The sequence below is a fragment of the Paraburkholderia solitsugae genome (assembly GCF_013177695.1).
Lineage (GTDB): Bacteria > Pseudomonadota > Gammaproteobacteria > Burkholderiales > Burkholderiaceae > Paraburkholderia > Paraburkholderia solitsugae.
This window is the reverse complement of record NZ_WOEY01000002.1, coordinates 1-106,059: the sequence shown is the minus strand read 5'-3', so window position 1 is coordinate 106,059 and position 106,059 is coordinate 1. Positions and strand designations below refer to the sequence as shown.

Here is a 106,059-nt window from a genome sequence, read left to right as displayed (position 1 = left end):
GTGCCTTGATGTCACCTTCAATGAGGACGCCAGCCAGATCCGGCTACGCAATGCCGCGCTGAATTTCTCCTTCCTGCGCCGGCTCGCCATCAACCTGTTCCGCGCCGATTCCAGCCGCGCACTCAGCCTGCCAAAGAAGCGTAAGGCCGCCGCCTGGAATCCCGACTACCTTGCACAGGTCTTGAATCTACAGAAAATTTGATGCTCCGGCCCTGCGCGCGAGAGTCCGATGGCATTGCGGGCAACGATGACAAAGCTCGGCCCTGGACTCATTGCACCGAGCAGCAGTGCGGCCAGGATTGTGACGATGGCTGTCGAGGCGGGCATTTTTGTGTCTCCGGAGGGGGCGATGCGGATCGCTGAAACATAGCATGAGGGAGCGAGGTTTTGTTTCTGGTCAGCGTTAATAACATCAGCAAGAAATGAATAGGGCAGTGCCGAACGCAAACAGAACAACAAAGAAAGCCCATCGTCGCAGGCCAACAGTCAGTTGCTGCAAGCAGCGGAAATTGGATGCTAGAATTGCCCTCCATACGCTGAAGCAGCCTCGGAGCACCGAGGCCGATCAAGGGCGAGACCCGAGCCGTTTGCCGACGAATTCCCCGAAATCCAAGATTTATTGGGCATGGTTTCCAGATGCGAGTTGTCACGCATTGGGAGCGGCATTGTGAGTTCGATTTGCACTCAACCCATCTGATTCATGCATAGGCTTCGCGTTGTTTAGCGAAGCCTTTGTTTTTCCAACGCGAGTATGATCAGCCGCGAACTTGGTACGTTATGAAAGAGCGAGAAGAACAACGGCTGTTCGACCTCGACGGGAATGCGCGTGAGCGCCTGATCGTGTGGATCCGCCGACGCATGGATGAATACGGCATTACGATGGAAGCACTCGCCGATGCGATCGAAGCCGACAAAGCCGCGACCCGGGCCGTGATGTATCGCGACGCCTACGGTAATACGTGGGACGGTCACGGCGATAAACCTGATTGGCTCGCGCGCGCGATCTACGCCGGACAGAATATCGATCACTTCCGTTGTTAAGCGTAGCCTCGGTTTACACTGCTAATCGTTTTCCTGCGTGGCTGCGCTACATCGCGTTATCGGCCTGGTGGTGCCAGCCTATCGGCGGGTCGTAACGTGCTCACTGAAAAGCAAACTGATCGAGTTGCGCCAATTGATTCGGTATCCAAACTGATGGCTGCCCGGGCGCAAAAACCAAAAAAAAGCCCGCGCAGGGCGGGCTGAACTACTCGGAGTTTCGCGATCTAGTCGCTAGACAGATCATCTCCAGTGTATGTGAAGGCTATATGAAAGTATGGAAAATCCGTATTACAGGTCGAAAAACACGGTTTCCTTGTCACCCTGCATATAGATATCGAACCGGTACACATTGGCCGTATTAGGCTCGCGACGCGCGATCAGTGTGCCACGCCGTTCCGCAGGAACCGCTGCCAGCACGGCATCCCGTTCATTCGCCTCGGCTTCGTCCTCGAAATAGATGCGCGTGAAGGTGTGCAGCAGCATGCCGCGCATTGTCAGGATCACATTCACATGCGGCGCTTCGTCCGGGCTTGCGCGGCCGGGTTTCACCGTTTCAACGACAAACCGTTGGTGTGGATCTGTCCCTGTACCGACGCGGGCGAAGCCATGGAAACCCGTCGTCTGGATTTCCTCGCGTGATTCCGGGTAGTGACCTTGCGCATCCACTTGCGACATTTCCAGCATTGCATCGCCGATCACCTTGCCGTCGCCGTCGAAGACCTGGCCGACGATCGTGATGTGCTCGCCGGCCGCTTCACGGTCGGCCAAAACCGGCGTAAACAGGCTTTTGAAGTCGAAATCATATTGCTGCGGGCACAGACCGTAGGCGAAGTAAGGTCCAACCGTTTGCGAAGGCGTTTGCTTGAGGGTCGTCATGGCTTAGCGCTCCATCGGGGTTTCGTTGCGGCCGCGCAGCACGATGTCGAAGTCGTAGCCGAGCGCATAGGCCTCCTGTGTCGTATCGAGCGAGAAGTTTGCAACCAGGCGGTCGCGCGCGTGCTCAGGCGTGCCCTGGAAAATCGGGTCGAACGCCAGCAGCGGGTCGCCGGGGAAATACATCTGCGTGACGAGGCGCGAGCCGAAATGGTCGCCGAACAGCGAGAAGTGAATATGGTTCGGACGCCACGCGTTCGGGTGATTGCCCCACGGGTAAGCACCCGGTTTGATCGTCAGAAAGCGATAGCGGCCTTCGTTGTCGGTCACGCAGCGGCCTGCGCCGAGGAAGTTCGGGTCGAGCGGCGCGTCGTGCTGATCGTTCTTGTGCACATAGCGGCCGGCTGCATTGGCTTGCCAGATCTCGACCAGCGTATTGCGCACCGGACGGCCGCCTTCGTCGAGCACACGGCCCGTCACGATGATGCGTTCGCCGAGCGGCTCGCCATTGCGTACCGCATTGCGCGTCAGATCGTGATCGAGCGCGCCGAGGTCTTCCGTGCCGTAGACCGGCACGCGCTGGTCACGCAGCTTTTCCTTTAACGGAATCAGCGGACGCGTCGGGCCGCGTTTGACCGATGAACCGTAGCCGGGATAGATGTAGGCAGGATGGGACGCGAAGTCGCGCGCGGTGAGAAAGGACTCGTCCATCAGTGTCTCCTTCGAGGAATTGTGGGATACAGCGTATGGAGCGACTTTATCTAACCTGGACGGTTATGCAAAATGACGTTTTCGCCCTTTTCGTATAACCTCTCGTTATGCAACGCAGCCTCGCGGACAGCCGCGTCAAATTCCGTCATCTCCAGTGCTTTCTGGCCGTCGCGCAGTTCGGCAGCGTGCAGCGGGCCGCCGAAAGCCTGTCCATTACGCAGCCCGCGGTCTCCAAGACGGTCGCTGAACTGGAAGCGATTCTCGGTGTGAAGCTGTTCGAGCGCGGCCGCCACGGCGCCGTGCCAACCCGCGAGGGGCAACTGTTCATGCCGCATGCGAGCGCCTGCGTCAGCGCGTTGCGACAGGGCGTCGATTTGCTGGCGCGCGCGGAAGGCGCCGCTGCGGCCACGCTGGAAATCGGCATTCTGCCGACCGTCGCGGCTGCGCTGGTCCCACCGGTGCTGAAGCTGTTCGCCGCGCTTTGGCCGCGCGTGATCGTGCGCCTTGCCACCGGCGCCAACCCCGAATTGCTCGAGCGCCTGAAGGCGGGCACGATCGAATTCGCGATCGGGCGTCTGGCGGACCCGGAAAGGATGGTCGGGCTCAGTTTCGAGCAGCTTTTCAGCGAGCCGATGATTGCTGTGGTCCGCACCGGGCATCCGTTGGCGCTGGGCGCCGGCTTGCCGGCCACGTCGCTGGAGGATTTTCTGGTGGTGCTGCCGCCGTTCGGCACGTTGATCCGGCAATCGGCTGAGAGCCTGCTGAGCGCGTGGGGCGTGCCGCCGTTGTCGGGATTTGTCGAAGTGCTGTCGGTGTCGACGGGGCGCGCGTTGACGCTCGAGAACGACGCGGTGTGGTTCGTGCCGTTGAGCGCGGTCGAATATGAACTGGCGCACGGGATGCTGGTGCGCTTGCCCTTGCCGTTCGCGGGCACCGGCGAGCCCGTGGGGCTGATCCGGCGCTCGGACACGCAGCCGTCGCCGGTGGGCCGGGCGTTCATCGATGCCGTGCGCGAGGTCGCGCAGCAGCGCATGGCGGCGGGCACGGGCAAGCCTGCGGCCAAACGCGTGTCGAAACGCAGCCGCGGCAGCACGCCCAGGATCTGAGGCATAGCGCGCAGCGGTGCAGGCGCCGCGAGAGACGCAGAAGGCGCACGCTGCCACCTGATTCGCCGCGTGTGAACCATCTAGTACAAAATGAAGGTTGCGAGCGCCCTGCTACCCGGTGTACAAACACGGTGCAAATGCCGTCGTGAACCGCATTGCTGCGGCACATCACACTTGCGATGTCACACTGTGGGTGGTTGACGGCGTGCACCGAATAGCAGAAACATCACGACCACTCAGAACAGCGTACGAAAGTCTGTACAAGGAGATTGCCATGCCCAGCGACTTGCCCACTCCAGACGTCGCGTTGCGCGCCGTGGCGGCACCTGAGCACAACCCGCTCGGCACCGCCGGCCTCGAATTCGTCGAGTTCGCCTCGCGTGAACCGAAGGCGCTCGGCGAGACCTTCACGAAGCTCGGCTTCAAGGCGATCGCGCGCCATATCAGCAAAGACGTCACGCTGTATCGCCAGGGCGAGATGCATTTCCTGATCAACGCCGAGCCGGATTCGTTTGCCGAGCGCTATGCCGAGGAATATGGCGCAGGCATCTGCGCGATCGGTATTCGCGTGGCCAACGCGCAGCGCGCCTTCGACCGTGCGATCGAACTCGGCGCATGGGCGTTCGAAGGCGAACGCCGCGGCGCGGACGAACTGCTGATTCCGGCGATCCAGGGCATTGGCGATTCGCACATCTATTTCGTCGACCGTTGGCGTGGCCGCGGTGGCCAGCGCGGCGGTCTCGGCGACATCTCGATCTTCGACATCGACTTCCGGCCGATCGAGATCGATACCGCACAAGCCGATTTGAGTCACGCCGGCACCGGCCTCGTCGCGGTCGATCATTTGACGCAAACGGTCGGCGAGGGCCGGATGCAGGAGTGGCTCGATTTCTATCGCGACCTGCTCAACTTCCGTGAGATTCACGAGTTGCATGCGAACTGGCATGTGTCGGCGGAATCGCGCGTGATGGTGTCGCCTTGCGGCGCGATCCGCGTGCCTTTGTATGAAGAAGGCACGCGCCGCACGAATCTGATGCATGAGTATCTGCCGGACCATCCGGGCGAAGGTGTGCAACACATCGCGCTGGCCACGGACGACATCTTCGCCTGCGTTGAGCAACTGCTGGCGAATGGCGTCGAATTCGTGGAGCCACCGCCGCGTTATTACGAGCAGCTCGATGCGCGCCTGCCGGGTCATGGGCTCGATGTCGAGCGGCTCAAGCGCACCCATGTTCTGGTGGATGGCGAGATCGGTGCCGACGGCGTGCCGTTGCTGTTCTTTCAGACTTTTGTGCGGCGCGGTGCCGGCGAGATCTTCTTTGAGATCGTGCAACGGCAGGGTCACCACGGTTTCGGCGAAGGCAATTTGAGTGCATTAGCGCAGGCACGCGAGCAAACCGGCGCTTAACGCTTAGCAGTTTTTACTGCATACCTCTGAATCAATCGGTATCGGGGTTGCTAGCCAGTTCAGGATTCACCGCGCTGTATGCGGCCGCTTCCCGCAGCAGCCACTCGCGAAAGCTCGTGAGCGGCTTGCCGTGACTCAACTCAGTCGGATAGACGAGGTAGTACGCTGAGTCGGCGACCGCGGGCGCGTCGAGCGGCATCACGAGTCCGAGCTGTTCGAGTTGCACGTCGACGAAAAATCGCGGCACTAGCGCGATGCCGAGACCGGCCGCGGCGGCGCTGATCAGCATCGTGTGGAGTTCGTAGCGGACCCCTTGCATCGTCCGGTTATCGTCGACACCGAGATTGGCGAACCACGACGCCCAGCCGTCCGGCCGGGTCGTGGAGTGCAGCAGGGGGTAGTCCAGCAGATCGGCTGCTGTCTCCACAGGCCGCGTCAGCAGACTCGCCGCACACACCGGCACGACTTCCTCGCTGAACAGAAAATCCGCCGACGTGCCCGGCCATGTCGGTTTGCCGTAGTGAATCGCGGCTTCGAAATGCGTATCGGCAAAGGGGAAGGTGCCGGTGCGCACGCCCATGTTGACCCGTACATCCGGATACTGCGTGTTGAATGCCGCCAGCCGCGGAATCAGCCATTGCGATGCGAAGGTCGGCAGCACGGCCAGTTCCAGATAGCCGCCGCCGCTGCCATGCGCAATGATCGACAGCGTGTCGCGGTCCAGTTGCTCCAGCGAGCGCCGCACCTGCGCGCTATAGACCTTGCCCGCCTTGGTCAGCACCACGCGCTGCTTCACGCGCACGAACAGCCGCACGCCGAGATTGCTCTCCAGCGTATTGATCTGCCGGGACACCGCGCTTTCGGTGAGGAAGAGCTCGCGCGCCGCATGCGTGAAGCTCTCGTGCCGCGCGGCCGCTTCGAAAGCGAGCAGCGCGCCCATGTTGGGGATCTTGAACTTTCGCATGTTGATTCCAAAAACGCATCAAGTGGCGATTTTATCTCGCTTTACGGATGGCCCGTGGATTTGAATAATCTCGTATCCAACGATGCTGTGCTTGCGTCCTGAAGCCAAGCCGGCAGGCCACCTTCAAACATACGAAAGCGTGCTCACCGCGCCCCGCCCGGAACCGATATGCGAAACATCAAGAATGCGAATGTCGAACAACTGCTGCTGAAACTGCTCGGCGCCGAGAAAACCGCGAGACTGTTCGCCACCCTGAACCATCCGCAGATCCTCAACGAATGGGAAGACGGCACCGTTACGCGCGCTGAACTGGCTGAGGCGCTGAATATGGCGCTGTTCGAAGACCTGCTGGCACGCTCGGCGAATGGCCGCCAGTACACTGAGGAGACGATCGCCGCTGGCGGCAGCGTCTACTTCGACCACGGCGCATTGCGCACTGTGCGCTGGGCAGAGAGTGGTGCACTGCCGCCGGGCGAAGCGGCGTTCGCGCGTATCCTGCGTCCGCTCGGCTTTAGCATCAACGGCCGCTATCCGCTCGACCGTCTCGGCATGACCGGCCGCGCCTGGGCGCACGAGGACGCCCCTGACGAGATCGCACAGTTCTTCGTCAGCGAATTGCATCCCGAGCGTTTTTCGACGGAATTCCAGCAGGCGGTGACGAACGTGATTGGCGCCTCGCGCGATCCGCTGACGCCGCAAGCCGCCGGCCAGTTGTGGGAGCTCGAACGCGAAGGCGTGCTGCCGCTTGAGGCGGCTCATGCGTTGCTGCCGGTGATCGTCGGCGCGTTCGCGCGTCAGCACGAGACGCCACGCGAAGCCGATTACGAAGTATTGTTGAAGGAGTCGGCGGAAATGGCGTGGATCGCGACCGAGGGTAACGCCTTCAATCACGCCACGCATCGCGTCGCGGACGTGTTCTGGCTCTCCGATGACGAAAAGGCGAAGGGTCGTCCGATGAAGCCGGAAGTCGAGCGTTCGCGTTCGGGCCGCGTGTTTCAGACCGCGTACCGTGCGGACATCGTGCGGCGCGAATTCCGCGCGGCTGACGGCAGCATCGTGACGCGCGACGTGCCAGGTTCGTTCTACGAGTTCATCACGCGCAAGCGGACCTTCGATCAGGACGCGCGCCGCTGGGAAACGGACCTGCGTTTCGACGCGGGCAACGCACAGGGCATCTTCAAGATGACCGCGAGTCAGGCTGCGTGATGCGCCGTTCAGGCCGTAGCGCAAGCGTTGGACATGAGACGTGAGGGCCGCAGTGGGAACGTCATTGGATGAAGAGCAGGGCGCGGGCGTGAATGCTTCGTTGAGCGACGCGGCTTATGGCGCGTTGAATGGCACGTTGAAAGAACCACGCGTTGCCAAGCCCTTTCAAGGGACCGCTGCCGTCATGCAGGCGCTCGAAATCGACTTGCGCCGCAACGTGCGTGGCGAAGTGCGTTTCGATCAGGGCTCGAAAGCGCTGTATGCCGCGGATGCGTCGAACTATCGGCAAGTTCCGCTCGCCGTTGTGGTGCCGGCGGACGTGGACGATCTGCTGGAAACGCTTGCTGCCTGTCGCCGCAATGACGTGCCCTTTCTTCCGCGCGGCGGCGGCACCTCGCAGAACGGCCAATGCGTGAACGTCGCGGTAGTGGCTGACGCGAGCAAGTATGTGAACCGCGTCGTGTCGGTCGATCCTGTAGCGTGTGTCGCGCTCGTCGAACCGGGCGTAGTCTGCGATACCTTGCGCGACGCCGCAGAAGAGCACGGCCTCACGTTCGCCCCCGATCCCGCGACGCACAGCCGTTGCACGCTCGGCGGCATGATCGCCAACAACTCGTGCGGCGCGCATTCGGTGATGGCCGGCAAGACGGTCGAAAACGTCGAGGCGCTGGAAATCGCGACCTTCGACGGCGCGCGTTTCTGGGTCGGTCCCACCGCGGACGACGAACTCGAGCGCATCATCACAGCAGGCGGCCGCCAGGGCGAAATCTATGCCGCGCTCAAGCGGCTACGCGACACCTACGCCGATCAGATCCGCGCGAAATTCCCGCAAATCAAGCGGCGCGTATCGGGCTTCAACCTCGATCAACTGTTGCCGGAATACGGCTTTAACGTAGCGCGTGCGCTGGTCGGCACCGAGGGCACATGCGCGGTGACCCTGCAGGCGAAAGTGCGGCTCGTGAAGAGTCCGGCGAAACGCGTGATCGTCGTGGTCGGTTTCACGGATATCTACACCGCCGCGGATGCCGTGCCACATTTTATGCGCTGCGGGCCGATCGCGATCGAAGGACTTGACCGCGCGATCATCCGCGGCTTGCAGGCGCGCGGTTTGAAGAAGGACGAGATCGCGTTGCTGCCGGAAGGCGACGCGTGGGTCGTGCTCGAATTCGGCGCGGATACGCAAGACGATGCTGTGCGCCAGGCGCAAACCGCTGCGGCGTATTTTTCGTCGGGCGAAGCCGGACCGAACGTGTCGGCGATGCTCGTCGAGGATCGCGCGTTGCAGGCGAAGGTGTGGTCGATTCGCGAGACGGGGGCGTCGGCAGTGGCGTTGTCGGTGGAGGCGGGCACGCCGGATCCGGTCGTCGGCTGGGAAGATGCGGCGGTTGATCCGTTGCGTCTCGGCGATTATCTGCGTGCGTTTCAGGCTTTGGTGGATCGTTACGGCTACGAGACGAGCCTCTACGGCCATTTCGGCGATGGCTGCGTGCACGCGCGCATTACCTTCGATCTGCGCAGCGCCGAAGGCGTCGCGACGTGGCGCAAGTTTCTGCGCGAAGCAGCGGAGCTGGTGGTCGAATTCGGTGGCTCGCTCTCGGGTGAGCACGGCGACGGTCAGGCCAAGGCGGAGTTCCTGCCGATCATGTATGGCCCCGAACTGATGCAGGCGATGGAGCAGTTCAAGGCGATCTGGGATCCGGCCAATCGCTTGAATCCAGGCAAGGTCGTGCATGCGTATCGCGCCGACGAAAACCTGCGCATGGGACCGGCCTACAAACGGGTGACCTTGCAAACAAAGCTCACCTTCGCGAGCCAGGAAGGCGACGGCTTTCAGCGCGAGATCGAGCGATGCATCGGCATGGGCAAGTGCCGCTCGCTCGAAGGCGGCACGATGTGTCCGAGCTATCGCGCGACGCGTGAAGAGAAGTACTCGACGCGTGGCCGCGCGCATCTGTTCTGGGAAATGCTGCAAGGCGACGTGATTGTCGATGGCTGGCAAAGCCGCGAAGTGAAAGAGGCGCTCGATACCTGCCTCGCGTGCAAGGGCTGCAAATCCGATTGCCCGACGCATACGGATATGGCTTCATACAAGGCTGAATTTATTTCGCATTACTATGAGACGAATCGTCGGCCGCGTCAGGCGTTGTTTATGGGGCGGATTGGCGAGTGGGCGCCGTGGGCGGCAAGGTTTCCGAGGCTGACGAACTTTATGACGTCGGCGCCTGGGTTGGCCCAGGTCGGCAAGTGGGTCGCTGGGGTGGCGCAGGCACGTGCGTTGCCGAAGTTTGCTGAAGAGACGTATCGGCAGATTGCGCGGCGCTCGCTCAAGGATGAGGGAGGCGCTCGTGCGCCTGGTGAGGTCAAGAAGGTCATCTTGTGGGTCGATACCTTCAACGATCACTTCACGCCCGAGATCGCGCAGGCCGCTACCGATGTGTTGAAGCAAATAGGGTGGCACGTCGTGCTGCCAAAGAACCGCTTGTGTTGTGGACGCCCGCTGTATGACTTTGGTTTGCTCGACCGTGCGCGCGCGTTGCTGACCACGATTCTCGATGACCTCGGGGACGATATCGCTGCGGGTGTGCCGTTGGTGGGTCTTGAGCCCGGTTGCTTATCGGTGTTCAAGGATGAGTTGCTGAAGCAGCTTCCCGGTCATGCTTTGGCGAAAAAGCTGTCGGCGCAAACTTTTCTGTTCTCCGATTTCGTCGCGCGTCAGCCGTTCGATTGGCCAACGCTTGCAGCAGACGTGATCGTGCATGGACATTGTCACCAGAAGGCGCTGTTCGGTATGCAAGGCGATACTGCGCTGCTGAACAAACTCGGGGTGAAATGGAAACTGCTCGATACGGGATGCTGTGGGATGGCGGGATCGTTCGGCTTTAACGACGCGCATCACGCGCTCTCGGAGAAGATCGGCGAGGACACGCTGTTTCCGGCTGTGCGTGCCGCTGCAGCGGCCAACGCGGAAACGATTGTGCTGACCAACGGCTTCAGTTGCCGTGAGCAGATCGAACAGGGGACTGGGCAACACGCAATGCACATTGCACAACTGGCGCAGCGGGCGTTGGCGGCGCGTCGTTAAGGTGGGGTGGCGGCTGTGTCGTTGGCAATGGCGGTGCCATCCGCCCCGGTTTCGCTTTTGGCGTTTAGATGCGCTGTGGCGCGGTTCTGAACTGCACCCCGAAGGTGGACACCCGTCCATGCTTTTGGGGCGCAGTTTATTCAGGCGCCTCGGCTATTTTTTCGCCGGTTCTGCCGTGGCCGATGTCTGCGGGATGTCGGCGCTGGTCGCCATCCACAACACTTCGGCGTCTTCTTCGCTGGTGGAGACCGCGGCGTGACCGGTGCGGCTGTCGAAGTAAAGGCTGTCGCCGGCGTTCAGATGCGTCGGTGCGTACAACTCGGAATACAGGCACACGCTGCCGCTGATCACGTACAGGAATTCTTCGCCTTCGTGACGGCCCCAGTCGTCGAACGCGTCGAGCGTGTGCGCCGAGATGCGGATGCGGAACGGCAACATCGCTTTGTGCGCCAGATCCGTGGCGAGTAACTCCATCTGATAACCGCGATAGGCGTGGCGCTGGCCTTCATTTTTGCGGGTCAACGCGCGGCGGCCGCTGGCGCTGACTTTGGGTGTCGAGCCGAATAGCTCGCCGATTTCAATCTTCAGGCCGAGGACGATCTTCTGAAGGACGTCGAAAGTCGGGGACATCAGGCCGTTTTCGACTTTGGAGAGGGTCGAGCGGGAGACGCCGCAAAGCCGGCTCGCGGTTTCCAGCGTCAAGTCCTGCGCCTGACGGGCGGCGCGGACGCGGCGGCCGAGGTCGGTTGTCGATGGATCGGCGGGTTTGGTGAGGTGGGTGTCCATGGGGTCCAACAGCTTGAATGCGCGCCTTAGGAGGCGGGTCGTGTTTCCGATAATAACATTTGAGCCAGGCGAGGACTGTTGGCGACTCTGCGGATGACCCCTTCGCCGTTCGTGCGCCGCCAGGACGGAGATGGAACGGGGCGCTACCTGCCACACGGCGCTTCGCCGGTACTGGGTGGACGGCCAGATGGGACCCTTACGCGCTGGAGCGTGAACGGTTGGTTCGCCCAGCGCGTCGAAGGACTTTTCTCATCGGAAACGTCCGCCGTTGCGGTTACTTGTATTAGCCTGGACCCGGCCTTCCGTTACGCGGTCCGCTCTTGCAATACCCGTGCTACCGCTGCAATTGCACGCGCCACATCCTGCGCATTGGTTTGCCAGTTGCATACTGACACGCGCATACAACGCTTCCCTCGCCACGTCGTGTTGCTGAATAGCGCCTCGCCACTCGCCAGAACCGCACTGGTAATAGCGTCAGTCCATCGGCCGTGGTCGCTCTCCGTGGCTTCTGGACGGGGATCCAGAAAGCGAACCAGGCCCTGATTGATTTGTGGCGCCCACACCAACTCGGCGCCGGGAAGCGCGGCGATGCCAGTCACGAGGCGATGCGCTGCATCGCAACAGCCTTCGATCAAAGCGACGACGCCTTGACGGCCCAGTTGTCGCAGCGCGGCATAGGTTGCCACACCTCGCCCACGTCTCGACCAATCAGGATTCCAGTCCTTTTGTTCGCGGACCTGATCGTTGTGCGAGATGTAGCTTGCCTCGTAGGACATCGCGTTGCGATGCGCCTCAGGATGCGCGACGAAGGCAAAACCGCTGTCATACGGCACGTTCAGCCATTTGTGTCCATCGGTTGCCCACGAATCGGCATGCTCGACGCCGAGCAGCAGATGTTGATAACGTGCGCTGACGTTGGCCCACAGGCCGAAAGCACCGTCGACATGGACCCATGCGTTGTAGCGATGCGCGAGCGGGATCAAGTCGGCGAAACAGTCATACGCACCAATGTTGAGGTCGCCCGCCTGCAGCAAGACAATGGTGGGTGTGTCGGGGGCGTTCTTCAACGCCTGTTCAAGCATCGCCGCGTCCAGTTGGCCCGCCTGATTGGCCGGCAGTCCTGTCACCGCGCCTGTTCCCATCCCCAGCAAGCGCGCTGCTCGCGTGATGCTGCCGTGAAATTGATCGCTGCTCAGGATACGGATTGTCGGTGCGCCGAACAGGCCGTCTCGTTCAACCTGCCAACCTCGCCGCGCGAGCAATGCGTTTCGCGCTGCCGCCAGCGCAGTAACGTGCGCCATCTGACAACCGCTAGTCAACGCGAAGCTGGCGTGATCCGACAAACCAAGCAGATCTTTTAGCCAGTCTCCGCACGCCTCCTCAATAACCGCTACGGCGGGGCCGCATGCGTACGATGCCGCATTTTGATCCCAGGCGCTGGTCAACCAGTCCGCTGCCAGTGCCGCGGGCAACGATCCGCCTATGACCCAACCAAAAAATCGGCCGCCGGCACTCCCCATGATGCCGCCGGTCGTGTCATCGACCAGCTCATCAATCACCTGCTCGGCGGACATGCCCTCGCTGTTGAGCGGCTTCACCAGGCGCTCGCGCAACGTTTGCAGACTTGCGCCGGCTGCAACAGGGCTATGCGCCAGGTTTTCCAGATGCGCCAACGAGTGGTTCAGGGCGTGCTCAAGTGCAGGGCGAAAAGCGGATGTGTCGTTCATTTGCATTTCCAGAGTGATGAGACGTTCCGAGAACCCGCGTCGTTCCCAGCTTGTGCCACAGGCATCGGTGCGATTACCCGGCATGCGCGAGCGGTCATTCGACATAGGTACCGAGACCGTACACAAACGGACTGACGTCGCAGCATGCTGGGCACAATCCGACCGGAATGAAGCGGTTGCCCGGTAGAGCCTACATTGAATTTTTCACTTCGCTTCGCGGACTTTGAGCCTCGTCGGTAGCATCCTGATTCTATGGAAAATTACTGCGCGAATGGATGCCATCTTCCTGTTCTGCCGTCAGCGTTCTACGGACCCTGGATGGTAGAATAAATTCGCGCTTTGCCGATCCAACGACCTCGTCTGCTTTCGAGAAGTGACTCAGCGCAGGCGCGACTGTGAGCGGCTGCGACTCTGTCACAGCAATAGCAGACGGCCTTACAGTCCATCCAGTTAGCATAAGAGGAATCCGTGGATTGATGCGCAGCCCGTAACGGAACACGTTTGACCTGCCGCGACCTGCTGAGAACACGATGAGTGACACGATGCAACCGCCGTTTTCCGTTCTCTTCGTCGACGACGACGAGATGTCGCGCAACCACTTCGCACGCGCAATCCGTGAGGACTACTGTGTGCACGTGGCTCATAGCGCAGACGCGGCGATTGCGGTGTTGAACGAATACGGGCCGGAGATTGCCGTACTGGTGACTGATTTCCGCATGCCGGGGCGCGATGGCGATGATCTGTTGCGCCAGGTGGCGCAGGAGTATCCGCAAATCGTGCGCATACTTGTGACCGCCTATGCCGATAAGGACATGCTGTTGCAGACAGTCAATACCGGTGACATATTCCGTATTCTGGAAAAGCCGCTTCGGACGGAATCGGTGCGCGAGGTCCTGAAACTGGCGACCGCACGCTATACCGAGCGGGAAACGCGTCAACAACAATTGTTGGCGATGGATGAGACGCTTGCTTTCCTCGCTCACGAGCTCAATACGCCATTGGCAGCGATCTCGCTTTTTGCGCAAGCCGTCGAGTCCGACGTTGCTGAGCAATACGATCCGGAGCGCCAAAAGGAAATTGGTCACGCCGCAACGTCAATGCTTAACAATGCGCAGTATTGCCTGACGCTGATCTCGTCCTTCTGGGCGACGGTGCACAAAAGTGGCGGCCAGCAGTCTGCGTCGGGCAGTGGACTCCGCGAGGTCAAGGCGACGCGATTGATCGCTACCTTGCTCGATACCTATCCGTTTAAGGGTTCGCAGCGCGATTGGATACAGGTCGACGTGCAAGGGGATTTTGTTGTGCGCGCAATGCCCAATTGCGTGGCGCTCGTGCTCTCCTCGTTGTTGTCCAACGCTTTGCGTGCGCTTGACGGTTCAACCGCGCCTTCGTTGCGCCTCGAAGTGGCAGGTGGCCCCGAACCTGAGATCCGTGTTCGCGACAACGGGCCGGGGATTGCACCGGAGATAAAAGCGCGTTTGTTGCTCGATCCCGTTACGACTCACGCCGGGGCCGGCGGGCACGGTATGGGCATGATCTTTTGCAATCGCATCATGCAATCTTTTGGTGGGTGCCTCCGGATCGAATCCGCATTGGGTGCGGGCACCACAGTAACGATGGGTTTCCCCAGTTTAAGAAGTCGAATGCACACCGCTCACGATAAGGCGGCACCTGACGGTCAGATGGTTTGGAAATGAGATCGAGATTTTCTCATCGATCAGGAATGCGCCTGGCGTGAGCGAAGGGCGCTTTTCCAGTAACCATTTGAGTCTTGTCGACGAACCCGCATGACGCCCGTGGGCTATCAGTCATTCAGAACGTCCCGATGATCGCGACTTGCTTTGTCCGAAGCGAAATAGGTCTGCAGCGCGTCGGCTGAACGGCCGCCCAGCGTGCAAATTCGCGCAAGCCAGTCGGGTTCAGAAGGCCATTCGCCTTCAACTATCCGCGGATAAATCTGCCTCGCGAATTGATGCAGCGCTTTTGCTCCGATATTGCCACTGACGCCAAGAAGGAGGTGCAATTCTCCGTGCATCGATTCGAGGTCCAGGGCTGCCGCGCTGGTAGGGAGTCGCGCTACAAGCGAGCGAATCTGCTCAATGCCGTTGAGGAACGATTGGTCCAATAGATCAAGCGCCGCGAGTTCTTCGAGGTGTTTCTCGTCGAGCAGACCACCTTCCTCAATTGTCGAAACCTTGCCGATGGGTTTTACCGACGTTTGTGCTAGATCCGCCTTCGTTGGCGCATTCAAAGCACCACGTTGCTGGGAAAACTGTCTTGCAAGGCAGGCATAAAGAGAACCGACCTGCACAGGTTTTACCATGACCTCGTTCATGCCCGCATCCAGGCATGCCTGCACAGCGCCGATATCGGATTGGCTGGTCAAGGCAATGATCGGCACGTTGGCATACGAGTCGGTGCGAGCGCGAATTGATGTGGTTGTTTCCACGCCGCCCATTCCAGGCATATTCATATCGATGACGATGGCATCGACTGTATCGTCCTCCTGCAGTTGAGCCAGCACGGCCTGCCCATGTTCGGCTTCGACAACGTTCGCGCCGAATCGCTCCAGATAGGCTTTGGCAACCAGCCTGCTGTAGGTGTCGTCGTCCGCCACCAGGATCATTTTGCCGACGAACCCGTCGAATCTCTGGCTCAGATGGTGCCGAGTGCCGTTTTCGAGGAGCGTCTGGAGCGAGGTGATCAATTCCACCACGCTGGAGGACTTTCTGATAATTTCGTCCATGCCGGCTCTTCTGGCGAGGACGCGTACCACATTGCCGGGCTCTGCCGTGTAGGCGGCGATCAGAACATTCCAGTTCGGGTTTTCACGATCGGCGCGAATTTTCTCGGTGGTCGTGTAGCCATCCAGAATCGGCATATTGACGTCCATCAGTACGAGGTCGTAGAGAGACGACTGTCGGAGCATGGTCAACGCTATCTGCCCGTTTTCCGCCTCGCTCACGTGTGCGCCCGCCTTCAAAAGCGCGCGACGGGTTGCCGCCCGCTGACCGGCGTCGTCGTCGACGAGGAGGATGTGCTTCCCGTTGAAAATGGGAATGGCACGTTCAAAAATCGTATGCTCGTGATCGGCGACTTCGCTTTCTGATACGACTGGAAATTGCAGCGTGAATTGCGTGAATTTTCCAACTTCCGACCGGCAGCTAATGGTGCCGCCGAATGCGCGCATCGCGCGCTGGCAGTAGGCTAACCCGAGTCCCGTACCCGCCGCATCTCCTGCTGTACGGAACGGCTCGAACAGATGCGGCAGAATCTCAGGTGAAATGCCGGTGCCCGTGTCACGAACGATAACCGACTGCCGGTCGACCGTGAGTGTGAGCGTTGCTGAAGGATGCGTGACAATGTGATGGAGTGCGTTCTTGATCAGATTGAACAGGGTGAACAGATAGACGGTTTCGTCGACCTTGAACGTGAAATCTTCCAGCACAACGAGCCTGACCTTACTGCGCTCCTTTTTATCGCCGAAGCCATACTCGTCCAATGCTTTACGTGTGGTAACCGCCGCACTCAGATAGGTGAGGTAATCTGAGCGGATGGGTTTTGCACTGACCTCGTCCAGCGTCATCGCGATGATGCGCAGGCCTCGCTCAATGGATAATTGGCCGTGGGCGAGATGACGATACAGGACTGCCGCACTGTCGCGCGACAACGCCGGCGCTCGGTTGGCTTCTGCCGTCGCGGGCAGCGCCTCTTCCACGCGATCCAGAACGTGCTTCAGTTGGCTGAGGGGATTACGCATTTCATGGGCGATCGAACCCGCGAGCGCCTTTAATGCCCGGTTCTTTTCAACAAAGATGCGTCCTTTGCTGATTGCATGACTAAAGGCCATACTGCACAACACGACAACCGGCAGTAATGCGAGATCCGACTGATTGGCCGGGCTTAAAACGATCGCCACAGGCGAGGTGACCACCGCAGCCAGCGCGCCGGAAAATACGCCAATGCCTATGCAGGTCATCAGCAACAGCGGGTTATCGATGCACAGCGCCAGAATGAAGATCATCATGACTTCGGTCATCATCCACATCGTGGAGAATGAATTTCTGATCGCGAGGAACGTACAGACGAACGGCAATACGTAGATCAGGCAGCAATGCCAATAGATCAGCAGGTAGCGGTTAAACCGCTTCGGCCAATGGGCCTGAAAAATCAATGGAATGCAGACGGCCGCCGCACTCAATCGAAGGAAAAGGCTGTCGTACGGCTGTGGCAGGACGTAAGTCCAGACGACGTAGTAGATGGGGTGGCACAGGAGGCCGAGTGCGCCCCCCCATCGAATTGCGAACCGGCTTCGTTCCAGCAAATCCCGCATGCTCTCGCGCGGTATCACCATCTGGCCTCCAATGCCGTTCACGACCCTATCAGTTCATGCCTGCCACGATGTTGGGCATCCAGGGTGATTGCCGAACCGTTTTTACCGTGAAAAGGTCCGACCGAAAACCCGTACTTCTTCAGAAGGCCGTGAGTATATGAAACGGACCACACGGGCGGACTGCCGACGATGAAATCGGAAGCGATGCCTTCCTGCCAGGCTGCATAGCCTTCGGCGAAACAGGTATAGCAATCGCGGGTGGTCGGCAGTCTGAACGGGAACACGGTGTTGAGTCCGGCAGGACCACGCGCGAAGCATTCAATATATAGCGTATGAGCTCGTGATGCGAGTTCAGCCTCGACGCTTGCTGCGCGGGGATGAGAGTCGTCGATCCAGAACTGTGCCCGTTTGAGGTCAGAAGCGGTGAGGTAGGGAACACTGGTGCTGCTGGCCAGGATCGCACCATCGAACTTCGGCAGTGGAGTGTCCGGACTGAAGGTGTGCACCGACACCCGGGTGCGTCTCATCAGATCCGCTGCCATCAGTTCCCTGGCTTGTTCCGTGAGCAGGTTCACCTTGTCCGGCAAATCGATCAGAACAAGCTCTTTCGGCGCATCTTTGTAGAGCAGGTATTTAGCTACCGTCGTGCCGAGCCGTCCGGCTGCGCCAAATAGAGCGAGCTTCGTCCTGCCGAATTCGAGGTCAAGTTCATTGCAGCAGTGGATGGCCCAGTCTTTCAGCATCGAGGCGGTAGCCGCGTGGCCCGTCGTGATATGAGGTGGCTTGGTATGACGCGGCAGTGCGCCATAGTTGCAGGCGTAAGGGGTGGAGGCGCCCATCGCCACCATGTTCAATCCCGCCTGCCTTGCCAGTTCAAGGGCCGGGAAAAATTGCGTCTCCCGAAACCGCTTGATACCACGTGGGCTTCCGAGCCACAACTCAAGGGGAACCGGACACGCAATGTTGGCCCCTATGACTTGGGATCCCGAATAAATAGGCGATGCAATGAAAGGTTTGGTTTTCCAAAGCTCCTCTTCGAATGACGCGTTTCTGTGTTTCACATTGTGAAATGAAAATGAAAGCGTATCCCAATCCGTAGCGTGAAATAAAAAACCAATGCCGCCCTGATTTGTGGGCAGATTGTCCCGTATTTCTTCGGGGTGAATGGTGCGTTTTAGCGCCAAAGGCGCACTATTGGAGTGAAGACTAAGCGTGCCGTAACCGTCGCAATCGGTCGATATTTCCTTATGAAGAGACGTTCTCATTTGTTTTTTCCTTAGGTTGAACTTACGCCGAATGGCCAGCGCAGCGTCGCCAGTCAGGATTGACCGACGATTCTTCAACTCTAGAGATATCCGGTACTGTTTGTCCGTGTGTTCGTTCGCATGACGGAGGACGGCAGAGCTAGCACCGGCTGAGCAAATAAGCGGTAATCATCCCCACAAGCGCTCGCTTCAGGATTTGCGTTCCTGACGTGCCCCTGTGTGCGGCGTCATGAATGACGGCTGCAACGGCAGAGGAAAGGACTTGCGCAGCCGCAGCAACCGATTCGCGGCCACGGCGGTTCCTCGACGACGTGACTAGCGCCGTGTAGCGCCGGATTGATGTTATGGACTCCGATCTGCGGCTACAGCCAGCGCCAGATGCCCGCGGCCCAACCGGCGAGTGGCATATGAGCCCAAGTCGCTACGAGCCAGACGACAAGGCCGCCCAAAAGCGTGTGCAAGCCGAACCCGCCCAGCTGCGCACGGCCGGCGATGATCGCCGCGAACGGCAGGTAGCTCGTCTTCGACTCCCATTCGGGCCAGAGATCGGGCTGGAGTTGCTCCTTCTTCCGGTCCTGCAATGCGGCGCCGACGAGCGCGAGGAGGACGATAGCCGCTGAGAGTACGATGTTCTTGGCCACCGGGAACACCGCGATGTGGCATAACCCCCAAAGTGCGATTGACCACATCATCGGGTGGCGCGTCACCGCGAACACGCCGCGCGCCGTTTCCGGGAACGCGCTGGGCCGACCGCCGGTGGGAAGCGCCGGGTTGCGAATCAGAGAGCCCAGCAGGAGGATCGATGCGATCAGCATGACCACGGTCGCAACCGCCCAGAGCCCGTTTCCTACCGGCCATATTAGTGCCGTCACGGGTGCCTTTCGGTAGGCCACGATCAGCCAACCGAGTGTCAAGAACGCAACCAGCGAATAGACACCCTGGAACCCCGCTTCGCCAATTGCGCGGACCAAACGGCTGCGCAACGGATGGGACAAGAGAAAGTGACTGCCCACGAAGGCGACTGCCGCCGCCGCAACTGCGCTGGTGCTTCCCATTGGCCCGGCTCCTGAAGTTATATCGTTGGCTGACCGTATTACCCTCATTCGCAAAGAAGCGTCGCCGGACGGGTTCGGCGCTGCCGGCATGGACCATACTTCGGCGTCGAAGAGGGCTTCATCTGGACATGTCGTCATGGCAATGTAAGCCGCTATGGCGGGGCATTGCCCTTGTTCCATACTCCGTACCGAAGATTACTACTTCGTGTGCCGCAAAAGCCAAACGGCCGCTTTGGAGCGCTGTGGCATCGCGCAAAGACGCTGCGAACGCCACAACGTAGCCTTAGACGGACAGACGTGCCGCGTCGCCTCAACCGTTAAGAAATCTGCCGACTCGTCAAGCGGTCCCAACCAGTTGCTCGTGCGCGTGGGCATCCGTACGCTGTTCTGAATGTCAGATGTGCGCCTCATGTAGTAATGTAGTCGCCACATCACTATTGTGGTCGCACGAAACGGGACCAGAACTCGAGGCATAGAGATCCAATGAATCCATCAGAACGCATTGACCAACTGATCGCGGAAATCACGGACTGGCGTGGCAAAACGTTCGCCAGCATCCGCAAGAGCATTCTTGAGGCCGACCGGGAGATCATCGAGGAATGGAAGTGGATGGGAAGCCCGGTGTGGTCTCGCGACGGAATGATCGCGGTCGCCAACGCCCACAAAGGGAAGGTGAAGCTTACCTTTGCCCACGGGGCGCATCTCCCCGATCCTGACAAGCTGTTCAACGCGGGCCTCGAAGGCAACGCGAGGCGGGCGATCGATTTTTTCGAGGGCGACAAGATTAATGTGCGTGCTCTAAAAGATCTCGTCCGTGCTGCTATTGATTTCAATCTGAGCAAGTTGAAGAAGAATGCGCCTGCAAGTACTCGAGCCAAAGTACGCAAAAGTGAAGAGGCATGAAGCGACAGCTTTTTCTCGCGTGTGTCTGGCTCACCCGAGTCTGCCGCTTCTGAAAGCGCGGGTAGCTCACGCCCAACTCGAATGCTCACCTATGTGACGGTCTGGTGTCAGTTCGTCGTTGTGCGCATTGCCCGATATTCGCGCCGCACGATATCCATCAGTTCCTCGACCGACGTGCTGGCCGCCTCCCGCTGGTAAGTGACACGTCCGCGCTGCATCAGCATCACACGATCCGCGATGTCGAGCGTTTGGGCGTAGTTGTGCATGATCATGACGATAGACAGCCCCCCTTTGCTCTTGAGCCGAAGGATCAGGTCGATGATCAGTCCAGCCTCGCGGGCGCCCATCGCGGCGAGCGGTTCGTCAAGCAGCAGTATCCTTGCATTCGAATTGACCGCGCGAGCGACCGCGATAGCCTGTCGCTGTCCACCGGAAAGCTGTTCGACCGGCAGGTCGACCGAAGGCACGTGCACGCCAATTTCCTCAAGACACTCGGCGGCGCGCTCACGCATTGCGCGATTGTTCAACAGGCGAAATGGCCCTCGACGGATGATTTCCCGGTTCAGAAACATGTTGTGATAGATGCTCAGCGAATTGGCAAGCGCCAGATCCTGGTAGACGCATTCAATGCCGAGCGAGCGGGCGTGATCAACGGAGCGAAGCAGCGTTTCTTCGCCGCCGACAAATAGCTTGCCGCTGGTCTGCTGATGAAAGCCCGTCAGAATCTTGATCAGTGTCGATTTGCCCGCGCCATTGTCGCCAAGGACGCCAAGGATTTCGCCCTGTCTTAGCGTCAGCGACACACCATCGAGCGCGGTGACCGCGCCGAAACGTTTGACGATATCTTCGCCGCGCAGCGCCTCCAGCACCTCGGACATTACAACTCTCCCTTGCGCGCGAGACGAACCACGTGGATGTTGAAGATCATGGCCCCGAGGATCGCCGCGCCGAGAATCATGTTGAAGGTGAAGGCGTTGATGCCGATCAGCGTGAAGCCGTCGTTGAGAATGCCAAGCACCGCCGCTCCGATCAGCCCACCAATGATCGTGCCCGATCCACCGGCGAGCGGCGTGCCGCCAATCACGGCGGCGGCAACGGCAAGAAACATGATCTGGTTTCCGCCCGCTTGCGGATCGATCGACGTGATGCGAAAACCTTCCAGGATCCCGGTCAAGCCGGCAAGCACCGCGGCAAGAATGAAGTTGCCGAGCTTCAGGCGCCTGACCTGTATCCCCGCTTCGCTCGCGCCCAACGGATTCGCGCCCGACGCGATCGTATGCAAACCCCAGCGTGTATGACGAAGCAGCACGTGCATGACGGCGGCAATAGCAAGCGTCCAGATGATTTCGCTGTAACCCCATCCCCCCATGAACGCCGCTAGCGCGGAATCCTCCGGTGGCGAAACCGGCGTACCCCGCGAGATCGTCAGTGTGAGGCCGTTCACGAAGAACAAGGTACCGAGTGTCGTCACGAAGGATGGGATACGCAGATACACCGTCACCGCGCCGTTAATCAATCCGACGAGGCCCGCTGCAATAACGCCGATAAATATCGCGAGCCATGCAGGCAAGCCAGCTTCGATCGCGAAATACATGATGAAAGGCGCAAACGCGAAGACCATCCCGGCGGAAAGATCGATCTCCCCACCGATCATCAGCATGATTTCGCCAAAGGCAATGATCGCGACCGGGGCGATGAACTGCGAGAGATTCTGAAGACTCGCGCTGGTCAGCAGGAAGTCATGGTTGACCGACTCGAAGTAGATAGAGAGGATCAACGCAACCGCAAAGATGCGAATTTCACTGGAACGTCCGAGCGCGCCTGACCAGCGCCTCGGACGTATCGCGGGTTTTTGAACGTCCGTCACGGGAGACGTCACCCTTTGATCGCACCCGTGCGTGGCACGATCTGGGCTTTTGTGCTCTTACCTTCATAGCGTGTCGACGTGTTCAGGTACGGATCGACGGTGCCCTTGGTGACGAACTTCAAACCTGTGTTGACATTGGCCGGCCCCACGAGCCCACCGGAGGCGAGAAAGATGAAGGCCTCCACGACCGTATAAAAACCCTGCACGTACGGTTGCTGGTCGATCGTGAAGTCGAGGAAGCCCTCGTGAATCAGATCGACGGTGCGCGGCAACAGATCGAAGCCACCGCCGTGGACGCCTTTGGACGGCAGGTTGGATTCTTTCATGACCTCGGCGACGCCCTGGGTGCTGCCCGCGTCCACCGCAAACATGCCTTTGAGATCCTGATGGCCGAGATAGAAGGACTTGATCTTCGATAGCTCTTCGTTGACGGTCGCGCCGGTTGCGATGGTCTGCACGTCGATCTTCTTGCCCGATTTCTTGATGGCGGCGGCTGCACCGTCAAGCCGTGGCTGAATGTTGAGCTGGCCTGGCGTGGCGATAAAGAGCGCGACGAGGCCGCTGTCGATGAGGTTCGAGATTCGCTCGCCCATCTGATAGCCAGACAGATAGAGATCCTGACCGATATAGGCAAGGCGCGGATTCGCCGAACCTGCGGGCGCGTCGGCGTTATAGGCGAAGACGGGAATGCCGGCGTCGAGCGCGGCCTGGATCGGTTTGTCGAACGCCTTCGGGTCGACGATCGGTACGGCGATGGCGTCAGCTTTGCCGGCTATCGCCGCGTTGACTGCGTTCACCATTTCGCCGATATCGGCATTGGCCGAGCCGGTCCACTGGTAGTCCATCCCCAGCAAAGCGGTCGCATCCTGAATGCCGTATTGCGTCGGCACGAAGAACGGGTTCGTTGTGACGTGATTGACGAATACGATCTTCCACCGCTTGTGCGACGGGAACGAACCGCCTTCCGCCGCCTGGGCCGGCGTGATCATTCCACCTATACCGCCCATGAGCGCTAGTGCCGCAGAGAGGCCCGCGCCCTGCAACAATCCCCGACGCGTGCCTTGCACTTCGCCCTTTTCTTCCTTCTCTTGCGCCATTTCAATCTCCCGTCTCTCAATAGTTGAACACTTCACTGTCCATGACGGCGCAAGCAGGAAAAGCCCCGGCAAGAAAAGCACCGGAGCCGGGCATCACCTTTCATGAAACCCACGTGCACGCGCGTACGCATGACTACCCACCAGAAAATGCTATATCACGCCCTTTTACCTACTAATCGATGTATACCCTTAACTAGTCCGACTAATTAATTTTTTTGCGGTGCAGCGCGGCCTCCCGTATGCGCATCCGGCAGTGCAGGGCAACACGATGACGGGACAGGTCTGGCTCGTTGGCCGCGGGTCATGCATTGTCGATATGATCTGCACGATGTGCCGCTTTAATAGTATGACTATCGAGTTAGCGCCCGGAGGAAGCTGGACATGCGGAGCGGAAAGCGCCCGCTACGTTCTGCCAATGGGTCGGCTGAGCCGCCACGTTCGGATTAGGGTTGTGTCTGAAACTGGCTGCCGGCTTCCAGAACGCTCTCGGCGTCCGCGCGCGCATTGTCGAGCTGGACCAGACTGGCATGCCGCGCGCCCAGTGGGTCACGGCTCTGGATCGCAGTGAGAATCGCCTTGTGACGCGGTAACGAAAGCGCATGCGTGTCGGGATGACGACTCGTCAGCTTGATCGATTCCGACAGGGCAAGCGACAGCATGTTGCCAATATAGGCCAGCAGGTCGTTGTGAGAGGCCGCCATGATCGCGCGGTGAAACTCGAGGTCCGGATCCAGTAGCGCGCTTGCGGTTTCCGCACGTTCCATCTGCTCGTAAGCCGATGCAATGCGCGCAAGATCTTCGCTTGTCGCAGCCGTGGCGGCGAGGGCAGCCGCCGCGGGTTCGATAACGCGGCGCACGGTCAGGAGGGAACTGAAGAACTCGCCTTTCGGAACGCTGTTGATCGTCCAGTACAGGACGTCGGGGTCAAGCATATGCCAATCCGCGCGCGGCTTAACAACACTGCCGACACGCGGTTTCGACACGACCAGCCCTTTTGCCACCAGCACCCGGGTGGCCTCGCGCAGCACTGGGCGGCTAACGCCGTAGCGCTCGCACAGGACAGCCTCAGCTGGCAACCGCTGGCCCGGTTGTACCTTGCCGCCGACGATATCCATGCCGAGCTCCTGCACAATGCGGCCGTGCAGGCTCTTGCGCTGTTGCAGATGACGGTAGTCCATGGTCAGCGATCGTGGTCGTGTCCGGCTCAGTTTTGTGCCGACCGGTGCGGCGTTCTGGATGGCACTGACCTTGTCGTCGACACGGATAGCGGTTTGTTTCGTGGAGATACGTTGTCGATTTAAGCATAGCACGCGATATCTGGCGTGAGCCGGGCGCCGACGCCGATCTTGCTCGACGCTCCTACGGTGGTAACCCTAAACTACGCGCATACCGCCAGCCTTCCCGGAACTCATGGCCCCTCGCGAAGACCATCACGACCAGCCGTTTGCCTCGTCCCCTGCACCGGCCGGCGAAGACGCATTGCAAGACCCGGCTTTGCTGCGCCGCCTGCTACGCGCCAAGGACCGCATGGACGCCGCCTCGCAAGAGGCCTGGCCCGTCAAGCGCCTGGCTGAGGTCAGTGGCGTCTCCGAAGCGCACTTTGCGCGTTCCTTCAAGCGTGCCTTCGGCCTCCCACCGCATCGCTACCTGCTGACACGGCGCATCGAGCAGGCCACCACGCTGCTGCGCGACACCGAGCTCAGCATCACGGACATTGCCTTCGCCACCGGCTGGGAGAGCTTGGGCACCTTCGGGCGCACCTTCCACGACATCACAGGCCAAAGCCCCAGCGCCATGCGCCTCGAGGCAAAGGCCAACACGCCTCAACTCGACCGCGTGCCTGCCTGCGTCCTGAAGGCCGCGCAGCGCCCCGACCTCACCATCGCAGTTTTGGAGAAGCGCCGCCGCGTGGCCAAAGATACAGTCCCGCCATCAACCAAGGAGGAATCATGAACCAAGGTATTAATGTGGTGGGCCTGTACGTCGATAACCAGGACGAAGCGCTCACCTTCTACGTCGACAAGCTCGGATTCCGCGTCCACACAGACGTGCGCAACGGCCCCTACCGCTGGCTGACTGTCCAGCATCCGGATCAACCCTCGTTCCAGCTCGGCCTGTTCGCACCCGGCCCGCCCATCCACGACGAGGCCACCGCGCAAACCCTGCGCGCGATGGTCGCCAAGGGGGCCATGCCGCCCCTCGTCCTCCTGGTGGCCGACTGTCGCGCCAGCTACGCCCGGCTGAAAGCCAGCGGCGTGGAGTTCACCCAGGAGCCGGTCGATCGCTTCGGCAGCGTCGATGCCGGTTTCCGCGACCCCGCCGGCAACGGCTGGAAGATGATCCAGGCCCCGAAGAGCACGACATGAACACCGGCACCTGGATTCGTCAGTTTCATCGATGGGTATCCGTCGCCTTCACGCTGACGGTTATCGCCAACTTCGTCGCCATGGCCCATGGAAACGGCTGCCCGCCGCCCTGGATCACCTACGCGCCGCTGTTGCCGCTGGCCCTCCTGCTGTTCACGGGGCTTTACCTGTTTGCGCTGCCTTACTTCAGCCGCCACCGCACCCATCCAAGCCAATCGATAGCCAGGCGCGGCAGCGCATCACCCGATTCGGGTGTTTCCTGACTCAGGTAATGCGCCGCCGCGCTGTTTATCAGTGACAACCCTCTGGCTGCTCGCGCACGCGTTGCGATGCCAGTGTGGTTGAACACTGAGCCTGGTGATTGGGCCGGCGACGGCTGGCGATGGAGAAAACGGCATGCACCGACTCAGCTTGAATACCAAACTGTGGCTGCATTACTGATTACGTGGCTTGGCCTGCTGGGGCTCGGCGGTTCGGTCCGCAAATAGGTCTCACCGGTGAACACCTGCCAGTATGGGTTCTCCACCCATTGCCAGACGACCTCTTCGTCGGACAGATCGAACGCATGCTGCAAATACAGCAGCCCCGCAATCAGGCGCGGCGACGGCGTTAATGCGCCAGGTTCCTGAAAATCTCACAACACCATTTCCGCTTCAAAGCTCCGTCGCACGAGGCCATCCGGGTTATTCATGGCGGACTATTTAGTCTTACTAAAATATTTGATAAGACATATGAACTCACCGTTTGCAATTCGATCGGCAGCATGGATTCTGGATATGACGATATGACGATATGAAGAAAGAGTCAGATTCACACCATAGCGGTCTATAACTCTGTGACGCCATCGAGGTGAGGAAAGTCAGAACGCCCCTTTTTCATTGGCGAAGTATTTCCAAATGTTGGGTACACCTCACTTCTTTGATTTGGCGTGAAAGACAATGCAAGCACGTCGAAATGCTTTTGACGGTGACGCACTGAACCGGATCTATCAGCACGGCTTTAATGTGATGAAATGATCAATGAAACGAGGTTCGTTGATGCCGCCGCGCGAGTGCACGCAAGTTCACGCAGTCCTCCGTGCACACTTCATCGCGTCCGACGCTGTGTATTTACTTGTATTGAAACAGGCGTTCGACTTGGTGCATCAAAATGGCCAGCTCAAAAAATCAACCTATCTCCAACGCCGTGGATGGGGTGATTTTGCAAGCTTGCGCCCGCAAGCATATGCGTTCCGCGCCACCTAAGCCGCACAATCCTCTGATCATCGCAGCGCTCCTATCCCGCATCGTCGATACCGTCCGCACGCTTGAGCGTGCGGGCCTTCTCGTGCGCCGCCTCCAGGAAGCTTTGTAAAGGACAGACCACCATGTGCGGTATTGTTGGCGCGGCCGGGCAACGTGACATCGTTCCGATTCTGATCGAGGGACTGCGCCGCCTCGAGTATCGGGGCTACGATTCTTGCGGTGTTGCGGTGCTCGCGGACGGTGAGCCGCGCCGTGCCCGCAGCGTCGCCCGCGTGGCGGATCTCGATGAACAGGTGCGCCGTGCGCATCTCGACGGCGTAACGGGCATCGCCCATACGCGCTGGGCCACACACGGTGCGCCCGTTACGAACAACGCCCACCCGATCTTTTCGCGTGGCGCCGTGGCGCTAGTGCACAACGGCATCATCGAGAACTTTGTATTTCTGCGCGATATGTTGCGCGTTAAAGGTTATGAGTTCGTCACGCAGACGGATACGGAAGTCATTACGCACCTGATTCACAGCGTTTATCAGGGCGACCTCTTCGCGGCCGTGCGAAAAGCCGTGCGGCAGTTGCAGGGCGCATATGCGATTGCGGTGATGCACAAGGATCAGCCGCACACGGTCGTCGGTGCTCGCAGAGGATCGCCGCTCGTCGTCGGGCTCGGGAAGGGCGAAAATTTCCTCGCGTCGGACACGCTCGCGCTCGCCAACAGCACCGACCGCTTCATCTTTCTCGAAGACGGAGACGTGTGTGAGTTGACACTAGAACGCGTACGCATTGCCGATCACGATGGGCACGACGCCGGGCGCGAGGTGCGTACCGTCGTGGCGTGCGGTGGCGCGGTCGAGCTTGGGCCGTATCGGCATTTCATGCAGAAGGAGATCTTCGAGCAGCCGTGTGCGATTCGCGACACGATCGCGAAAGCCGATTCACTCGATTCACCGCTTTTCGACAAGGTGGCCGGCAAGGTCTTTTCGAAGATCGACAGTCTGCTGATTCTCGCGTGCGGTACAAGCTACCACTCGGGTCTGACCGCAAAGTACTGGTTCGAATCGATTGCGAAGATCCCGACGCAGGTCGAAATCGCAAGCGAATATCGCTACCGCGATTCGGTGCCGAATCCGAAGTCGCTTGTCGTCGTCATTTCGCAGTCAGGCGAAACCGCGGACACGCTCGCAGCGCTCAAGCATGCACAGTCGCTGGGCCACAAGCACACTCTCGCAATCTGCAACGTTGCGGCGAGCGCGATTGTGCGCCTCACCAAACTGGCGTTCCTCACCCAGGCGGGTAGGGAGATCGGCGTCGCTTCGACGAAGGCCTTCACGACGCAACTGGCGGCGCTTTTCCTGTTGGCCGCGACGCTCGGCAAGCTGCGCGGCTACGTGGATTCCGCGCTTGAGGCAACCTACGTTAGGCAGCTGCGGGACTTGCCGGCGGCGCTTAGCGCTGTGCTCGCACTGGAGCCGCAGATTATCGCGTGGGCTGGGGAGTTTGCCCGCAAGGAAAACGCGCTTTTTCTCGGACGCGGTCTGCACTATCCGATCGCGCTCGAAGGCGCGTTGAAGCTGAAGGAAATCTCATACATTCATGCCGAAGCGTATCCTGCCGGCGAACTGAAGCACGGACCGCTTGCGCTGGTGACCGGGGCCATGCCGGTTGTCACCGTTGCACCGAACGATAGGTTGCTCGAAAAGCTGAAGTCGAACATGCAGGAGGTGCGCGCGCGCGGCGGTGAGCTCTACGTGTTCGCGGACGCGGATACGCGCATCGTCAACGACGAAGGATTGCATGTTATCCGGATGCCGGAGAACTACGGTTTGCTCTCCCCGATTCTGCACGTCGTGCCGTTGCAGCTGCTCGCATACCACACGGCGTGTGTGCGGGGAACGGATGTCGATAAACCGCGAAATCTGGCCAAGTCCGTGACGGTTGAGTGAGCGGGTTGATTTAAAAGTTTGTCCACAAATTTCAAAAAAAGTGGGTAAAGCGGGTTGTCAGGCAGATTTCAGACTGGTCACGAGACCAGCCGGACTGGCCGGGCGACAAGCTGGTGGCACACGCGTCATGACGAACGCTCGCCACTCGATATATAGATAGCCGGGGATTCATTAAGTCTGCATAGCACGGCATAACCGAATCAGGAGGCAGCCATGCGTTCTCGACTAGATTCCTCGTACAAGTCCCCACTGCGTTCATTCGCAATGGCCATGACCGTCACGGTCGTTTTTCAAGGCGCCGTTGTGTCACTCGATGCAGTCGCACAAGGAAAGAGTCCCGGCCAAAGCGCCGCGATCAAGGCCCCTGCGCTGCCGAACGGCTCTGCGCAGGTCGCCGTGAAGCCAGGCATGTCCGGCGCAGAGTGGAAAAATGCCTATAAGGAAACCGGGCGGCCTCGCTTCGATCGGAAAACGGTGAAGCAAGTCGGCAACACTGTCGAACGCGATTAGGGAGAATCAATCATGAAAAAGTTCATTCTCGTTGCTGTCCTGCTCGCCGGATTGACGCAGTTCATGCTGCCTGCTCCCGCGCGCGCGCAGGCCACGACGGCTAGCACGCTGATCCTGTATGACAATCCGGCCAACGACCCTTATTCGAAGCTCGGGCTGATGTACGCCATCATGCTTCGCAACCTGCTGGGCCACTTCAATGCGACGGTTAAAATCGTGCCGGTGCAGAACTACACATCCGGGATGATCGCAAGCAACACGGCTACGTTCTACATTGGCGACTACTACAACAATCCGCTTCCGGCCGCGTTCATGAACGACGTGATGACGGCGACGAAAACCGTGGTCTGGTTCAAGTACAACTTGTGGCAAATCGCGTGGAATACCTCATACACGTTCAATCAAACCTTTGGTTTTAGTTTCCTCGGGCTTGCCGGTCTGAACGCGACGCCTTCGTCAAGCAACCCCAATCCCGGGTTCTACGACACGATCACGTACAAGAATATGCCGATGGTGAAGTACTACTCGTACGACGCATCGACAGGCGCCGTAAACGCGGATCCGGACGTCGGCCTGACGCAGGTGCTCGACTCGACCAAAGCGCAATCGCTGGTGACGGTGACGGATAGCCAGACGAAAGCGACGGCGCCCTATGTCATGAGATCGGGCAACTTCTGGTATTTCGCGGATCTTCCGTTTTCGTACATCGGCCCGACTGACCGATATCTGGTGATCTGCGACATGCTGCACGACATTCTCCAGACTAACGCGGCGACCAACCACCGCGCGCTGGTGCGATTCGAGGATCTCGACGCTTTCACGACGACGTCTTCGATGAAGACGCTGACGAATTATCTCTATTCGAAGAAAATCCCGTTCACGATGGCGACCATTCCGGTTTATACGGACCCGAATGGCTATTACAACGGCGGCGTTCCTGAAACCATTCACCTTGCACAGGCGACAGGGTTGAAGAGTGCCTTGAATTACGCCATCACCCACGGCGGATCCATCGTCATGCATGGCTATACCCATCAATACGATTCGACGCCGAATCTCCAGAACGCAGTCAGCGGCAATGACTACGAGTTCTGGTATGCCGTGCAAGATCGTCCGGTGGATGAAGACTCGGAGCCGTGGGCGGCCGGCAGGATGATAGAGGGGCTCGCCGAATTCACGTTGAACGGATATAAGGTGGCGGGTTGGGCGGCGCCGCAGTATCAAATGTCTCCGAACGCCGCGGCGGCGGCTGCACTTGAGTTCCCCACGTCGTTCCAAAGGGCGGTTTATTACACGGCTACGGATCCGCAGTTGGGTACAGGTGCTCCGAACCAGGATTTTTCTGCGGGGCAGTTTTTCCCGTACATCATCAACTCCGACTACTACGGCGAGCGGATCATCCCGGAAAACCTCGGATGCATTCAATACAACATCTGCACTATCGATCCGTTTTCCTGTGTGACGTACCCGTGGCAGCAGCTGGTCACGAACGCTCAATACGGTCTCGTTGTGCGTGACGGCTTTGCATCGTTCTTCTTCCATCCATACTGGCTCGAGTCTGGATTGAACGTGCCGGCGTACAGCGATTTTCAGAGTCTGATCACCGGTATCACCAACCTTGGCTATACCTGGGTGGACGGAACCACCGCCAAATGACGAAGGTGCGGTTGTGGATGGGTGCGATCCGCGCAGTTCAGGCGCGGATCGCACAGTAAGGCGAATCCCACAGACACTCGCGCCAGTGTCTCGCACTCTGAGGCAGCAGTTATCTGTTCTTGCGTACGGTAAAAGAATCATCTACGAGCGGACATTATTAGAGGAGGTTTCAGTCAGGCAGGAGAGGATATTCCGTAACAACGCCGGGGTTTGTTGAACACGCAACGAGGGCGTGCTGAGACTTATTCGGAATTCCCACTGTCTTACGATCCGGCATGAAATAGCCGCCAAACAATATGGGCCAAAGGAGACGCACCGGTAAGCGGCCGAAAAGGCTGTACCGGTGTACTAGAGCGACAATGCTACGAGGTTGAAATGAAAAAAATCTTGACTGTGTTCGGGACCAGGCCTGAAGCCATCAAAATGGCGCCGCTCGTGCACATACTCGCGGCCCAAAGTCACATCGAGGCGAAGGTCTGCGTTACCGCCCAGCATCGCGAAATGCTGGATCAGGTGCTGGATCTCTTCGATATCATCCCGGATTTCGATCTGAATCTCATGCGCCAGGGGCAAACCCTGAGCGACCTCACGTCCGGAATACTGCAGGGCGTCGGCACGGTGTATGACGATTGGAAACCTGACGTCGTGCTGGTTCACGGCGATACCACCACGACTCTCGGTGCGAGCCTCGCGGCATTCTATCGCTACATTCCGGTCGGGCACGTTGAAGCGGGGCTTCGAACGGGCAACGTCTGGTCACCGTGGCCGGAGGAGCTGAACCGCCGCGTGACGGACGCCGTGTCTTCGTGGCTCTTCGCGCCAACCGAGCAAGCCAGGCACAACCTGTTCAGCGAGGGCGCGCCAGCTGCGAGCGTGGTCCTGACCGGCAATACCGTGATAGACGCTTTGCTGAAAGTGAAGCGCAAACTCGACGACGATGAACTGCTTGCCAAACACATCGCGTCGAATTATCCGTTTCTTGATCCGTCGCGGCGACTGATTCTGGTGACGGGACACCGACGCGAAAGTTTCGGCGAGCCGTTCAGGAATTTTTGCGAAGCATTGTTGCAGATCGCGAAGATGCACGAGGACATACAGTTGGTCTACCCCGTACATCTGAATCCAAACGTTCGGGAACCGGTGCAGGCGGTCCTTGGCCAGCAACCCAACGTGCACCTTATCGAACCGCAGGACTATCTTCCCTTCGTGTTTCTGATGTCGCGGGCCTACCTGATCATCACCGATTCCGGAGGAATCCAGGAGGAAGCACCTGCGCTCGGCAAGCCTGTACTGGTGACCCGCGAGACAACGGAGCGCCCGGAAGCTGTGCAGGCAGGTACGGCACGGCTTGTCGGCACCAACACCGAGCGCATCGTATGTGAGGTGAACTGCCTGCTCGATGACCGCGCGCAATACGATGCAATGGCACACGCAACCAATCCGTATGGAGACGGACACGCGAGTGAAAAGATAGTTGATGCCCTATTGCAGGTTCCGGTTACAAGTTCGGCGGCCAATGTTTCAATTGCGCCGCCCGTAACGGTTCAGAACGCAGTGACATCGGCTCTTCATGCGCTGCGTATGGCATAGGTCCGTATGATCAATTTTTCAAATACTAAGTTAAATATCCTAAACAAATGGTGCGTATTCACTAGCGATGTGGGAGAGCGTACAGATTGGAAGAGACATTCGATGCAAGATCCGGACACGGGATCGCGCATGTGGGATTTGCGTTCTGCGTGACTGCCACGGACATCGGGCTGAATCGCAGGACATAAACGTCGACGGATCGTCACGTTGAACCGTGCGCGCTTCTCGTTGGGTCTTGATGGGGTATTAGGGGAGGGCAGGGGAATTTTTCCCTGCATCGAAACGGCACCGATCGCTCCGTGTCGATAAAAACTGGAATCGTTGGGGCAAAAAATGCTCGCAACATCTATTTGGCTTGCGTATCTGGACGGGTTGAACGCCGTTGCGTTATTGACTGCGGTCATCATCTTCGTCAGCACGCTCGACGATCTTGCTCTGGATGTCTATTACTGGGGATTCGAGATCGGGCGGATGTTGCGTGGTGAAAAGGCAGCTTCTGTCGATATAGAGATGTTGCGTTCTCTGGAGGAGCGCCATCTGGCCATCATGGTGCCTGCCTGGAAAGAATACGACGTGATTGCCAGGATGGTCGAAAATACGCTGGCGACCATGGAGTACAAGCGCTATGTGATTTTCGTCGGCACTTATCATAACGACCCGGAAACAACCGCGGAAGTCGAGCGCATGGTGCGGCGCTATCCTGGCCGAGTCACGCGTGCGACGGTGTTGAACGACGGACCGACATGCAAGGCCGACTGCCTGAACTGGATTCTCGCCGCCATCTTGCGCTTTGAAGAGACACATCGCATCAGCTTCGCAGGCGTGGTGATGCACGACTGCGAGGACGTGATTCATCCCATCGAACTGAAATACTTCAATTATGCAATCGCGGACAACGACCTTGTCCAGTTGCCCGTCCTGTCACTGCCGCGCAAGTGGAACGAGTTCGTTGCCGGCACCTATATGGACGATTTCAGCGAAATGCATCAGAAGGAGATCCCATCGCGTCAGCGTCTGACCGGCATTGTCCCGGGGGCGGGGGTTGCATCGTGTTACAGCCGTCGTGCAATCGAAGCTGTGATGGAGGAGCGCCATGGCCGTCCGTTCAACACAGACTCACTCACCGAAGACTACGATTTCAGTTTTCGGTTGAGGGCGTTGGGAATGAAGGAGACGTTCGCGCATTTTCCGATTTCGGAAACCGCGAGCGATTCCGCACCGAGCCACGCCGGCCGACGTACCAGGGCGTGCAAACTTCTGGCGACGCGCGAATATTTTCCGAGCACGTTTCGCACCGCTTATCGCCAGCGTGCCCGCTGGATTCTCGGCATTGCCTTCCAGGGCTGGCAGCAGTTGCATTGGAAAGGTGACTGGCGCGCGCGCTATATGTTTTTCCGCGATCGCAAGGGCATGGTGACGTCGGTATTTTCCGTGATCGCCTACGGCGTGCTGGTCAATTTCGTTTTTCTCGACGTACTTGAGAAGACCGGCTATGCCGTTCACGCCGACCTTCCGGTGAGCGTCCTGGGGCAGTCGTTTGTTCCGCTGTTGTCGATCAATGCTGCCATGCTCGTGGTCCGACTGGGCGAACGATACTATTTCGTCAGCAAACTCAACGGGCCCCTGCAGGGGCTGCTGTCGCTACCCAGGTTGCTAGTCAACAATCTGATCAATTTCTTCGCGGTCTGTCGTGCATGGCGTATCTTCGTCGGGCATCTCGCGACTGGCAAGCCGATTGCATGGGACAAAACCAGCCACACCTATCTGTCCAATGAGGAGTTGGGGAGGGCGCGGCGCAAGCTCGGCGAGATTCTCGTTGCATGGGGCGTGTTGACGGAGGCTGGGTTGCAGGCGTGTCTCGAGCGGCAGGTTAGCAGCGGCAGGCACCTTGGAGAACTGCTCATCGAGAGCGACGCGATTAGCGCGGAAACGCTTGCCGATGCGCTCGCGGAACAGGCCGAGCTGCCGCGCGTAAGCCTCGCCAATGTGGCCGTCGGCCATTTCGCGGATTCGCTCGCGTTCGAGTTGCAGTACACCTATCGGGCGGTTCCCTTTTCGACCTCGGAAGACGGAACCTTGAATGTGGCGATCGGAAGCCCGCTCACCGCGGACCAGCGGGAACTGATGCGGCGCGGCTCAAATGCGAATGTTGCCTACTTCATTGCAAGCGACGCCGAGATCGCCCAGGAACTGGCACGGCACGCGCGGTTTGTCGAGCTTGAACGTGCACGCGGCAGGGAGGGAGTTTTTTTACAACGCGTCCCGCCAGCAGGACACCCTGGGGGGGGCGTATGAAACACACAAAAAAAACACGCGCAGCGCGCTTGAGCTTGCGCATCCGGATGAGCGGGCTTGCGGCCCTCATGTCGATCGCGTTCCACGCGCAGGCGAACGGCCCCGAGACGCTTGTCCCGAGAGCCTACCGCCTTGCGGACGCCGCGTATAAGGCGATCGACGCAGGTGACTTGCCGCGCGCAGAGAACTTTGCGTCGCGTGCCTTCAAGGTGCAGCCTACGAGCCAGCAGCTCGGGTTGTTGCTGCTCGACGTCCTGATCCGGGAAGGAAAGATCGAGCAGGCCGACGCGCAGGCCGAGGCGTTGCTGCAGCGCTTCCCCAAGAGCGGTCGCGTGCTGGCTCAGCACGGCTTTCTCGCACAAAAGGAAGGGCGTTATGAGGTCGCGGTGCGGGACTTCAAGGCCGCTCTCGAGACCGGTGAATGGAATGCGGCGGAGCAGCGCAATCTGCGTCTTGCTCTCGCCGACAGCGCCCTCGCCGCGCACGATCCCGATGAGGCGAGCGAAGCATTGCTGCCGCTTCAGGACGACCCGGATACGGCAGTACAGATCCGGATCGCGCAACTGCGGCTGCGCAACGGTGACCGGGAGGGGGCGATTCATGCGGCCGAGCTTGCCCAAAGTCACGCATCAACGGATGAAGACAGGCAAAGCGCAGCCGAGCTGATTGCGCTCGCGCAGCAGCCGCCGCCGAGCGACGATAAGGCAATGAAAATGCTTCAGAAGGCTTATGACCTGTTGCGCGAAGGCAAGGACGACACGGCGCTCGAAGCATTTCGGCAAGGCTTTGCCGGCGGCGCTGGGAACGCGGGCAACCTGGCAGATGCCGGGTACGCCGCGAAGCGCATCGGGGAAAACTACCAAGCCATCGAATACTTCAAGCGCAGTCTTGATGCAGACGAAACCGAGGGTTCATTCGATGAGCAGCGCAAGTTCGGTTATCGCCGGGAAGTCGAGCAGTTGGAGCGCAGATGGGGCTTCGAGGTCAGTCTGCCATACCAGGGCGCCGCGTTTGGTCCGCAAGGCACGGTCAGCGTGCTGCAGCCTGGTATCGAAGCGTACTGGCAACCACCGAAGATCGGATACCAGAACGGGCGAATCTTTCAGCTCTTTGTTCGCGGCTATGGCACCGCCTACGATGGCTCGGGTAACGTGACGGGCGGGCCGACCGTGCAAGCATCCGTCGGCGCGCGTTACAAGCCCCTCGCGGACCAGAACGTGGTGTTCACCGCGGAGCGGTTGATCCGCGTCGGCAACCTTTCAGTGAACGACTGGCTGGCACGCATTGGCTATTCGTCAGAAGCCGGTACCGATCTGCGGGTGACCGAGCCGAGCTGGCGCAGCTGGCAAGCTTATGCGGAAGCAGCGTACTTTGTCAGCGAGGGCCGATATATCATCTATTCGGAACTGCGTTACGGACATACGTGGCGGCTGCCCGCGATAAACGACCACCTGACGGTCTATCCTCACCTCGCGCTCGCAGGCGATCACGACAACCGCCAGACGAATCAAACAGCGATTGGCATCGGGCCCGGCATTCAGTTTCGCTTCTGGTTTCGCGAGAGTCGATATAGCGCGCCTGCAAGCTGGGCCGACGTGACGGTGCAATACCGCCTTCCGCTGACCTCTGCGGCGCGCGCGCGCGGGCTGGTGGTGCGCGCGACGCTGTGGTTTTGAAATTACCCAACGGAGCGGCCTCGTCTTCGATGCAGCGGCCTGACGATCTGCGATGAAGGAAAAAAATTCATGCCGGGATCCAACGATGAAAGAGAGTTCGTTCCAGGCAACGCTGAAGATTCGCGAATGCTGCCGCCGTTGGGTTCGATCGATGCGAACGCGGTGTCACATGCCGGCCATGGCACGCCCGCTTTCGTGCTGTCGGGGCAAACTCATGGCGGCTGTGGGTGTTCCGCTCCTTGTAGCCGGATGCAGTTGTACGATGCCCGACGTTCACGTTGATGGAATCGTCTGGCAGACGGACAATGCGACGGCTCGTCCCGCCGGGAACTGGCAATTGCTGGGCGTGCACGACCTGCTGATCCAGTGGATCGTCGTCGACGATACTTCATTCATTGTCAACGCAGGGATGCCTGCCGTCGCACACCTTCCGGACATGGAGCGGATCAGCCGTGAGCCGTGGGCACGCAACGTCATCCTCGGGCTTGCCGGGTACCAGGATGAGAAGCGGGCGCGCGCCAATGTAGCGAGGCTTGCCGATGTCTCGGCGGCGGTTGCGCGTCTGCCCACCCCGCTGCACGTGACCGGCTATTACTTCCCCGTCGAGATCGATCCGACATGGCAGGATGCGCCGAAGCTCGCCGGGATTCTGCAACGGCTGCCGCACCCTCTTTGGGTCACGGTCTATGATCGATCCAATATTGGGGGAGACGCGCTGGCAGACTGGCTCGCCTCCTGGCTGCCGGCGGACGTGGGCGTGTTCTTCCAGGATGGTTGTGGCGTGTACGCACGCGAGGCCCATGTCGCGCGGACCTACCTGGATGCGCTTTCGTCTCGGCTGGGAAAACAACGTGTGCGCGTGATCGCCGAGGCTTTTCGACCGGCAGGACAGAACACCTTCCGCCCGGCAACTGCTGACGAATTGAGGGTGCAGTTGCAGGCCTACGACGGTTACTCAGCCTGGCTGTTCGACGGTCCTCACTACGTGTCTGACACGCTCGTTCGCGAACTGGCGCCAAACGCTTCGGCGCGGCAGGAGTCGAGTCATTGACTCTTCGAAGACCCGTCGTTGACGCGGAAAAAGGCAGGAGCGAGGGACGTCTGGACAGCTCCGGCCTGTCCGGCGCGGCTGCGCCGAACAGGCTTCTTCCATGTTGCGTCGTCGGACGGTCACCCGATGCCGGCACGGACATCGGGCTACCCTCACGCCTCAGGCGGGCGCTTTCAGGGGGATGATGGTCTGGCGCAGCAATTGCCAGTAAGTGCTGGTCGAGTACGGGATCATTTCCTCTGCGTAGTACCACCAGAAGAAGCCGCCGATAAACTTCGGATCGGCCATGCTGTCGACCATCGGGTAATACGTCTTGATCAGATTCTGCTGCACCGAGGCCGGCGCGGACGTGTCGGACGTGCCGATTTCGCCAAATCCAACTTTGGCGTTCGGGAAAATCGTCTCGAGTGCCGTGAAATCCGCGCTCCAGGACGGCGACAGCCCCGGGCAGTCCTGATACGGGTAGTAGCTGAAAAGGGCGTAGTCCGTGGCCTGCCGCACCGCGGCGGGAAGGAAGGATGTCGGCCAGGTCTTCCAATAATCCTGCGGCTTTTCCCAGCAATTGTTGCCCTTGCTGTCGTCGTTGTAGTAGAGCGTGACGGCCGTCTTGCCGCCGGCCGCTTTGACGATCGAGTTTGCCGCCGCGACCATCTGGCCAATTTGGGTCTCTTCCGAATTCACCACCGTGTTCGTGCCGTCCGGATTGTTACGCAGCCATTCGCCGTTGATTTCGTTCGCGATCTCCCACACATCGACCGTGTTCTTCAGCGTCGACACCAACTCCTGCGTCCTCGCCGTGTAGGTGGAAAGATCGGTCGGAAAGTAGTACGAATCCATTACTTCGCCCATCACATTTGCGACCGCGTGCAGGCGCAATAGAGGCGCGTAGTAATCCGCCGCCGACGTGCCCGGATCGAACACAACGCGAACGGTCGGACGATACGGCAGGTTGCTCAGTGATGTGACAATCGCGTCCAGCTTTGTCAGGTCGTCCAGCGTCACGCCATAGACGGGGGCCTTCAGGGGTTCGACCTGCGCTTGCGCAGGTTGGGACAGGGGCATCAGCATGGCATACGCAACACTCGCGGCAACAGCCGCACCCGATAGTGCCCTTGTTAGTCTTGCAATCACATCCACTCCTCGCTGAAGTCAAAAAAAGCGCGATTTTATCAGCAGAATGATGGGTAATTGTCAGACGATAAAGGCGAAGGTGCTCGTTTGCCGTTGACCGGTTAGCGTGGCGCCGCGCTCTGCCTCCCTATTCTCGAGTGCCTTTTGCGCCGCCAGTACGGCCTTGTAGACGGCGAGGCAGCGTGTGTACGGCTGCTCGCCCGCGAGCATGACATCCACGCGCCGGCTCGTTCTCGCGAGATGCGCTGCCTTACTTCAGCCGCCACCGCACCCATCCAAGCTAACCGATCGCCAGGCGCGGCAGCGCAGCACCCGATTCGGGTGTTTCCTGACTCAGGTAATCCGCCGCCGCGCCGTTAATCAGTGATAACCCTCTGGCTGCTCGCGCACGCGTTGCGATGCCAGTGTGGTTGAACACTGAGCCTGGCGATTGAGCCGGCGACGGCTGGCTATGGAGAAAACGGCGTGAACCGACTCAGCTTGAATACCAAACTGTGGCTTGCACTTTTGATTACATGGCTTGGCCTGCTGGGCCTCGGCGGCTGGGCGGCGTGGCAGTCGCGCACGACGATGCTGTCGGGGCGCAAGGCGGCGGTGCAAAACGTAGTTGAATGCGCGTACGGCATCGTGGCCGACTACGCGAAGCTCGTCGATCAGCACGAATTGACGCTCGATCAGGCGAAGCAACAGGCGATGGCGCGACTGTCGGTGATGCGCTATCCCGGCAATGGCTACATGATTATCACGACGGCGACACCGGTCGTCATCATGCATCCGACGCTCGCTGATCTGCGCAACAAGGACGTCACGCACTACGCGGATACCGACGGCAAGCTACTGTTCGTCGACATGGTCAAGCTCGCGCAGTCGCAAGGACAGGGCTTCGTCGACTATATGGCGAGATTGCCCGGCAAAAGTGAACACGTGCCGAAAATCAGCTTCGTCAAACGCTTCGACGCATGGGACTGGTATCTGATTTCGGGCGTCTACGTGAACGATATCAACGACGCGTTCCGCGCCGATCTGCTGCGTTATCTCATCACCATTCTCGTGACAGGGAGCTTCAGCACGATTGCGCTTGTGCTGATCATTCGCAACGTAAAACGCAGTCTCGGCGGCGAGCCGGCGTATGCTGCGCGCGTGGCGGAAACCATCGCGGACGGTGATCTATCGGGTGCGGTAGCACTCGGTAGCGACGATCAGCAAAGCATGCTGTTCGCGATGCAGCGCATGCAGAGCCGGTTGGCTGACACGATCCGGCGCATTCGCAGCGGCACTGAAACGATCACTGTCGCGGCAGAGCAGATCGCAGCGGGCAACCTCGATCTGTCGGCGCGTACCGAAGAGCAGGCGTCGTCGCTGGGCGAAACCGCAGCGAGCATGGAGCAGCTTACCGCGACCGTGAAGCAGAACGCCGACAACGCATTGCACGCGAACCAGATGGCGCGCAGCGCATCGAATCTCGCGGGCGAAGGCGGCGAGGTGGTCCAGCAGGTGGTGGCGAACATGCAGAACATCGCGGCCAGTTCGGCGCGCGTGGTCGACATCATCGCCGTGATTGAGAGCATTGCGTTTCAGACCAATATTCTCGCGTTGAACGCGGCCGTCGAAGCCGCGCGTGCTGGCGAAGAAGGGCGCGGCTTTGCCGTGGTGGCGGGCGAAGTGCGCAATCTTGCGCGCCGCAGCTCGGACGCGGCGAAGGAGATCAAGAGCCTGATCGAGGACTCGGTGGAACGCGTCGACGACGGCAAGGCGCTCGTCGAAAAAGCGGGCGGGACGATGAATTCGCTCGTCGACGCAGTGAAGCGCGTCACTGACATCATCAGCGAAATCTCGGCGGCCTCCGAGGAACAAAGCCGTGGCATCGAGCAGGTCAACGTCGCCATTGCGCAAATGGACGAGACCACGCAGCAAAACGCAGCGATGGTCGAAGAAGCGGCTGCCGCCGCGCAATCGATGCAGGAACAGGCGCAGATGCTGCGCGACGTCGTCAACGTGTTCCGGTTGCAAGGCGAGGCTGTCTGACGATGTGCCGGGTTGCGACGCGCTTCAAGCATTGAGCGCGTCGTCTTCGCCGCGATCCGCGAGCATCGCGGCCTCCATGTCAGATCGACTTCACTTCTCCGCCGTCCATCCGCAACGTCGAGCCCGTCATCCAGCGCGCCGCAGGCGACACGACGAACGCCATTAGCTCGGCAATCTCCTCCGGCGTGCCGTAACGCGCAATACCCGCTTCAACGGGAAACTTCGCCGTCGCCTCTTCGACGGACATGTTATGCAGCGGCGCCCAATGTTCCAGGTACGAGCGTCGCCGGTCGGTCATCACGGGTCCCGGCAGCACGCTGTTCACCTGCACGCCATCAGTGATGCCGCGATCAGAGAAGGCTTTCGCGAGCGCCACGATCGCTGCGTTGATCGTGCCCACCGCCGCGTAGGGCGCCTTGGGAAACAGCGCCGAATTCCCGGACATCAGCACGACTGATCCGGAGTTCTCCTTCAGCGACGGCCATGCCGCGATCGTCAATCGTCGCGCGCCGTGAAGTTTTAGCGCGAGACCACCGTCCCATTGCTCGTCGGTCATCTCGAGCACATCGATCTGCGGCACTGCGCCCGCAATGTTGAGCAATGCGTCGATCCGCCCGAACGTCGCGAGTGTCTGGTCGACGACTTGCCATGCAGCATCGGCTTCAGAGAGGTCGACGTCGATAACAAGCCACTCCGCGCCGGCCTTCTTCACTTCGATGGCGGTCTCCTCGAGGTTCGCGCGATTGCGCGCAACGAGCACGATCGAGTCAAAATCCCGCGCCAGTCTGATGGCGGTCGAACGACCGATACCCTGGCTTGCGCCCGTTACGATGGCGACTTTGCTGGACATGTTGCGTCTCCTGGTTGCGTGAATGAAGCGTGGTTCCGTGCTTCGAATGCCTCAGTGAGTGAAGAAGTCAGAAATGGCCACCGCGATTTCCGCAGCGTGCGTCTCTAGCGCAAAGTGTCCGGTATCGAAGAAGCGCACCACGGCGCCCGGGATATCGCGCTTGAAAGCCTCGGCACCCGCGGGCAAAAAGAAGGGATCGTTTTTCCCCCACACGGCGAGCAAGGGCGGCTGATGTGCGCGGAAGTACTGTTGGAACGCGGGGTACAACGCGACGTTGCTTCGGTAGTCGCGGAACAGGTCGAGTTGTATCTCGTCCGCACCCGGCCGGCTCAGATAGAAGTCGTCGAGCGAGTAGCCGTCTGGCGATACGGAAGCCGTGTCGGGCACGCCATGGGTGTACTGCCAGACCGTCGTCTCGTGCGTGAGCAGCGCGCGAAGCGCTTCCCGATTCGCGGGCGAAGCGTCTTGCCAATAGGCGCGAATCGGATTCCATCCGTCGCTCAATCCTTCTCCATAGGCGTTGCCGTTCTGCGAAATGATCGCGGTGATCCGCTCAGGATGGCGGATGGCAAGCCGGAAACCGGTTGGCGCACCGTAGTCGAATACGTAGACCGCAAAACGATCGAAACCGATCACCTTGGTGAAACGCTCGATGACGTTGGCAATGTTGTCGAACGTGTACGCAAAACCGTCCCGGCCGGGAATGTCGGACTGTCCGAATCCGGGCAGATCCGGCGCGACGATATGGAAACGGTCAGCGAGCTTTGGAATCAGGTCCCGAAACATATGGCTCGAGCTCGGAAAGCCGTGCAGAAGCAGCAGCTTTGGGGCACCCGGGCGGCCGGCTTCACGGTAGAACACTTTGAAGCCGTCGACATCGGCATGACGATAGAAAATGGAACTCATGATCTCCCTCCGCAGGGCGAATAGGGATAGACAGGTGACGAACGGCGCCTTGCGATGTTCGGCATCGCAGGTCGCACGCAACTTACGGATAAGGTTAGCGAGCGGAAACTGACTGAACCGCTTCGACGATGACATGGGTCACCGCGTCGGGAGCCGTCACGATCGGCGTGTGATCGGCCTCGTACGACCGCACGTGCGCATTCATGCGACCTGCCATGAAATTCTGGGTGCCCGGGTTGATCATCCGGTCCTGTTCAGCGATCAGGAACCAGCTCGGGCGGTCTTTCCACAGCGGGCGCCCGACCGCTTCGCTGATGCACGACACCGAGATGGGGCGCTGCACCGCAGTGAGCACCGCCAGCTCCTGCGGCGCCGCGTGCTGCGCAAACGCCTGCGCGAATCCCTCTTGCGGCAGCCATATCAACCCATGTCGATCCGGCGTGAGTTGCGGTGCCTGCGGATGTGTTTCGCCGCGGTAGAACACGTCGCTCACCGTTTCTCCTTCGTCGGGTGCCAGCGCGGCGACATAAACCAATGCCTCGATATTTCGGGACCGGGTCGACCCTATCACCGCGCCTGCATACGCGTGGCCAGCCAATACCACCGGACCTTCGATCCGTTCAAGTGCCCGGTCGAGCGCGGTGACGTCGTCACTCAAGGACGTGAGCGGCAGCGGAGCCGCAATGGCATTGACGCCTTGGTCTCTCAGACGATTGATCACCTTGCTCCAACTCGATCCGTCCGCCCATGCGCCGTGTACGAGCACGACGCTGACATTGCCAAACGACATGTTCCTCTCCTTTGAAGATAGTGGAAATCGCCTGTGACATACGGCTAACAGCGCCGCGATATGTAACCTGTTTGATGTTGTTTTAAAGGTTACTCATTTGGCGTGTAACTTGTCAAGAGCATTTTTAGTGGTTACGATGTGACCATCGTCATTGCACATTCATCACAAGAAAATGGACTACCGTCAGATTCCTGCGATATTCGTAGCCGATGCGCCGGGCCTCGATTTCCTGAACTCGGTTGCAACCCCCGTGGATGAAGAAGTCGACTGGATCAGCGATGGAGAGGGGTTCCTGGCCTGGTTGGAACAGGCTGGCATGGTGCCGCCCGCCGCGCTCGCGGCGCTGCGCTCGCAATCCACACGGGCTGAGCTCGATGCCGTTGCGGCGCAGGCTCGCGCGCTGCGCGAGTGGTTCAGGGAGTTTGTCCAGAAGCGGAAGGGGCGGCCGCTGACCGCCAGGAATTTGCGTGAGCTCGCACCCCTCAATCAGCTGCTCGAGCGGGACGATGGATATGGAGAAATCGTCGCCGATGTCACGGGCGGCGTGTCGCCCTTTGAGTTCCGCGCGAATCGACGGTGGAAGTCGGCGGAGTCATTGTTGATGCCCATCGCCGAGGCGTTGGCGAGACTGGTGTGTGACGAGGACTTCACGCACGTGAAGGCATGTGAAGGTCCCCGATGCACGTTGATGTTTGCCGATCACACACGGGGTCACGCGCGCCGATGGTGCAGCATGGCGATTTGCGGTAACCGCGCGAAGGTTGCGGCTCACCGGGCGCGGCTCAAGGAACAGGAAAACAGCTGAGGTGACGTCGGCAGGAATCCGGCATTGTGCTGGCATCTTTTTTGGAGGCGTGATATGGAGCACATCGAGGCGATTGCGTTCGATTTGTACGGCACCCTGTACGACGTCCATTCAGTGGTTGCCCGATGCGATGAGCAATTCCCGGGGCGCGGACGTGAAATCAGCACCATCTGGAGACAGAAGCAGCTCGAATACACGTGGCTGCGAAGCCTGATGAACCGTTATGTCACATTCGAGCAGGCGACCGAAGACGCATTGCGCTTTACTTGCCGGCACCTTCGGCTCGATCTCGATGGCGAAGGCTGCAGGTCGCTCTGCGACGCCTACCTGCGCCTGCAGCCGTTCCCCGAAGTGCCCGATGCGCTGCGTGAATTGCATCGGCGCGGACTGAAGCTCGCGGTACTGTCGAACGGTTCGCCGCATTCGATCGGCGCCGTGGTGGGGAACTCCGGGCTTCGCAGCGAATTCGACCATCTGCTTAGCGTCGACCCGGTCCGTGTGTACAAACCGGACGATCGCGCCTACATGCTTGCAGAGGAGGCCTTCGGGGTCACTCGAGCATCGATACTGTTCGTGTCGTCGAATGCATGGGATGCAACGGGGGCGCGCTATTTCGGTTTTCCGACATGCTGGATCAATCGTAGCGGCAGCGTCTTCGAAGAAATGGGTCAGACACCGGACTGGCAACTGGGAGGTCTTGACGAGTTGCTGTCGCTATTCGATGGGCGCGCTGCGGCGTCGAAGCAGCACTGATCTCAAGAAGATGGGGCCTTCCCAGGTTTCCCTCGGCTGGGCTTGATCCGCTCGAACGACGCAGCTTGCTCAGGCCGCCAGGCTATTCAAGCGACCCACGGCGGCCTGAGCAGTGCGGTCAATGCCCCGCGATTGTGACCGAGGCGGTCAACGCGTTAGGGTCGCGTGAAGACGCCCCCGCGATGAGCTGATACGCGCCGTTGTTAAGCTTCCAGACGTGGTTGGTGGCGTCCCACGTCGACAGCAGTTTCGGCGCAATTGATACGCTGACTTGCTGAGACTGCCCCGGTTGCAGTGCGACCTTTTGCCAGCCGACGAGGCGTTTGGGCGGTTCGCCCAGGCCGCTCGGCAGCGCGGCATAGACTTCGGCGATTTCCGAGCCTGCACGCGAGCCGGTGTTCCTGACGGTAAAGGTCACGGTCACATTGCCGCTGGCATCCGCCTGTGCGTTGAGTCCCGAGTAGGCATAGTTCGTATAGGACAAGCCGTACCCGAACGGAAACAACGGCGCGATCTGCTTGCCGTCGTACCAGCGATAACCCATCAATAACCCTTCGCTATAGGTGACGGTGGTATCGGTTGCCGAGATCGTTTGCTGTGGAAGGTCGGAGTCTTGTACCGGGAATGTGATCGGTAATTTGCCAGACGGGTTCACGTCACCGAATAGCAGATCGGCAATCGCCTGTCCGCCCTGGACGCCCGGATACCACGATTCGAGCACGCCGTGCACGTTGCCGAGCCAAGGCATCAGGACCGGGCTGCCGTTCTCGAGCACGACAATCACGCGCTTGGCTTGCGCCGCGACCGCGGTAATCAGCGCGTTCTGATCGTAGCTCTGGTTAAAGCTGTCGGTCGTGTTGCTTGGCAGGCTCAGGCTCGCCAGATCCGTACCCTCGCTTTCCCATTGCGTTGCAAAGATGATCGCCACGTCCGCCTTTGCGGCGGCAGTCGCCGCAGCCGTCGCGTTCGTGCCGTCAAGAAACGTCACGGTCGCATTGGGGGCCTTGGCCTCGATCGCAACCAGGGGGCAGACTTGTACCACGTCGCGCAGGTGCTCAGCAGAGGGGATGCCGACACGCAGCCGGATACCGCGTTGCCCGCGGCGGCCGGCACGGCGCCCGAACCGCCACCCGAGAGTACGCCGGCATCGGCATGACCGCCGATCACGACAATCGACGAGAGCCCCGCTGCGCTCAGCGGCAGCACAGGTTGCGTATCGCCGCTTGCCACGGCGTTCTTGAGCAACACCGACGATTGCTGCGCGACCTGCAGCGCAAGCGCGTTGCCCGCGCTCTGATCGACGGTTCCACCCGTTGTCGGCGGCGAATCGAACACGCCCCAGCGAATCATCGTGCGAAGCTTGCGCTGAACCATGTCGTTGAGTCGTGACATCGGCACGCTGCCGGCGCTGACGGCGTTCGCGAGCGCTGTGTTGAAGTACGACGTGATCGTAAAGCCAGGAATCGACGCGCCGCCGCCGATATCACCGGGCTCTTCTTCATCCAGACCGGCCAGTGCCGACGCGACCGTACTATGGGTTGCGGTCCAGTCGGACTGAACCACGCCTTTGAATCCCCACTCGTTCTTGAGAACCGAGGTCAGCAGATACGGGTTTTCGCATGCATATACGCCGTTCACGAGGTTGTACGAACACATCACGTTGCCTGGCGTACCTTGGGTGACGCCGAGTTCGAACGCCAGCAGTTCGGTCTCGCGCATCGTGCGTTCGTCGACGACCGAGTTGCTCGTCATCCGGTTCGTTTCCTGATCGTTCATCGCGTAGTGCTTGATGGTCGCAATGACCTTTTGCGCCTGTGTACCGATCGTGCGCGCGGCGCTCATCGTGCCGGTCAGGACGGGGTCTTCGCCCATGTACTCGAAGGTGCGGCCATCGCGCGGCTCGCGCGTGAGATTGACGCCGCCGCCAAGGCCTTCGCCATAGCCGAGTACGCGCAGCTCGGTGGCGATGCGGGCTCCATACGCATTGGCCAGCGTGGGGTCCCAGCTCGCAGCGAGCGCCACCGGTGCCGGCAGGGCGGTCGCATTCGAGTTGGCGACATTGACCCCGCCGGCCGAGTCGGCCATTGCAAGGCCTGGAATGCCGAGTCGCGAAATGCCAGGGATATAGCCGGCCCCGTTGACGCCGGCTGGATACGGACCGCCGAGTCCGGCGTTCGGTATGCCCACGCCGTGGACGAGCTGGATCTTTTCGGCCGTCGTCATCTGCGCGACGAGGGCGGCGGCTCGCGAATCGGCAATCGCATCGGGACCGGTCGGTGCGGGGTCGGAATTGATGTCGCTGCCATTGCCACAGGCAGTGACTACTAGCGCGACGCCGCACCGACCGGTCCCGATGCGGTTGCCGCAAAGGGAATCGCCAACTTCATTCTCATCATCTCGCTCCGTTTTGTCGTTCTGTGTGATGTGATTCATACTTCGCGTGACTGAAACGCGCCGTAAGAAATTCTAGGGATGCGCCCAGAACGCGCTTGACCGACGGGTGCAGCGATTGACCGATGGCGGCTCAGGAAAACCCGCAGACAGGGTTCAATCAAAGGAGGCAGTGTGGATTTGCGCCAGAAATCCGTATCAGGACGGCTCTATCGGCTGATGCTCGACGCAGCGGAGCGTCAGGGTCTCGATCGAGCAAAGATCATTCGCAATATCGGCATCGACGAAGCCGATATTGCTGCATCGGATGCGCGTGTCTCTGGCGACAAGCACGTCGTGATGCTCAAGCTGGCGGAAACCTGCATGTCGCGTGGCGCCCCACCCGAGGGTGATGTGTTGCTCTATCTATTGGCTTTTCCAGAGCTCGCGGGCGTCGTCTGCAATAGCCCGACGCTGCGCGATGCATTACGTAAATATGTCGCGTACCGCGATCTGATCGGCAATGTTGACTGGCTCGTCATGCACGAGCAAGGCGATGAAGTCGCGTTCGAGTATGTACTAGAGGGTGACGGACGAAGTGCCTCGAGCGCGCTGGGCAATTTCGCGCTGCTCGCGAGTGTCGCAAGGCTTTACGATGCGCGACTGCGTGTGCGTGAAGCAGGTATCACCGACGCACGGATGGGCGCGGCACTAGCGCTGGGCGACGCATTCGGCGGGAGGGTCCAACTCGATCAGACGCGGAATCGTATGGTGCTGCAGTCATCGGCACTGGATCGTGCGTTCGAGGTCTACAATGCGCCGCTCTCGAAGATCCACTTACATGCCGCGCATGACATGCTGCAGCGCATCCGCGAGCAGGGGCAGTTTTCCCCCACGGTCAAGCGGTGTCTGCGCGATGTGCTTCGCGAACATGCGGATGCGATCGAGTCGAAAAGCCTCCAGGCGCTCGTCTGTGAACGGCTCGCGCTGACGCGCTGGACGTTGCAACGAAAGCTGGCGGCCGAACGGAAAACGTTCAGCGAAGTGCTGACGCAGACGCGTATCGACGAAGCGAGGACACTGCTCGCACACACGCCGATGCCGATCAGCGAGATCAGCGAACGTGTCGGCTTCGCGTCGACGACCGCGTTCACACGATTCTTTACCCGCGCATGCGGTGCACCGCATGCGCGTTACCGGGGCAGGCACCGTGGCGCTGCGCTGCCGATGGCACGAATCGATGGCGACAGCGATGGCGCCTGAAGGCGCGGCGGTCCGAGTCGCGCTTTGGCGCACCATGCGTTGGCAGGTCGATGATGCGCCTCACGGGCTTGATCACCGCAAACGCACTACCGCCGCAACCTACCCCTTGAATTCCACCGAAACAAAAATCTTCTTACATGGCTCAACCACTTCCCACGTTCCCTTAAACCCCGCCGGAATCAGAAACCGATCCCCGGCCCGCACCGTCTTCGCGGTCCCATCCGCATCCCGAATCACGGACACGCCCTCAAGAATCTCGCAATACTCACTCTCGGTGAAGTTAACCGTCCATCGACCGCGAGCTCCCTCCCAAACCCCAGCCGCGAGCTGTCCACACGGACTGGAAAAGTGCGTGTGCACCGCTTGCAAAGGATCGCCGGCAAGCACGGCTTCCGCCTTCGGCATGTACTCAACACTTTCTTTGGCAGGCTGCGAGAAATCTACGATGTTCAAGATACTCATAATGGCTCGAATACAAACAGAGTTAAAAATCAAAGCTTCAAAAAGGACGTAGCGCACACACCCACTGCATGCGCTACGCTCGAAAGGACTCACCTGAAGCCACCCAACAACATTAAAACTAAACTACAAATCAACTCCCCGACTTCAACTGCGCCCACAGCCGGTTCTCAAGCCGCATGATCGGCGCGGGCTGCGGCCGCATCAACGTCATCTTGTTCAGCACAGCCTCAGGCGGATAAACATTCGCATCCTGCTCAATCGCCGGCATCACAAACTGCCGAGCCGCCCGATTCGCGGTCGGATAGAACACTTCGTTAGTAATCGCCGCACTCACCTTCGGATCTTCGATGTAGTTCATCCACTTCATCGCCGCTTCCGGATGCGGGGCATCTTTCGGAATCGCCATCACGTCCATCCAAAGCAGGCCAGCGTCCTTGATGTTCGAGAAACGCACTTCATACGAACGCTTCGCTTCCGCTGCGCGTCGTCGTGCGATCCCCACGTCGCCCGAATAGCCCAACGCCACGCAGATATCGTTGTTCGCCAGATCGTTGATATAGCCAGAAGAATTGAACTGCGTGATATACGGCCGCACTTTCTTCAACATTTCATAGGCGGCCTGGTAGTCGCCGGGATTGGTGCTGTTAGGGTCCTTGTGCATGTACTGAAGCGCGGCCGGGAAAACATCCGCGGCTGCATCGAGGAAAGACACGCCGCAGCTTTTCAGCTTCGAGAGATTCGCCGGGTCGAACACCAGCGACCAGCTATCGACAGGCGCATCCGCGCCCAGCGCTTTCGTCACGGCCTGAACGTTATAGCCGACACCATCCGTACCCCACGCCCAGGGCACGCCGTATTGATTGCCGGGGTCCGCATCGGCAATCAGCTTCATCAAACCCGGATCGAGATTAGCGAGGTTCGGCATTTTCGATTTGTCGATCTTCTGATACACACCGGCTTCGATCTGGCGCGCCATATAACTCGATGTGGGCACAACGATGTCATATCCGGAGCTGCCCGCAAGCAGTTTGGCCTGCAGCGTGTCGTCGCTATCGTAACTGTCGTATTTCACGGTGATGCCGGATTGCTTTTCGAAGCCCGAAATCGTGTCTTTGGCGATGTAGTCCGACCAGTTATAGACGTTGATCGTGGTGTCCGCTGCGCGTGCAGCGTTCATGGCGGTTAGCACAGTCAGCGAGCACAGCATCGTGCCGGTGAGCGAGAGAAGCTTGGCAGGACGGATTTTCATTCGACTATCTCCTTGACTTCTATCTTCAGTTTTCGCCGCAGCGCAGGCACAGATGCACGAGCGTGACGACCCGCACGTCCGTATGTCACGCACGAATGCGGACGTAAAAAGGACGCGACGCCGCCTGCCGCGGCGCAAGCGCACAGCAGAGCTAAATGGGACGTAGATGGGCGAGCGCTATAAGCCGGCCAACGCTAGCAAGACAACTTGCAAAGCGCGGACGGACAAACGCATTGCAGGCGTTCGACCGCTAAATAAGCGGCTCAACCACATGCAATACATGCTCGCAAAATGAGAGGGGGGCTAGGGCAGAAGCGACGCGATTTCGTCAGTTCGCACCCCAATGGCTGTGGGGGCTGCAATGACGTTGTGCCGACGGACGGAGCGCCGCGACAACACGGTATCGATGGACAGGGGGCGGGATGGCGAAGCGCAGTTGCTCCCCTGATGAGCGTTCGAACAGCCGGACAGGAAAGTTCTTTCCCGACCAGGCTGATATCTCACCAATGGACCACGGACTTTCACGATGGAACCCGAAGCGACGTTGAGTAGAAGTCCTCGCTGATGCAGACCGACCGCACTGCGAGAACCACCAAACTGCCGCCCTAGGATATATGAGCCATTATTTTCGTCAAAGGATTTTCTTACACGGTGCCGTCATTGGCTTGCATAGTGAAACGCATCAATGCGAGCGCATGCTTCAAGCATGGCTCGCATCCAATTGCGCAATGACAGACAGCAACAGCGTTTTTACTGACTGTTGTCCATCGGCATGGGTTGAGCAGGATTCGCGACCGGTGCGGTAGTGCCGGTTTGCGACGACCCGTTGGCCGAAGAACCGTAGCCAGTGGTGTCATGCTGTGCGGCTACGCGCGCTTCAGCGGCCTGAATGTCGGCGGGGTAGGTAGAGTCAGTTGCCACAGCGGGGTTGTAGCCAGCCTGCTCAATCTGGATCAGTTGCGCCCTCACCTCCGCGCGCGTCAACGGTTGTTCGGACTGTGCAAATGAAGCCACTGGGGCTGCGATGGCTATGACCAGTGCGACTGCTTTGATCAGTGATTTCATGATGCGTCCCTCCGGGAATGGTTTTATCCGGCGCCGCAACATGTGTTCGGCGACCTATGGAGGGATTCTAGGAAGCGGGTGGTCCAGGGCAAACCCCTAAACGGGTAATTCAGTCTTGCAGCAAACGATAAGTCGGCGTTATGTAATGCTCTTCGTAAGATATGACCGATTGTTTCAGACTCCAGAACGTACACCGACTCGATACGCCGTCACCTGCCGGTATGCGTTGCCGGGCCGCACGATAACCTGCTCCTGCTCACCCATATTGACCTGGTTCGGAAAGCCGCCCGCTTCGAGACACAGTCCGGCGTGCGGCGCGTAGGCGATGCCGCCGCGTCCCGTGTCGCCATTCAGCGAATTGCCCGTGTAGAACTGTAGGCCGTGCTGATCGGTCGAGACAGTGAGCTCGCGTCCGCTGCCGGGGTCGTACGCGCACGCCACCGGGCGCACCTGCGGCCCGCGTCCGGCCATCGTGGCATCCGGCGCGTCACGCAGCACGTAGCAGTGATCGAAGCCACCGGCCCTCGCAAGCTGCGCATGCGGCCAATCGAGCCGCGCGCCGATCGGCGCGCTCTGCCGGAAGTCGAACGCATTGCCCGCCACTTCGGCAAGCTCGCAAGGAATCATCGACGCATCGACTTCGAAGAACCGGTCAGCATCGATCGACAGCACATGTCCGCGAATGTCGCTATCCCGCCGACCCGTCAGGTTGAAGTAGGGATGGCTCGTCAGATTGAGCGGTGTCGCTGCGTCGGTGATCGCTTCATAGGCGATCGTCAACGTGCCGTCGTCCTGGAGCGTGTAGCGCACTTGCACCGTGACGTTGCCTGGAAAACCGGCGTCGCCTTCGGGTGATTCGAGACGCATGACCAACGCGCCGTTGTCTTCGCTCACATCCCACAGCGCGCGGTGAAAACCCTGCGTGCCGCCATGCAGTAAATTCTCGCCTTCGTTGCGATCGAGTGTGTACTCAATGCCGTCGAGCGTGAAGCGCGCATCGGCAATGCGGTTTGCCCACCGGCCGATCAATCCGCCCATGTAGGTGGTGGCCGCAACATACTCGGCGGGCGTGTCGTGGCCGAGCAGGATGTCGCCAAGACGACCCGTGCGGTCTGGCGCGTGCCACGAGACCAGTGTCGCGCCCAGGTCGCTGATGGCGACTTTCATGCCGTGCGCATTGCGCAGCGTGAAGAGCCGCACTGGATCGCCGCCGGGCAGGGTGCCCCATGGTTCAGAAGAAAGAGGTGCAATGCTGATCATGTCGTCGGTGGAGATAGAAGATGAAAGGCATGCTCAGCCCGGTGCTGCCGTCGAATTCACACGGTCCTGGTATTCGCGTGGTGTACAGCCGAGTTCACGGCGAAATACCGCGTACATGTATTGCAGCGACGTGAAGCCGCAACGGATCGCCACCTCGGCGCTCGACGCATCGCGCTTCGCAAGCAGCGCTTTTGCGACATCGAGTTTATGGCGCAGGATTTCCTGATGCACGGTGCATTGCCGTTCGCGCCGGAAGTACTCTTCGAGCGACGAACGCGACACGCCCACATAATCGGCAACCTGTTCGGTTCGAATGCCCTGGCACGCGTACTGGCGGATGAAGTGCCGCGCGCGCATCACATACGGACTCGCGAGCGGCTGGTGTTTCGTCGATTCGAGCACATTGATGCCAACGGGCGGCACGAGAATGCGCCGCCCCGGAAAGCGAGCACCGTGCAGCATCTGGTGCAGCAAGTGAGCGGCGGTGCGGCCCATCTCTTCGGTGCCCTGAATCACGGAGGAAAGCGGAATGCGGGTCAACGTCCGCGTGAGCGGATCGTTGTCGATACCGATGATCGCCACCTCTTCGGGTACTGGAATACCTGCAATCAAACAGGCCTGCAGCAGGTGCCGCGCGCGGGCGTCGGTGACGGCGATGATGCCGACAGGCTTCGGCAATTGGCTGAGCCACGCGGTGAGTTGCTCGGTTGCCTGATTCCACGATGGCGCGCTGGTCGACAGGCCGCGATAGATCTCTGTGCCGATCTGCTCGGCGCTATGGCCGTCCGCGCTGCGCAGGTGAGCGAATGCCAACTCACGTTGCTGCGCCCAGCGATTCTCTTGCGCCTGAGGAAGGCTATACAACGCGAAGTGTTCGAGACCTGCGCCGATCAGATGCGTGTAAGCAAGCGAAACGAGCTTGGCGTTGTCGGTCGCGATATAGGGTAAGTCCGGGGGGTAGTGCGCCGGGTCTTCGAACGATGAACCGACCGCCACCACCGGCAACGGACAATCGCGCAGCGCTTCGCCCACAGCGGGATCGTCGAAATCCGCGATGATGCCGTCGCCGTCGAAGCGCTCGATACCTGTCAACCGGCAGCGGAAATCTTCTTCGAGGAAGAGATCCCATGCCACGCGCGTCGACAGCAGGTAATTGCCGATGCCGGTGATGATCTCGCGGTCGTACACCTTGTTCGCGTTGAACAGCAGTGCGATCCGATGGGTCGTCTGTGGTGTTTGCGGGCGGGTCATGGCAGTGGGCGGCGCGCGGATCGTCGGGACTCGCGGCGCCTTCGTCTCCTGTTGAGTGCGCTTCGAAGGCCGCACCGTTTTTAAGCGTCTGGTTATTCTAGGCCGCGAAGATCGCGGCGGTGTGAAACAAACGCAGGGGCGGTAAGAAACATCAAGCGCGCTGCGCAATTTCGCAATTGCCGACGGTTCCTGCAAGCGTCAGCATGGCGTCACCTTGTCGACCGGCGCGGCGATGCCGCTCGGGTTGCAGTGCAGCATAAAACCGGAGACGCTGATGTCCTATTTCGAACACATTCCCGAGATCCGCTACGAAGGCCCGCAATCGGACAACCCGCTTGCGTATCGTCACTACGACAAGAGTAAACGAGTACTTGGCAAGACACTCGAAGAACATCTGCGCATTGCCGTGTGCTACTGGCATACGTTTGTCTGGCCTGGCGTCGATATCTTCGGGCAGGGGACGTTTCGGCGTCCCTGGCAGCAAGCTGGCGACGCCATGGAGCGGGCGCAGGAAAAGGCCGATTCGGCATTCGAGTTTTTCTCGAAGCTCGGCACACCGTACTACACGTTTCACGATACGGATGTCGCGCCGGAAGGCGACGGCCTGAAGTCCTATAGCGAGAACTTCACGCGCATCGCTGACTATCTGGGACGCAAGCAGCAGGACACGGGCATCAAACTGCTGTGGGGCACCGCCAACCTGTTCTCACATCCGCGTTACGCATCAGGCGCGGCGACCAGTCCCGATCCGGAGATTTTCGCGTTTGCTGCGACTCAGGTTCGTCACGCGCTCGACGCGACGCATCGGCTCGGCGGTGAGAATTATGTGTTGTGGGGCGGCCGCGAGGGCTACGATACGCTGCTCAATACCGACCTCGTGCGCGAACGTGATCAGATCGCCCGCTTCCTGCACATGGTGGTCGAGCACAAGCACAAGATCGGCTTCAAAGGCGCATTGCTGATCGAGCCGAAGCCCCAGGAGCCGACCAAGCATCAATACGACTACGACGTGGCGACCGTTCACGGCTTCCTGCTGCAACACGGGCTGGAGAAAGAGATTCGCGTGAACATCGAGGCCAATCACGCGACGCTTGCCGGCCACTCGTTTCATCACGAGATCGCCACCGCCTATGCGCTGGGTATTTTCGGCAGCGTCGACGCGAATCGCGGCGATCAACAAAACGGCTGGGATACGGACCAGTTTCCGAACAGCGTCGAAGAACTGACGCTGGCCTTCTACGAAATTCTCAAGCACGGCGGCTTCACGACGGGCGGCATGAACTTCGACGCGAAGGTACGGCGACAGAGTGTCGACGCGGAGGATCTGTTCTTCGGCCACATCGGTGCAATCGATAACCTGGCGCTCGCCGTTGAACGCGCCGCGACGCTGCTCGAAAACGACCGTCTCGAACAGTTCAAACGTCAGCGCTACGCGGGTTGGGAGTCGGAGTTCGGGCGCAAGATCCTGACGGGCGACTTTTCGCTCTCGACGCTGGCCACGGATGCGTTGACACGTGGCTTGAATCCGCAACATGCGAGCGGCCGGCAGGAGCAGTTGGAAAACGTTGTGAATCAGGCGATTTATAGCAGGCGCTAAAAGGCAGTCACGCAATAACGTCCAGTAATAACGCTCAGTAACGCCGAAACAGGGCACTCAGTAAGACATAAAAAGATCGCGCGGCCACGCTGACCGCGCGAATAGAAAAGCTTTGGCTTGTCGCTTGTCCGGTTCTGTGGCTCGCAGCACAGACCGTCCAATCCGGTATTCCGGCTATCAGAACAAGGAGTGAGACATGAAATTCGCAACGCGTCGTACCGTACTGAGTTCGCTGGTATGTGGAGCGGTGCTCGCCAGCCTGTCGCTTATGGCACCCCTCGCACATGCGAGCAAAGAGCATCCGGAAATTGGTTTCTGTATCGACGATCTGCGTGTCGAGCGCTGGTCGCGCGATCGTGACTATTTCGTTGCAGCCGCAGAAAAACTTGGTGCCAAAGTGTCGGTTCAATCCGCCGATGCGAGCGAAGAGCGTCAGATTTCGCAGATCGAAAACCTGATCTCGCGCGGCGTCGATGTGATCGTGATCGTGCCGTTCAATTCGAAGACGCTCGGCAATGTGGTCGCCGAAGCCAAGAAAGCGGGCATCAAGGTCGTCTCGTATGACCGTCTGATTCTCGACGCCGACGTGGATGCGTATATCTCGTTCGACAACGAAAAGGTCGGGGAACTGCAAGCGCAAGGTGTCTATAACGCACAACCGAAGGGCAACTACTTCCTGCTCGGTGGCGCACCGACCGACAACAACGCCAAGATGCTGCGCGAAGGCCAGCTCAAAGTGTTGAAGCCTGCGATAGACAAGGGCGATATCAAGATCGTCGGTCAGCAGTGGGTGCCGGAGTGGAGTGCCTCGACGGCGCTGCGCATCGTCGAAGACGCGCTCACGGCGAACAACAACAAGATCGACGCAATCGTCGCCTCGAACGACGGCACCGCGGGTGGCGCAATCCAGGCGCTCGCTGCGCAGCACATGGCGGGAAAAGTGCCGGTGTCGGGGCAAGACGCTGATCTGGCTGCGGTGAAACGCGTCATCGCTGGGACGCAGACGATGACCGTATATAAGCCGCTCAAGCTGATTGCAAGCGAAGCGGCGAAACTCTCCGTCGCGCTTGCAAGGGGCGAGAAGCCGGACTTTAACGCGCAGTACGACAACGGCAAGAAGAAGGTCGATACGGTGCTCCTGCAACCCACGTTGCTCACCAAGAGCAATGTCGATACGGTCGTCAAGGACGGCTTCTACACCCAGGCCCAGCTCGCGAGCCAATGAGCGTAACGTGAGCGCGGTTCAAGCCGGTGTGCCTGATATGCGTCAGGCACACCGGCGCCACCGCGCGCCTTGCAGCGAGGCATAGCGAATGAGCGAACCATTACTGACGATGCGCGGCATCGTCAAAGCGTTTTCCGGCGTCAAGGCGCTCGACGGCATCGACCTGACGGTGTCGCCGGGAGAGTGCGTGGGCTTGTGCGGTGAAAATGGCGCGGGCAAATCGACACTGATGAAAGTGCTGTCCGGCGTCTATCCCCATGGGACCTGGGATGGCGAAATCATCTGGGAAGGCGAACCGCTGAAGGCCGCGAGCATCCGCGACACCGAACGCGCCGGTATCATCATCATCCACCAGGAGTTGATGCTGGTACCGGAACTCTCGGTCGCGGAGAATATTTTTCTCGGCAACGAAATCACGCTGCCAGGCGGCCGGATGAATTACGCCGCGATGTATCAGCGCGCCGATGAACTGCTGCGCGAACTCGGCATAAGCGGCATCAACTCGGCGCAGCCGGTAATGAACTTCGGTGGCGGTCACCAGCAGCTAATCGAGATTGCGAAGGCGCTGAACAAGCGCGCGAAACTGTTGATCCTCGATGAACCATCGTCGTCGCTGACCGCTACGGAGATACACATTCTGCTGGATATCGTGCGCGATCTGAAGCGGCGTGGTGTCGCCTGCGTGTATATCTCGCACAAGCTCGATGAAGTCGCGGCCGTGTGCGACACGATCAGCGTGATCCGCGACGGCCGCCATGTCGCGACCGAGCCAATGCGCGCGCTCACCACCGATCGCATCATCTCCTTGATGGTGGGCCGGGAGATCAGGAACCTGTTTCCGCGTGAACCGCATCCAATCGGCGACGTGATCTTCGAAGCGCGCAACGTGACCTGTTTCGACGTCGCCAATCCGCGTCGCAAGCGGGTGAACGATGTATCGTTCGCGTTGCGACGCGGCGAGATTCTCGGCGTTGCCGGTTTGGTCGGCGCAGGGCGCACCGAGTTGATGCAGGCGATTTTCGGCGCGTATCCGGGTGCGAGCGAGGCGACCGTGGTCATGGAAGGCAAGCCATTGAAGATTCGTGCGCCTGTCGACGCGATTCGCGCCGGTATCGGTATGGTGCCGGAAGATCGCAAACGCCACGGCATCGTGCCGGGTCTGAGTGTCGGCCACAACATCACGCTTGCTGTGTTGCAACGCTTCGCTAAGGGCGGCCGGATCGATTCCGCCGCCGAACTCGACACGATCAACACGGAGATGAAGCGACTCTCAGTGCGTGCCGCGCATCCGATGTTGTCGATCGCGAGCTTGTCGGGCGGCAATCAGCAGAAGGCTGTGCTGACGCGCATGCTGTTGACCGATCCGAAAGTGCTGATTCTCGACGAACCGACCCGAGGTGTCGACGTCGGCGCGAAGTTCGAAATCTACCAACTGATTTTTCAGCTGGCACAGCGCGGCATGTCGATCGTGATGGTGTCGTCCGAATTGCCTGAAGTGCTTGGCATCAGCGATCGCGTGCTGGTGATCGGCGAAGGCGAATTGCGTGGCGATTTCGTCAACGACGGCCTCACGCAAGAGGACATTCTCAGCGCCGCAATCCGTCCTGTGCAGCGATCCACGAACCCAACCGCAGCGAGTGCCGCATGACTCCCGACGTCACTTCCCAACCCGCCGACGGCGCCGTACAGCGAGGCGCCTTCGGCGGCCCGCAGCGCATTCAGCAACTGTTCGCACGCTACAAGATTCTTGCGTTGCTGATCGCCGTCGCCGTGATCTGGATTTTCTTCTCCTTTCTGACGCACGGCGCGTTTGTGACGCCACGCAATCTGTCGAATCTGCTGCGGCAGATGTCGATTACCGGCATGCTCGCGTGCGGCATGGTGTTCGTGATCATCGCGGGCGAGATCGATCTGTCTGTCGGGTCGTTGCTCGGTTTGCTCGGCGGTGTCGCGGCGATTCTCGACGTCAACCGGCACTGGCCGATCGGCGTCACCGTGCCCGTGGTGATGCTGCTCGGTGTGCTCGTCGGCATGTTCAACGGTTGGTGGTCGACGTACCGGCGTGTACCTTCGTTTATTGTCGGCCTGGGTGGCATGCTGGCGTATCGCGGCATTCTGCTCGGTGTCACCGGCGGCTCGACGATTGCGCCGGTCTCCGATGGTTTTGTGTTTGTCGGTCAGGGGTATTTGCCGCGTCTTGCGGGCGATACGCTGGCCGTCGTGCTGTTTGTCGTGCTGGCCTTTCTGACCGTGCGACAACGAAGCAATCGCGAGCGCTACAAATTGCGAGTGGTGCCGATCTGGCAGGATGTTGCAAAGGTGGTCGGGGCGGGCGTGATTCTGGCCGCGTTTGTCGCCACGCTCGACCGTTATGGCGGGATTCCCGTGCCGGTTCTGCTGCTGCTCGCGCTGCTCGGTATTTTCACGTGGATCGCGACGCAGACCGTTTTCGGGCGGCGCATCTATGCGGTGGGTTCCAACCTGGAAGCGACGCGGCTGTCCGGTGTGAATACCAACCGCGTGAAGCTGGCCATCTTCGCGCTGATGGGACTGATGTGCGCGTTCGCCGGGATCGTCAATACAGCACGGCTCGCGGCCGGCTCACCGTCGGCGGGATCGATGGGCGAGCTCGACGCGATCGCCGCGTGCTTTATCGGCGGGACGTCGATGCGCGGCGGCTCCGGGACAGTCTACGGTGCGTTGATCGGCGCACTGGTGATGGCGAGCCTGGATAACGGCATGTCCATGCTCGACGTCGACGCGTACTGGCAGATGATCGTGAAGGGCAGCATTCTTGTGCTGGCTGTGTGGATCGATGTCGTGTCGGGATCGAACCGGCGGTGAGGCATCCGGCGGTGCGTCATGCAAATGCTGACGCACCGCCTGCTGAGCGATCAGACGCGCCCGTCAATCAGCAAGGCCCTGTTTTCAGTTCACGCCGAGTAACGACTTAGGCTCCATGAAGGCTTCCAACCCGAACGTGCCATATTCCCGCCCGATGCCCGATTGCTTGAAGCCACCGAACGGTGCGGCCGGCTCGTGTGCCAACGTGTTGATCAGTACACGCCCTGCGTCGATACGAGTGGCGACTGCGCGAGCCCGCACCGCATCGGCCGAGACGACGTAGGCTTGCAGCCCATAGCTTGTGTCATTGGCGATTGCGATCGCTTCCTCGGTATCGCGATACGCAATGATCGACAGCACCGGCCCAAAAATCTCCTCGCGGGCAATCGTCATGTCGTTGCTGACGCCGCTAAATACGGTCGGACGCACGAACCAGCCGCGCTCCAGTCCTTCCGGTCGGCCCTCGCCACCGGCAATCAATCGCGCGCCTTCGCCGATGCCGATGCCGATGTAGCGCTGCACGCGCTCCCACTGCTTGCGGCTGACCATCGGGCCGATTTGCGTAGCCGGATCGCGCGGATCACCGGCTTGCGTGCGGGCGACTTCAAAGCGCACCCGCTCTTCGAATTCCGTAAGGCGACTCTGCGGCACAAGAATCCGCGTACCGGCGATACATGCCTGACCGCTGTTCATGAACCCTGCCTGGAGCGCCAACGGCACCGCTTCCGCGAAATCGGCGTCGTCGAGTATGACCACCGGCGATTTGCCGCCCAACTCCAACGTGACGCGTTTCAATGTCTCCGCGCCGGTGCGCAGGATCGTCTTGCCGACAGCCGTCGATCCGGTGAATGAAATCTTCGCCACGTCCGGATGCGCGCTGATTTCCGCCCCCACCGTGTCGCCTCGGCCCGTGACGATATTGAACACGCCCGCGGGCAAGCCGGCTTCGTGCAGTGCCTCGGTGATGATGCGTGTCTGGATCGCGCTCATTTCACTCGGCTTGATGACGGCCGTGCAGCCCGCTGCAATCGCCGCAGCCAGCTTCCCGCAGATAAAGCCGCCATTGCTATTCCACGGTGTAATCAGTCCGGCGACGCCGAGCGGTTGCATGACGACGTCGGCCGTGCCGGCGCGTCGCGTGAACTCATAGGTCTGTAAGACCTTGATAACTTCCGCCAGCACGTCCGCTGGGTATTTCGCCATCCAGCGCGCGCGTGACGCCGGCGCACCGTATTCCTCGACGATTGCTTCGAGCAGGTCGTCTTCTCTCGCTTGAACCGCGGCGTGCATGCGATCGAGCAGCGCGATCCGCTCTTCCTTGCTGGTGCGGGAAAACGCCGGGAAGGCGCGTTTGGCGGCTGCGATCGCGCGGCGCGCGTCTTCCGCGTCGGCCAGACGCACCTTGCCGATCACCGTTTCCTTAGCCGGGTTGTGAAGATCGAACCACTCCTCGCCGTGCGGGGTGACGAACGCGCCGTCGATATAAACCTTGTCGATTTGCTGCATGAAAGCTCCTATCCAAGAAGTTGTTGCCTCAAAGATAGGCTCAATGGATTGAGCTGACTAGCCATATAATCGAGGATGATTCGTTGAGTAGGATGGGATAATGAAGACGCCCGGTTTGAGCGAACTGGAAGGCGTGCTCGCGGTGGCGCGCCATCGCAGCTTCCGCGCAGCGGCGACGGAACTTGGCGTGTCGACATCGGCGCTGAGCCATGCGATTGCGGCGTTGGAGGCGCGCATCGGCGTGCGGCTCTTTAATCGGACGACACGCAGCGTGTCGTTGTCCGAAGCGGGCGCGCAATTCGTCGACAGTGTGGCGCCGGCGTTGTCGACCATCCGCGTGGCCATCGAGCAGGCCGGCAGCTATCGCGACACGCCCGCTGGCACGCTGCGCATCAACACATCGACGGGCGCGGCGCGCCAGGTGATGCCCTTGCTGCTGGAATACCTACGACGTTATCCGGAGATGAAGTTGGATCTCGTCACCGAGGGGCGCGTGATCGACATCGTGGTGGAGGGCTTCGATGCCGGCATTCGGTTGGCTGAGATTGTTCCGCAGGACATGATCGCGGTGCCGTTCAACCGGCCGCAGCGTTTTGCAGTCGTTGGGAGTCCCGCCTATTTCGAGGAAAATCCGAAGCCGCGCACACCGGACGATCTGCGTGCACACCGTTGTATCCGGATGCGCATGCCGAGCGGGCGTATTTATCACTGGGAGTTCGAGCGACGCGGCGAGGCTTTCAGCGTGGATGTGCAGGGCATGCTGACGCTCGATGAGCCGTTGCTCATCATGGAGGCGGCCCGCGAGGGATTTGGACTGGCGTATATGACCGAATGGAACGTGGCGGCGGATCTGGAAGCGGGCACGCTGCAGCGTGTGCTGGAAGATTGGACGCCGGCGTTCGACGGGCTGTGTCTTTACTATCCTGGGCGACGTCATATACCTGCGGGACTGCGGGCGTTGATTGAGATGATTCGGGAGGGCGGATGAATTCGGGGGCGTTTAGCTGTATTTAGCACTCGGGCATATCGTGGCAACGACGTGGCTTTGACGGACAAGACTGCGTTCAAGCTTTACTCTCGATGCGCATGTCCGCCGCGACCGCCATATTGATCAATGCATCGAGCGAGAACAGATTGATCTTGCCGCGCATGAGGTCGGACACACACGGCTGAGTGACGCAGAAATGCCTGGCAGCATCTGCCTGGCTCATTCCGGCACGGATGCTATGGTCCTTGAGCGCCATCATCAAGGCCGATCGAAGCATCATGTTTTGTGCCTGTTCTGGGGTGTCTTCGATGGCGTTCCAGAGCTGGAAAATGTTTGGTTGCTCATGGCTTAACCTCTTTCAATTCGCGATTGCGCTTTGGCTAGATCCAGATCTGCTTTGCTGGGGGGCCGCAGGGCTCGTTAGCTCTGCCTCGATCATGCGCGAGAGCGGACGGCAATTTGTTTAGAAATGTATTTAGCGACTTGCACAGTTAGCAAAAATCCGCCATCTTCCGCATTTTTCCGCCGCTCAAGCCAGTTGCACTGCAGCGTGCCGCCACGCGACGAATAACATTTAATAAACTGACACAAGCATGCGCTCGCTCTTTTGGCTAAGGGCATCAGCTAGCGCCGCACGGATAGGCTGAAACCCTGGTTTTCAGTCCCCCGCCCACTCTTACGTCTTAATACTGTTCCGACGAAACAAACCCCCGCGCCAATCCGCGCTTTCACAGCTTCCCCGCCAACGTGCAAGCTGATCGAGTCATACGATGCTAAAGCGCAGAACCTTCCTGCTAGGCGGCGCCGGCGCGCTCGGTGCTTTGCTGGTCGGCTGGTCGGTGCTGCCGCCGGGGCAGCGCCTGACCACTTCCACGGCGCTGCCGGTGGAGGGCAATCAGGTCGCACTCAACGGCTGGGTCAAAATTTCCGCCGACAACAGTGTGACGATCGTGATGTGCAAAGCGGAAATGGGGCAGGGTATCCACACCGGCCTCGCCATGCTGCTGGCCGAGGAACTGGACGCCGACTGGTCGCAGGTCCGAGTGGAAAACTCGCCGATCGACAAGATCTACAACAGCGTGCAGAACGTCGTCGACGATCTGCCGTTTCGTCCGGACGACGACAGCACAATCAAGCGCGCCACGGTCTGGATGACAAGCAAACTGGTGCGCGACGCCGGCACGATGATGACGGGCGGGTCATCGAGCATGAACGATCTATGGACGCCGATGCGTGAAGCCGGCGCCTCGGCGCGTGCGATGCTGATCGGCGCCGCGGCTGCGCAATGGACGGTGCCGGCCGGCGAATGCCGTACGGAAGGCGGGTACGTACTGCACGCATCGGACCACAAGGCGAGCTTCGGCGAACTGTCCACGATGGCTGCACGGCAACCGCTGCCATGGAAGGTCGCGCTGAAAGATCCCGCGGACTTCAAACTGATCGGCAAACCGATGCGACGCATCGAAGCCGCATCGAAAATCAACGGCACGGCGCGCTTCGGCATTGACGCGCTACCCGACGGTCTCATCTACGCAAGCGTGGTGATGTGCCCCACGCTAGGCGGTACGGTGGCGTATTTCGACGCCTCGCCTGCCACGAAAATGCCGGGGTTCATCAAAGCCTTCGCGTTAGCGCCCTACGCGGGCGGCAGCGGCGCGGTCGCGGTGATCGCGGACAACGCGTTTCGCGCGATGAACGCAGTCAGCGCCGTCAACGTGGTGTGGAATGACGGTGCTGCAGCAAATCTGTCGAGCGCAGGCGTGGACACTCAGCTCGCGCAGGCACTGGACGACAGTGACGGCCACGCTTACTACCATCGCGGCGACGTCGATGCTGCCCTGAGCGGCGCGGCGCGAACCGTCACTGCCGAGTACCACGCACCGTATCTCGCGCATGGCGCGGTTGAGCCGGTCAATTGCACCGTGCAGGTCGCGGACGGCGCGGCGACCGTCTGGGTCTCGACGCAAATGCCGGGCCTCGCGCGCCAGCACGTCGCGAAAGTGCTGAACATCGACCCCGACAAAGTCGACGTGCAAACGCAACTGCTCGGCGGTGCTTTCGGGCGCCGTCTCGAACTCGATTTCATCGCACAAGCTGCGGCGATTGCGCGCGAGGGTGGCGGCCGCCCGGTACAAACAATCTGGTCGCGTGCGGAGGATTTCACCCACGATTTCTATCGTCCGGCGTGCGTGTCGCGGCTCAAGGCCGGTTTCGACAAAGACGGCAAGCTGGTCGCGTGGCATGCCACGTCCGCAAGCCAGGCGATCGTGCCGGACGCGCTCGCGCGCTACTACGGCGTGCCCCGCATTCCCATCGACAAAACCACTTGCGAAGGCGCGTTCGATCAGCCCTACGAATGGCCCACTGCGCGCGTGGCGCACAAGATCGTCGAATTGCCCGTACCGGTTGGATTCTGGCGGTCGGTTGGCCATTCGCACCAGGCGTTTTTCACCGAGGGCTTTACCGACGAACTCGCCGTAGCCACAGGCCAGGACCCGATTGCATTTCGCGCGGCGCTGCTCGCGCGGCATCCGCGCCATCTGGCGGTGTTAAGGCGCGTTGCAGCCTTATCGGATTGGGGACATCCACTGGCGCATGCCGCCGACGGCATCAAGCGGGCACGCGGCGTTGCGCTGCACGAAGCGTTCGGCAGTGTCGTCGCGCAGGTGGCAGAGGTATCGGTCGGCCCGAACAAGCAGATTCGCGTGCATCGGGTGGTCTGCGTGATCGACTGCGGACTGCCAGTGAATCCAAACTTGATTCGTCAGCAGATGGAGAGCGGCATCGTGTTTGGCCTGTCGACTGCGTTGCAGGACGAAATCACCATTGTTGGCGGGGTGGTGACGCAGAAGAACTTCGTCGATTTCCCAGTCGTGCGGATGAACGATTGTCCGGTGATCGAAACCGACATCATGCCGAGCCAGATGCACCCGCAAGGCGTCGGTGAACTCGGCGTGCCGCCGGTCGCGCCGGCAGTGGCCAACGCAGTGTTCGCGCTGACCGGCCAGCGCTTGCGCGCGTTGCCGTTGAGGCTCGCGTGAAACGCATTGGATTGACGGAGACAAGCATGGGATCGCTAAATATCAACGGCCGGGCAGTGGCCGTGCAAGCCGAACCGGATATGCCGCTCCTGTGGGTGCTGCGCTGCGACCTCGGCATGACCGGCACCAAGTTCGGCTGCGGCGTGGGCATTTGCGGCGCGTGTACGATCCACCTGGACGGCAAGGCGGGCCTTGCCTGCCAGACGCCGATGTCGAGCTTGCACTCACAGAAGATCACGACCATCGAAGGCGTGCAGGGCGCCGAAGCGCAGGCGCTAAAAGCGGCGTGGATCGATCTCGACGTGGTGCAGTGCGGTTATTGCCAGAGTGCGCAACTGATGGCGGCCTGCGCGCTACTCAAGGAAAAGCCCAATCCCACCGATGCGGACATCGATGCGGCGATGTCCAACATCGTGTGCCGTTGCGGCACGTATCCGAGGGTGCGGGCGGCGATTCACCAGGCGGCCGCGAAACGGCGGCCCGCTTAGGGCCGGCAATACCGCAGGCGCGGGCGCCTGGGTGAGCCGATCACGAGCCCAGCGGGCTCAATTCGCCAGCATCTCCACGACCGCGACCACCACCGTGAAAATGCCGATACAGCCGCCCAACGTCGCTGCGCCTTGCATGAAATTCGACATACGTGCCCCCTTCTAAACGTGTAGTTGAAGGCTCGTATTTAACCTCAATTGAAAGGTAAAAGAAAGCTTGTCAAAAATAAACCTTGGGACCGGCTATCGCGATGCTGCTGGGCCAGCCGGGCTCCTGGCAGCGGTTACGGTGGCGTCAATCAAGGCGCTTGGGTGGCCGCCGTCGGCACGGTCTTGGCCGGCGCCGCAGCAGCGGAAGTCGCCGCGTTAGGCAGCGCAGCGTCAGGCGCCGTCGGCGCATCGGTCTCCCACCCACCGCCGAGCGCGAGGAACAGGTTGACCTGATCGATCGCCACCTGGCCCTCCGCGGCCGCCACTTGAGATTTCGTCGAGGTCAGCGTGCGGGTCGCATCCAGATCCGAAATGAACGACTCGCGTCCGGCGCGATACAGCCGATGGGTTTCATCCGCCGACTCGGCGGCCGACTTCAACGCGGCGCGCAAAGCGTCGGCGCGGGCGGAGTCGGACGCATAGGTCGCGAGGCTGGTTTCGGTTTCGCGCAGCGCGGTCAGCACCACGCCGTCGAACTTCGCCAACGCCACGTTGCTCGACGCTTCCGCTTCGCGCACACGGCCACGCGCGCCATTCGTTGGGAAGGTCCAACTGATCAGTGGACCGAAGGCCCAGCGTGCCGTCGGCGACGTGCCGAGATCTTCCAGAATCCCCGTCAAACCCGCCGATGCCCCGATGCTCACCGTCGGATACAACGCGCCCGTAGCGACGCCGATGCGCGCTGTCGAAGCCGCCAGTTGACGTTCGGCCTCGCGCACGTCCGGACGACGCTTGAGCAGCGCGGCGCCGTCGCCGACCGGAATCGGCTGACGGATCTGCGGCAGCGTGCTACAGGCCAGCACGGCCGGCGGCAAATCGGACGGTGCGCGAGCCAGCAGCGCTGCGAGCCGGTATTGTGCGATCTGGCGGCGCGCCGTGTAGCGTGGAATATCCGCCGCCAAGGTATCGACCTGGGTCTGGCCACGCGTCACATCGGGCTGATTGCCGCGGCCCGCGTCGCGCAGCCGGCGCGACACATCCACACGCTCCTTCTGCAGTGCCAGCGACTGCTGCGCAACCCTGAGTTCCTCGGCGGCCGAGCATTGGTCGACGTAAGAGCGCACCACGTCCGCGACCACCGTGATTCGCGCAAGATCGCCCGCTGCCTGCACGGATTCCGTATCCGCCGCCGCCGCTTCGACACCACGCCGCAGCTTGCCGAACAGGTCGATCTCGTACGAGATGCTGATACCGATGTCGCCTTCGTTAGTGACCGGCAGTTTGTTGAAGAGCAGATACTGCTCGGCCGATTCCTGCGCACGTTCGAGTAGCACCGAACTCTTGCCGGAGAAGCCGCCTTGAGCCTGCGCCACACCCAGCGCTTCACGCGAACGCGCGAGGTTCGCTGCAGCGACGCGCAAGTCGGTATTCGATTGCAGCGCTTGGTCGACGAGGCTGTTCAGCACCGGATCGTCATAGAGCTTCCACCAGACCGCGGGCACGTTCTGCCGGGTGGTCAGTTTGGCATCGGCTCCTTCGATCGGCGCGTTGGCGAGGGGCGCGTTGATCAGCGCCTGCTTCGGCAGCGAGTAATTGGGGCCGACGTTCATGCAGCCGTTGAGCGCGACGGCCAAAGGCAACAGCGACAACAGCGGCAATAAGGGCAGGGTGCGCGACAGCTTCATTGCGATGCGCCCGACATGACGGCAGCCGATGCCGGCTGCGTAGTAGAAGCAGCCGGAACAGCGGACGTTGCCGAAGCCGAAGAGGCAGCCGACGTCGAAGCCGACGCCGCCGATGCATCCACAGTCCCCGAAGCACCCGCAGCCGACCGAGGCTTGCCGGTTGGCGACAGATCGAGCACCGACACCGTCGCCGTGCGTCCGGCGATCATGCGGAAGTCGGCCGGCACCTCGTCGAGCGCAACGCGCACCGGAATCCGTTGCGCAAGCCGCACCCAGCTGAATGCCGGGTTCACGTTCGGCAGCAGATTCGAGCCTTGCGTGCGGTCACGATCTTCAATCCCCGCGACGATGCTTTGCACGTGACCGCGCAGCACCTTGGGCTCGCCCATCACCTGGATATCGACCCGCTGGCCGATGTCGATGCCACGCAGCTTGGTTTCTTCGAAATAACCGTCGACCCGGAACGAATGCATATCCACCACCGCCAGCACCGCTCGGCCCGCGGAGACGAACTCGCCGGTCCGCGGTGCGCGGTCGTTCAGATAACCGTCGACCGGACTCACGATGGTGGTGCGTTGCAGATTGAGCTTGGCCGTATCGATCGCGACGTTCGCATCGGCGAGCGCAGCCTCCGCCGTTTCGACACGCGAGCGGCTTTCTTCGGCGACTTCAGCCGCGACGAGGTTGCCGAGCTGGTGGTTACGCGCGTCTTCGCGGCGCGCCTGATCGAGGGTGGCGCGGCGTTGCTGCGCGGTGGCCTGCGCCTGGCGCAGTGCGAGTGCATAGCGGGCCTGATCGATCACGAACAGCACCTGGCCTTGCTTGACCTGCTGGTTGTCGATCACCTCGACCGATGAGATCAGCCCCGAGATATCCGGCGCGACCTGGATCACGTCGGCGCGCACGTGGCCGTCGCGAGTCCACGGCGCGAACATGTAGTAGGCGACCAGTTTCCACAGCACGAAGGCTGCAACCACGACAACGATCAGGGTCAGCAGAATTTGACCGACGGAGAACCAGGTTTTTTTCACGTTATTAGTCTGTGCGAAACGACGACGACAAGGCCCAGCACCAGCACATAGATGCCGAGATCGAAGATGGAGCGATGCCAGACGAAGCGGTAAAAGCCGACGCGTGCGAGCACCGTGCGGATGGCCAGGTTGATCAGATAGGCGATCAACATCAGCACGAGCACGGCCGGCACGAACACGCCGAAGATATCGATTTCACCGATCATCGCGGGAACTGGGAAAGGGGTGGATCGGGTTGCGGGACGGGCGCATCAGGCGACGGCCTCCGGTTCGGGCGGCGTGGGTGTGATTAGCGTGGCCGGAAACAGCGAAAGACGCAAGCCGACCAGCGCGTGCAACGCGTCGCGCAAATGGCGGGCTGAGGTTTGCGAGGTCGGGCTCGGCGCGCCGGCATTGGCGAGCCCTTGTCCCGTGACGCGTGCCACGGCTGCGTCGATTGACGTCATCAGGCTTTCGGGCACCGGTTGGCGCTTGCGCTGGTCGATGCAGGTTTCGAAGTATTGGCGCACGTCTTCGAGGACATGGTCGATCGCGGCCGGTGCTTCGCCACCGAGCTTGGCGGTAAGGCGACGCAAATCGAGCGCGTTGAACGCGATGCGCAGATCGCGGAAGCTTTCGATCGACGGATGGCGATGGTCATCCGTGGCGGCAAGGCGTGGGATTAGCTGCATCAGGCGGTCGAGCATGCGCGCGGCGAGATTGCGAGGGTCTTCGATGGTCCGTGTGGACGCCGTCAGCACCACGTCGGCCCAACTCGAGAGCAACAGCCGTGAGGCCGCAAGTTCGGCGCCGAACGGGCGCGTCGCGCGGGTCCACAGATAGGCATAGAGCAAGCCTGCGAGGCCCGCGAGATTGCTGTTCAGAAAGATCAGGAAGTCGGCCGAATAGGCGTCCTGAATGCTGATGAAGGTGGCGGTATTGACGGCCACCAGCACCGTGACCATATTGAACTGCGGCCGCGGGATTAACGTGCCGACGAGAATGAACGGCGCGGCGAACAGGATGACCAGCATCGGAAAATCATGCACATGCGGCAGTACGGCGAACAGATAAATGCCGGCGGCCACCACGGCGATTGCCGTGGCGACGAAGAACCTGAACACCATGGGCGCGGGTTCGTCGAGCGCGGCGAAGAAGCAGCAGGCGACCGCTGCCAGCGTCACCGCACTGGCGCCGTCCGCCCAGCCTGAGCTGATCCACAGGCTGCACGCGATAATCACCGCGGTGCCCGCGGAAACCGTTGAAAACAGCATGATGCCGCGGTCGAAGAACCGCTCGGTGCCGCCTAGTCGCCAATGGCGGAAGCGTGGCCGCCACGAGCCTTCTTCGCGCGTGATGATGATGCGCAGCGAGCGGCAGTCTTGCCACACATCGATCACCTGTTTCAAACGCCACAGCGCGTTCGAAAGCAGCGCGCCGTCCCAGTTCGCGAGGGCGGCCGGCGACGGCTGCATCGCGGCGATGCGCTCGCGCAATGCGTTGGCTGCCGCGTCGGGATGATAGCCCTCGCTGGCCGCGGGAAGCGGCGCATTGAACCACTTGGTGACGTCGTTGAGCAACGCTTCGAGACCCTCCGGCCATGTCTGGCGGCCGCTGTTGTAGAGGGCGATCAGCGGATCGGCCAGCGCCGACATCATCGGCAGCAGCAACTGCATGCGCCCGCGCAACTCGTGAGTGCGGGTCAGGATGTCTGGCCGGGTATGGTCGTAGGCAAGCTGGCTCAGCAGCAGTTCCAGTCCGTTGATCGTGGACGCGATCCGCTGGCGGGCCCCCGAGATTGCCGAGCCCGCAATGCGCCCGGACAGCGTTTCGGTCGCATAGAACGCAGCGTCGCGAAACCACGCGTCGGTCCGCTCGATAATGGTGGGTGCGAGCCGGCTAGGAAACAGCGAACTGCCGACAATGCTGGCGCACACGATGCCGAGCGTGATCTCTTCGGTGCGGCTGATCGCCAGATCGAACACGCCGCCTGGATTCGTCACCGAAGGCAATGCAATGATCGGCATGGTGTAGGCCGCCAGCATGAAGACGTAGCTGCGCGCGGTGCGGTCAGCCACCGCCAGATACAGCATCGTGCCGATCCACAACGCGACGACCACGCTGAACAGATACGGCGATTCGACGAACGGCGGCACCAGCAGCACCGCGCCCGACGCGCCGAGCGCGGTGCCGAGCGCACGATAAAGTGCCTTGGAGCGGGTCGCGCCGACAAACGGATTCGATACGATGTAGACGGTGGCCATCGCCCAGTACGGCCGCGGTAACTCGAGCGCGAGGCCGATGTAGAGCGCGATCATCGCCGCGGCAAACGTCTTGACGGAGAACAGCCAGTCGCGAATGGTGGGATAGGCCATAAACCGTTACTTGGCGTCGCCGGTATTGTGCGGCGCCGCTGCGTCGGCCGTGAAAGCGGCCAGCACCCGCAAGGTCGCTTCGAGATCGCTGCGCGAGATACCTTTCAAAGCTTGCGCACGCAACGTATTAAGCTCTTCTTCCATTTTCGCGGTGACGGCGCGGCCTTCATCGGTGAGGGCCACAGTCTTGGCGCGCCGGTCTTCGGGATCTTCGTCACGGCGCATCAGGCCGGCGGCGCACAGTTGATCGAGCAGTCGCACGAGCGAGGGCCCTTCAATACCGATGTGATCGGCCAGCGTGACCTGCCGCACCGCTTCGCCGAGCCGGCTGGCGGTCAGGAGCGGCGTGGCGCACGCTTCGGAGACGTTAAAGGCCGCGAGCACGCCATGGCTGGTACGCCGCCATTTTCTGGCAGCGACGACCAGGGTGCTGCTAACGGTGCGGCGCAAGGCATCGAGATTCGACATGGCCGGTATTGTATTTGTAAAAAATTCGTTAGCAAACTATTGAATTGGGGATTTTTTGTGACACGGGCCTTTGTGGCGTTAGCGATGGCGCAAGAGCCCGGCGCGTTCAGCCGTGAATGCGCGCCTTCACCAGTTCGATGAAGCGGGTCGCAGCGCTATTGCGTAGTCCCGCAGGGTAGGCAAGATGCAGTGGGGCGCTCAACTTCGCAGGATTCATCAACGTGCAATACACCGTTCCCACCTGGTCGTAACGTTGCATCGACGCGGGCACCAGCGTGACCCCTAACCCTGCTGCGACCAGATTGATCCCCGACACCATGCGCGGCACCTCGCGCGCAATCCGCGGCACGAATCCGGCTTGCCGGCAGGCCGCTAGGATGTCCGCATACATGCCAGGTGCTCCCGGCCGGCGGACCAGAATGAAGTCCTCGTGCGCCAGCGCCTTCAACGATACTTGTGGCCGTTTTTTGCCCGCCCCCTTTAGCAAAGGGTGCCCGACAGGTAATACCACCACCATCGGCTCGTCGAGCAATAACTCGAACGCCACGCCCTCGCGCGCATCGACTGGCTTGCGGAGAAACGCGGCCTGAATCTGCCCCGCGGCCAAACGCTCGATAATCTCCGCCGCGTTGAGCTCGGCCAGCTCCACGGCGACTTCGGGACACACCGCGCGAAAGGCCCGGATCGTCTCCGTCGTGAAGGGATGGAACGCAGCCGAACTGGTGAGGCCGATCGAGATCGTGCCGAGTTCGCCGCGCGCGATCCGGTGCGCCTTGTCCACCGACTGCTGCAGATCCAGCAGCAAGCGTTGCGCGTCTTCGGCAAAGGTCTGCCCCGCGGGCGTCAAGGTCACGCCGCGCGGCATGCGCACAAACAGCTCGAAGCCGATCTCTTCTTCCAGCGTTCGAATCTGCTGTGAGAGCGGCGGCTGTTGCATCGCCAGCCGCTCGGCCGCACGCGTGAATTGGCCTTCCTCGGCAACCGCCAGGAAGTAGCGCAAGTGGCGAAGCTCCATGGTGTTCCGTCTCCCTGGCCGCTTTACGTTCTGGTCATTGCCATATTTTATAAATATGGGGGGTGCAAAAAACAGGTATTTTACATTTGCCCCGCCCGGTCCTACGATCTGGTTCATCGCGTCGGCTAATGCCGGTTCTGGATTTTGGGGCTTTTCAGCGACGGATTCGACGATGCGCCGCGTTCAAGACGGTGCACAGTAATCAGGAGCAAGCTGCATGACATTCAATCGTTCACGACGTTTGGCGACGGGCGGCTTGGCAGTTGGCGCCGCGATGCTGACATTGCTCGCACAACCGGTATTCGCGGTGAATGCTGATAAGTCCCATCTGAAACCTGTGGCGACGATCTCGGATACACGGTTCGTGATCGACACGCCACAAGGGCAAGCTGAATTTCCGCTGTATCTGTCGAAAGATTGGAACGTCGCGCAGCCGCAGGTGACGCGTGCGGTGATCGTGATTCACGGCAAACTGCGCAACGCCGACGTGTACTTCCGCACTGCGCAAAATGCACGCGAAGCTGCTCATGCGGACGCCGACAGCACGCTTCTGGTCGCACCGCAGTTCCTCGCCACGCTCGACATGCGCGTACATGACGAGCCGGCCGATCTGCTGCGCTGGAAGGGCGACGCGTGGATGGGCGGCGAAGCGGCGCGCGCGCCGCTGCCTATCAGTTCGTACGCGGTGCTGGACGCGATTGTTACGCGCCTCGCGGATCGCAAGCTGTTTCCAAATCTGCAGCACGTCGTGGTCGCAGGGCATTCGGGCGGCGGACAGGTCGTGCAGCGTTACGCCGTGGCGGCGCGTAACATCGACGTGCTGACCCGTGAAGGTATCGACGTGCGCTACGTGGTGGCGAACCCATCGACGTATGCGTATTTCGATGCGCAACGGCCGAATGCGCAAGGTGTCGCGGCGCCGTTCGACGCCGCGCAATGCACTGACTTCAATCAGTGGAAATACGGCATGGACAATCGGCCGCCGTACCTCGACGACCGCTCGCCCGCGCAACTCGAAGCGACCTATGCGTCGCGCCGGATCGACTACCTGGTCGGTGGCGCGGATACCGATCCGCAGCAAAGCGCGCTCGATAGAAGCTGTGCGGCCGAAGCGCAAGGTCCGCAGCGCTTCGCGCGCGCAGAAGCGTATTACCGGTACATTCAGTCGCGTCATCCTGAAGGCTTGAACCAGAGCTTTCATATCGTGCCGGGCGTCGGCCACGACGGCGCGCGCATGCTGACGTCGGTCTGCGCACTGTCAGCGATGTTCGACACCCAAGGATGCGAGCAATGAGCGAGGCGAGCTTGAATCAGCGTGAGGGGACGGAGCCCACCGCGGAGGCATCGAACGGCTTGAGCCCGTCGATGGTGCGGCGCGCGATCTTCGCTTCGGTGCTCGGCAACGGGCTCGAGTGGTTCGATTTTCTGATCTACGGCTATTTCGCCAAGATCATCGCGCAAGTGTTTTTTCCAGGCGGCAGCGGTTTCGTGTCGATCATGCTGACGCTGGCCACGTTCGCCGTCGGCTTTATCGTGCGGCCGATCGGCGGCATTCTGTTCGGTATTTACGCTGACCGGGCGGGGCGGCGCACGGCGCTTTCGCTGCTCATCATTTCGATGGCGGCGAGCACGCTGTTGATGGGCCTCACGCCGGGTTATGCCAGCATCGGCATTGCCGCGCCGTTGCTTGTGGTGTTGGTGCGGCTGTTGCAAGGTCTCTCGGTGGGCGGGCAGTTCGCGACGGCGTCGGCGATGCTCGTCGAGTACGCGCCGCCGCACAAGAAGATGTTCTATGGCAGCTTCAATATGTCGGCGCAGGCGTTTGCGTTGCTGCTTTCATCCGGTGTCGGTTATCTGCTGACCACGCAGCTTACGCACGAACAACTGGTTGCGTGGGGTTGGCGTCTGCCGTTTCTGTTCGGCGCGTTGGCGGGACCGTTCGGTTTCTACATCCGCCATCGTGTGGCCGAGTCGCCGGAGTTCGAGCGTTTGCTCGATCACAAGGACAAGCCGCCGCGCGTGACGGTGCGTCAGTTCTTTCGCGACAACGGCGACGCGGCGATCTGCGCGATGGGTGTGATCATCATCGGTGCGGCGACCAATTATGTGTGGCATTCCTATCTGTCGGTGTATGTCGAGCGGCAATTGCATCTGCCGGTGTCCACGGCGCTGCTCGGCGCGTTTGTGTCGGGTGTGTTGAATCTGTTCCTGTTTCCGCTGTCCGGCAAGCTTGCTGATCGTTACGGCGCATACCGGCTGTTCTATCCGATCGTGATTGCGTGGATGGTGTGCGTGTATCCGCTTTATCACTTCGTCGTGACCAATCCGGCGCCGGGGCATCTGTTCATCGCGCAGATGGTCGCGACGGTGTTCCTCGCCGCCATGTCCGGTTCGCACCCCGGCATGCTCGCGACGCTGTTTCCGGTACGTAGCCGTTCGGCGGGTGTGGCGCTGTCGTACAACATTGCGGTGACGCTGTTCGGCGGCATGGCGCCACTCACCATCACCGGCTTGACGCGTCTGACCGGCAGCAGTTTGACGCCGGCCTTCTATCTGATTTTTGCCGGTTTCGTGTCGCTCGCGATGGTGTATTTCACGCGCTCGGGACGCGAGCCGGGCAACGCAAGTGCGAAGTTCGCCGCGCCGCGTTAGCCGTCACGCGTTAGATTTATTGGATTAACCAGAGCTTATTGCATGGCCCAGCCTTTGATCACAGATGACGAACGCGCGCCGAATGAACGTCCGGTCGCTGTTGTCGCGAGCCGGCATCTGAGTGTCGCGACGCAAACGGGTAGCGGCACCGTGCCGGTGTTCGCGAACGACGACTGGCTTGCGCCGATACGCGACGTCAAGCGCGCGGTGATTCTGATTCACGGACGCTTACGCAATGCGGATGCGTACTTTGATCTGGCGGAGCGCGCGTGCGCACTGGCCGGTGGTAGTGCTGCCGACACGCTGCTGATCGTGCCGCAGTTCCTCGCAAGTGCGGACGTGGACGCGCATGCGTTGCCGCCATCGACGCTGCATTGGGAGTGGACGAGTTGGATGGGAGGCGAAAATGCCGAGGGTCCGGCGCCGATCAGTTCGTTCGAGGTACTCGACGCGATCTTGCATACATTGGCGTCGCGCGAGCAGTTTGCGTCGCTGAGCGAGGTGGTGATCGCAGGGCATTCGGGTGGTGGCCAGGTGGTGCAGCGCTATGCCGTGGTGACGCAGGGTGAGGCACCGCTCGTCGCGCGCGGGATCACGTTGCGCTATGTGGTCGCGAATCCTTCGTCGTACGTGTACTTCGATGCGACTCGACCAACCGCGTCCGGCGAGTTCGCAGCGTTCGATGCGACGGCGTGTCCGTCGTTTAATCGCTGGAAGTATGGGCTCGAGGATCTGCCTGCCTATGCTTCGAGTAGAGAGGGCGTTGGTTCTGCTGATGAGCTCGAGTCACGCTATGCGCGTCGTGATGTCACCGTGCTGCTTGGCGGCGCGGATTGCGATCCGCAACATCCGGCACTCGATCGTTCATGCGCTGCGCGGGCGCAAGGTGCTCATCGGCTGGAGCGTGGGCTGGCTTACGCGCGATATGTGGCGTTGCGACATCCGGAAGGGGCGGCGACGCGTCGTACGTTTGTGATCGACGGCGTCGGGCACGATGCGAAGGGGATTTTTGCGTCGGCGCATGGGCTGGCCGCGTTGTTTGGTGTCGATCGGTGATGTGAGTCCGCCATTACTGTGACGCCGGCCACCAGGTCCAGCCGCGTCGTGAGTGTCGTAGCTCGACTATCGAGAGCGGCGCAATCTCGATGCGTGGAAATATCGATGATGACGCGTCGAGCGCGTGAACAATGGCGGCCCGGATCACCGGCGCGTGCGTGACGGCGACGATATTTTGCGTATCGCGATGCGGCGCGCTGTCTGTGCCTGTGCTTAGCGCATGGTTTGTTGCGCCATTCGTTTCATTGCTTGATGCACGTTCCGTTGAGCGGTTTACCTCCTTGCCCGACGCATCGTCTAGCGCATCGAGCCACTGTCCTACCCGCTTCACGAGTTGATTGAATGACTCGCCACCGTGTGCGGCAGCGTCGGGATCGTGTGTCCACGCGGCGAGGGATTGCGGTGCTTCGACGGCGAGATCAGCGAGGCGCCGGCCATGCCATCGACCGTAGTCCATATCCGCCAGTCCCTCGTGGACCGTTGCAGCGAGACCCAAGGCCGACGCCGTATCACGCGCACAAACGGCAGGGCTGACGAAAGCCGCCGCGTGGTCCGGAATCGACAGACACGCACGTGCCGCGCCTGCTTCGACGAGGCCGCGTGCGTCGAGCGGATCGTCGGCGGGGAAGCGGGCCGCACGCATCGCCGCGGTCGATGCGTGGCTGATCAGTAACAGCCGTGTGTCCATTTAGTTGAGTTCCATAGAGATCGGAATAAAGCGGGACGCTGCTTCACGTTGCCGGGAGGCAAAGTTTAGCGCGTAGAATAGCGGCACTACGAAGCACGGAAGCCGGTGAGAGCCCGGCGCGGTCGCGCCACTGTAATCGGCATTCACAGCCGAAAGCCAGACCTGAGCTTCGCACCCTCCCTCTTCAATCGACTATCGGGGCGCGTTACCCCCAGGAGATGTCCATCATGACTGATGCTGTTTTCGATCCCACGACTCAACCCGTCGCTCAACCCACGCCGATTCCGCTGCGCGAGTTGCTGCCTTGGGTGGTGTTCGGTGGTTTGCTGTTGTTGCTCGCAATTTATTTCGTTGGTGCGGAAGAAGGTGCCACGTCGCTGGTGCCGGGTATGTATGTGCATGAATTCGTGCACGACGGCCGCCATCTGCTCGGCTTTCCCTGCCACTAACGGAGTTAAACATGGTTGGTAAATTGTTGGTACGCGGGATGCTTGCAGGCATCGCCGCAGGGTTGCTCACGTTCGGCTTCGCCAGAGTGGTAGGCGAACCGCAGGTCGATCAGGCGATTTCCTTCGAAGAAAAAGCCGACGCCGCCAAAGGCGAAGCGCCTGAACCCGAACTGGTGAGCCGCGACACGCAAGCCGGGCTGGGATTGTTGACGGGCGTGGTGACGTATGGCGCTGCATTCGGTGGCCTTTTCTCACTGGTGTTTGCGTATGCATATGGACGCGTCGGTGCGTTGAGCGCGCGCGCGTTGTCCGCATGGTTGGCGCTTGGCGCCTTTATCACACTGGTGATTGTCCCGAACATCAAATATCCGGCAAATCCTCCCTCGGTGGGCGACCCCGAGACGATCGGCATGCGGACTGGCTTGTTCTTCCTGATGATCGCGATCTCGCTGGCCGCGATGGTGTTCTCGCTGAAGGTGCGGCGGCGCGCGGCGCTGAAGCTGGGCGCGTGGAATGGCTCGATCGTGGCCGGCGTGGTGTTTGTCGTGATCATTGCTGCTGTGCAGTTGTCGATGCCGGTGATCAACGAAGTGCCGGCGGCCTTCCCGGCGGTGCTGTTGTGGAAGTTCCGCGTCGCGGCAATCGGGATGCAGGTGATTATGTGGACGACCGTTGGGCTGTTGTTTGGCGCCCTGGTTGAACGGAGCAAACTGCTGACGCCCGCGAACCGCAGCGTGGCGAAGTCCGCTTACCTTTGATGCAAGCGGCGTGACCGCGAAGGCTGCGACGAAGCCGCTTACTTTTTAACGCGAAGGGCGTGACCGCGTAGGCGGTCACGCCGACGTGCAGCGCAAGAGAAGCCCAATACATCAAGTACTTGGCGCGCTTGCCAGAATGTTATCCACAGGCTTGCGAACATTTTCTGTGGACAAGTTCCCCAGCAGCATAACGATATGCCAATCGCTTGGTTGCCCGAAGCCGAGGCACATCCGACACTCACTCCAATCTCAAGCAAACCGAGCCTGGAGCCATGTCGAACACATCAAGCCCGCGCCCATCATGGGCCACTCACATCACGGCACTGTTGCTGCTGGCCGCATCGGCAATAACGACGACAACAATAGCCATAGCAGCGCCACTGTCGGGCGCCCCGATCCTGATCGGCGTCAGCGGTCCGTTGACCGGTCAGAACGCTCAGTACGGCGCGCAATGGAAGGCCGGCTTCGATCTCGCACTGGATGAGATCAACAGCCACAACGGCATCAACGGCCGCCCGCTGAACTATGCCTTCGAGGACAGCCAGAGCGACCCGCGCCAATCCATCACGATCGCGCAGAAATTCGTCAGCGACCCGCGCATCCTGATCGAACTCGGCGATTTCTCCAGTACGGCTTCGATGGCCGCCTCGCCGATTTACCAGCATGCCGGCCTTGTGCAGCTCGGCTTTACCAACTCGCATCCTGAATTCACCAAAGGCGGCGACTACATCTGGAGTCCCTCGGTTAGTCAGGCCGACGCCCAGCCGCTGCTCGCCGACCTCGCGGTGAAAACGCTCGGCCTCAAGCGCATCGCCGTGCTCTATCTGAACAGCGACTGGGGACGCACCAGCAAGGACGTCTTCGTCAAAGCCGCCAATGATCGCGGCGCGCAAGTCGTTGCGGCCGAAGGTTATCAGCCGGCCGAGAAAGATTTCCGCGCGACGCTGGTGCGCGTGAGCGCTGCCAACCCAGACGGTATCGTGCTGATCTCGTACTACTCGGACGGCGCGCAGATCGCCCGCCAGGCGCGGACGAGCGGCATCAACCTGCCGATCGCCGCGGCCAGTTCCGTGTATTCGCCGAAATTCCTCGAACTCGGCGGTGCGGCTGTCAACGGCGTGGCGACGAACACCAGTTTTTTCCCGGGTGAATCCGGGCCTGAGGTGCAGAGCTTCGTCCAACGCTTCGAAGCGAAATACCACCGCGAGCCGGACGCGTTCAACGCCTATGCGTATGACGCTGTCATCATTGCCGCCTATGCGCTGCGCGCCGGTGGCCCCGACCGCAAAGCCGTGCGCGATGCGCTGCCGAAGCTGCATGACATTCCGAGCGTCGTGTTCGGCAAGGCTAATTTCGATCCGGCGACGCGTCGTGTGATCGGCGTGAAGAACATCAACGTGGTGGTGAAGAACGACAAGTGGGCGTTGCTTGAGAGCAAGGCGACGGTCGCGCAGAAGTAGGCGTTCCATCGCCCGTCAAACGATCCGATCATTCACGACATTCACGCCATGAGCCTTTTACTCGATCACATCGTCATTCGCGTCCACGACCTGACGCAGACCATTGAAGATTTCACTGTACTCGGTTTCACCGTGCAACAAGGTGGCACACATGCCGATGGCGTGACGCACAACGCGTTGATCGGTTTTGCCGACGGCAGTTACATCGAGCTGATCGCTTTCCTCCAAGCGGCGCCGCAGCGTCGTTGGTGGGACGTGGGGCAGCGTCACGGCGATGGCTTTGTCGATTACGCGTTGTTGCCGTCGAGCGTGGGCGCCGTGATCGACGCCGCGCATGGGCGAGGATTGCGATACGACGGTCCGCAGGCGGGTGGGCGTGTGCGTCCGGACGGTGCTCGGCTCGAGTGGCAGACCGGCCGGCCGCAGACCAGTGACTTGCCATTCCTGTGCGGGGATATCACGCCGCGCGATTTGCGTGTGGCTGAAGGCGCAGTGCGTGAACATGCGAACGGCGTGCGAGGGGTGGCGAGTTTGACGGTTGCTGTGGAGGATTTGAAGGTGAGTGTGCGGCGGTATCGGGCGTTGCTTGGTTTTGGGGCGACTGAGGGACGGCCGGTGACCTTGCCGGGGCTGGGAGCGGTGTCGGCGACGGTGTCGATTGGCGATGCGTCTGTTGTGTTGTTGAGCCCGGTGCATGTCGATGCCGCGAGCGTCACCACCGAAGGCGCGACGTTGCGCCGGCAACTCGCCACGCGTGGGGAAGGGGTATTTGGTGTCGCGCTGCGCGCCGACGGCAATGCGGAGTCGCGGGTGTTTGATCGTGATCGCACGCATGGCGCCTGGTTTGAGATTGCGGCTGGGTGATGGAAAAGCGTCTTTCGGCGCGCACCGTGCTGGAAGTGAAGTGCATCAAGTACTTAGCGTGGTTGTGGGGATGTTATCCACAGCCTTCTGAACAAAAACTGGGGATAACTTTGTGGCCGCCGATCGGACGGCTAGCCAGTGTGGTCTAGCCCGTTCTTCGCGGGTTTGATTTTTTGAAATCGCACTTTGTATCGCGATTAGTCTCGTAGCGCTTTCTTGCGCTACCTATATCCCTTTCGGGCGGCATGCCACGCGGCCCGTCTCTTCCCTTCCAGTTGGCCCTCGTTTGGGTGCCGGCGTCTAATCACTTCCATGTACGGATATTCCCCGTCTGACGCTCTGGTTTTTTCACCGCGGCGCGTTGATGACTGACGGGCTCTTGCGCAATTCCCTACGGATTGCGTAGGAGGTTTGAGGGCAACGTTTGTACTGGCATAAAGGACACGCAATTTTAGGAATTGTCGGATAGCGGGGGATGGAGTGCTCCTTATAGGGTGCTTGGGCTTCAATCAAGCACAACAAATAAGGATGACTATGAAAAATAACAGAGTTACTGAGAATCCAGCAGGCATAGCGGGGCGCCTGCTGGCCGCATTCATGTTGCTGATGTTCGCGTTCGGCGCAAACGCGGCTGATTGCAACGCGGTGTGGACAGCAACCGGTGCGAAGCCGGGCTCGCCCACCTGCCGTTGGGATGCTTACGCCGGCGTACCAGGCGGCATCCAATACTACAACTGCGCTAGTTTGCCGCTTATCGACGCGTGGTGCGCGACACCCACTACGGAAGAACCAGAAGCGAGCTGCCCCGTCGCTGACCCGGTGTATCCGGGCAACGGTGCTGTCACCCTGACTGAAGAGGATTTTGTCAGCGGCGACGACATTCCGATGCGGTTTACACGGACCTACCGATCCAAGTCACTAGGCAATTCCGCCACGGCGATGGGACCGGTCTGGTTCCATAGCTGGCAACGCAACCTGGGACTCGCTAACGCTAACAGCGGTAGCTCGTCCAAAGTGCTTGCGTATCGCGGGAACAGTGAGCCTGTCACATTCAACTGGTCAGCCGGCACCTGGCGTACAGCGGGCTTTACCGGCCTTGCGCTGATACAGAACGGCTCCGGATGGACGCTGACCGATCTCAAGACCGATACCGTCGAATCGTATTCGGCCCAGGGCGTGTTGCTTTCGGAGAGCCTGAAGACAGGATTTGTCCGAACGCTGACCTATGGCGGCTCAGGGCTGCTGACCACGATCACACAGCATGCAGCAGGCACGGACGCGAACAACGACATCACACTTCGCCTTGACTATGACGACAAGAACCGTCTTTCACGCCTGAACGACCCGTTGGGTCGCATGACGCAGTACGGGTATGACGCAAGTGGCAATCTCGTTTCGGTCACCTGGCCTGATGGCTATGCCCGCCGCTATGTCTACGACGACGCGCGTTTCAAGAATGCGCTGACTGGCGAGATCGATGAGGCGGGCAACCGCGTTGCGACGTGGAGCTACGATGCTCAGGGACGGGCCACGGCGGTTAGCCATCCCAACGCCGCGCAAAACGTGCAGTTTGCCTATAACACTGGCTCGACCGTCATCACCGGTAGCAAAGGCGCCACCACGCTGAGTATGTCGTCGATTGGCGGGATGCTGCGACCTACCGGGACCACGTCCACGGCGGGCAATAGCAGCTCGACCTGGGATGCGTCGGGCAATCTCCTGAAAGACGCAGACGCAAGCGGCGGCACCTCCGAATACAGCTACGACGACACTGGACGGCCAGTTCGGGCAATAGTGAGAAGTGCGTACGGTACGTCGATATCCACGATCCGTTATGCCGACGCAACAAGTCTGCGTCCGTCGATGATTGCGTCACCCAGATTGATCCAGTCTTTCGTATACGACGCGAACGGCAATACGACTGGGGTTAGCGAGATACCGACTACCGACCCGACCGGAGCCAGCGCTTTCGACGCAGGAAAGGCGGACGGCGTGGCGATGGCGTACGGGATGACCTATGACGCATTTAACCGGCTCGCGTTCGTTCAGCAGATGGCGAACGGAAAGGTCGCCGGACAATGGAAAGTCACGCGCGACGCAACGGGTAACGCCTTTGCGATCATCGCTCTAGGCGAGATTCAGGACGCTACGGAAATGATCTCGCGTGATGCGGCTCACCGTGTTCTGTACGGCTATAACCCAACTGGCGACTTTTATCTTCGTTACGACAGGCGCGCACGCATTGACCTATTCAAATTCATGGAATATGCGAGTCCTGCAAACGGCGGTATCCGCCGCGTGTTCAAGGTCAGGTTCGGCTATTCACCAGACGGCCAGGTCGTGTCGCGTACGGGCACGGTTGCAAAGGACGGCAGCGTTCTTGATCTGAACGACGGAACGGACATTCCGATCAGCAGCGATGAGATCAACCAGTGGATCGATAACTACAATTATGGTGACTCCCCGGTAGGGCCGCCCGCCAATCTCCAGGGCACGCGTCGGTTGTTGGGCGACAACTTCCTTGGCACGTCGACCGTATGTAGCGGATGCCATTTCTCGGCGGGACTGATTGACGGTACTGTGCGCGGTATCGTGCTGGTCTATCGGCTTCTGCAGAACCCGGTAGTCAGATATGGCATTGGTCAGGGTACGAAGAAGGTTGCTGAAAACTGGGAGCGCATCAAGGAGATGTGCAAGCCCGCCGCGGAGACGGAGGTCGATGGGATTCCGCCGGGACGCACTACTTCAGAATGGACCGAGATAACAGAAGGATCTAGCGTCCGCAACGTCGAAACGGACGTTTCGAAAACTGAGTTCGAAGCAAATCTGCGTAATGAGGGTTGGACGCAGACGCTAAGCAAGGACGGAAAAACCGATATTTTCACGAAGGGCGACTTAAAATACACGGTGCGAGAGCATTCAAACGCCGGTGGTCCGACTGCGGAATACTTCCCGCCTGGGGCCAAACAGGGAACGCTCAAGATCCGACTTGATAGACCTCAAGGTGGTAAGTAATGAGTCAATTAGATTACATATATGATCTGGCGGAGTTTACCCCGCTATGGGAGCGTGCGAACGCGGGCGTGCGGTTGCTTGCGAATGTGCCGCGTGAAGACCTGCTGTACTTCGATCCGATCGATATTGCAACGCCAAAGTTCTTTGAACTTATGCAGACCTTACTGGCAGCTAAGGGCACGACCGACCTTGCAACGTTGATTTTAAAACCAGACCCGTTCGAATATTTTCACCATCATTTCGGGAAATACCCGGGTTTCATTCACGGAAGAGACAACACATACGTCGAGTTCTTCGATTTCATGATGCAGGACCCTGGTGGCAGTCTGGCCGATGCGCTGGGGGTCAACCACGAGCACTATGTACTCTTGCCAGTTGATGGTGACTGGATCGCTTTTGGTGACAGGTCGTGGGAGGTGGGTGTGTTCTATGGCCCTCCTGACATTATGGAATGCGCGAGGAATTTCTATCCGTTCTTCAAGTCCGCGCCGGAGCATTTCAGAATAGAGCCGTAGTCGATAGGTCCATGCAATCGGTCTCTTTTCCCTTGCGCCCTATCACCGGGCGCAAGGGGTGTAAAAGCCGCTCGGTCTGGTAACAAGTTGCGATGTCGGTGCCAGCACGTGGATTCCTTGCCGTCGCTGGCTTTGCTTCGGCTGGGTCAGTATGCCCCACACTCAAAATACGGCTTCCAAAACCATGAATACGATTGACTTCATACACGAACGGTGCGAATTCATGCCGCTTTGGGAGCGCGCGACCGCGGGAGTCCGGATGCTTCGCGACAGGTCGTCAACGGAGCTGCTTTATTTCGATACCATTGATCTCCAGACTCAAAATTTCTTTGAGCTTATTCAAACGCTACTCGCCCTCAAAGGTACGACTGACTTTGCCACGCTGGTCTTGAAGCCCGACCCGTTCGATTACTTCAATTTTCATTTTGGAAAATACCCGGGCTTCATGCATCGGGCAGAAAATACGGATGAGGAATTTTTCGAATTTCTGTTGGAGGACCCAGGCGGTAGCCTTGCCGATTCACTAGGAACCAATTCTGAGCATTATGTTGTGATGCCCGTGCCGGGTGAGTGGATCGCCTTTGGTGATAGGTCATGGGGTACGGGCGTGCTGTACGGGCCGCCGGATATCACGGAGTGTGCAAGGAGTTTTTACCCGTTCTTCAAGTCCCCACCAGAGCATTTCAGAATAGAGCCGTAGTCGATAGGTCCGCGCAATCGGACTTTTTTCCCTTGCGCCCTAATACCGGGCGCAAGGGTGTAAAAGCCGCCCCGGCCTGGTAACAGGTTACTTCAGATGTCGGAGCCAGCACGTCGATTCCTTGGCGGTGCTGGCTTTGCTCCGGAGAGGAGGAGGCTGCGGGGAACGCATAGGTGGCGCGGATTTGCGATACGTGTAGAAGGAATCGGACTCGCCTCCGCGAGGTAAGCTCCCAAAACCATGAATACGATTCGCTCGAACTCGCTAGGGAGAAACTCGTCCCTCACTGATTCAGTTCTTTGGCTTCGCTTCCCCGACTACCTGTCAGATCAGGTCTAGGCTAATACACGTGACGCTCACGTAGGTCTCGTCCTGTACGCTTTCAACATTGGGGTCACGCGGCGTAAAAGTTGCCTGACCAATACACGCCACTTAAATTGCTTGAACAGCGCCTCGCTCAAGTGCGGATGATGACGCTGGATTCGCGCCAGACGGTTCACGCCAGATCGAAGGGCACCATAGCCGGGTGCCATGCAGGCTGACAAGTGCAGCTTGCAGGAACGTATTCGCATCAATGGCTTGGCGCTGTTGTGGGGCTGTTATCCACAGGCTTGCGAACATTTTCTGTGGACAAGTGCGCGACAGCAACAATCTCCCAAGCGCCGTAGGCAAACAAAATCAAACCCCCATCGCCGCCTACGCGCTCCTACCTCTAAGCGCCCAATTGAACACGCTCCGTTTTTTGGTAACCGGCTGCGTCAGTCGATCGAACAACTGTGCGACGGCGCCATCGAGTTGAGCGAGTGCCGGTGTCTTGGCCTGATCGACATCAACGGCAGCAGTCACCAACGCACGCTCATCCAACTCGCCACGCGCAGAATCCGCGACCTGACCGCTATACCGCGCGATCAAAGAATCCAGCCGCGCAACGATCGATTCCACATGCGCCGTGCCGACATCCGCCGCATTGAGCGCCACATCTTCCGACGACGCGAGGCGCCGAGAAGGATCACTCAACACCCGCGCCCAGTGCAAACAACACAGCAGCGAACCGGTGGCCAATTCGACGCCGGGATTCCACACCACCACCCGCTGAGTCTGCAGCGGTTTCAACGCGATCCGCAGATCATGCCAGGTGCGATCGAGCTTGCGCATCGCCGGCGCCGTCTCAGACGTCTGAGCAGCGGATCCTGCGAGCCGCACCACCTCGCGCAACGCACCAAGTACCGCCCCCAGCCTCGTCTCAACATGCCGAGTCGCCGCAAGCGGCATCATCAAAATCGCGACCGCAAACGACACGAGACAACCGACCAGCACTTCTTCGATCCGCAACTCAACCAGCGGCCCCATCGCGAAGCCCAACTCGCCGTACACGAGCCCGACCAGCACGGTAATGAAAAAAACTCCAGGCGCATACGCACTCAGGATGTAGTAAGCCCAACCGAACACGCACAGCACCATCGCTGCCACGAGCAGCACCGGCGAGTCGTGCAGTGGCGCAACCAGCAACACGCTGACTAGCGCACCAGCCAGCGTCCCGGCGAGGCGTTGCGCGCCACGATAGACGGTGTCTGCGCGCGACCGTGTGCCGAGAAACACCACGAACGTTGTGATAACTGCCCAGAACCAGCGCTCAGGAGACAGCGAGTGACCGATCAGCATCGCGAGAAAAGCTGCGGTCGTGGCGCGCGTGGCCGGCAACCAGCAGAGCCTGGTGCGCAAATCGGCAAACCATTGCGCCACGGACTGAGCGCCTGCACCGTCAGCCGAAAAACGCGAAGCGCGGCGCCCTGCATGGCCCCGATGCGCAATCTCCTTGAGCCGGGCAATCGCATGACGCAGCACATCCGCACTCGCTTGCACGCTGCCATTTACAGGCGCCGAAGCAAACGCATGCTGTCCCGCCGCGACTTCCACTTCGACAATCCGCTCACGAACCATCTCGGCATCGGACGGATTCAGCAACGCAAGTTGTTCTTCAAGCGAGAGCGCGGCTTCGTTCAACGCGGAAAGATGCACCGCACTCGGCGCGGCGAGTACACGCGTTGCGCGCAACGTCACCGTGTGAATGGCAAGCCGGAAGCTTGCAACCGCCCGCATCGGCACGATCACACGGCCGACCAGCGTGACCATCAGCGGCCCGAATGCGGACAGCAAGAGCGATTGCACAAGGTGCAAGAACGAGGGATGCAGGTACAGCCCAAGGTAGAAGCACACCACGCCCAGCATCGCGCAGCCCAGCGCACGCGGACCGCACGCCTGGACCAGCATGCCGACGAACATCACGACCAGGAAGCCCGCATCCCCGGCAAGCGGATAACGGCTCAGTACGCTCGCCGCCGCAAAGCACACGCAGGCGCAAAGATAAAGACAGAACAGTGTGCCGAACCACGCCGGCCGCCGCGCATCGCGCACGAACAAAGGCGCCACCATCGCGAAGAGGATGCCGGGTGCGGCGAGGGTAATCGGTTGGTGATGAAAGACGGTCCACGCGATGCTGGCAAAGCCGGTGAGCAGACAGGCAAGCGCAACGCGTAGCGCAGTATGGAGACGCACGAGTCCCGGGTCCGCAACCAGCAGGCGGTCGGCGACGCGTGAAAACGCGGCAGCAATCATGATCGATGATATCCAGGCTAAATGGCCGCCACCGGCTTTTGGCCGATTGCGACAGGGCGGGCATGCGAGCCCGCCACCTTCGTATCGTCGAATGAGGCTGCCGTGCCGGGATCACCGGCTGGAAGCCCCGTTCAACGACGGGCAATAACACGCGAACGGGCACGCCGAATGCGCTGCAAAGGGTGGCGCAGCGCGTCCGGCGGGTTCGGGTTTTCCCGGATGATACCGGGTCAAAATGAGGGATGTCGAATTTTTTGCGGCGGCGCAGCAGCGCTGCACCGGTAAGGATGAAGGTCGCGCGGAGCCGGTTTGCGGCTTGGCGGTGCGTCCCTCGAGTCCAGTGCGCGCCGCTTTGAACTCAATCAAGTCGCGTCGTGGAAAATCACGCCGAGCGTATGCCGGTGGCCCGACCGCAGCCGGCTCACGCCGTGCCGCAGGTTCACCCGATACACGCCGCGCGTCCCTTGCACCGGCCGGTGATGAACCGCAAACACCACCGCGTCGCCCTTACCGAGCGGCACGACTTCGGTGCGCGACTGCATCCGCGGACGCTGCTCCGTCATGACGAACTCCCCGCCTGTGAAATCCTCGCCGGGTTCGGACAGCAGAATCGCGACCTGAAGCGGGAACACGTGCTCGCCGTATAGGTCCTGATGCAGGCAGTTGTAGTCGTCCTTGGCGTATTGAAGGAGTAAGGGCGTCGGACGCAACTGACCGGCGGCGTGGCAACGCTCGACAAAATCGCCGTGCACGGCCGGGTAGCGGACATCGATCTTCATCACCTCATTCCAGCGATTCGCCACCGGCGCGAGGCGTGGATACAGCGCCTCACGCAACTGCGCCACCGGTTGCGGCAGCGGATACGCAAAGTATTTGTATTCACCGCGGCCGAAACCATGCCGGCCCATCACGACGCGGCTGCGATACAGGTTCTCGCGCGGATAGAGCGCGGACAGCGCGTCGCATTCCAGGGCACTGAGCAGATTGGGCAGCATCGCGCAGCCGTAGCCATTCAGTTCTTCTTCGACATTGAACCAGTCGATGGCGTCGACACGTCGCGTAAGCGAGCCGGTGACGGTGCCGGAGTCTGCCTCCATGTCCTCGGCGTGTTTCAGTTCGGGCTCAAACCCCAACCCCAACCCCAGTTCCAGTTCCAACTCCACCGACTGCGAGCGCAGACCCTTCGCAACCGTATTCATGAGTATTCTCCATAAGGCGATTCATCGAACGATGACTGAGTGTAAGTACGTACCCAACGCTCCGCACTCCGACTCTTGCTCTTCAATTCCCCCGCTTTCCGGGGGCGGTGAGTTCGGCGCCGGGCGGTCGTCGGTACGGCGAAGCCTAGCCGGAGCGCCCGCTGCGCGGGCCTCCCGCGCGTCTTAAGCAAAACCAAAGGCCAGATTCGAAAATGCAAACTTCGCGGAATGCACTGCCTGGTTCATAGTAAGACCCTCTTTAGCCTCATCAGCGCATTCGGAGACTTTGCCCATGTCTGCCTCCCCAGAGAAACTCGACGACTGGCTTTACAAGGAAGCGGTGACCGAAGACGACATCACGGCCTTTCCGCTGACAGCGATGGCCGCGACGCTCGACCGGGAAGAAAGCGGCGACACGGTGCCGCCGCTCTGGCACTGGCTGTACTTTCTGCCGATCGCGCCGCTGTCTGAGGTCGGCCCGGACGGTCATCCGAAACGCGGTGGTTTCCTGCCGCCGGTGCCGTTGCCGCGCCGCATGTGGGCCGGTGGCCGCCTGACCTTCCATGCGCCGCTCAAAGTCGGCGAGCACGCCAAACGTACCTCGACCATCGCCAATATCGAAGACAAGACCGGCCGTTCGGGCCGTCTCGTGTTCGTGACGGTGCAGCACGCGATTGAAGCCGGTGGTGAGCTGAAGCTCGAAGAAGAGCACGACATTGTCTATCGCGACGCGCCGCAAGAGGGCGCCCGCCCACCGCAAGCGGCGCTCGCGCCGGATGGCGAAACGTGGCGCCGCACTGTCGACGCGGACGCGGTGATGTTGTTCCGCTATTCCGCGCTGACCTTCAATGGCCATCGCATCCATTACGACTACCCGTACGTGACCGAGGTGGAAGGCTATCCCGGTCTGATCGTGCACGGGCCACTGATCGCGACGCTGCTGGTCGATCTGGTGCGTCGCGAACAACCGGGCGCGGTGCTGCAAAGCTTCGCGTTCAAGGCGCTGCGGCCCACCTTCGCCGGCCAGCCTTTCACGGTATGCGGCAAACCTTCCGCTGACGGCACGACCATCGACCTGTGGGCCAAAGACCACGAAGGCTATCTGACCATGCGCGCGACAGCCGCGCTGGCCTGAACCCTAACGAGATTCGATTCATGCAAACCACGCAACAAGATTCCTTCCAGGATATTCGCGAAGCGGTTCGCGATCTGTGCCAGCAGTTTTCCGGTGAGTACTTCCGCAAGGTCGACGAAGCGCGCGCCTATCCTGAGACCTTCGTCGATGCATTGACCAAGGCCGGGTGGCTCGCCGCATTGATTCCGCAGGAATATGGCGGCTCGGGGTTGGGGCTCACCGAAGCGTCGGTCATCATGGAGGAGATTAATCGCGCAGGCGGGAATTCGGGCGCATGCCACGGGCAGATGTACAACATGGGTACGCTGTTGCGTCACGGCTCAGCCGAGCAGAAGCTCAAGTATCTGCCGAAAATCGCAAGTGGCGATCTGCGTCTGCAATCGATGGGCGTGACCGAGCCGACCACCGGCACCGATACGACCAAGATCAAAACGACCGCTGAACGGCGCGGCGACCGCTACGTGATCAACGGCCAGAAAGTGTGGATTTCGCGCGTCCAGCATTCGGATCTGATGATTCTGCTGGCGCGCACCACGCCGCTCGCGGACGTGAAGAAGAAATCGGAAGGCATGTCGATCTTTATCGTCGACCTGCGCGATGCGATCGGCCACGGCATGACGGTGCAGCCGATTCTGAACATGGTCAATCACGAGACCAATGAACTGTTCTTCGACAACCTCGAAATCCCCGCCGAGAATCTGATCGGCGAGGAAGGGCAGGGTTTCAAATATATCCTCGACGGCCTGAACGCGGAGCGCACGCTGATCGCCGCGGAATGTATCGGCGACGGCTACTGGTTTGTCGACAAGGTCACCGAGTACGCCAAGGAGCGCATCGTGTTCGGCCGGCCCATCGGTCAGAACCAGGGCGTGCAGTTTCCGATCGCACGATCGTTCATCAACGTCGAAGCCGCCAGCCTGATGCGCTTTGAAGCGGCGCGCCGTTTCGATGCACACGAGCCTTGCGGTGCGCAGGCGAACATGGCCAAGCTGCTCGCCGCCGACGCATCGTGGGAAGCGGCCAACGCGTGCTTGCAATTCCACGGTGGCTTCGGCTTTGCCTGCGAATACGACGTTGAGCGAAAATTCCGCGAAACGCGTCTGTACCAGGTCGCGCCGATTTCCACCAATCTGATTCTTTCATACGTAGCCGAGCATATTCTCGGGCTGCCGCGTTCGTTCTGAGTTCCACGCTGAGATAAACATGAGACCACTCGACGGTATCAAGGTCGTCACCCTCGAGCACGCGATTGCCGCGCCGTTCTGTACGCGTCAACTCGCTGATCTCGGCGCGCGCGTGATCAAGATCGAGCGCCCTGGCGTCGGCGATTTTGCGCGTGGCTACGATGAGCGCGTGCATGGATTGTCGTCGCACTTCGTCTGGACGAATCGTTCGAAGGAAAGCCTCGCGCTCGATCTGAAGCAGCCGGCCGCGCAGGAGATTCTCGATGCGCTGGTCGCCGATGCTGACGTGCTGGTCCAGAACCTCGCGCCGGGCGCGGCGGATCGGCTTGGGCTCGGTTACGACAGGTTGAGCGAGAAGTATCCGAAGTTGATCGTCTGCGACATTTCCGGCTATGGCGCCGATGGCCCATACCGCGACAAGAAAGCATACGACCTGCTGATCCAGAGCGAATCGGGTTTCCTGTCGATCACCGGGTCGCCAGGCGCGCCTGCCAAGGCGGGTTGTTCGATTGCGGATATTGCAGCCGGCATGTACGCGTATTCGAACATTCTCAGCGCGCTGTTGTTGCGTGGCCGTACGGGGCGCGGATGCCGGATCGATGTGTCGATGCTGGAGAGTATGGTCGAGTGGATGGGTTATCCGTTGTACTACGCGATCGATGGCCAACCACCGCCCGCGCTGTCCGGCTCGGCACACGCGACGATCTATCCGTATGGTCCCTTCCCCGCTGGCGACGGCAAGACGGTGATGCTCGGTCTGCAAAACGAGCGCGAGTGGACGCTCTTCTGCGAGCAAGTGCTCCTGCAACCCGAGCTTGCAACCGACGAGCGCTTTGCGTCGAATTCGAAGCGGACCTCGGCGCGTGAAGCATTGCGTGATGTGATCGTGACGGCGTTCGCTGGGCTGACCGCAGCGCAAGTGATCGAGCGGCTCGATCACGCAGGCATCGCTAACGCGCAGATGAATACGCTGGCCGATGTGTGGGCGCATCCGCAACTGAAGGCGCGTGAGCGCTGGCACGAAGTCGGCACATCGGCGGGTACGGTGCCCGCGTTGTTGCCGCCGGGTTCGCCGACGGACTTCGATCCGCGCATGGACCCTGTGCCCTCCCTCGGCGAGCATACCGATGCCATCTTGCGGGAACTCGGTTACGACGGCGCACGGATCGACGCGCTGCGCGAAGCCGGCACGATCTGAACTGTTTTCTATTCCGGCGTGTGTACGACGCTACGCCATCGATCCGAACGAACCTGACGCGACCTTAAAGCGACACTAAAGCGACCTCGCCATGACCGATCATCCCAGCCTTACGCTTGCGACCTTCGCTGCCCAACTCGACTTCGACAGCATTCCGCCGGCGGTAGTCGAGCGCACCATCAACCTGTACGTCGACTGGCTCGGCTCGGCACTCGCCGGCAAAGGTGCGCGCCCGGTCGAAACGATCGCACGGTTTGCGCGTCACGCCGGCGGCGCCGTCAAAGCCGGCCCGTGCGAAGTCCTGATCGATCGCAGCCGCACCACGCCGTATTTCGCGGCGATGGTCAACGGCGCCGCATCGCATTTTGCCGAACAGGACGACGTGCACAACGGCTCGGTGTTTCATCCGGCGACCGTGGTGTTTCCGGTGGCGCTCGCGTTGGCGCAGGCCAATCGCGCCTCTGGGCGCGAATTGATTGCGGCAGCAGTGGCGGGGTATGAAGTGGGCATCCGCATCGGCGAATTTCTCGGACGTTCGCACTACAAGGTGTTTCATACCACGGGCACTGTTGGCACGGTTGCGGCCGCTGCCACCGCCGGGCGTTTGCTCGGTTTGTCGCCGACACAGATGCTCGACGCTTTCGGCTCGGCGGGCACGCAAGCCAGTGGGCTGTGGGAGTTCCTGCGCGATGCCGCCGACTCGAAGCAACTGCACACCGCGATGGCCGCAGCCAATGGCCTGATGGCCGCGCAACTCGCCGCCGACGGTTTCAAGGGCGCTACGCATATTCTCGAAGGCGCGCAAGGCATGGCTGCCGGCATGTCGAGCGACGCCGATCCGGCGCGACTCGTCGACCGGCTTGGTTCGCGCTGGGCGACTGCTGAAACCTCGTTCAAATACCACGCCGCTTGCCGTCACACGCACCCTGCTGCGGACGCGTTGCTCGCCGTGGTGCAGGCGCATCGCCTCGACCCGCGCGATATTGCGAAGGTGGTCGCCCACGTTCATCAAGGCGCCATCGACGTGCTCGGTGCGGTCGTCACGCCGCGCACCGTGCATCAGGCGAAGTTCAACATGGGCACGGTTCTCGGCCTCGTCGCGCATCACGGTTATGCGGGCGTGACGGAGTTCGAACAGGGTTTCGACGCGGACTCGATCGCGGCCTTCCGCAATAAGGTCGACATGGTGTTCGACGCCGAAGTCGATGCCGCCTATCCGGCGCGCTGGATCGGCAAGGTGACGGTCATGACCACTGACGGCCGCACGTTCAAAGGCCGCGTCGACGAACCGAAAGGGGATCCGGGCAATACGCTGTCGCGTGACGAGATCGCGACCAAGCTGCATCGGCTGGCGGCGTTTTCCGGGGCGGCGACTGAGGGCGAGGCGGCATGCTTGCTCGGCAACGCATGGCAGATTGCCGGGCAGGCGCAGGTCGCGTCTGTGTTCGGTGTTGAGGCTAACGCTACGGTGGCAGGGTGAACGCGTCGCTGCCGCGTTCGTATCTGTTCGTGCCGGGCAACCGGCCGGAGCGCTTCGAGAAAGCGCATGCCGCTGGCGCGGACGCGGTGATTCTCGATCTCGAAGACGCTGTGCAGCCCGATGAAAAACCGGCAGCGCGCGCGGCGGTGCTGGCTGCTGTTTTGGGTGGTGCTTCTGGCAGCGCTTCCGGGCGTACGTGGGTGCGGATCAACGGCTCGGATACGTCATGGTTTAACGATGACATCGCCGCGCTAGTCGCGCATCCGGGTGTCGCCGGCATCGTGCTGCCGAAGGCTGAAACGCGCGAGCAGATCGAGGCCGTGCTGGCGCATGCGCATCCTGCGCTGAGCATGTTGCCCATTGTCGAGACTGCACGTGGTTTTGCGAATCTCTCCGAACTGTGCGCTGCGCCACGCGTAGCTCGCATCGTGTTCGGCACGCTCGATTTTCAACTCGATCTCGGTATCGACGGCGATAACGAAGAACTGCATCTGTTTCGCTCCCAGATCGTGTTGTCGTCGCGGCTGGCAGGCATTGGTGCGCCGGTGGATGGCGTATCGACCACCCTGACCGATATGGAACAGATCGAAGCTGACGCTCGCCGCGGGCGGCGTTTTGGATTCGGCGGCAAGCTGTGCATCCATCCGAAGCAGATCGATGCGATCCATCGCGCTTATGCATGGAGCGAGGCGGAGCAGGCATGGGCGATACGCGTGCTGGCAGCGGTTGAGACGAGCAATGGGGCGGCCGTGGCTGTCGATGGGAAGATGGTGGACATGCCGGTGATTCTGAAAGCTCGGCGGATTATGGGCGCGACGCCCTAACCCATTGCAACAACGGTTTCGAGCGGTGGTTTCGTGTCCGGTTAAGATTGCACTTTGCAATTCGAGCGCCCGTTGGCGTTTCTTTTCCGGCCGTCATCATGCATTTCGATTTCGTGGATTTGCGTCTGCTCCTCAATATCGCCGACACGCGGAACCTGGCGCGCGCGGCAGAACGCTCGCATCTCTCCGCGCCGGCGGCCAGCACCCGGGTCAAGAATATCGAGGAGCAGCTGGGTTTCAAGTTGCTCTATCGAACCAGCCAGGGCGTGACGCTCGCGCCCGCCGGCGAAGCCTTCGTTCATCATGCGCGGCTCGTGTTGGAGCGGGTCGAGCATCTCGCGGGCGACATGCAGGAGTACGGCGAGGGCATCAAGGGCCACGTGCGCATCTGGGCCAACACCACGGCGATCAGTGAGTTTATGCCGGCCGTGCTGAGTCATTTTCTGCGTGATCATCCTGACGTCAACATCGATTTGCGTGAAGTGCTGAGCGGCGAAATCGTCAAAGGCGTGGCGGATGGCGCGACGGATATCGGCATCGTCGCGGGCAACGTTCACGCCGAACATCTGGAAATGCTGCCGTATCGCGACGACCGGTTGGTCCTGGTGACGTCGCGCGATCATGCACTGGCGAAGCAGTCCTCGGTCGAATTCGCGCAATTGCTCGATGCCAACTTCGTGAGCCTGCCTACGTCGAGTGCGATCCATGCGTTTATCACCAGTGCGGCCGATGCGCTCGGTGCGCGTTTGAAGTTGCGCATCCAGGTAGGCAATTTCGAGGCGGCGTGCCGGATGATCGAGGCGGGCGTGGGCATCGGCATCGTGCCGGAATCGGTCGCGCTGCGGCACATGAAGACGATGCAGATTGCGATCGTCAGCCTCAACGATGTGTGGGCCGAACGTAAGCTGAAAATCTGTGTGCGCAGCGTGAAGGACCTGCCGCCGTTCGCGCGCGTGCTGGTCGACAGGCTGATAGCCGGCGCTTGAGGCTGGGGCGAAGGCGGGCAAGGCGCAGATGGGTGTCGTCAGAAATTTCCAATAAGAAACGCGCAGGCAGACGGCGGTGCGCCACCGAATGATCGGTGGGCGTGTCCGCGTCAGCCACCCGTGCCGGCATCCACGCACGCCAGTCAGGCGTCGCAGGCTTACTCAGGGGCTCAGGCATGCGCCTCCGGGCAAATCCCCTTGCCGCCGTAAAATCCCGCGTGTATAGTTTCCGAACTTACTCTTGTTTCGCATCGGAAATTAAAGGGACTCTCATGAACGCTTCGACTATCCTCGCCGACCTCGGCATCACCCACGCGGCGCAAGCCGGTGACATTGCGGTTCATTCTCCGATCACCGGCGAACTCATCGGCCGTGTGGCCAGCAACACGGTGGCGGAAGTCGACGTGGCCCTCGCCAATGCGAAAGCGGCGTACACGGCCTGGCGCGACGTCCCGGCGCCGCGCCGCGGCGAACTGGTGCGCCTGCTCGGCAATCGTCTGCGTGAAAAGAAGCAGGCGCTCGGCAGCATCATCACGCTCGAAACCGGCAAGATTCTGCAGGAAGGCATGGGCGAAGTGCAGGAAATGATCGACATCTGCGACTTCGCGGTCGGTCTGTCGCGCCAGTTGTATGGTCTGACGATTGCCTCGGAGCGCCCGGGGCATCGTATGGCTGAAACATGGCATCCCATGGGCACATGCGTCGTGATCTCGGCGTTCAACTTCCCGGCGGCGGTGTGGGCGTGGAATGCGGCGCTGGCGCTGGTGTGCGGCAACGCGGTGATCTGGAAGCCGTCGGAAAAGACGCCGTTGACCGCGCTCGCCGTCAATCAGATTCTCATCGAGGCATTGAAGGAATTCGGCGACGCGCCGGCCGGGCTGACCGCAGTGATCAACGGTGGCCGCGACGTTGGCGCCAAGCTGGTGGCCGACCCGCGTGCGTCGATCGTTAGCGCGACGGGCAGCACGGAAATGGGCCGCACAGTCGGCGTCGAAGTGGCGAAGCGCTTCGGCCGCTCGCTACTCGAACTCGGCGGCAACAACGCGGGCATCGTCGCACAAACGGCGGATCACGAACTTGCGATGCGCGGCATCCTGTTCTCGGCAGTGGGCACGGCCGGGCAACGTTGCACGTCGCTGCGACGTCTGTTCGTGCACGAGAGCGTGTACGACAAGACGATCGAACGTCTGAAGCAGCTGTACAGCAAGGTGCCTATCGGCAATCCGCTCGAAAAGGGCACGCTGATGGGGCCGCTGATCGACAAGCAATCGTACGCCCGCATGCAGGAAGCGCTGCAGCAGGCCACGGCTGAAGGCGGCAAGGTATTCGGCGGCGAGCGCGTCGAGGTAAAGGGTTATGAAAGCGGCTACTACGTGCGTCCGGCCATCGTCGAAATGCCGTCGCAAACGGCGGTGGTGCTGAAGGAAACCTTCGCCCCGATCCTGTACGTGTTGCGCTATTCGGATTTCGCGGATGCGGTCGAGGCGAACAATGCAGCGGTGCACGGTTTGTCGTCGTGCGTGTTCACGACCGATCTGCGCGAAGCTGAACGCTTCCTGTCCGACTCGGGCAGCGATTGCGGTATCGCTAACGTGAACATCGGACCGAGCGGCGCGGAAATTGGCGGTGCGTTCGGTGGCGAGAAGGAAACCGGCGGCGGTCGTGAGTCGGGTTCGGATGCGTGGAAGGCCTACATGCGCCGCGCGACCAACACGGTCAACTATTCGTCGGCATTGCCGCTTGCGCAGGGCATCGACTTCAATATCGGCTGATCCGGTCAGTAGCAGTACGGCGAAAAAGTGATCAAGCAGTAGAGCATTCAGCAGAAAGCGGCGGCGCATTTACGCGCCGCTGTTCACACCCTCTTTCAGCCATCCGTTTGCGCCGCCCGCCGTTTCTGAGCGGCCACGCTACTCGTGGAGTAAGACGTGAGTTCCAAAGTCGTGATCGTCGGCGGTGGAGTGATCGGCAGCTCGATTGCGTATTTCCTGCGGCTGTCCGATCCGACAGTCAGCGTCACGGTGATTGAACGCGATCCGACGTATGCGCGTTCGTCGTCGGCATTGTCGGCGGCATCCATTCGTCAGCAATTTTCTACCCCGCTTTCCATTCAGATGTCGCTATTCGGCATCGAGTTTCTGCGCTCGATCGGCGAGCGGCTCGAAATCGACGGCGCGAAACCGTCGATCGATCTGCACGAAGGCGGCTACCTGTTTCTCGCCACGCCCGCGGGCGAGACGACGCTGCGTGAGAATCACGCGTTGCAAAAGAGTCTGGGCGCCGATATCAGTTTGCTGGACAAAGACGCATTGCAAGCGCGCTTTCCCTGGCTCAATACGGAAGACCTCATTGCCGGCGCTTTTGGTGAAAGTGGTGAGGGTTGGTTCGACGGCTATGGTCTCGTGCAGGCGCTGCGCAAGAAAGCGCAGGCGCTCGGTGCGCGCTACGTTGCCGCCGACGTCACCGGGCTGCATCGCGACGGCAAACACGTAACACAAGTGCAAACCGCGAATGGCGAGGTCTACGCCTGTGACTTCGTCGTGAACGCTGCGGGCGCCTGGTCGCGCAAAATCGCGCAAATGGCCGGCATTGACCTCCCGGTATTTGCGCGACGCCGAAGCATCTTCAATGTCACCTCGCCCGCGCGGCTCGAACATTGTCCGTTGCTGATCGATCCGAGCGGTGTGTATTTCCGCCCCGAGGGCAAATCGTTCATCTGCGGGACGTCACCGTCAGCGGACAACGATCCCGACGATTTGCCGCTCGACGAAGTCGATCACGCGCTATTCGACGACGTGATCTGGCCGGCACTCGCGCATCGTGTGCCGCAATTTGAAGCGCTGCGCGTGCAGAACTGCTGGTCCGGTTACTACGAATACAACGTGCTCGATCAGAATGCGATCATCGGCCATCACCCCGACGTCGATAACTGCCTTTTTGCCAATGGCTTTAGCGGGCACGGTTTGCAACAGGGCCCGGCAACCGGCCGCGGCATCAGCGAATTGATTCTGCATGGCCGCTACACGACGCTCGATCTGGGTTCGCTGAGCTTTACTCGCGTACTCGAAAACCGGCCGATCGTGGAGAAGAACGTGGTTTAGCCCGCGCGCTGGAGGTGATGCGGAAAACGCAATACGTAGTGCGTAGATATCGTTTGCCGCTCGCCCTGACGATGGCCACAATCGATGCCGAACTTCCATCGACAAGAATCGACAAGATAACCGGCCCGTCACCATGTTCACGTTCAACCCCGCATTCGAAGCGCCGACTGGTTCGCCGATCCGCGAGCTGTTCAAGTATCTGGCGCAGCACGGCATGATTTCCTTTGCCGGCGGCTATCCGGCCAGCGATCTGTTCGATCGCGAGGGCCTGGATGCGGCCGCGGCGCGTGCGTCGCAGCAGCCCACGCTCTGTCTGCAATATGGCCCGACTGATGGCCTTGCTGTCCTCAAGGAACAACTCGCTCATTTGATGACGCGGCGCGGTACGCCGTGCACGTCTCAGGAATTGCTGGTCACGACCGGTTCGCAGCAGGGTTTCGATCTACTGTTGCGCGTGATGGTCGCGCCGGGTGATGTGGTGCTGGTCGAACAGCCCGCCTATCCAGCGACCTTGCAGGCGCTGAAGCTGCAGGAGGCCGACGTGGTGACCGTGCAGGTCGATCAGGACGGGCTCGATGTCGCCGCGCTCGCCGCGTTGCTCGAAGCGGGCACATTAGCGCGGCCGCCGAAGCTGCTCTACACTGTGCCGACTTTTGCCAATCCGACTGGTGCGACGTTGTCGCTCGAACGCCGCACGGCGTTGTTGAAACTGGCGGCGCGGCACCATTTTCTGATCGTCGAAGACGATCCCTATGGCGACCTGCGTTTCAGCGGCGCGGCGTTGCCGTCGCTGCTCGCATTGAGCGATCAGGTGCCCGGTTCGCGCGACTGGGTCGTGCATTTTTCGAGTCTGTCGAAGATCGTCGCGCCGGGTTTGCGGGTCGGCTGGATGGTCGCGCATGCGGAAATCTTGCGCCGTTGCGTGGTAGCCAAACAAACGGTCGACCTGTGCAGTTCGCCGTGGACCCAGGCCATCGCCGCCGAATACCTCGCGAGCGGCGCGCTGGAGCGGCATCTGCCGCGGATCATCGACGCCTACGCCGTGAAGTGCCGCACGCTGTGCGATGCGCTCGATGTGCATTTGGGTGACGCCATCGCGTTTCATCGTCCCGCCGGTGGCATGTTCGTATGGGCGCAATTGAAGAATGGACAGAATGCGTCCGACACGCTGCGTGCCTGTATCGAGTGCAACGTCATGTTCGTGCCGGGCGTCGCGTTCTATAAAGACAATATCGATCTGGCGGCACTGCGTCTGTCATTTGCTGCGCCTGGTGTAGCGGAAATCGAAACCGGCGTGCAGAGAATGAAGCAGGCGCTCGCACTTTTTTGACGAAGGCTAACGCCGTTTACGCAGCTAGCGCGGTATTCGAGGCAGAGCAGAAAGCGCAGTACTTTAAATAACCCGGTGAGCACGCGGTGCACAGCCGGGTTTTTTTATGCAAGTACTAAATCGCGGAGATTTAGCATAAACATCCCGATCAGGTAAAGCAGCGTAAGGTCGCACGGAGCCGGAGTCGGCTCGCCGGCTCTTCTCTGCGTGGTTGACGCCGATAGCAGGCGCCGTTTCCCTGTATGCCGTCGCCTCCTTCACATGCCGTTTTAACTCAAGCAACGGCTTCGAATGGACGTGCTTTCTATTAATTTAATTCTGCTCGTCAAACTCCTGAAACATGGCTGAATGTTAAATGGAGAGTGCCGCTAGTTTTGGACTAAAAATATCGGTTATCATCGCTGCCATTCGGCGAGTGATCCCGATGAGTTAATTCATCGGCCATCCACATTAATACCGTCGCATCGAACCAGAAAAAATCAAATGAAGATGTCGCGTAAAAAGATTGCAATCCTGGTCGTCGGTCTTCTGGTCGTGGCCGGCGTGGTCATTCAGGCGGTGTGGCGTCCATTCGCGCATCGCAAAGCCACCGGGACCAGCGAAATCGTGCTCGATATTCATCACCCGGATGCGGTGATCGACAGCGAAGCGCTCTCGCGTTTGCCGCGCGACATCTTGCGTGTGCCGCTGTTGCACGACGTGCTGACGCAGGACTTCGTCGACTATTACGAATCGAACGATACGCGGTTGTCCACGGAAGGCGCGCTGCGGCGTCTCGCATTCGAACATCAGTTGGACTGGCGCGATGAACTGATCCGCCGCGTATTCGACGAACCCGCGCATGTGCTGCTGTGGCGCTCGCCGGACGGCCGCCTCGGTTACTGGGTGATGTCGATGCACCGTAACGGGCTGGCGAAGCTGCTGCAAGGCTTCGGTAACGTCGCTGCGAGCGACTCGCAGTTGAGCCAGGTCGCCAAGCTCGCCGGCGACGTACCGGTTTACGCGTTGAAGCTGGCGGTGGGCCGCACGATTCTGTTCGCGACGAAGGACGACCGTCTTGTCGTGTTGTCTGCGCCGGGTGTGTTGCTCGACGCGAAAGGCGGCTTGCTGGGCGAGCGGGCCGATGCCGTGTCCGAGATGCTGTCGTCAGGCCGCGACGACGCGGCGCGCGCCTATCAACTGGACGCGCCGGGTGATGCGCCGAAGGGGCACCGGCTGGTGGTGTCGGCCAATTATTGGTCGTTTGGTTATCAGGCGTTTTTCTCAGGTATCGACGCGCTGCGATTCGATTTTTCGCCGAACGGTAGCGCTGCGGCGAACTGGCAGACCTCCGCTTTGATCGAGCCGGGCAAGTTGCCTCAGGCGTGGGATAGCGCCGACTTGTGGCGCGCGTTGCCGGCCAATCCGGCGGCGTGCGCGAGCTTGCCGGCTGACTGGAAAGAGGCGTCGGGCTTGTTGGGCAAGGTGGCCAGCGTGGGCGCCGATGGCGCTGCTGCGATCGGCGATCAGCTCGCCGGCCCTGCGGCCGTCTGCTGGTATGCGAAGTCCACGCTGGTCGCGCCGGTCTTCGTCGCTCGTGTGAAGACGCAGGACGCGGCGAGCATCGCTGCGCTGAAGACCGCGCTTGGCAAGACCTTTGGCGAGGTGATTGGCGCGTACGAGGCGAAGGCCGCTCAATCCGCTGACGCCGGCGCTGATTCGGGCTATCGTCGCTTGCCGGTCACGAAGCACGACCAGGGCGCCGGCATCACGGTGTGGCAACGGCCGGTCAGTGCGCGCTCGGGTACCGCTTTGTCCAGCAAGGCGTCATTCGCATCGCAACTGTCGGCGGAGCGCTATTTCCCGGTGACGCTCGCATTGGCGCACGGTTATCTGATTTTTTCGCCTGACTCGCGTCTCGTTGACGACACGCTCGCCGTGCTCGACAAGCGCTATCCGTCGCTCGCCGATACGCTCGCGCCGCAGCGTCTGCCGCGCACGATTCTGACGCTCACGCCTTCGTCCGCGGCTGCGTTGATCGAACGCGAAGCGGGCGCGGCGTTGCCGGCGGATCAGGAAGAGGTGTTCCGTAACGCGTCCCGTACGCATCTCGTGCCGAAGCTGCATGCGCTCGCCCACTACCCGCCGGTTTCGTTGACGCTGCCGCAGATCTTGCCGGGTTCGACGGGTTGGGTGCCGGTGGAGTGGTGGTTCGATCGCGCACAGGCGGGTGCAGGTGGCGCTGCCGACGCCGGTGCGGCTGACGCGCCTGCTGATCAACCCGGCACTGAGGGCGATTGAATGCGCCGCCTTCACGTCGGTGACGTGGTATCCGCGAAGGATGTATGCGTAGCGGCGCAAGCGCCCGCGCGCGCTCCCGCAGCGCATGCAATCACGCACGCGCACGGCACGCCGGCCGCCGCTCGCCGCACGTGGCTCGCGCGCGCTGCGTCGGCGCTCGTCATGGCGAGCCTCGCGCCCTATGCAAACGCGCTCACCAGCATAACCGCATCGCCCGATCCCGACGCGCTCTCACCGCAACAATCCGCCGCCTTTCGCGCCTGGTTTGTGCGTATCGTCGACCAGCAAATGCGTCGTGGCCCGACGCCGCGCTGGACCCAACGCGATTGCGCTGGCCTCGTGCGTTTTGCCGTCGGCGAGACGCTCAAGCCGCACGACACCAAATGGCTGCGCGCAAACGGCATGACCAGTCTCGCGGACACCAGCAGCATGCCGCCCGAACTGCAACTGTCCGCATCGCAGCGCGGAATCGCGAATCGCTGGACCCAGCTCGACGGTTCCACCGGCGCGTACGCGTCGGCGATCGCACTGATTCAACGCAATAGCCGTTTTGTTTCGAAGGACGTGAACCAGGCGCTGCCCGACGACCTGTTGTTCTTCGACCAGGGCGACGACCAGCATCTGATGATCTGGCTGGATCGCTACATCGCTTATCACACAGGCACCGTTACGCCGACCGATACCGGTCTGCGCGCCGTGGCCGTCTCCGACCTGATGCAATGGAAAGATTCCCGCTGGCAGCCGCTCGACGGCAATCCGAATTTCGTTGGCGTATTTCGTTTGGACTTTCTGACACCATGACCCGAATGAATTCCGTCACCGCGTCGCGCGCCTGGTTCGGCAACTTACATCGTCGCGCGGGCGTCACGCTGGTCGCGCTCTTCGCGGCCATGGCGCTCGTTATTGCACCAACGGCCTATGCCGACGACAGCGCATCGAGCACCGCAGCCGATACCAACATCGCCGCGAACCCGACGCTGCAAACAGCGCCATCGAGCAACTTCGCTTCGCAGAAGGTAGACGGTCAGCCATTCTTCCTGCTTTCTGATGCGAGCTTCGGCAGCGATCAGTTGGCGCAGGTGCGTCTCGAAGCGCCCGGCCGCGACTTCAAGGACGCGCTGCAAGGGTATGGCGGCGCGGACATTGTCGTGTATCGCGTACCGAAGCCGTTGGACTTTCTGAAGGCGCAGAAGAATCTGCATCGCCTGAATGTCGCACCGAATTACCAGGGCGAAGGGCTGGCGAATACGCTGGCTTATCTGTGGGACCGCTGGTTCACCGAGGCACGCCGCGCGTGGCAGCGCGTGCTGTCGTTCGCGACGCGCAGCAAGGCGACCGCAGCCGAGCCGCAATTCAAGCTCGGCGAGGAGACCGGCAAGCAGACGCAATTCCAGCAGAACTCACAATTCGCGCCGCTGAAAGGCTATGACATGGTCGCGCGCTTTCGCTATCCGATCTGGGACGCGAAGGTGATCGAGCCGCCGAAGGGCGTGAATCTCGAAGGCAGCAGCAGTAATTTCATCGAAGCGAGTTCGGGCAATGTGATGATTCCGGTCGGCAAGCTGCCGCCGGGGCTGTATATCGTCGAGGCAGTGATCGGCAACTATCGCGCGCATACCTTGCTGTTCGTGTCGGACACGGTCGCGGTCGTGAAAGCGGCGTCGAGCGGCATGCTGGTGTGGACTGCGCGGCGCGATAACGGCAAGCCGGTGCCGAATACCGACGTGAGTTGGACCGACGGCGTCGGCGTGCTGCAAAGCGGCGCCACTGGCAACGACGGGGCGCTGGTACTGCAACACGTGAGCCCCGAGCGTAGCTACATACTCGGTACCGATCCGCAAGGCGGCGTGTTCGTCTCGGAGAATTTCTATTACGACAGCGAGATCTACAACACCAAGATCTACGCCGTCACCGACCGTCCGATGTACCGGCCGGGCGACGCGGTGCATGTGAAGTTCATCGGCCGCACCTTCCAGAACGCGACGCAATCGACCGCTTCTGCCGAAGCCGATATCAAGCTCGACGTGCTCGATCCGAACGGCTCGCCGGTGGCGACCAGCAAGGTTCATTTTGCTTCCGATACGGGCGCGGATACCTCGTTCACGCTTCCCGCGGATGCCACCGCCGGCGGTTATCAGCTGCGCTTCGATTACAACGGCGATGTATACGGCAGCGCATTTCGCGTCGCCGAATATGTGAAGCCGCATTTCGACGTCAATCTGTCGATGGATAAGGCCGACTATGCGACGGGCGAGCAACTGAAGGGCAAGATCCAGTTGCGCTATCCGGACGGCAAGCCGGTGCGCGACAGCAAGGTGTCGGTCACGCTGCGTGCGCAGAAAGTGACGATCGTCGATGGTGAATTGCGCTACGCGGGGTTGTTTCCGGTCAAGCTGGAACAGCAGGAACTCACGACCGATAGCGACGGCAACGCGAGCCTCACGCTGCCCGCCGCTAAAGAACCGAGCCGGTATGCGTTGACGCTGTTCGCGCAGGACGGCGCGGCCTACAAGGTGCGTGTGACGCGTGAGGTGCTGATCGCACGCGGCGCGACACCTTATCGTTTGTCGACGGCTAAGTCGTTTTCGCAACCGAAGGAAGCGGCCAATTTCGATCTTCAGGCACTCGGTACGATCGATCCGTCTTCGCACGCGCCGGCTAAGTGGGAGTGGACGCGCCTTGAATCGCAAACGCATGGCGAAGGCGCAATCAAGGGCGCAACGGCGGCCGGCAAGCTGTCGTTCCCGGTGCAATTCGACGAACCAGGGTCGTACATGTTGTCGGTTAAGGACGACACAGGCAATCTGCTTGCCGCCACGAGCCATTGGGTCGCGGGCGATGGTCTGAAGGCGATTCCGGGCAGCGTCGAGATCGTGTTCGATCGCGACAGGTACAAGATCGGCGATACCGCCGAAGCGCTGATTACCTTCCCGATGCCGGTCGACGATGCACTTCTGACGCTGGAGCGAGACAACGTCGAACACCGCGCTTTGCTGACAGCAGGCGGCGACTGGCTGCAACTGCAACGCGTGGCGCCGTCGCAATGGAAGGCGCGTATCAAGGTTGGCGAAGCGTTCGCGCCGAACATGACGTTCTCGGTGCTGTACGTGCATGCCGGCGAATACGTGTTCCAGAATGCCGGCATCGTGGTTGCGCAACCGCAGATCGAACTGAACGTGAAGAGCGACAAGCCGGTGTACGGCCCGGGCGATACGGTCACGCTGAACTTCGACAGCACGCTGAACGGCAAGCCGGAAGCGGCGAATCTGACGGTGAGCGTGGTCGATGAAATGGTCTACGTGTTGCAGCCGGAGATCGCACCGAATATCGTCGACTTCTTCTATCACCCGCGCCGTAACAACGTGCGGACGTCGTCGAGTCTGTCGTTCATTACGTACGACCTTGCGCGCTCGCCGTTGAAGGGTGCGCCGGGCGGCCCGCAACGCGCGAACTACAACGAGCGCGGCGTGAAGGTGCTCGAGCGGCCGCGTCGTGACGATCAGGATACGGCCGCGTGGGAAGGCACGCTGAAAACCGACGCGAACGGTCACGCCACCATGACTTTCAAGATGCCGGACTCGCTGGCCCGCTGGCGCATCACCGTGCGTGCGGCGGCGCCGGACGGCATGGTCGGTCAACGTACCGCGTATGTGCGTTCGGACAAGGCGCTGTATCTCAAGTGGAGCGGGCCGTCGCATTTCCGCGTCAACGATCAGCCGGCCATCGACATGATCGCCTTCAATCAGACCGACGCGGATATGGACGCCGAGTGGGTGGTCGACGGTGGTGGTCTCTCGTTGAACCAGAAGGTCACGCTCAAGCGCGGCGCCAACTATCTGCGTCTGCCGACCGGCGCGCTGAAGGCGGGTGTGATCGATGCGACTTTGCGCCGTGCGGGTAAGGATGTGGATCGCTTGCAGACCACCATCCATCTCGATGCGAGCGGTTGGCTCGATCTGCATCAGAACACGGTGACGCTCGACGGCTCGAACAAGCCGCTCAATCTGCCGCCAGATGCGCAGGACGTTAGCGTGCGTTTCATCGGCAGTGCCGCGAGTCAATTCGCGCGCGTCGCCGACGATCTCATCAACTATCCGTACGGCTGCGCCGAGCAGACGTCGAGCCGTCTGATTCCTTTGGCGCTTGCCCACGATGCCATCGGCCGCGGCCTCGGTGGTGACGGCGGCGCGAGTTCGACGCAGGGGCTTGAAGCGCTGTTGCGCAATCAGCGGCAACGTCTGGCGA

The 106,059-nt window shown here is 60.6% G+C and carries 85 protein-coding genes, 3 pseudogenes and 1 riboswitch; of the genes and pseudogenes, 52 read left to right on the top strand and 36 right to left on the bottom strand.

Annotated features, from left to right (window positions below; all coding sequences use genetic code 11):
* Window positions 1–202 (top strand): transposase (locus GNZ12_RS00460; RefSeq protein ID WP_407947668.1); only part of this gene is annotated, 202 nt, incomplete at its 5' end.
* A 14-nt stretch (window positions 203–216) separates the two neighbouring features.
* Here GNZ12_RS00460 and GNZ12_RS43855 read toward each other — a convergent pair.
* Window positions 217–327: pseudogene (locus GNZ12_RS43855) on the bottom strand (LysE family translocator); the annotation flags it as partial.
* Between the two features lie 450 nt (window positions 328–777).
* On the opposite strand from GNZ12_RS43855, the gene GNZ12_RS00455 reads away from it, so the two are divergent.
* Window positions 778–1,041: an H-NS family nucleoid-associated regulatory protein gene (locus tag GNZ12_RS00455; RefSeq protein ID WP_172308506.1), complete on the top strand. Its 264-nt coding sequence runs from the start codon at window positions 778–780 to the stop codon at window positions 1,039–1,041.
* Between the two features lie 288 nt (window positions 1,042–1,329).
* On the opposite strand, the gene pcaG is transcribed toward GNZ12_RS00455, so the two are convergent.
* Window positions 1,330–1,917: a protocatechuate 3,4-dioxygenase subunit alpha gene (gene pcaG, locus GNZ12_RS00450; RefSeq protein WP_172308505.1), complete on the bottom strand. Its 588-nt coding sequence runs from the start codon at window positions 1,915–1,917 to the stop codon at window positions 1,330–1,332.
* 3 nt (window positions 1,918–1,920) lie between these two features.
* A complete protein-coding gene (pcaH, locus tag GNZ12_RS00445; protein ID WP_172308504.1) occupies window positions 1,921–2,625 on the bottom strand; it encodes a protocatechuate 3,4-dioxygenase subunit beta in 705 nt (234 codons plus the stop codon).
* A gap of 107 nt (window positions 2,626–2,732) precedes the next feature.
* Between pcaH and pcaQ the strand changes: the two genes are divergently transcribed.
* Together pcaQ and GNZ12_RS00435 are read left to right on the top strand one after the other, a co-directional pair.
* Window positions 2,733–3,731, top strand: a complete 999-nt coding sequence (gene pcaQ, locus GNZ12_RS00440; RefSeq protein ID WP_172308503.1) for a pca operon transcription factor PcaQ — start codon at window positions 2,733–2,735, stop codon at window positions 3,729–3,731.
* A 274-nt stretch (window positions 3,732–4,005) separates the two neighbouring features.
* Window positions 4,006–5,139 carry a 4-hydroxyphenylpyruvate dioxygenase family protein gene (locus GNZ12_RS00435; RefSeq protein WP_172308502.1) on the top strand — a complete coding sequence of 378 codons (1,134 nt, stop codon included), beginning with the start codon at window positions 4,006–4,008 and terminating at the stop codon, window positions 5,137–5,139.
* A gap of 31 nt (window positions 5,140–5,170) precedes the next feature.
* Here GNZ12_RS00435 and GNZ12_RS00430 read toward each other — a convergent pair whose 3' ends face one another.
* Window positions 5,171–6,103 carry a LysR substrate-binding domain-containing protein gene (locus GNZ12_RS00430; protein ID WP_172308501.1) on the bottom strand — a complete coding sequence of 311 codons (933 nt, stop codon included), beginning with the start codon at window positions 6,101–6,103 and terminating at the stop codon, window positions 5,171–5,173.
* 168 nt (window positions 6,104–6,271) lie between these two features.
* Here GNZ12_RS00430 and GNZ12_RS00425 point away from each other — a divergent pair, with 168 nt between their 5' ends.
* Entirely contained in the window at window positions 6,272–7,309 is a 1,038-nt protein-coding gene (locus GNZ12_RS00425; RefSeq protein WP_216673043.1) for a DUF1338 domain-containing protein, read from the top strand.
* Window positions 7,310–7,361: 52 nt separating this feature from the next.
* Window positions 7,362–10,391, top strand: a complete 3,030-nt coding sequence (locus tag GNZ12_RS00420; protein ID WP_172308500.1) for an FAD-binding and (Fe-S)-binding domain-containing protein — start codon at window positions 7,362–7,364, stop codon at window positions 10,389–10,391.
* A gap of 153 nt (window positions 10,392–10,544) precedes the next feature.
* Here GNZ12_RS00420 and GNZ12_RS00415 read toward each other — a convergent pair whose 3' ends face one another.
* On the bottom strand, window positions 10,545–11,177 hold the full coding sequence (locus GNZ12_RS00415; RefSeq protein WP_172308499.1) for a helix-turn-helix domain-containing protein: 633 nt from the start codon (window positions 11,175–11,177) through the stop codon (window positions 10,545–10,547).
* Window positions 11,178–11,482: 305 nt separating this feature from the next.
* A complete protein-coding gene (locus GNZ12_RS00410; RefSeq protein ID WP_172308498.1) occupies window positions 11,483–12,904 on the bottom strand; it encodes a pyridoxal phosphate-dependent decarboxylase family protein in 1,422 nt (473 codons plus the stop codon).
* Between the two features lie 530 nt (window positions 12,905–13,434).
* Here GNZ12_RS00410 and GNZ12_RS00405 point away from each other — a divergent pair.
* On the top strand, window positions 13,435–14,601 hold the full coding sequence (locus GNZ12_RS00405; protein WP_172308497.1) for a hybrid sensor histidine kinase/response regulator: 1,167 nt from the start codon (window positions 13,435–13,437) through the stop codon (window positions 14,599–14,601).
* 107 nt (window positions 14,602–14,708) lie between these two features.
* On the opposite strand, the gene GNZ12_RS00400 is transcribed toward GNZ12_RS00405, so the two are convergent.
* The 3 genes from GNZ12_RS00400 to GNZ12_RS00390 all read right to left on the bottom strand — a co-directional run bounded on the left by GNZ12_RS00400 (window position 14,709) and on the right by GNZ12_RS00390 (window position 19,557).
* Complete coding sequence (locus GNZ12_RS00400) at window positions 14,709–17,258, bottom strand: ATP-binding response regulator (RefSeq protein ID WP_172308511.1); 2,550 nt, start codon at window positions 17,256–17,258, stop codon at window positions 14,709–14,711.
* Window positions 17,259–17,275: 17 nt separating this feature from the next.
* Window positions 17,276–18,502, bottom strand: coding sequence for a hypothetical protein (locus GNZ12_RS00395; RefSeq protein WP_172308496.1), 1,227 nt, complete (start codon window positions 18,500–18,502; stop codon window positions 17,276–17,278).
* A 362-nt stretch (window positions 18,503–18,864) separates the two neighbouring features.
* Window positions 18,865–19,557 carry an NnrU family protein gene (locus GNZ12_RS00390; RefSeq protein WP_172308495.1) on the bottom strand — a complete coding sequence of 231 codons (693 nt, stop codon included), beginning with the start codon at window positions 19,555–19,557 and terminating at the stop codon, window positions 18,865–18,867.
* A 483-nt stretch (window positions 19,558–20,040) separates the two neighbouring features.
* Here GNZ12_RS00390 and GNZ12_RS00385 point away from each other — a divergent pair, with 483 nt between their 5' ends.
* The gene (locus GNZ12_RS00385; protein WP_172308494.1) at window positions 20,041–20,460 is read left to right on the top strand and encodes a DUF1801 domain-containing protein; all 420 of its coding nucleotides are present in this window, start codon (window positions 20,041–20,043) and stop codon (window positions 20,458–20,460) included.
* A 107-nt stretch (window positions 20,461–20,567) separates the two neighbouring features.
* Here GNZ12_RS00385 and GNZ12_RS00380 read toward each other — a convergent pair whose 3' ends face one another.
* The 4 genes from GNZ12_RS00380 to GNZ12_RS00365 all read right to left on the bottom strand — a co-directional run bounded on the left by GNZ12_RS00380 (window position 20,568) and on the right by GNZ12_RS00365 (window position 24,602).
* Complete coding sequence (locus tag GNZ12_RS00380) at window positions 20,568–21,338, bottom strand: ATP-binding cassette domain-containing protein (protein ID WP_074288924.1); 771 nt, start codon at window positions 21,336–21,338, stop codon at window positions 20,568–20,570.
* Entirely contained in the window at window positions 21,338–22,303 is a 966-nt protein-coding gene (locus GNZ12_RS00375; RefSeq protein ID WP_407947670.1) for an ABC transporter permease, read from the bottom strand. The genes GNZ12_RS00380 and GNZ12_RS00375 overlap by 1 nt, the downstream gene beginning before the upstream one ends.
* 32 nt (window positions 22,304–22,335) lie before the next feature.
* Entirely contained in the window at window positions 22,336–23,424 is a 1,089-nt protein-coding gene (locus tag GNZ12_RS00370; RefSeq protein WP_172308492.1) for a sugar ABC transporter substrate-binding protein, read from the bottom strand.
* Window positions 23,425–23,867: 443 nt separating this feature from the next.
* On the bottom strand, window positions 23,868–24,602 hold the full coding sequence (locus tag GNZ12_RS00365; protein ID WP_172308491.1) for a FadR/GntR family transcriptional regulator: 735 nt from the start codon (window positions 24,600–24,602) through the stop codon (window positions 23,868–23,870).
* 232 nt (window positions 24,603–24,834) lie between these two features.
* On the opposite strand from GNZ12_RS00365, the gene GNZ12_RS00360 reads away from it, so the two are divergent.
* Genes GNZ12_RS00360 through GNZ12_RS00350 form a run of 3 tightly spaced genes read left to right on the top strand, consistent with a single transcriptional unit; the run spans window position 24,835 to window position 26,053 of the window.
* The gene (locus GNZ12_RS00360; protein ID WP_172308490.1) at window positions 24,835–25,377 is read left to right on the top strand and encodes a helix-turn-helix domain-containing protein; all 543 of its coding nucleotides are present in this window, start codon (window positions 24,835–24,837) and stop codon (window positions 25,375–25,377) included.
* Window positions 25,374–25,790, top strand: coding sequence for a VOC family protein (locus GNZ12_RS00355; protein WP_172308489.1), 417 nt, complete (start codon window positions 25,374–25,376; stop codon window positions 25,788–25,790). The genes GNZ12_RS00360 and GNZ12_RS00355 overlap by 4 nt, the downstream gene beginning before the upstream one ends.
* Window positions 25,787–26,053, top strand: coding sequence for a hypothetical protein (locus GNZ12_RS00350; RefSeq protein ID WP_172308488.1), 267 nt, complete (start codon window positions 25,787–25,789; stop codon window positions 26,051–26,053). Before GNZ12_RS00355 ends, GNZ12_RS00350 begins: the two co-directional genes overlap by 4 nt.
* Before the next feature lie 176 nt (window positions 26,054–26,229).
* Here the strand turns inward: GNZ12_RS00350 and GNZ12_RS00345 are convergent.
* Window positions 26,230–26,394 (bottom strand): annotated as a pseudogene (locus tag GNZ12_RS00345) (transposase); the annotation flags it as partial.
* Window positions 26,395–26,809: 415 nt separating this feature from the next.
* Here GNZ12_RS00345 and GNZ12_RS00340 point away from each other — a divergent pair.
* From GNZ12_RS00340 to GNZ12_RS00305, 8 genes are all read left to right on the top strand, one after another.
* Entirely contained in the window at window positions 26,810–27,034 is a 225-nt protein-coding gene (locus tag GNZ12_RS00340) for a hypothetical protein (RefSeq protein ID WP_172308487.1), read from the top strand.
* Window positions 27,035–27,156: 122 nt separating this feature from the next.
* On the top strand, window positions 27,157–28,974 hold the full coding sequence (gene glmS, locus GNZ12_RS00335; protein WP_172308486.1) for a glutamine--fructose-6-phosphate transaminase (isomerizing): 1,818 nt from the start codon (window positions 27,157–27,159) through the stop codon (window positions 28,972–28,974).
* Window positions 28,975–29,187: 213 nt separating this feature from the next.
* Entirely contained in the window at window positions 29,188–29,484 is a 297-nt protein-coding gene (locus GNZ12_RS00330) for a hypothetical protein (protein WP_172308485.1), read from the top strand.
* A 12-nt stretch (window positions 29,485–29,496) separates the two neighbouring features.
* Window positions 29,497–31,140: a DUF2334 domain-containing protein gene (locus tag GNZ12_RS00325; RefSeq protein WP_172308484.1), complete on the top strand. Its 1,644-nt coding sequence runs from the start codon at window positions 29,497–29,499 to the stop codon at window positions 31,138–31,140.
* Between the two features lie 375 nt (window positions 31,141–31,515).
* Complete coding sequence (gene wecB / locus GNZ12_RS00320; RefSeq protein WP_172308483.1) at window positions 31,516–32,730, top strand: non-hydrolyzing UDP-N-acetylglucosamine 2-epimerase; 1,215 nt, start codon at window positions 31,516–31,518, stop codon at window positions 32,728–32,730.
* A gap of 333 nt (window positions 32,731–33,063) precedes the next feature.
* Window positions 33,064–35,025 carry a glycosyl transferase family protein gene (locus GNZ12_RS00315; RefSeq protein ID WP_172308482.1) on the top strand — a complete coding sequence of 654 codons (1,962 nt, stop codon included), beginning with the start codon at window positions 33,064–33,066 and terminating at the stop codon, window positions 35,023–35,025.
* A complete protein-coding gene (locus GNZ12_RS00310) occupies window positions 35,022–36,701 on the top strand; it encodes a bacteriophage N4 adsorption protein A (RefSeq protein ID WP_172308481.1) in 1,680 nt (559 codons plus the stop codon). The genes GNZ12_RS00315 and GNZ12_RS00310 overlap by 4 nt, the downstream gene beginning before the upstream one ends.
* 169 nt (window positions 36,702–36,870) lie before the next feature.
* On the top strand, window positions 36,871–37,752 hold the full coding sequence (locus GNZ12_RS00305; protein WP_407947669.1) for an alpha-amylase family protein: 882 nt from the start codon (window positions 36,871–36,873) through the stop codon (window positions 37,750–37,752).
* Window positions 37,753–37,911: 159 nt separating this feature from the next.
* Here GNZ12_RS00305 and GNZ12_RS00300 read toward each other — a convergent pair whose 3' ends face one another.
* The gene (locus GNZ12_RS00300) at window positions 37,912–38,820 is read right to left on the bottom strand and encodes a hypothetical protein (RefSeq protein ID WP_216673047.1); all 909 of its coding nucleotides are present in this window, start codon (window positions 38,818–38,820) and stop codon (window positions 37,912–37,914) included.
* Window positions 38,821–38,943: 123 nt separating this feature from the next.
* Window positions 38,944–39,102 (bottom strand): hypothetical protein, encoded by a 159-nt coding sequence (locus GNZ12_RS00295; RefSeq protein ID WP_172308479.1) that lies wholly within the window; start codon window positions 39,100–39,102, stop codon window positions 38,944–38,946.
* Window positions 39,103–39,348: 246 nt separating this feature from the next.
* On the opposite strand from GNZ12_RS00295, the gene GNZ12_RS00290 reads away from it, so the two are divergent.
* On the top strand, window positions 39,349–40,908 hold the full coding sequence (locus tag GNZ12_RS00290) for a methyl-accepting chemotaxis protein (protein WP_172308478.1): 1,560 nt from the start codon (window positions 39,349–39,351) through the stop codon (window positions 40,906–40,908).
* Between the two features lie 79 nt (window positions 40,909–40,987).
* Here the strand turns inward: GNZ12_RS00290 and GNZ12_RS00285 are convergent, their stop codons facing one another.
* The 3 genes from GNZ12_RS00285 to GNZ12_RS00275 form a co-directional block, all read right to left on the bottom strand.
* Window positions 40,988–41,758, bottom strand: coding sequence for an SDR family oxidoreductase (locus GNZ12_RS00285; protein ID WP_172308477.1), 771 nt, complete (start codon window positions 41,756–41,758; stop codon window positions 40,988–40,990).
* 51 nt (window positions 41,759–41,809) lie between these two features.
* Complete coding sequence (locus GNZ12_RS00280) at window positions 41,810–42,664, bottom strand: alpha/beta fold hydrolase (RefSeq protein ID WP_172308476.1); 855 nt, start codon at window positions 42,662–42,664, stop codon at window positions 41,810–41,812.
* A gap of 94 nt (window positions 42,665–42,758) precedes the next feature.
* Window positions 42,759–43,454, bottom strand: a complete 696-nt coding sequence (locus GNZ12_RS00275; RefSeq protein WP_172308475.1) for an alpha/beta hydrolase — start codon at window positions 43,452–43,454, stop codon at window positions 42,759–42,761.
* A gap of 172 nt (window positions 43,455–43,626) precedes the next feature.
* Between GNZ12_RS00275 and GNZ12_RS00270 the strand changes: the two genes are divergently transcribed.
* Window positions 43,627–44,259, top strand: coding sequence for a CGNR zinc finger domain-containing protein (locus tag GNZ12_RS00270; RefSeq protein ID WP_172308474.1), 633 nt, complete (start codon window positions 43,627–43,629; stop codon window positions 44,257–44,259).
* Window positions 44,260–44,313: 54 nt separating this feature from the next.
* On the top strand, window positions 44,314–45,012 hold the full coding sequence (locus tag GNZ12_RS00265) for a haloacid dehalogenase type II (protein WP_172308473.1): 699 nt from the start codon (window positions 44,314–44,316) through the stop codon (window positions 45,010–45,012).
* A 118-nt stretch (window positions 45,013–45,130) separates the two neighbouring features.
* Here the strand turns inward: GNZ12_RS00265 and GNZ12_RS45215 are convergent.
* Window positions 45,131–47,445: pseudogene (locus GNZ12_RS45215) on the bottom strand (beta-glucosidase).
* 132 nt (window positions 47,446–47,577) lie between these two features.
* Between GNZ12_RS45215 and GNZ12_RS00255 the strand changes: the two are divergent.
* A complete protein-coding gene (locus GNZ12_RS00255) occupies window positions 47,578–48,645 on the top strand; it encodes a helix-turn-helix transcriptional regulator (RefSeq protein WP_172308472.1) in 1,068 nt (355 codons plus the stop codon).
* Window positions 48,646–48,744: 99 nt separating this feature from the next.
* Here the strand turns inward: GNZ12_RS00255 and GNZ12_RS00250 are convergent, their stop codons facing one another.
* The 5 genes from GNZ12_RS00250 to GNZ12_RS00230 all read right to left on the bottom strand — a co-directional run bounded on the left by GNZ12_RS00250 (window position 48,745) and on the right by GNZ12_RS00230 (window position 53,932).
* Window positions 48,745–49,164, bottom strand: coding sequence for a cupin domain-containing protein (locus GNZ12_RS00250; protein WP_328805912.1), 420 nt, complete (start codon window positions 49,162–49,164; stop codon window positions 48,745–48,747).
* A gap of 73 nt (window positions 49,165–49,237) precedes the next feature.
* Complete coding sequence (locus GNZ12_RS00245; RefSeq protein ID WP_235993488.1) at window positions 49,238–50,314, bottom strand: polyamine ABC transporter substrate-binding protein; 1,077 nt, start codon at window positions 50,312–50,314, stop codon at window positions 49,238–49,240.
* A gap of 792 nt (window positions 50,315–51,106) precedes the next feature.
* Window positions 51,107–51,421 (bottom strand): DUF4148 domain-containing protein, encoded by a 315-nt coding sequence (locus GNZ12_RS00240; protein ID WP_120306073.1) that lies wholly within the window; start codon window positions 51,419–51,421, stop codon window positions 51,107–51,109.
* Between the two features lie 174 nt (window positions 51,422–51,595).
* On the bottom strand, window positions 51,596–52,681 hold the full coding sequence (locus GNZ12_RS00235; RefSeq protein WP_172308470.1) for an aldose epimerase family protein: 1,086 nt from the start codon (window positions 52,679–52,681) through the stop codon (window positions 51,596–51,598).
* A 33-nt stretch (window positions 52,682–52,714) separates the two neighbouring features.
* The gene (locus tag GNZ12_RS00230; protein WP_172308469.1) at window positions 52,715–53,932 is read right to left on the bottom strand and encodes a XylR family transcriptional regulator; all 1,218 of its coding nucleotides are present in this window, start codon (window positions 53,930–53,932) and stop codon (window positions 52,715–52,717) included.
* Window positions 53,933–54,206: 274 nt separating this feature from the next.
* Between GNZ12_RS00230 and xylA the strand changes: the two genes are divergently transcribed.
* From xylA to GNZ12_RS00210, 4 genes are all read left to right on the top strand, one after another.
* Window positions 54,207–55,529 carry a xylose isomerase gene (gene xylA, locus GNZ12_RS00225; RefSeq protein ID WP_172308468.1) on the top strand — a complete coding sequence of 441 codons (1,323 nt, stop codon included), beginning with the start codon at window positions 54,207–54,209 and terminating at the stop codon, window positions 55,527–55,529.
* Between the two features lie 196 nt (window positions 55,530–55,725).
* Window positions 55,726–56,754: a D-xylose ABC transporter substrate-binding protein gene (gene xylF, locus GNZ12_RS00220; protein ID WP_120306070.1), complete on the top strand. Its 1,029-nt coding sequence runs from the start codon at window positions 55,726–55,728 to the stop codon at window positions 56,752–56,754.
* Between the two features lie 88 nt (window positions 56,755–56,842).
* Window positions 56,843–58,402 (top strand): D-xylose ABC transporter ATP-binding protein, encoded by a 1,560-nt coding sequence (gene xylG, locus GNZ12_RS00215; protein WP_172308467.1) that lies wholly within the window; start codon window positions 56,843–56,845, stop codon window positions 58,400–58,402.
* Window positions 58,399–59,598, top strand: a complete 1,200-nt coding sequence (locus GNZ12_RS00210) for a sugar ABC transporter permease (RefSeq protein ID WP_172308466.1) — start codon at window positions 58,399–58,401, stop codon at window positions 59,596–59,598. Before xylG ends, GNZ12_RS00210 begins: the two co-directional genes overlap by 4 nt.
* Before the next feature lie 84 nt (window positions 59,599–59,682).
* Here the strand turns inward: GNZ12_RS00210 and GNZ12_RS00205 are convergent, their stop codons facing one another.
* Complete coding sequence (locus GNZ12_RS00205; protein WP_172308465.1) at window positions 59,683–61,104, bottom strand: aldehyde dehydrogenase family protein; 1,422 nt, start codon at window positions 61,102–61,104, stop codon at window positions 59,683–59,685.
* Between the two features lie 100 nt (window positions 61,105–61,204).
* On the opposite strand from GNZ12_RS00205, the gene GNZ12_RS00200 reads away from it, so the two are divergent.
* Window positions 61,205–62,092 carry a LysR family transcriptional regulator gene (locus GNZ12_RS00200; RefSeq protein ID WP_172308464.1) on the top strand — a complete coding sequence of 296 codons (888 nt, stop codon included), beginning with the start codon at window positions 61,205–61,207 and terminating at the stop codon, window positions 62,090–62,092.
* Between the two features lie 76 nt (window positions 62,093–62,168).
* On the opposite strand, the gene GNZ12_RS00195 is transcribed toward GNZ12_RS00200, so the two are convergent.
* Entirely contained in the window at window positions 62,169–62,351 is a 183-nt protein-coding gene (locus GNZ12_RS00195; protein ID WP_235993476.1) for a helix-turn-helix domain-containing protein, read from the bottom strand.
* A 511-nt stretch (window positions 62,352–62,862) separates the two neighbouring features.
* Here GNZ12_RS00195 and GNZ12_RS00190 point away from each other — a divergent pair.
* On the top strand, window positions 62,863–65,133 hold the full coding sequence (locus tag GNZ12_RS00190) for a xanthine dehydrogenase family protein molybdopterin-binding subunit (RefSeq protein ID WP_172308462.1): 2,271 nt from the start codon (window positions 62,863–62,865) through the stop codon (window positions 65,131–65,133).
* A 26-nt stretch (window positions 65,134–65,159) separates the two neighbouring features.
* Window positions 65,160–65,621: a (2Fe-2S)-binding protein gene (locus GNZ12_RS00185; RefSeq protein WP_172308461.1), complete on the top strand. Its 462-nt coding sequence runs from the start codon at window positions 65,160–65,162 to the stop codon at window positions 65,619–65,621.
* A 299-nt stretch (window positions 65,622–65,920) separates the two neighbouring features.
* Here GNZ12_RS00185 and GNZ12_RS00180 read toward each other — a convergent pair whose 3' ends face one another.
* The 6 genes from GNZ12_RS00180 to GNZ12_RS00155 form a co-directional block, all read right to left on the bottom strand.
* On the bottom strand, window positions 65,921–67,456 hold the full coding sequence (locus GNZ12_RS00180) for an efflux transporter outer membrane subunit (RefSeq protein WP_172308460.1): 1,536 nt from the start codon (window positions 67,454–67,456) through the stop codon (window positions 65,921–65,923).
* Window positions 67,453–68,487 carry an efflux RND transporter periplasmic adaptor subunit gene (locus GNZ12_RS00175; RefSeq protein ID WP_172308459.1) on the bottom strand — a complete coding sequence of 345 codons (1,035 nt, stop codon included), beginning with the start codon at window positions 68,485–68,487 and terminating at the stop codon, window positions 67,453–67,455. The genes GNZ12_RS00180 and GNZ12_RS00175 overlap by 4 nt, the downstream gene beginning before the upstream one ends.
* Window positions 68,484–68,693: a DUF1656 domain-containing protein gene (locus GNZ12_RS00170; RefSeq protein WP_007176114.1), complete on the bottom strand. Its 210-nt coding sequence runs from the start codon at window positions 68,691–68,693 to the stop codon at window positions 68,484–68,486. The genes GNZ12_RS00175 and GNZ12_RS00170 overlap by 4 nt, the downstream gene beginning before the upstream one ends.
* 45 nt (window positions 68,694–68,738) lie before the next feature.
* Window positions 68,739–70,841, bottom strand: a complete 2,103-nt coding sequence (locus GNZ12_RS00165) for an FUSC family protein (protein WP_172308458.1) — start codon at window positions 70,839–70,841, stop codon at window positions 68,739–68,741.
* A gap of 6 nt (window positions 70,842–70,847) precedes the next feature.
* Window positions 70,848–71,309, bottom strand: coding sequence for a MarR family winged helix-turn-helix transcriptional regulator (locus tag GNZ12_RS00160; protein WP_074288894.1), 462 nt, complete (start codon window positions 71,307–71,309; stop codon window positions 70,848–70,850).
* Between the two features lie 106 nt (window positions 71,310–71,415).
* Window positions 71,416–72,324 carry a LysR family transcriptional regulator gene (locus GNZ12_RS00155; RefSeq protein WP_172308457.1) on the bottom strand — a complete coding sequence of 303 codons (909 nt, stop codon included), beginning with the start codon at window positions 72,322–72,324 and terminating at the stop codon, window positions 71,416–71,418.
* A 217-nt stretch (window positions 72,325–72,541) separates the two neighbouring features.
* Here GNZ12_RS00155 and GNZ12_RS00150 point away from each other — a divergent pair, with 217 nt between their 5' ends.
* From GNZ12_RS00150 to GNZ12_RS00140, 3 genes are read left to right on the top strand one after another with little or no spacing between them, the layout of a single operon-like run.
* On the top strand, window positions 72,542–73,618 hold the full coding sequence (locus GNZ12_RS00150) for an alpha/beta hydrolase (RefSeq protein ID WP_172308456.1): 1,077 nt from the start codon (window positions 72,542–72,544) through the stop codon (window positions 73,616–73,618).
* A complete protein-coding gene (locus GNZ12_RS00145) occupies window positions 73,615–74,976 on the top strand; it encodes an MFS transporter (protein ID WP_172308455.1) in 1,362 nt (453 codons plus the stop codon). The genes GNZ12_RS00150 and GNZ12_RS00145 overlap by 4 nt, the downstream gene beginning before the upstream one ends.
* Before the next feature lie 42 nt (window positions 74,977–75,018).
* Window positions 75,019–76,032, top strand: a complete 1,014-nt coding sequence (locus GNZ12_RS00140; RefSeq protein WP_172308454.1) for an alpha/beta hydrolase — start codon at window positions 75,019–75,021, stop codon at window positions 76,030–76,032.
* Between the two features lie 13 nt (window positions 76,033–76,045).
* Here GNZ12_RS00140 and GNZ12_RS00135 read toward each other — a convergent pair whose 3' ends face one another.
* The gene (locus GNZ12_RS00135) at window positions 76,046–76,720 is read right to left on the bottom strand and encodes a histidine phosphatase family protein (protein WP_172308453.1); all 675 of its coding nucleotides are present in this window, start codon (window positions 76,718–76,720) and stop codon (window positions 76,046–76,048) included.
* An 89-nt stretch (window positions 76,721–76,809) separates the two neighbouring features.
* Window positions 76,810–76,892: riboswitch (adenosylcobalamin (AdoCbl) riboswitch) on the top strand.
* A 55-nt stretch (window positions 76,893–76,947) separates the two neighbouring features.
* Between GNZ12_RS00135 and GNZ12_RS00130 the strand changes: the two genes are divergently transcribed.
* From GNZ12_RS00130 to GNZ12_RS00100, 7 genes are all read left to right on the top strand, one after another.
* The gene (locus GNZ12_RS00130) at window positions 76,948–77,169 is read left to right on the top strand and encodes a CbtB domain-containing protein (RefSeq protein ID WP_172308452.1); all 222 of its coding nucleotides are present in this window, start codon (window positions 76,948–76,950) and stop codon (window positions 77,167–77,169) included.
* Between the two features lie 11 nt (window positions 77,170–77,180).
* Complete coding sequence (locus tag GNZ12_RS00125; protein ID WP_172308451.1) at window positions 77,181–77,927, top strand: CbtA family protein; 747 nt, start codon at window positions 77,181–77,183, stop codon at window positions 77,925–77,927.
* A 272-nt stretch (window positions 77,928–78,199) separates the two neighbouring features.
* Window positions 78,200–79,387 carry an ABC transporter substrate-binding protein gene (locus GNZ12_RS00120; protein WP_172308450.1) on the top strand — a complete coding sequence of 396 codons (1,188 nt, stop codon included), beginning with the start codon at window positions 78,200–78,202 and terminating at the stop codon, window positions 79,385–79,387.
* A gap of 48 nt (window positions 79,388–79,435) precedes the next feature.
* Window positions 79,436–80,251 carry a VOC family protein gene (locus GNZ12_RS00115; RefSeq protein ID WP_172308449.1) on the top strand — a complete coding sequence of 272 codons (816 nt, stop codon included), beginning with the start codon at window positions 79,436–79,438 and terminating at the stop codon, window positions 80,249–80,251.
* Between the two features lie 498 nt (window positions 80,252–80,749).
* Window positions 80,750–83,266, top strand: a complete 2,517-nt coding sequence (locus tag GNZ12_RS00110; protein ID WP_235993474.1) for a DUF6531 domain-containing protein — start codon at window positions 80,750–80,752, stop codon at window positions 83,264–83,266.
* Window positions 83,266–83,781 (top strand): hypothetical protein, encoded by a 516-nt coding sequence (locus tag GNZ12_RS00105; RefSeq protein ID WP_172308448.1) that lies wholly within the window; start codon window positions 83,266–83,268, stop codon window positions 83,779–83,781. Before GNZ12_RS00110 ends, GNZ12_RS00105 begins: the two co-directional genes overlap by 1 nt.
* A 184-nt stretch (window positions 83,782–83,965) precedes the next feature.
* Window positions 83,966–84,481 carry a hypothetical protein gene (locus GNZ12_RS00100; protein WP_172308447.1) on the top strand — a complete coding sequence of 172 codons (516 nt, stop codon included), beginning with the start codon at window positions 83,966–83,968 and terminating at the stop codon, window positions 84,479–84,481.
* Window positions 84,482–85,177: 696 nt separating this feature from the next.
* On the opposite strand, the gene GNZ12_RS00095 is transcribed toward GNZ12_RS00100, so the two are convergent.
* Window positions 85,178–87,097 (bottom strand): FUSC family protein, encoded by a 1,920-nt coding sequence (locus GNZ12_RS00095; protein ID WP_172308446.1) that lies wholly within the window; start codon window positions 87,095–87,097, stop codon window positions 85,178–85,180.
* Between the two features lie 362 nt (window positions 87,098–87,459).
* Entirely contained in the window at window positions 87,460–88,194 is a 735-nt protein-coding gene (locus GNZ12_RS00090; RefSeq protein ID WP_235993484.1) for a 2OG-Fe(II) oxygenase, read from the bottom strand.
* 394 nt (window positions 88,195–88,588) lie between these two features.
* Here GNZ12_RS00090 and GNZ12_RS00085 point away from each other — a divergent pair, with 394 nt between their 5' ends.
* The 12 genes from GNZ12_RS00085 to GNZ12_RS00030 form a co-directional block, all read left to right on the top strand.
* Window positions 88,589–89,431 (top strand): FAS1-like dehydratase domain-containing protein, encoded by an 843-nt coding sequence (locus tag GNZ12_RS00085; RefSeq protein WP_172308444.1) that lies wholly within the window; start codon window positions 88,589–88,591, stop codon window positions 89,429–89,431.
* Window positions 89,432–89,451: 20 nt separating this feature from the next.
* Window positions 89,452–90,615: an acyl-CoA dehydrogenase family protein gene (locus GNZ12_RS00080; protein WP_172308443.1), complete on the top strand. Its 1,164-nt coding sequence runs from the start codon at window positions 89,452–89,454 to the stop codon at window positions 90,613–90,615.
* Between the two features lie 19 nt (window positions 90,616–90,634).
* Entirely contained in the window at window positions 90,635–91,813 is a 1,179-nt protein-coding gene (locus GNZ12_RS00075) for a CaiB/BaiF CoA transferase family protein (RefSeq protein ID WP_172308442.1), read from the top strand.
* Window positions 91,814–91,904: 91 nt separating this feature from the next.
* The gene (locus GNZ12_RS00070; RefSeq protein ID WP_172308441.1) at window positions 91,905–93,293 is read left to right on the top strand and encodes an MmgE/PrpD family protein; all 1,389 of its coding nucleotides are present in this window, start codon (window positions 91,905–91,907) and stop codon (window positions 93,291–93,293) included.
* Entirely contained in the window at window positions 93,290–94,117 is an 828-nt protein-coding gene (locus GNZ12_RS00065) for an HpcH/HpaI aldolase/citrate lyase family protein (RefSeq protein ID WP_172308440.1), read from the top strand. The genes GNZ12_RS00070 and GNZ12_RS00065 overlap by 4 nt, the downstream gene beginning before the upstream one ends.
* A 98-nt stretch (window positions 94,118–94,215) precedes the next feature.
* On the top strand, window positions 94,216–95,103 hold the full coding sequence (locus GNZ12_RS00060) for a LysR substrate-binding domain-containing protein (RefSeq protein ID WP_172308439.1): 888 nt from the start codon (window positions 94,216–94,218) through the stop codon (window positions 95,101–95,103).
* Between the two features lie 272 nt (window positions 95,104–95,375).
* Window positions 95,376–96,875: an L-piperidine-6-carboxylate dehydrogenase gene (gene amaB / locus GNZ12_RS00055; protein ID WP_172308438.1), complete on the top strand. Its 1,500-nt coding sequence runs from the start codon at window positions 95,376–95,378 to the stop codon at window positions 96,873–96,875.
* 156 nt (window positions 96,876–97,031) lie between these two features.
* Entirely contained in the window at window positions 97,032–98,204 is a 1,173-nt protein-coding gene (locus tag GNZ12_RS00050) for an NAD(P)/FAD-dependent oxidoreductase (protein WP_172308437.1), read from the top strand.
* Window positions 98,205–98,337: 133 nt separating this feature from the next.
* Window positions 98,338–99,534: an aminotransferase-like domain-containing protein gene (locus tag GNZ12_RS00045; RefSeq protein WP_172308436.1), complete on the top strand. Its 1,197-nt coding sequence runs from the start codon at window positions 98,338–98,340 to the stop codon at window positions 99,532–99,534.
* Between the two features lie 483 nt (window positions 99,535–100,017).
* Entirely contained in the window at window positions 100,018–101,814 is a 1,797-nt protein-coding gene (locus tag GNZ12_RS00040) for a DUF2138 domain-containing protein (RefSeq protein ID WP_172308435.1), read from the top strand.
* Window positions 101,815–102,615, top strand: a complete 801-nt coding sequence (locus GNZ12_RS00035; RefSeq protein ID WP_216673042.1) for a DUF1175 domain-containing protein — start codon at window positions 101,815–101,817, stop codon at window positions 102,613–102,615.
* On the top strand, window positions 102,612–106,059 hold a 3,448-nt coding region (locus GNZ12_RS00030), incomplete at its 3' end, for an MG2 domain-containing protein (RefSeq protein ID WP_172308434.1). The genes GNZ12_RS00035 and GNZ12_RS00030, both read left to right, overlap by 4 nt.

Coding starts and splice junctions, on each gene's coding strand:
- GNZ12_RS00455 (WP_172308506.1), top strand. CDS start 778: ATGAAAGAGCGAGAAGAACAACGGCTGTTCGACCTCGACGGGAATGCG.
- pcaG (WP_172308505.1), bottom strand. CDS start 1,917: ATGACGACCCTCAAGCAAACGCCTTCGCAAACGGTTGGACCTTACTTC.
- pcaH (WP_172308504.1), bottom strand. CDS start 2,625: ATGGACGAGTCCTTTCTCACCGCGCGCGACTTCGCGTCCCATCCTGCC.
- pcaQ (WP_172308503.1), top strand. CDS start 2,733: ATGCAACGCAGCCTCGCGGACAGCCGCGTCAAATTCCGTCATCTCCAG.
- GNZ12_RS00435 (WP_172308502.1), top strand. CDS start 4,006: ATGCCCAGCGACTTGCCCACTCCAGACGTCGCGTTGCGCGCCGTGGCG.
- GNZ12_RS00430 (WP_172308501.1), bottom strand. CDS start 6,103: ATGCGAAAGTTCAAGATCCCCAACATGGGCGCGCTGCTCGCTTTCGAA.
- GNZ12_RS00425 (WP_216673043.1), top strand. CDS start 6,272: ATGCGAAACATCAAGAATGCGAATGTCGAACAACTGCTGCTGAAACTG.
- GNZ12_RS00415 (WP_172308499.1), bottom strand. CDS start 11,177: ATGGACACCCACCTCACCAAACCCGCCGATCCATCGACAACCGACCTC.
- GNZ12_RS00410 (WP_172308498.1), bottom strand. CDS start 12,904: ATGAACGACACATCCGCTTTTCGCCCTGCACTTGAGCACGCCCTGAAC.
- GNZ12_RS00405 (WP_172308497.1), top strand. CDS start 13,435: ATGAGTGACACGATGCAACCGCCGTTTTCCGTTCTCTTCGTCGACGAC.
- GNZ12_RS00400 (WP_172308511.1), bottom strand. CDS start 17,258: ATGGTGATACCGCGCGAGAGCATGCGGGATTTGCTGGAACGAAGCCGG.
- GNZ12_RS00395 (WP_172308496.1), bottom strand. CDS start 18,502: ATGAGAACGTCTCTTCATAAGGAAATATCGACCGATTGCGACGGTTAC.
- GNZ12_RS00390 (WP_172308495.1), bottom strand. CDS start 19,557: ATGGGAAGCACCAGCGCAGTTGCGGCGGCGGCAGTCGCCTTCGTGGGC.
- GNZ12_RS00385 (WP_172308494.1), top strand. CDS start 20,041: ATGAATCCATCAGAACGCATTGACCAACTGATCGCGGAAATCACGGAC.
- GNZ12_RS00380 (WP_074288924.1), bottom strand. CDS start 21,338: ATGTCCGAGGTGCTGGAGGCGCTGCGCGGCGAAGATATCGTCAAACGT.
- GNZ12_RS00370 (WP_172308492.1), bottom strand. CDS start 23,424: ATGGCGCAAGAGAAGGAAGAAAAGGGCGAAGTGCAAGGCACGCGTCGG.
- GNZ12_RS00365 (WP_172308491.1), bottom strand. CDS start 24,602: ATGGACTACCGTCATCTGCAACAGCGCAAGAGCCTGCACGGCCGCATT.
- GNZ12_RS00360 (WP_172308490.1), top strand. CDS start 24,835: ATGGCCCCTCGCGAAGACCATCACGACCAGCCGTTTGCCTCGTCCCCT.
- GNZ12_RS00355 (WP_172308489.1), top strand. CDS start 25,374: ATGAACCAAGGTATTAATGTGGTGGGCCTGTACGTCGATAACCAGGAC.
- GNZ12_RS00350 (WP_172308488.1), top strand. CDS start 25,787: ATGAACACCGGCACCTGGATTCGTCAGTTTCATCGATGGGTATCCGTC.
- GNZ12_RS00340 (WP_172308487.1), top strand. CDS start 26,810: ATGAAACGAGGTTCGTTGATGCCGCCGCGCGAGTGCACGCAAGTTCAC.
- glmS (WP_172308486.1), top strand. CDS start 27,157: ATGTGCGGTATTGTTGGCGCGGCCGGGCAACGTGACATCGTTCCGATT.
- GNZ12_RS00330 (WP_172308485.1), top strand. CDS start 29,188: ATGCGTTCTCGACTAGATTCCTCGTACAAGTCCCCACTGCGTTCATTC.
- GNZ12_RS00325 (WP_172308484.1), top strand. CDS start 29,497: ATGAAAAAGTTCATTCTCGTTGCTGTCCTGCTCGCCGGATTGACGCAG.
- wecB (WP_172308483.1), top strand. CDS start 31,516: ATGAAAAAAATCTTGACTGTGTTCGGGACCAGGCCTGAAGCCATCAAA.
- GNZ12_RS00315 (WP_172308482.1), top strand. CDS start 33,064: ATGCTCGCAACATCTATTTGGCTTGCGTATCTGGACGGGTTGAACGCC.
- GNZ12_RS00310 (WP_172308481.1), top strand. CDS start 35,022: ATGAAACACACAAAAAAAACACGCGCAGCGCGCTTGAGCTTGCGCATC.
- GNZ12_RS00305 (WP_407947669.1), top strand. CDS start 36,871: ATGCCGGCCATGGCACGCCCGCTTTCGTGCTGTCGGGGCAAACTCATG.
- GNZ12_RS00300 (WP_216673047.1), bottom strand. CDS start 38,820: ATGCTGATGCCCCTGTCCCAACCTGCGCAAGCGCAGGTCGAACCCCTG.
- GNZ12_RS00285 (WP_172308477.1), bottom strand. CDS start 41,758: ATGTCCAGCAAAGTCGCCATCGTAACGGGCGCAAGCCAGGGTATCGGT.
- GNZ12_RS00280 (WP_172308476.1), bottom strand. CDS start 42,664: ATGAGTTCCATTTTCTATCGTCATGCCGATGTCGACGGCTTCAAAGTG.
- GNZ12_RS00275 (WP_172308475.1), bottom strand. CDS start 43,454: ATGTCGTTTGGCAATGTCAGCGTCGTGCTCGTACACGGCGCATGGGCG.
- GNZ12_RS00270 (WP_172308474.1), top strand. CDS start 43,627: ATGGACTACCGTCAGATTCCTGCGATATTCGTAGCCGATGCGCCGGGC.
- GNZ12_RS00265 (WP_172308473.1), top strand. CDS start 44,314: ATGGAGCACATCGAGGCGATTGCGTTCGATTTGTACGGCACCCTGTAC.
- GNZ12_RS00245 (WP_235993488.1), bottom strand. CDS start 50,314: ATGCTGTGCTCGCTGACTGTGCTAACCGCCATGAACGCTGCACGCGCA.
- GNZ12_RS00240 (WP_120306073.1), bottom strand. CDS start 51,421: ATGAAATCACTGATCAAAGCAGTCGCACTGGTCATAGCCATCGCAGCC.
- GNZ12_RS00235 (WP_172308470.1), bottom strand. CDS start 52,681: ATGATCAGCATTGCACCTCTTTCTTCTGAACCATGGGGCACCCTGCCC.
- GNZ12_RS00230 (WP_172308469.1), bottom strand. CDS start 53,932: ATGACCCGCCCGCAAACACCACAGACGACCCATCGGATCGCACTGCTG.
- xylA (WP_172308468.1), top strand. CDS start 54,207: ATGTCCTATTTCGAACACATTCCCGAGATCCGCTACGAAGGCCCGCAA.
- xylF (WP_120306070.1), top strand. CDS start 55,726: ATGAAATTCGCAACGCGTCGTACCGTACTGAGTTCGCTGGTATGTGGA.
- xylG (WP_172308467.1), top strand. CDS start 56,843: ATGAGCGAACCATTACTGACGATGCGCGGCATCGTCAAAGCGTTTTCC.
- GNZ12_RS00210 (WP_172308466.1), top strand. CDS start 58,399: ATGACTCCCGACGTCACTTCCCAACCCGCCGACGGCGCCGTACAGCGA.
- GNZ12_RS00205 (WP_172308465.1), bottom strand. CDS start 61,104: ATGCAGCAAATCGACAAGGTTTATATCGACGGCGCGTTCGTCACCCCG.
- GNZ12_RS00200 (WP_172308464.1), top strand. CDS start 61,205: ATGAAGACGCCCGGTTTGAGCGAACTGGAAGGCGTGCTCGCGGTGGCG.
- GNZ12_RS00195 (WP_235993476.1), bottom strand. CDS start 62,351: ATGATGGCGCTCAAGGACCATAGCATCCGTGCCGGAATGAGCCAGGCA.
- GNZ12_RS00190 (WP_172308462.1), top strand. CDS start 62,863: ATGCTAAAGCGCAGAACCTTCCTGCTAGGCGGCGCCGGCGCGCTCGGT.
- GNZ12_RS00185 (WP_172308461.1), top strand. CDS start 65,160: ATGGGATCGCTAAATATCAACGGCCGGGCAGTGGCCGTGCAAGCCGAA.
- GNZ12_RS00180 (WP_172308460.1), bottom strand. CDS start 67,456: ATGAAGCTGTCGCGCACCCTGCCCTTATTGCCGCTGTTGTCGCTGTTG.
- GNZ12_RS00170 (WP_007176114.1), bottom strand. CDS start 68,693: ATGATCGGTGAAATCGATATCTTCGGCGTGTTCGTGCCGGCCGTGCTC.
- GNZ12_RS00165 (WP_172308458.1), bottom strand. CDS start 70,841: ATGGCCTATCCCACCATTCGCGACTGGCTGTTCTCCGTCAAGACGTTT.
- GNZ12_RS00160 (WP_074288894.1), bottom strand. CDS start 71,309: ATGTCGAATCTCGATGCCTTGCGCCGCACCGTTAGCAGCACCCTGGTC.
- GNZ12_RS00155 (WP_172308457.1), bottom strand. CDS start 72,324: ATGGAGCTTCGCCACTTGCGCTACTTCCTGGCGGTTGCCGAGGAAGGC.
- GNZ12_RS00150 (WP_172308456.1), top strand. CDS start 72,542: ATGACATTCAATCGTTCACGACGTTTGGCGACGGGCGGCTTGGCAGTT.
- GNZ12_RS00145 (WP_172308455.1), top strand. CDS start 73,615: ATGAGCGAGGCGAGCTTGAATCAGCGTGAGGGGACGGAGCCCACCGCG.
- GNZ12_RS00140 (WP_172308454.1), top strand. CDS start 75,019: ATGGCCCAGCCTTTGATCACAGATGACGAACGCGCGCCGAATGAACGT.
- GNZ12_RS00135 (WP_172308453.1), bottom strand. CDS start 76,720: ATGGACACACGGCTGTTACTGATCAGCCACGCATCGACCGCGGCGATG.
- GNZ12_RS00130 (WP_172308452.1), top strand. CDS start 76,948: ATGACTGATGCTGTTTTCGATCCCACGACTCAACCCGTCGCTCAACCC.
- GNZ12_RS00125 (WP_172308451.1), top strand. CDS start 77,181: ATGGTTGGTAAATTGTTGGTACGCGGGATGCTTGCAGGCATCGCCGCA.
- GNZ12_RS00120 (WP_172308450.1), top strand. CDS start 78,200: ATGTCGAACACATCAAGCCCGCGCCCATCATGGGCCACTCACATCACG.
- GNZ12_RS00115 (WP_172308449.1), top strand. CDS start 79,436: ATGAGCCTTTTACTCGATCACATCGTCATTCGCGTCCACGACCTGACG.
- GNZ12_RS00105 (WP_172308448.1), top strand. CDS start 83,266: ATGAGTCAATTAGATTACATATATGATCTGGCGGAGTTTACCCCGCTA.
- GNZ12_RS00100 (WP_172308447.1), top strand. CDS start 83,966: ATGAATACGATTGACTTCATACACGAACGGTGCGAATTCATGCCGCTT.
- GNZ12_RS00095 (WP_172308446.1), bottom strand. CDS start 87,097: ATGATTGCTGCCGCGTTTTCACGCGTCGCCGACCGCCTGCTGGTTGCG.
- GNZ12_RS00090 (WP_235993484.1), bottom strand. CDS start 88,194: ATGGAGGCAGACTCCGGCACCGTCACCGGCTCGCTTACGCGACGTGTC.
- GNZ12_RS00085 (WP_172308444.1), top strand. CDS start 88,589: ATGTCTGCCTCCCCAGAGAAACTCGACGACTGGCTTTACAAGGAAGCG.
- GNZ12_RS00080 (WP_172308443.1), top strand. CDS start 89,452: ATGCAAACCACGCAACAAGATTCCTTCCAGGATATTCGCGAAGCGGTT.
- GNZ12_RS00075 (WP_172308442.1), top strand. CDS start 90,635: ATGAGACCACTCGACGGTATCAAGGTCGTCACCCTCGAGCACGCGATT.
- GNZ12_RS00070 (WP_172308441.1), top strand. CDS start 91,905: ATGACCGATCATCCCAGCCTTACGCTTGCGACCTTCGCTGCCCAACTC.
- GNZ12_RS00060 (WP_172308439.1), top strand. CDS start 94,216: ATGCATTTCGATTTCGTGGATTTGCGTCTGCTCCTCAATATCGCCGAC.
- amaB (WP_172308438.1), top strand. CDS start 95,376: ATGAACGCTTCGACTATCCTCGCCGACCTCGGCATCACCCACGCGGCG.
- GNZ12_RS00045 (WP_172308436.1), top strand. CDS start 98,338: ATGTTCACGTTCAACCCCGCATTCGAAGCGCCGACTGGTTCGCCGATC.
- GNZ12_RS00040 (WP_172308435.1), top strand. CDS start 100,018: ATGAAGATGTCGCGTAAAAAGATTGCAATCCTGGTCGTCGGTCTTCTG.
- GNZ12_RS00035 (WP_216673042.1), top strand. CDS start 101,815: ATGCGCCGCCTTCACGTCGGTGACGTGGTATCCGCGAAGGATGTATGC.